The organism is Pseudomonas sp. R3.Fl (assembly GCF_023516765.1).
Taxonomy (GTDB): domain Bacteria; phylum Pseudomonadota; class Gammaproteobacteria; order Pseudomonadales; family Pseudomonadaceae; genus Pseudomonas; species Pseudomonas citronellolis.
The window spans coordinates 1,862,710-1,976,634 of sequence record NZ_JAMGSO010000001.1 but is presented as its reverse complement, the minus strand read 5'-3'; the positions used below and the strand labels follow the sequence as shown (position 1 = coordinate 1,976,634).

At 64.5% G+C, this 113,925-nt stretch carries 103 protein-coding genes and 1 pseudogene (2 of these 104 cut by a window edge); 64 read left to right on the top strand and 40 right to left on the bottom strand.

Annotation, left to right across the window (positions count from 1 at the left end):
* The 18 genes from M8R19_RS08405 to M8R19_RS08320 form a co-directional block, all read left to right on the top strand.
* Positions 1-645 carry the end of a methyl-accepting chemotaxis protein gene (locus M8R19_RS08405; protein WP_074986346.1) on the top strand. Its footprint begins 852 nt before the window's first position, so 645 of the gene's 1,497 nt are visible here — the last part of the coding sequence; the start codon falls outside the window, past its left edge; its stop codon occupies positions 643-645.
* 71 nt (positions 646-716) lie between these two features.
* Complete coding sequence (locus M8R19_RS08400; protein WP_249917554.1) at positions 717-1,664, top strand: class I SAM-dependent methyltransferase; 948 nt, start codon at positions 717-719, stop codon at positions 1,662-1,664.
* A gap of 85 nt (positions 1,665-1,749) precedes the next feature.
* Complete coding sequence (locus M8R19_RS08395; protein WP_249917553.1) at positions 1,750-2,493, top strand: YkgJ family cysteine cluster protein; 744 nt, start codon at positions 1,750-1,752, stop codon at positions 2,491-2,493.
* 172 nt (positions 2,494-2,665) lie between these two features.
* Complete coding sequence (locus M8R19_RS08390; protein WP_249917552.1) at positions 2,666-4,285, top strand: methyl-accepting chemotaxis protein; 1,620 nt, start codon at positions 2,666-2,668, stop codon at positions 4,283-4,285.
* The gene (locus M8R19_RS08385) at positions 4,260-4,760 is read left to right on the top strand and encodes a chemotaxis protein CheW (RefSeq protein WP_249917551.1); all 501 of its coding nucleotides are present in this window, start codon (positions 4,260-4,262) and stop codon (positions 4,758-4,760) included. Before M8R19_RS08390 ends, M8R19_RS08385 begins: the two co-directional genes overlap by 26 nt.
* Entirely contained in the window at positions 4,757-5,998 is a 1,242-nt protein-coding gene (locus M8R19_RS08380) for a CheR family methyltransferase (protein WP_249917550.1), read from the top strand. The genes M8R19_RS08385 and M8R19_RS08380 overlap by 4 nt, the downstream gene beginning before the upstream one ends.
* A complete protein-coding gene (locus tag M8R19_RS08375; protein ID WP_116422978.1) occupies positions 5,991-6,656 on the top strand; it encodes a chemotaxis protein CheW in 666 nt (221 codons plus the stop codon). Before M8R19_RS08380 ends, M8R19_RS08375 begins: the two co-directional genes overlap by 8 nt.
* Positions 6,653-8,911, top strand: a complete 2,259-nt coding sequence (locus tag M8R19_RS08370) for a hybrid sensor histidine kinase/response regulator (protein ID WP_249917549.1) — start codon at positions 6,653-6,655, stop codon at positions 8,909-8,911. Before M8R19_RS08375 ends, M8R19_RS08370 begins: the two co-directional genes overlap by 4 nt.
* Positions 8,908-9,915 (top strand): chemotaxis response regulator protein-glutamate methylesterase, encoded by a 1,008-nt coding sequence (locus tag M8R19_RS08365; RefSeq protein ID WP_249917548.1) that lies wholly within the window; start codon positions 8,908-8,910, stop codon positions 9,913-9,915. The genes M8R19_RS08370 and M8R19_RS08365 overlap by 4 nt, the downstream gene beginning before the upstream one ends.
* Before the next feature lie 36 nt (positions 9,916-9,951).
* On the top strand, positions 9,952-10,974 hold the full coding sequence (locus M8R19_RS08360; protein ID WP_249917547.1) for a response regulator: 1,023 nt from the start codon (positions 9,952-9,954) through the stop codon (positions 10,972-10,974).
* Between the two features lie 78 nt (positions 10,975-11,052).
* A protein-coding gene (prfB, locus tag M8R19_RS08355; RefSeq protein WP_116422981.1) for a peptide chain release factor 2 occupies positions 11,053-12,148 on the top strand; the annotation gives its coding sequence in 2 pieces (ribosomal slippage) (positions 11,053-11,124 and positions 11,126-12,148; 1,095 coding nt in all).
* A gap of 118 nt (positions 12,149-12,266) precedes the next feature.
* Positions 12,267-13,772: a lysine--tRNA ligase gene (gene lysS, locus M8R19_RS08350; protein ID WP_249917546.1), complete on the top strand. Its 1,506-nt coding sequence runs from the start codon at positions 12,267-12,269 to the stop codon at positions 13,770-13,772.
* 317 nt (positions 13,773-14,089) lie between these two features.
* Positions 14,090-14,803, top strand: coding sequence for a TetR/AcrR family transcriptional regulator (locus tag M8R19_RS08345; RefSeq protein WP_249917545.1), 714 nt, complete (start codon positions 14,090-14,092; stop codon positions 14,801-14,803).
* A 54-nt stretch (positions 14,804-14,857) separates the two neighbouring features.
* Positions 14,858-15,421 carry a hypothetical protein gene (locus M8R19_RS08340; RefSeq protein WP_058073166.1) on the top strand — a complete coding sequence of 188 codons (564 nt, stop codon included), beginning with the start codon at positions 14,858-14,860 and terminating at the stop codon, positions 15,419-15,421.
* Positions 15,418-16,722, top strand: coding sequence for a flavohemoglobin expression-modulating QEGLA motif protein (locus tag M8R19_RS08335; RefSeq protein ID WP_009616535.1), 1,305 nt, complete (start codon positions 15,418-15,420; stop codon positions 16,720-16,722). Before M8R19_RS08340 ends, M8R19_RS08335 begins: the two co-directional genes overlap by 4 nt.
* A 116-nt stretch (positions 16,723-16,838) precedes the next feature.
* Entirely contained in the window at positions 16,839-17,759 is a 921-nt protein-coding gene (locus M8R19_RS08330; RefSeq protein ID WP_249917544.1) for an alpha/beta hydrolase, read from the top strand.
* Positions 17,756-18,088, top strand: a complete 333-nt coding sequence (locus M8R19_RS08325) for a PA3694 family proteiin (RefSeq protein WP_116422984.1) — start codon at positions 17,756-17,758, stop codon at positions 18,086-18,088. Before M8R19_RS08330 ends, M8R19_RS08325 begins: the two co-directional genes overlap by 4 nt.
* A 46-nt stretch (positions 18,089-18,134) precedes the next feature.
* Positions 18,135-18,653, top strand: a complete 519-nt coding sequence (locus tag M8R19_RS08320; protein ID WP_249917543.1) for an O-acetyl-ADP-ribose deacetylase — start codon at positions 18,135-18,137, stop codon at positions 18,651-18,653.
* 490 nt (positions 18,654-19,143) lie between these two features.
* Here the strand turns inward: M8R19_RS08320 and lptF are convergent, their stop codons facing one another.
* From lptF to M8R19_RS08305, 3 genes are all read right to left on the bottom strand, one after another.
* Positions 19,144-19,932: a lipotoxin F family OmpA-related lipoprotein LptF gene (lptF, locus tag M8R19_RS08315; RefSeq protein ID WP_249917542.1), complete on the bottom strand. Its 789-nt coding sequence runs from the start codon at positions 19,930-19,932 to the stop codon at positions 19,144-19,146.
* Between the two features lie 45 nt (positions 19,933-19,977).
* The gene (locus M8R19_RS08310) at positions 19,978-20,379 is read right to left on the bottom strand and encodes a DUF4398 domain-containing protein (RefSeq protein ID WP_116422987.1); all 402 of its coding nucleotides are present in this window, start codon (positions 20,377-20,379) and stop codon (positions 19,978-19,980) included.
* A 183-nt stretch (positions 20,380-20,562) separates the two neighbouring features.
* Positions 20,563-22,827 (bottom strand): heavy metal translocating P-type ATPase, encoded by a 2,265-nt coding sequence (locus M8R19_RS08305; RefSeq protein ID WP_116422988.1) that lies wholly within the window; start codon positions 22,825-22,827, stop codon positions 20,563-20,565.
* A gap of 85 nt (positions 22,828-22,912) precedes the next feature.
* Between M8R19_RS08305 and cadR the strand changes: the two genes are divergently transcribed.
* Positions 22,913-23,380 carry a Cd(II)/Pb(II)-responsive transcriptional regulator gene (gene cadR / locus M8R19_RS08300; RefSeq protein ID WP_074985207.1) on the top strand — a complete coding sequence of 156 codons (468 nt, stop codon included), beginning with the start codon at positions 22,913-22,915 and terminating at the stop codon, positions 23,378-23,380.
* Between the two features lie 116 nt (positions 23,381-23,496).
* On the opposite strand, the gene M8R19_RS08295 is transcribed toward cadR, so the two are convergent.
* A complete protein-coding gene (locus tag M8R19_RS08295) occupies positions 23,497-23,844 on the bottom strand; it encodes a hypothetical protein (protein ID WP_009616546.1) in 348 nt (115 codons plus the stop codon).
* Positions 23,845-24,038: 194 nt separating this feature from the next.
* Between M8R19_RS08295 and ppc the strand changes: the two genes are divergently transcribed.
* From ppc to M8R19_RS08260, 7 genes are all read left to right on the top strand, one after another.
* On the top strand, positions 24,039-26,675 hold the full coding sequence (gene ppc / locus M8R19_RS08290; protein WP_116422989.1) for a phosphoenolpyruvate carboxylase: 2,637 nt from the start codon (positions 24,039-24,041) through the stop codon (positions 26,673-26,675).
* 160 nt (positions 26,676-26,835) lie between these two features.
* Positions 26,836-27,483: an adenylate kinase gene (gene adk, locus M8R19_RS08285; protein WP_043271261.1), complete on the top strand. Its 648-nt coding sequence runs from the start codon at positions 26,836-26,838 to the stop codon at positions 27,481-27,483.
* 87 nt (positions 27,484-27,570) lie between these two features.
* Positions 27,571-28,245: a tRNA (adenosine(37)-N6)-threonylcarbamoyltransferase complex dimerization subunit type 1 TsaB gene (tsaB, locus tag M8R19_RS08280; RefSeq protein ID WP_249917541.1), complete on the top strand. Its 675-nt coding sequence runs from the start codon at positions 27,571-27,573 to the stop codon at positions 28,243-28,245.
* A gap of 63 nt (positions 28,246-28,308) precedes the next feature.
* Positions 28,309-28,659, top strand: a complete 351-nt coding sequence (locus tag M8R19_RS08275) for a hypothetical protein (RefSeq protein WP_009616550.1) — start codon at positions 28,309-28,311, stop codon at positions 28,657-28,659.
* Positions 28,656-29,516, top strand: a complete 861-nt coding sequence (locus M8R19_RS08270) for a DUF72 domain-containing protein (protein ID WP_249920148.1) — start codon at positions 28,656-28,658, stop codon at positions 29,514-29,516. The genes M8R19_RS08275 and M8R19_RS08270 overlap by 4 nt, the downstream gene beginning before the upstream one ends.
* A 51-nt stretch (positions 29,517-29,567) precedes the next feature.
* The gene (locus M8R19_RS08265; RefSeq protein WP_249917540.1) at positions 29,568-30,395 is read left to right on the top strand and encodes an isocitrate lyase/PEP mutase family protein; all 828 of its coding nucleotides are present in this window, start codon (positions 29,568-29,570) and stop codon (positions 30,393-30,395) included.
* A 47-nt stretch (positions 30,396-30,442) separates the two neighbouring features.
* Positions 30,443-31,228, top strand: a complete 786-nt coding sequence (locus M8R19_RS08260; protein WP_249917539.1) for a class I SAM-dependent methyltransferase — start codon at positions 30,443-30,445, stop codon at positions 31,226-31,228.
* A 341-nt stretch (positions 31,229-31,569) separates the two neighbouring features.
* Here the strand turns inward: M8R19_RS08260 and M8R19_RS08255 are convergent, their stop codons facing one another.
* Entirely contained in the window at positions 31,570-32,202 is a 633-nt protein-coding gene (locus M8R19_RS08255) for a TetR/AcrR family transcriptional regulator (RefSeq protein ID WP_249917538.1), read from the bottom strand.
* 97 nt (positions 32,203-32,299) lie between these two features.
* Between M8R19_RS08255 and M8R19_RS08250 the strand changes: the two genes are divergently transcribed.
* The 4 genes from M8R19_RS08250 to M8R19_RS08235 all read left to right on the top strand — a co-directional run bounded on the left by M8R19_RS08250 (position 32,300) and on the right by M8R19_RS08235 (position 39,428).
* Complete coding sequence (locus tag M8R19_RS08250) at positions 32,300-33,403, top strand: efflux RND transporter periplasmic adaptor subunit (RefSeq protein ID WP_009616555.1); 1,104 nt, start codon at positions 32,300-32,302, stop codon at positions 33,401-33,403.
* Positions 33,404-33,409: 6 nt separating this feature from the next.
* Positions 33,410-36,481, top strand: a complete 3,072-nt coding sequence (locus M8R19_RS08245; protein WP_249917537.1) for an efflux RND transporter permease subunit — start codon at positions 33,410-33,412, stop codon at positions 36,479-36,481.
* 1,173 nt (positions 36,482-37,654) lie between these two features.
* Positions 37,655-38,254: a TetR/AcrR family transcriptional regulator gene (locus M8R19_RS08240; RefSeq protein WP_249917536.1), complete on the top strand. Its 600-nt coding sequence runs from the start codon at positions 37,655-37,657 to the stop codon at positions 38,252-38,254.
* 16 nt (positions 38,255-38,270) lie between these two features.
* Complete coding sequence (locus M8R19_RS08235; protein ID WP_249917535.1) at positions 38,271-39,428, top strand: aromatic ring-hydroxylating oxygenase subunit alpha; 1,158 nt, start codon at positions 38,271-38,273, stop codon at positions 39,426-39,428.
* A gap of 344 nt (positions 39,429-39,772) precedes the next feature.
* Here M8R19_RS08235 and M8R19_RS08230 read toward each other — a convergent pair whose 3' ends face one another.
* Positions 39,773-40,450, bottom strand: a complete 678-nt coding sequence (locus M8R19_RS08230) for a DUF4197 domain-containing protein (protein ID WP_249917534.1) — start codon at positions 40,448-40,450, stop codon at positions 39,773-39,775.
* Between the two features lie 256 nt (positions 40,451-40,706).
* The gene (locus M8R19_RS08225; protein WP_249917533.1) at positions 40,707-41,054 is read right to left on the bottom strand and encodes a helix-turn-helix domain-containing protein; all 348 of its coding nucleotides are present in this window, start codon (positions 41,052-41,054) and stop codon (positions 40,707-40,709) included.
* Positions 41,055-41,192: 138 nt separating this feature from the next.
* Here M8R19_RS08225 and M8R19_RS08220 point away from each other — a divergent pair, with 138 nt between their 5' ends.
* The 4 genes and pseudogenes from M8R19_RS08220 (at position 41,193) to M8R19_RS08205 (ending at position 45,627) form a co-directional block, all read left to right on the top strand.
* Positions 41,193-41,639, top strand: coding sequence for a YfjT/YkfB family phage-associated protein (locus M8R19_RS08220; RefSeq protein WP_249917532.1), 447 nt, complete (start codon positions 41,193-41,195; stop codon positions 41,637-41,639).
* A 29-nt stretch (positions 41,640-41,668) separates the two neighbouring features.
* Positions 41,669-41,986, top strand: coding sequence for a lipoprotein (locus M8R19_RS08215; RefSeq protein WP_249917531.1), 318 nt, complete (start codon positions 41,669-41,671; stop codon positions 41,984-41,986).
* 172 nt (positions 41,987-42,158) lie between these two features.
* Entirely contained in the window at positions 42,159-44,720 is a 2,562-nt protein-coding gene (locus M8R19_RS08210) for an autotransporter family protein (RefSeq protein ID WP_249917530.1), read from the top strand.
* Positions 44,720-45,627: pseudogene (locus M8R19_RS08205) on the top strand (alpha/beta hydrolase). The gene M8R19_RS08210 and the pseudogene M8R19_RS08205 overlap by 1 nt, the downstream one beginning before the upstream one ends.
* A gap of 62 nt (positions 45,628-45,689) precedes the next feature.
* Here the strand turns inward: M8R19_RS08205 and M8R19_RS08200 are convergent.
* The gene (locus M8R19_RS08200) at positions 45,690-46,640 is read right to left on the bottom strand and encodes a YagK/YfjJ domain-containing protein (protein ID WP_249917529.1); all 951 of its coding nucleotides are present in this window, start codon (positions 46,638-46,640) and stop codon (positions 45,690-45,692) included.
* Positions 46,641-47,520: 880 nt separating this feature from the next.
* Between M8R19_RS08200 and M8R19_RS08195 the strand changes: the two genes are divergently transcribed.
* The 9 genes from M8R19_RS08195 (at position 47,521) to radC (ending at position 54,674) form a co-directional block, all read left to right on the top strand.
* A complete protein-coding gene (locus tag M8R19_RS08195) occupies positions 47,521-49,218 on the top strand; it encodes a YfjI family protein (protein WP_249917528.1) in 1,698 nt (565 codons plus the stop codon).
* Positions 49,219-49,373: 155 nt separating this feature from the next.
* Positions 49,374-49,703, top strand: a complete 330-nt coding sequence (locus tag M8R19_RS08190) for a hypothetical protein (protein WP_249917527.1) — start codon at positions 49,374-49,376, stop codon at positions 49,701-49,703.
* A 131-nt stretch (positions 49,704-49,834) separates the two neighbouring features.
* Positions 49,835-50,803: a DUF932 domain-containing protein gene (locus tag M8R19_RS08185; protein WP_249917526.1), complete on the top strand. Its 969-nt coding sequence runs from the start codon at positions 49,835-49,837 to the stop codon at positions 50,801-50,803.
* 88 nt (positions 50,804-50,891) lie between these two features.
* On the top strand, positions 50,892-51,899 hold the full coding sequence (locus tag M8R19_RS08180; protein ID WP_249917525.1) for a YqaJ viral recombinase family nuclease: 1,008 nt from the start codon (positions 50,892-50,894) through the stop codon (positions 51,897-51,899).
* 97 nt (positions 51,900-51,996) lie between these two features.
* Entirely contained in the window at positions 51,997-52,938 is a 942-nt protein-coding gene (locus M8R19_RS08175; protein WP_249917524.1) for a recombination directionality factor, read from the top strand.
* Entirely contained in the window at positions 52,935-53,117 is a 183-nt protein-coding gene (locus M8R19_RS08170) for a hypothetical protein (RefSeq protein WP_249917523.1), read from the top strand. Before M8R19_RS08175 ends, M8R19_RS08170 begins: the two co-directional genes overlap by 4 nt.
* A 77-nt stretch (positions 53,118-53,194) precedes the next feature.
* Positions 53,195-53,527, top strand: coding sequence for a hypothetical protein (locus M8R19_RS08165; protein WP_249917522.1), 333 nt, complete (start codon positions 53,195-53,197; stop codon positions 53,525-53,527).
* Between the two features lie 155 nt (positions 53,528-53,682).
* Positions 53,683-54,081, top strand: coding sequence for a hypothetical protein (locus tag M8R19_RS08160; RefSeq protein WP_249917521.1), 399 nt, complete (start codon positions 53,683-53,685; stop codon positions 54,079-54,081).
* 98 nt (positions 54,082-54,179) lie between these two features.
* Positions 54,180-54,674 (top strand): RadC family protein, encoded by a 495-nt coding sequence (radC, locus tag M8R19_RS08155; RefSeq protein WP_249917520.1) that lies wholly within the window; start codon positions 54,180-54,182, stop codon positions 54,672-54,674.
* Positions 54,675-54,885: 211 nt separating this feature from the next.
* Here radC and M8R19_RS08150 read toward each other — a convergent pair whose 3' ends face one another.
* The 20 genes from M8R19_RS08150 to plsB all read right to left on the bottom strand — a co-directional run bounded on the left by M8R19_RS08150 (position 54,886) and on the right by plsB (position 78,345).
* Complete coding sequence (locus tag M8R19_RS08150; protein ID WP_249917519.1) at positions 54,886-55,290, bottom strand: YbaY family lipoprotein; 405 nt, start codon at positions 55,288-55,290, stop codon at positions 54,886-54,888.
* A gap of 131 nt (positions 55,291-55,421) precedes the next feature.
* A complete protein-coding gene (locus tag M8R19_RS08145; RefSeq protein WP_249917518.1) occupies positions 55,422-57,518 on the bottom strand; it encodes a YjbH domain-containing protein in 2,097 nt (698 codons plus the stop codon).
* The gene (locus M8R19_RS08140; RefSeq protein ID WP_249917517.1) at positions 57,515-58,285 is read right to left on the bottom strand and encodes a capsule biosynthesis GfcC family protein; all 771 of its coding nucleotides are present in this window, start codon (positions 58,283-58,285) and stop codon (positions 57,515-57,517) included. The genes M8R19_RS08145 and M8R19_RS08140 overlap by 4 nt, the downstream gene beginning before the upstream one ends.
* Positions 58,282-58,941, bottom strand: a complete 660-nt coding sequence (locus M8R19_RS08135) for a YjbF family lipoprotein (RefSeq protein WP_249917516.1) — start codon at positions 58,939-58,941, stop codon at positions 58,282-58,284. The genes M8R19_RS08140 and M8R19_RS08135 overlap by 4 nt, the downstream gene beginning before the upstream one ends.
* Before the next feature lie 21 nt (positions 58,942-58,962).
* Positions 58,963-60,066: a polysaccharide biosynthesis/export family protein gene (locus M8R19_RS08130; protein ID WP_249917515.1), complete on the bottom strand. Its 1,104-nt coding sequence runs from the start codon at positions 60,064-60,066 to the stop codon at positions 58,963-58,965.
* Between the two features lie 136 nt (positions 60,067-60,202).
* On the bottom strand, positions 60,203-60,478 hold the full coding sequence (locus M8R19_RS08125) for a hypothetical protein (RefSeq protein ID WP_249917514.1): 276 nt from the start codon (positions 60,476-60,478) through the stop codon (positions 60,203-60,205).
* Between the two features lie 182 nt (positions 60,479-60,660).
* Positions 60,661-62,076, bottom strand: coding sequence for an undecaprenyl-phosphate glucose phosphotransferase (locus M8R19_RS08120; RefSeq protein WP_249917513.1), 1,416 nt, complete (start codon positions 62,074-62,076; stop codon positions 60,661-60,663).
* Between the two features lie 170 nt (positions 62,077-62,246).
* Positions 62,247-62,996 carry a WecB/TagA/CpsF family glycosyltransferase gene (locus M8R19_RS08115; RefSeq protein WP_502943059.1) on the bottom strand — a complete coding sequence of 250 codons (750 nt, stop codon included), beginning with the start codon at positions 62,994-62,996 and terminating at the stop codon, positions 62,247-62,249.
* Between the two features lie 38 nt (positions 62,997-63,034).
* Entirely contained in the window at positions 63,035-64,072 is a 1,038-nt protein-coding gene (locus tag M8R19_RS08110) for a glycosyltransferase family 4 protein (RefSeq protein ID WP_249917511.1), read from the bottom strand.
* Positions 64,038-64,616: a serine O-acetyltransferase gene (locus M8R19_RS08105; RefSeq protein WP_249917510.1), complete on the bottom strand. Its 579-nt coding sequence runs from the start codon at positions 64,614-64,616 to the stop codon at positions 64,038-64,040. The genes M8R19_RS08110 and M8R19_RS08105 overlap by 35 nt, the downstream gene beginning before the upstream one ends.
* The gene (locus M8R19_RS08100; RefSeq protein WP_249917509.1) at positions 64,543-65,760 is read right to left on the bottom strand and encodes a hypothetical protein; all 1,218 of its coding nucleotides are present in this window, start codon (positions 65,758-65,760) and stop codon (positions 64,543-64,545) included. Before M8R19_RS08100 ends, M8R19_RS08105 begins: the two co-directional genes overlap by 74 nt.
* Positions 65,761-65,790: 30 nt before the next feature.
* Positions 65,791-66,858: a polysaccharide pyruvyl transferase family protein gene (locus M8R19_RS08095; RefSeq protein WP_249917508.1), complete on the bottom strand. Its 1,068-nt coding sequence runs from the start codon at positions 66,856-66,858 to the stop codon at positions 65,791-65,793.
* Positions 66,855-67,976 (bottom strand): FAD-binding protein, encoded by a 1,122-nt coding sequence (locus M8R19_RS08090; protein WP_249917507.1) that lies wholly within the window; start codon positions 67,974-67,976, stop codon positions 66,855-66,857. Before M8R19_RS08090 ends, M8R19_RS08095 begins: the two co-directional genes overlap by 4 nt.
* An 11-nt stretch (positions 67,977-67,987) precedes the next feature.
* Positions 67,988-69,265: a flippase gene (locus M8R19_RS08085; RefSeq protein ID WP_249917506.1), complete on the bottom strand. Its 1,278-nt coding sequence runs from the start codon at positions 69,263-69,265 to the stop codon at positions 67,988-67,990.
* A gap of 34 nt (positions 69,266-69,299) precedes the next feature.
* Entirely contained in the window at positions 69,300-70,556 is a 1,257-nt protein-coding gene (gene wecC, locus M8R19_RS08080) for a UDP-N-acetyl-D-mannosamine dehydrogenase (RefSeq protein ID WP_249917505.1), read from the bottom strand.
* Between the two features lie 47 nt (positions 70,557-70,603).
* The gene (gene wecB, locus M8R19_RS08075; RefSeq protein WP_249917504.1) at positions 70,604-71,731 is read right to left on the bottom strand and encodes a non-hydrolyzing UDP-N-acetylglucosamine 2-epimerase; all 1,128 of its coding nucleotides are present in this window, start codon (positions 71,729-71,731) and stop codon (positions 70,604-70,606) included.
* A gap of 606 nt (positions 71,732-72,337) precedes the next feature.
* Complete coding sequence (gene rfaH / locus M8R19_RS08070; RefSeq protein WP_249917503.1) at positions 72,338-72,838, bottom strand: transcription/translation regulatory transformer protein RfaH; 501 nt, start codon at positions 72,836-72,838, stop codon at positions 72,338-72,340.
* Between the two features lie 103 nt (positions 72,839-72,941).
* Positions 72,942-75,170, bottom strand: a complete 2,229-nt coding sequence (locus tag M8R19_RS08065) for a polysaccharide biosynthesis tyrosine autokinase (protein ID WP_249917502.1) — start codon at positions 75,168-75,170, stop codon at positions 72,942-72,944.
* Between the two features lie 33 nt (positions 75,171-75,203).
* Positions 75,204-75,650, bottom strand: a complete 447-nt coding sequence (locus tag M8R19_RS08060) for a low molecular weight protein-tyrosine-phosphatase (RefSeq protein ID WP_249917501.1) — start codon at positions 75,648-75,650, stop codon at positions 75,204-75,206.
* A 199-nt stretch (positions 75,651-75,849) separates the two neighbouring features.
* Positions 75,850-78,345 (bottom strand): glycerol-3-phosphate 1-O-acyltransferase PlsB, encoded by a 2,496-nt coding sequence (gene plsB / locus M8R19_RS08055; protein ID WP_249917500.1) that lies wholly within the window; start codon positions 78,343-78,345, stop codon positions 75,850-75,852.
* 312 nt (positions 78,346-78,657) lie between these two features.
* On the opposite strand from plsB, the gene M8R19_RS08050 reads away from it, so the two are divergent.
* The 5 genes from M8R19_RS08050 (at position 78,658) to M8R19_RS08030 (ending at position 83,741) form a co-directional block, all read left to right on the top strand.
* Positions 78,658-79,581, top strand: coding sequence for an ABC transporter ATP-binding protein (locus M8R19_RS08050; protein WP_249917499.1), 924 nt, complete (start codon positions 78,658-78,660; stop codon positions 79,579-79,581).
* On the top strand, positions 79,578-80,312 hold the full coding sequence (locus tag M8R19_RS08045) for an ABC transporter permease subunit (RefSeq protein WP_009616584.1): 735 nt from the start codon (positions 79,578-79,580) through the stop codon (positions 80,310-80,312). The genes M8R19_RS08050 and M8R19_RS08045 overlap by 4 nt, the downstream gene beginning before the upstream one ends.
* 10 nt (positions 80,313-80,322) lie before the next feature.
* Positions 80,323-82,158, top strand: a complete 1,836-nt coding sequence (locus M8R19_RS08040; RefSeq protein ID WP_249917498.1) for a GldG family protein — start codon at positions 80,323-80,325, stop codon at positions 82,156-82,158.
* A gap of 10 nt (positions 82,159-82,168) precedes the next feature.
* A complete protein-coding gene (locus tag M8R19_RS08035) occupies positions 82,169-83,143 on the top strand; it encodes a DUF4340 domain-containing protein (protein WP_249917497.1) in 975 nt (324 codons plus the stop codon).
* A gap of 388 nt (positions 83,144-83,531) precedes the next feature.
* A complete protein-coding gene (locus M8R19_RS08030; protein WP_003082372.1) occupies positions 83,532-83,741 on the top strand; it encodes a cold-shock protein in 210 nt (69 codons plus the stop codon).
* A 112-nt stretch (positions 83,742-83,853) separates the two neighbouring features.
* Here the strand turns inward: M8R19_RS08030 and M8R19_RS08025 are convergent, their stop codons facing one another.
* The 5 genes from M8R19_RS08025 to M8R19_RS08005 all read right to left on the bottom strand — a co-directional run bounded on the left by M8R19_RS08025 (position 83,854) and on the right by M8R19_RS08005 (position 89,363).
* Positions 83,854-84,237, bottom strand: a complete 384-nt coding sequence (locus M8R19_RS08025) for a hypothetical protein (RefSeq protein ID WP_116423019.1) — start codon at positions 84,235-84,237, stop codon at positions 83,854-83,856.
* Positions 84,238-84,248: 11 nt separating this feature from the next.
* Positions 84,249-85,058: a putative RNA methyltransferase gene (locus tag M8R19_RS08020; RefSeq protein ID WP_058490947.1), complete on the bottom strand. Its 810-nt coding sequence runs from the start codon at positions 85,056-85,058 to the stop codon at positions 84,249-84,251.
* A 1-nt stretch (position 85,059) separates the two neighbouring features.
* Positions 85,060-85,233, bottom strand: coding sequence for a hypothetical protein (locus M8R19_RS08015; RefSeq protein WP_167858374.1), 174 nt, complete (start codon positions 85,231-85,233; stop codon positions 85,060-85,062).
* Positions 85,230-86,378, bottom strand: a complete 1,149-nt coding sequence (gene dapE, locus M8R19_RS08010; RefSeq protein ID WP_074985284.1) for a succinyl-diaminopimelate desuccinylase — start codon at positions 86,376-86,378, stop codon at positions 85,230-85,232. The genes M8R19_RS08015 and dapE overlap by 4 nt, the downstream gene beginning before the upstream one ends.
* A 375-nt stretch (positions 86,379-86,753) precedes the next feature.
* Complete coding sequence (locus M8R19_RS08005; protein WP_249917496.1) at positions 86,754-89,363, bottom strand: glycosyltransferase; 2,610 nt, start codon at positions 89,361-89,363, stop codon at positions 86,754-86,756.
* A gap of 215 nt (positions 89,364-89,578) precedes the next feature.
* Between M8R19_RS08005 and tcdA the strand changes: the two genes are divergently transcribed.
* Positions 89,579-90,397 (top strand): tRNA cyclic N6-threonylcarbamoyladenosine(37) synthase TcdA, encoded by an 819-nt coding sequence (gene tcdA, locus M8R19_RS08000; RefSeq protein ID WP_249917495.1) that lies wholly within the window; start codon positions 89,579-89,581, stop codon positions 90,395-90,397.
* 155 nt (positions 90,398-90,552) lie between these two features.
* Here the strand turns inward: tcdA and M8R19_RS07995 are convergent, their stop codons facing one another.
* The 4 genes from M8R19_RS07995 to M8R19_RS07980 all read right to left on the bottom strand — a co-directional run bounded on the left by M8R19_RS07995 (position 90,553) and on the right by M8R19_RS07980 (position 93,650).
* Positions 90,553-90,957 (bottom strand): SufE family protein, encoded by a 405-nt coding sequence (locus tag M8R19_RS07995; protein WP_249917494.1) that lies wholly within the window; start codon positions 90,955-90,957, stop codon positions 90,553-90,555.
* On the bottom strand, positions 90,954-92,159 hold the full coding sequence (locus tag M8R19_RS07990; RefSeq protein ID WP_249917493.1) for an aminotransferase class V-fold PLP-dependent enzyme: 1,206 nt from the start codon (positions 92,157-92,159) through the stop codon (positions 90,954-90,956). Before M8R19_RS07990 ends, M8R19_RS07995 begins: the two co-directional genes overlap by 4 nt.
* A gap of 72 nt (positions 92,160-92,231) precedes the next feature.
* Positions 92,232-93,266, bottom strand: a complete 1,035-nt coding sequence (gene dapD / locus M8R19_RS07985) for a 2,3,4,5-tetrahydropyridine-2,6-dicarboxylate N-succinyltransferase (RefSeq protein WP_249917492.1) — start codon at positions 93,264-93,266, stop codon at positions 92,232-92,234.
* Positions 93,267-93,299: 33 nt separating this feature from the next.
* The gene (locus M8R19_RS07980; RefSeq protein WP_009616622.1) at positions 93,300-93,650 is read right to left on the bottom strand and encodes an ArsC family reductase; all 351 of its coding nucleotides are present in this window, start codon (positions 93,648-93,650) and stop codon (positions 93,300-93,302) included.
* Positions 93,651-93,838: 188 nt separating this feature from the next.
* Between M8R19_RS07980 and M8R19_RS07975 the strand changes: the two genes are divergently transcribed.
* Positions 93,839-95,500: a Na+/H+ antiporter gene (locus M8R19_RS07975; RefSeq protein WP_074985299.1), complete on the top strand. Its 1,662-nt coding sequence runs from the start codon at positions 93,839-93,841 to the stop codon at positions 95,498-95,500.
* A gap of 290 nt (positions 95,501-95,790) precedes the next feature.
* Here M8R19_RS07975 and dapC read toward each other — a convergent pair whose 3' ends face one another.
* The 3 genes from dapC to map all read right to left on the bottom strand — a co-directional run bounded on the left by dapC (position 95,791) and on the right by map (position 100,627).
* Positions 95,791-96,987 carry a succinyldiaminopimelate transaminase gene (gene dapC / locus M8R19_RS07970; protein ID WP_074985301.1) on the bottom strand — a complete coding sequence of 399 codons (1,197 nt, stop codon included), beginning with the start codon at positions 96,985-96,987 and terminating at the stop codon, positions 95,791-95,793.
* 12 nt (positions 96,988-96,999) lie between these two features.
* Entirely contained in the window at positions 97,000-99,702 is a 2,703-nt protein-coding gene (locus M8R19_RS07965) for a [protein-PII] uridylyltransferase (RefSeq protein ID WP_249917491.1), read from the bottom strand.
* Positions 99,703-99,844: 142 nt separating this feature from the next.
* Positions 99,845-100,627, bottom strand: coding sequence for a type I methionyl aminopeptidase (map, locus tag M8R19_RS07960; protein WP_249917490.1), 783 nt, complete (start codon positions 100,625-100,627; stop codon positions 99,845-99,847).
* A 495-nt stretch (positions 100,628-101,122) separates the two neighbouring features.
* Between map and rpsB the strand changes: the two genes are divergently transcribed.
* From rpsB to lpxB, 14 genes are all read left to right on the top strand, one after another.
* The gene (rpsB, locus tag M8R19_RS07955) at positions 101,123-101,863 is read left to right on the top strand and encodes a 30S ribosomal protein S2 (protein WP_074985305.1); all 741 of its coding nucleotides are present in this window, start codon (positions 101,123-101,125) and stop codon (positions 101,861-101,863) included.
* A 125-nt stretch (positions 101,864-101,988) separates the two neighbouring features.
* Complete coding sequence (gene tsf / locus M8R19_RS07950) at positions 101,989-102,858, top strand: translation elongation factor Ts (protein WP_249917489.1); 870 nt, start codon at positions 101,989-101,991, stop codon at positions 102,856-102,858.
* A 204-nt stretch (positions 102,859-103,062) separates the two neighbouring features.
* Positions 103,063-103,800: a UMP kinase gene (pyrH, locus tag M8R19_RS07945; RefSeq protein ID WP_009616635.1), complete on the top strand. Its 738-nt coding sequence runs from the start codon at positions 103,063-103,065 to the stop codon at positions 103,798-103,800.
* A 1-nt stretch (position 103,801) separates the two neighbouring features.
* Positions 103,802-104,359 carry a ribosome recycling factor gene (gene frr, locus M8R19_RS07940; RefSeq protein WP_074985309.1) on the top strand — a complete coding sequence of 186 codons (558 nt, stop codon included), beginning with the start codon at positions 103,802-103,804 and terminating at the stop codon, positions 104,357-104,359.
* A 16-nt stretch (positions 104,360-104,375) separates the two neighbouring features.
* Positions 104,376-105,131, top strand: coding sequence for a polyprenyl diphosphate synthase (uppS, locus tag M8R19_RS07935; protein WP_116423027.1), 756 nt, complete (start codon positions 104,376-104,378; stop codon positions 105,129-105,131).
* A complete protein-coding gene (locus tag M8R19_RS07930) occupies positions 105,125-105,940 on the top strand; it encodes a phosphatidate cytidylyltransferase (protein WP_249917488.1) in 816 nt (271 codons plus the stop codon). The genes uppS and M8R19_RS07930 overlap by 7 nt, the downstream gene beginning before the upstream one ends.
* Positions 105,937-107,127, top strand: a complete 1,191-nt coding sequence (gene ispC, locus M8R19_RS07925; RefSeq protein WP_249917487.1) for a 1-deoxy-D-xylulose-5-phosphate reductoisomerase — start codon at positions 105,937-105,939, stop codon at positions 107,125-107,127. Before M8R19_RS07930 ends, ispC begins: the two co-directional genes overlap by 4 nt.
* Positions 107,128-107,149: 22 nt before the next feature.
* The gene (rseP, locus tag M8R19_RS07920) at positions 107,150-108,502 is read left to right on the top strand and encodes an RIP metalloprotease RseP (RefSeq protein ID WP_043271186.1); all 1,353 of its coding nucleotides are present in this window, start codon (positions 107,150-107,152) and stop codon (positions 108,500-108,502) included.
* A gap of 72 nt (positions 108,503-108,574) precedes the next feature.
* The gene (gene bamA, locus M8R19_RS07915) at positions 108,575-110,962 is read left to right on the top strand and encodes an outer membrane protein assembly factor BamA (protein ID WP_249917486.1); all 2,388 of its coding nucleotides are present in this window, start codon (positions 108,575-108,577) and stop codon (positions 110,960-110,962) included.
* A 48-nt stretch (positions 110,963-111,010) separates the two neighbouring features.
* Positions 111,011-111,514, top strand: coding sequence for an OmpH/Skp family outer membrane protein (locus tag M8R19_RS07910; RefSeq protein WP_074985541.1), 504 nt, complete (start codon positions 111,011-111,013; stop codon positions 111,512-111,514).
* On the top strand, positions 111,514-112,575 hold the full coding sequence (lpxD, locus tag M8R19_RS07905) for a UDP-3-O-(3-hydroxymyristoyl)glucosamine N-acyltransferase (RefSeq protein ID WP_116423029.1): 1,062 nt from the start codon (positions 111,514-111,516) through the stop codon (positions 112,573-112,575). Before M8R19_RS07910 ends, lpxD begins: the two co-directional genes overlap by 1 nt.
* A 48-nt stretch (positions 112,576-112,623) precedes the next feature.
* Complete coding sequence (fabZ, locus tag M8R19_RS07900; RefSeq protein WP_009616653.1) at positions 112,624-113,064, top strand: 3-hydroxyacyl-ACP dehydratase FabZ; 441 nt, start codon at positions 112,624-112,626, stop codon at positions 113,062-113,064.
* Complete coding sequence (gene lpxA, locus M8R19_RS07895) at positions 113,061-113,837, top strand: acyl-ACP--UDP-N-acetylglucosamine O-acyltransferase (protein ID WP_009616654.1); 777 nt, start codon at positions 113,061-113,063, stop codon at positions 113,835-113,837. Before fabZ ends, lpxA begins: the two co-directional genes overlap by 4 nt.
* A 2-nt stretch (positions 113,838-113,839) precedes the next feature.
* Positions 113,840-113,925 carry the beginning of a lipid-A-disaccharide synthase gene (gene lpxB, locus M8R19_RS07890; RefSeq protein WP_058490929.1) on the top strand. It continues 1,057 nt past the right edge of the window, so only the first 86 of its 1,143 coding nucleotides appear in the window; it begins with the start codon at positions 113,840-113,842; the stop codon falls past the right edge of the window.

Genomic DNA, 113,925 nt, shown 5'->3' with positions numbered 1-113,925 from the left:
AACCAGGAGGCGCGCGACGGCAGCGAGCTGATGCGCGAGAGCCTGGAGGAGATCGGCCGCCTCGCCAGCCAGATCGACGACAGCGACCGCCAGGTCCAGGACCTGGACGCCCAGGCCCAGCAGATCGGCCGGGTGGTGGAAGTCATCCGCGGCATCGCCGAACAGACCAACCTGCTGGCGCTCAACGCCGCCATCGAGGCCGCGCGGGCCGGCGAGCAGGGCCGCGGCTTCGCCGTGGTGGCCGACGAGGTGCGCAACCTGGCGCAGAAGACCGCGCTGTCCACCCGCGAGATCCAGGAAGTGATCGGCCGCCTGCAAAGTGGCAGTCGCGCCGCGGCCCAGGCCATGTCGAGCAGCCGGGAGAACGTCGAGCAGTGCGTGTCGCGCAGCCGGCGCACCAGCGAACTGCTCCTGCGCATGACCGAGGGCATCGCCAGCATCAGCCAGATGAACCAGCTCATCGCTGTGGCCACCCAGGAGCAGAGTTCCGTCAGCGAGGAGGTCATCCTCCACCTGCAGGACGTGCAGGGTGTGGCCGAGCACAACGACAGCGATGCCCAGTCCCTGGAGCGCGAGGGCTCGCGCCTGCAGGAGCTGAGCGGGCGCCTGCAGCGCCTGACCGAGCGCTTCCAGGTCACCCGCTGAGGCGCTACGGGCGGTTCTCTTTTGCGTCGATCCTGTCCAGAATGGCCGCCCCTTTTTCCAGCCCCGACGCCATGAACGCACAAGCCCTCGACGTACTTCTGCAACAGCTGCTGGCCGCCCTGGAGGCACCGCCCGCCGAGGTTCGCCGCCTGTTCCATGGCCGCGGCCGGCGCTGGCCGGGGCTGGAGCATGTGACCGCGGACTGGCTGCAGGGCGTGCTGCTGGTGTCGCTGTTCCGCGAGCCGGGCGAAGCCGAACTGGCGGCGCTGGAGCGCCTGCTGCTGGGCCTTTGCGAGTCGCCGCAATGGCGCGCCAGTGGCGCCGAGGCACTGCTGCTGCAGCACCGCTACCGCCCGGACAGCACCATGCAGGCCCTGTTCGGCGAGGTGCCGGAGGAGCGCGTGGTCAGCGAGAACGGCCTGCGCTACCTGCTGGACCTGGGGCGCAAGCAGAACAACGGCCTGTTCCTTGACATGCGCCTGGGCCGCCAGTGGGTGCAGGCCCGGGCCGCCGGGCAGCGGGTGCTCAACCTGTTCGCCTACACCTGCGGCTTCTCGGTGGCCGCCATCGCCGGCGGCGCCGAGCACGTGGTCAACCTGGACATGGCGCGTGCCGCGCTGAGCCGCGGGCGCGACAACCACCGGCTGAACGGCCACGACCTGTCGCGGGTGGAGTTCCTCGGCCACGAGCTGTTCAAGTCCTGGGGCAAGGTGAAGAAGTCCGGGCCCTACGACCTGGTGATCATCGACCCGCCGTCGTTCCAGAAGGGCAGCTTCGCCCTCGGCAAGGACTACCCGCGCATCCTGCGCCGCCTGCCCGAGCTGCTGGCGCCCGGCGGCCGGGTGCTGGCCTGCGTCAACGATCCGTCCGTGAGCCCGGCCTTCCTCATCCAGGGCATGGCGGCCGAGGCGCCGGAACTGGCCTTCGTCGAGCGCCTGGACAACCCGCCGGAGTTCGCCGACGTCGATGAGGATGCGGCGCTCAAGGCGCTGGTGTTCGCCCGTCCGGGCTCGGTGTAACACCTGGCACACAATCTGCTCCGCATCGGCCATGGCACGGAAAACGCCGGTTTTCCGTCACCCCCCTGGCCACGGAGCGAATCCCATGCGCTTTTCCTGCAACGGTTGCGGCAAGTGCTGCCATGACCACCACGTACCCCTGACCCTCGACGAATCCCGCGACTGGGTGGCCGACGGCGGCAGCCTGATCGTCCTGCTGGAAGCGGTGCTGGACGACGGCGCCGGGCTGCCGGAGGGGCAGCGCGAACACGTGCTGCGCCGCTCGCTGCCGGTCCGCTGCGGCAGCACCCAGGCGCACCTGGCGATCACCTTCGCCGCCTTCAACCAGGGCGCCTGCCGCCACCTGGGCAGCGACATGCGCTGCGGCATCTACGAGCGGCGGCCGCTGGTGTGCCGCATCTATCCCATGGAGATCAACCCGCACATCCCGCTGCGCGCGGAGGCCAAGGACTGCCCGCCGCAGGTCTGGGACGAGGGCCCGGAGCTGATCGTCGGCGGACGCCTGGTGGACACCGAACTGGCGGCGCTGGTCGAGCGCTCGCGCCAGGCCGACCGCGAGGAGATCGCCGCCAAGGCGGCCATCTGCGAGCGCCTGGGCATCAGCGTCTCGGCGCTCAAGGGCGACGGCTTCACCGCCTACCTGCCGCAGCGCAAGGCCTTCCTGGCGGCCCTGGACGCGGTGCGCGCGCAGACGCCGGCCAGCTCCGCGGCGGACTGGCAGCTGCATGTCTCCAGCGATGACCTGGCCCGCCAACTGGAGGAAACCGGGGCGATGATCGCCGCCCTGCTGGCCGACGACTGCGCCTTCATTCCCCTGCGCGCGGCCTGATGGGGGAGGGGATGGTCGGGTAGTAGCACTTCGGAATAATGACGCCGAAAATTCGCTAGCGCGGATAATATATGCGGCATTTTCCGCTAGAACTGAAAAGAAGGCTGACGCCAATCCGCCTTCGTCTGCAGGTTTTACCTGTCAGACAGCTGACCATCACCAGGGGAATACTGTGAAGAATTGGACGCTCCGCCGACGTATCCTGGCCAGCTTCGCGGTCGTGATCGCGATCATGTTGCTGATGGTGGTGGTTTCCTACATCACCCTGCTCGCCGTCGAGCGTGATTCGCGCCGCGTCAGCACCGACGCCATGCCGGGCACCTATGCGCTGACCACGGTGCGTTCCTCCTGGACCGACACCATGCTGCGCACCCAGGCCCTGGTCGGCCTGGGCGACGGCAAGCCGCTGGATGCCGCCGGCCGCCAGGGCTTCCGCGAGCTGCACGAGACCCTGCTGCAGCGCATCGCCACCTACGAGTCCACCGTGCACGAGTCGGCCGACCGCGAGCTGCTGGCCCGCTACAAGCAGCAGGCGGTGGCCTTCCAGGCGCAGCTGGAGCAGCTGCTCGACCTCTACGACAAGGACCACGAGGCCGCCCGCCAGTCCCTGCTGCACGACCTGCTGCCGGCCTGGGAGAAGGGCCGGCAGACGCTCAACGAGCTGATCGCGCTGAACAAACAGATCGCCGATTCGGCGGCCATCGCCATCGTCCACCAGGTGGAGGTGGCCGAGGTCACCATGCTGGTCTCGCTGCTGCTGGCGATTTTCGCCGCCGGCGTCCTCGGCCTGCTGCTGATGCGCGCCATCACCGGCCCGGTGGAGAAGGTGGTGAAGACCCTCGAGATCATGAGCGGCGGCGACCTCACCGCGCGCCTGGCGCTGGAGCGCAACGACGAGTTCGGGGTGATCGAGAGCGGCTTCAACGGCATGGCCGAGGAGCTCAAGGCCCTGGTGGCGCAGGCGCAGCGCTCGGCCATCCAGGTCACCACCTCGGTCACCGAGATCGCCGCCACCTCCAAGCAGCAGCAGGCCACCGCCACCGAAACCGCCGCCACCACCACCGAGATCGGCGCCACCTCGCGGGAGATCGCCGCCACCTCGCGCGATCTGGTGCGCACCATGACCGAGGTGTCCAGCGCCGCCGAGCAGACTTCCACCCTGGCCGGCTCCGGCCAACTGGGCCTGGCCCGCATGGAAGAGACCATGCACCAGGTGATGGGCGCCGCCGAGCTGGTCAACGCCAAGCTTGCGATCCTCAACGAGCGCGCCGGCAACATCAACCAGGTGGTCACCACCATCGTCAAGGTCGCCGACCAGACCAACCTGCTCTCGCTCAACGCCGCCATCGAGGCGGAGAAGGCTGGCGAGTACGGCCGCGGCTTCGCCGTGGTGGCCACCGAGGTGCGCCGCCTGGCCGACCAGACCGCCGTGGCCACCTACGACATCGAGCAGATGGTCCGCGAGATCCAGTCGGCGGTGTCCGCCGGGGTGATGGGCATGGACAAGTTCTCCGAGGAAGTGCGCCGCGGCATCGCCGAGGTCGGCCAGGTCGGCGAGCAGCTGTCGCAGATCATCCACCAGGTGCAGGCCCTGGCGCCGCGGGTGCAGATGGTCAACGAAGGCATGCAGGCGCAGGCCACCGGCGCCGAGCAGATCAACCAGGCCCTGGTGCAGCTGGGCGAGGCCACCGGGCAGACCGTGGAGTCGCTGCGCCAGGCCGGTTTCGCCATCGACGAGCTGAACCTTGTGGCCAATGGACTGCGCAATGGCGTCTCGCGCTTCAAGGTCTGAGGCCGGCGGGCGGCTGTACCTGCAGTTCCGCCTGGGCGCCGACCGCTACGCGCTGGACGTGCACGAGATCGTCGAGGTCCTGCCGCTGCGGCGCTTCAAGCAGGTGCCCGAGGCACCGGCCTGGGTGGCCGGGCTGTTCGTCCACCGCGGCGAACTGCTGCCGGTGCTCGACCTTAGCCAGATCGCCTGCGGTCGCCCGGCGCCGCGGCACACCAGCACGCGCCTGGTGCTGGTGGACTACCGCTTCGCCGGCAGCGGCCCGCAGCGGCGCCTGGGGCTGATTCTGGAACAGGCCAGCCAGACCCTGCGCCGCGACCCGGCGGCCTTCCGCGACTACGGCCTGGAGCCGGGCGAGGCGCGCTACCTGGGGCCGGTGCTGGAAGACGCCGAGGGCCTGCTGCAGCGCGTGCAGGTGGACGAACTGCTGCCCGAGCACGTGTGCGAACTGCTCCTGGCCCAGGGTGAGCGGCCATGAGTGACGAGCGTTTCAGCCAGTTGCTCAAGGCGCGCATCGGCCTGGACGCGGAGTCGGTGGGCGAGGCGGTCATCGCCCGCGCCGTGCGCCAGTGCGCCAACCGCAGCAGCGGCGGCGACCTGGAAGCCTATTGGCTGCGCCTGCAGGGCTCCGCCGAGGAACAGCAGGCGCTGATCGAGGCGGTGATAGTCCCGGAGACCTGGTTCTTCCGCTACCCCGAATCCTTCGCCGCCCTCGGCCGCCTGGCCCTGCGCCGGCAACTGGAGCTGGCCGGCGCGCGGCCCCTGCGCCTGCTCAGCCTGCCCTGTTCCACCGGCGAGGAGCCGTACTCCATCGCCATGGCCCTGCTCGACGCGGGGCTGCCGGAAGCGGCCTTCCAGATCGACGCCCTGGACGTCAGCCCGGCCTCGCTGGAGCGCGCGGCTCATGGCGTGTACGGGCGCAACTCGTTCCGCGGCAGCGAACTGGGCTTCCGCGACCGCTACTTCCACGCGGAGGGCCCCGACTACCGCCTCGACGAGCGGGTGCGCCGCCGCGTGCGCCTGCGCCGCGGCAACCTGCTGGCGCCCGGCCTGCTGGCCGAGGAGGCGCCCTACGACTTCCTGTTCTGCCGCAACCTGCTGATCTATTTCGACCGCGACACCCAGGAGCACGCCGTGCAGGTGCTGCTGCGCCTGGTGCGCGAGGACGGCGCGCTGTTCATCGGCCCGGCCGAGGCCAGCCTGACGTCGCGCCCGGGGCTGCGCGCGCTGGGCGTGCCGCAGTCCTTCGCCTTCCTGCGCGTGACGGCGGAGCCCGAGGCGCCGGCGGCCAGGCCGCGCCCCGCCATCCCGCCTGCGCCGCCGCTTGCCTTGGCGCCGCGCCCGGCAGCGCGTCGCGCACCTCTGCCGCCACCCGCCAGGCCGGCGCTGGCGCCGCCCCGCGCTGCCGAACAGGGCCTGGCGGAAATCGCCCGGCTGGCCAACCAGGGCCAGACGGCCCAGGCCCGCGCCGCCTGCGAAGCGTACCTGGCCCAGCACGGCCCGGCGGCCCAGGCCTATTACTGGCTCGGCCTGCTGGCCGATGCCGAGGGCCGCGACGAACAGGCCCAGGGCTACTACCGCAAGGCGCTGTACCTGCAGCCCGACCACCAGGAAAGCCTGCTGCAACTGGCCGCCCTGCTGGCCGCCCGCGGCGACCAGGAAGGCGCGCGGCGCCTGCAGGAGCGCGCCGCGCGAGGAGTGAAGCGCGATGTCTGAACAGCGCTACCACCTGCATCCGGAGGCCGCCGAACAGGCGGTGGACGACTGCTGGAACCGCATCGGCATCCGCGGCGACAAGTCCTGTCCGCAACTGGCCGAACACATTCACTGCCGCAACTGCCCGGTCCACGCCGCCGCCGCCGTGCGCCTGCTGGACCGCTACGCCCTGGGCGCCGAAGGCGAGCAGAGCGCCAGCGTCGAGGACCAGGCGCCGCCGGGCGACGCCTACCTGCTTTTCCGCCTCGGCGAGGAATGGCTGGCCCTGCGCACCCTGGCGCTGGCGGAAGTAGCGCCGAACTGCCCGGTGCATTCGCTGCCGCACCAGCGCTCGCCGGTCGTGCTGGGCGTGGCCAACGTGCACGGCACGCTGGTCGCCTGCCTGTCGCTGGCCGAACTGCTCGGCCTGCCGCCTTCCGCCCCGCGCGAGGACGAGGGCCGCCGCCTGCCGCGCATGCTGGTGCTGGCCACCGACAGCGGGCCGGTCCTGGCGCCGGTGGACGAGGTGGATGGCATCCACCCGCTGGCGCCGGGCCAGGCGCGCGTCGCCGCGGCCGGCAGCCGTTTCACCCACGACGTGCTGAAGTGGCGCGAGCGCAGCGTGCGCCTGCTCGACCACCAGGCCTTGCTTGCCGCCGCCGCCCGGAGCCTGGCATGACCCCCGAGCAGATGAAGGACGCCTCGCTGCTGGAACTCTTCCGCCTGGAGGCCGAGGCCCAGGCCCAGGCGCTCGGCCAGGGCCTGCTGGCGCTGGAGCGCGAACCGCGCCAGGCCGCGCAGCTGGAGGCCTGCATGCGCGCCGCGCATTCGCTCAAGGGCGCCGCGCGCATCGTCGGCCTGGACGAGGGCGTGCAGGTCGCCCACGTCATGGAGGAATGCCTGGTGGCCGCCCAGGACGGCCGCCTGCTGCTGGGCGCGGAGCACATAGACGCGCTGCTGGCCGGCACCGACATCCTGCTGCACATCGCCGACGTCCAGGCCGAGCGTGCTGCCGAGGCGCGTGCGGCGGTGCCCGGCCTGGTGCAGCGCCTGGAGACACTGCTGGGCGCGGAGCCTGCGCAGCCCGCCGCACCTGTCGCCGCCGAAGCGCCGCCAGCCGCGCCGCCAGTGCTGCCGGCCGAAACCGCCGAGCCGGTGCCCGCCGCGGCTGAGAAAAAGGGCGAGGAGGGCACCGGCCGGGTACTGCGCGTCACCGCCGAGCGCCTGAACCAATTGCTCGACCTTTCCAGCAAGGCCCTGGTCGATTCCCAGCGCCTGCAACCGCAACTGGCCTCGATGCAACGCCTCAAGCGCCTGCAGGCCACCGCCAGCCGTCTACTCGATGGCGCCCGAGACGCCGCCGGCGCCAGCCTCGACCCGCAGGCCCAGGCCTTCCTCGCCGATGCCCGGCGTCTAGTCGGAGAGTGCCAGCAACTGCTGGGCGAACAGATGGCCGAGCTGGACGAATTCGCCTGGACCACTTCGCAGCGCGCCCAGACCCTCTACGACAGCGCCCTGGCCTGCCGCATGCGGCCCTTCGCCGACGTGCTCGGCGGCCAGGCGCGGATGGTCCGCGACCTTGGCCGCGAGCTGGGCAAGTCGGTGCGCCTGGAAGTGGACGGGGTGTCCACCCAGGTCGACCGCGAGGTCCTGGAAAAACTCGAGGCGCCGCTGACGCACCTGCTGCGCAACGCCGTCGACCACGGCATCGAGACGCCGGACGCGCGGCGCCGGGCCGGCAAGCCGGAGCAGGGGCTGATCCGCCTGCTGGCGCGGCACCACGCCGGCATGCTGGTGTTGGACCTGCGCGACGACGGCGCCGGTGTCGACCTGCAGCGCTTGCGCGAAGGCATCGTGCGCCGTGGCCTGTCCACCGAGGAGACGGTTGCGCGGCTGTCCGAGGAGGAACTGCTGGCCTTCCTCTTCCTGCCCGGCTTCAGCCTGCGCGAGCAGGTCACCGAGGTCTCCGGCCGCGGCGTCGGCCTGGACGCCGTGCAGCACATGGTGCGCCAGCTGCGCGGCGGCATCCGCATGGAGCAGGTGCGCGGGCAGGGCAGCCACTTCCACATCGAGGTGCCGCTGACCCTCTCGGTGGTGCGCAGCCTGGTGGTGGCGATCGGCGGCGAGGCCTATGCCTTCCCCCTGGCGCACATCGAGCGCATGCGCAGCCTGGCGCCGCAAGACATCGTGCAGATCGAGGGCCGCCAGCAGTTCTGGCACGAGGGCCGGCACGTCGGCCTGGTGGCCGCGCACCAGTTGTTGCAGCGCCCGGAAGGCCGCGCGCCGGAGGGCGACATCCCGCTGGTGCTGATCCGCGAGCGTGACAACCTGTACGGCGTGGCGGTGGAGCGCTTCATCGGCGAACGCACCCTGGTGGTGATGCCGCTGGACGCGCGCCTGGGCAAGGTCCAGGACGTTTCCGCCGGCGCCGTGCTGGACGACGGCACGCCGGTGCTGATCCTCGACGTCGAGGACATGCTGCGCTCGGTGGACAAGCTGCTGGCCAGCGGCCGCCTGGAGCGCATCGACGCCGGCAACCGCCAGGGCGCGGCGCTGCGCAAGCGCGTGCTGGTGGTGGACGACTCGCTCACCGTGCGCGAGCTGGAGCGCAAGCTGCTGGCCGGCCGCGGCTACGACGTGGCGGTGGCGGTGGATGGCATGGACGGTTGGAACGCGCTGCGTTCGGAGCGCTTCGACCTGGTCATCACGGATATCGACATGCCGCGCATGGACGGTATAGAACTGGTCGGGCTGATCCGCCGCGACGCCCGCCTGCAAGCCCTGCCGGTCATGGTCGTGTCCTACAAGGACCGCGAGGAGGACCGCCGCCGCGGGCTCGATGCCGGCGCCGACTACTACCTGGCCAAGGCCAGTTTCCACGACGAGGCCCTGCTGGATGCGGTGGTCGATCTGATCGGAGGTGCGCAGGGATGAGAATTGGCATCGTCAACGACATGCCGCTGGCGGTGGAAGCGTTGCGCCGGGCCTTGGCCTTCGAACCCACGCACCGCGTGCTCTGGGTCGCCAGCAACGGCGCCGAGGCCGTGGAAATGTGCGCCGCGCAGACCCCCGACGTGGTGCTGATGGACCTGCTGATGCCGGTGATGGACGGCGTGGAGGCCACGCGGCGGATCATGGCCGCCTCGCCCTGCGCCATCATCGTGGTCACCGTGGACCTGGAGCAGAACCTCTCGCGGGTGTTCGAGGCCATGGGCTGCGGCGCGGTGGACGCGGTGAACACCCCGGCGCTGGGCGTCGGCGACTCCCTGGAGGCGGCCCGCCCGTTGCTGCGCAAGCTGCAGAACCTGGCCTGGCTGTCGGCCCCGGGCAATACCCGGCCGCGCAGCGAGGTCGCCGTGCGCGAAAACCCGGCCAAGGCCCGCCGCCTGGTGGCCGTGGGCGCTTCGGCCGGCGGCCCGGCGGCCTTGGCCGAGCTGCTGGGCAAGCTGCCGGCGAGCTTTTCCGCGGCCATGGTGGTGGTGCAGCACGTGGACGAAGTGTTCGCCGCCGGCATGGCCGAATGGCTGGCCAGCCAGGCGCGCATCCCGGTGCGCCTGGCGCGCAACGGCGAGGTGCCGCAGCCCGGCTGCGTGCTGCTGGCCGGCACCAACGACCACATCCGCCTGCAACGCAACGGTGAATTGGCCTACACCGCCGAACCCTGCGGGCACATCTACCGGCCCTCGATCGACGTGTTCTTCGACAGCGTGGCCGACAACTGGGTGGGCCAGGCCACCGGCGTGCTGCTCACCGGCATGGGCCGCGACGGCGCCCAGGGCCTGAAGCACATGCGCGAGCGCGGCTTCCTGACGCTGGCCCAGGACCAGGCCAGCAGCGCCGTCTACGGCATGCCCAAGGCCGCCGCGGCGATCGGCGCCGCCACCGAGATCCGAGCCCTGGGCGACATCGCCCGGCGCCTGGGCGAACTGTACGGCTGACATTCCGGAGGCAGCGCCAGCGGCGCCACGACGACGATGAACCCCAAGCATAGCGAGAACCCCTTGATCACTCCGGACGACACCGCGGTCATGGTCCTGCTGGTCGACGACCAGGCCATGATCGGCGAGGCCGTGCGCCGCGCCCTGGCCGAGGACGGCGGCATCGACTTCCACTTCTGCTCCGACGCCACCCAGGCCATCGAGCAGGCCCTGCAGATCCGCCCGACGGTGATCCTGCAGGACCTGGTGATGCCCGACACCGACGGTCTGGAGCTGGTGCGCCAGTACCGCCGCCACCCGCAGACGCGTGACATCCCGATCATCGTCCTGTCGACCAAGGAGGAGCCGCAGGTCAAGAGCGCCGCCTTCTCCGCCGGGGCCAACGACTACCTGGTCAAGCTGCCCGACGCCATCGAACTGGTGGCGCGGGTGCGCTACCACTCGCGCTCCTACCTCGCCCTGCAACAGCGCGACGAGGCCTACCGCGCCCTGCGCGAGAGCCAGCAGAAGCTGCTGGAGACCAACCTGGTGCTGCAGCGGCTGATGAACTCCGACGGCCTCACCGGGCTGTCCAACCGCCGGCACTTCGACGAGTACCTGGAAATGGAATGGCGCCGCGGCCTGCGCGAGCAGAGCCAGCTGTCGCTGCTGCTGATCGACGTCGACCACTTCAAGGCCTACAACGATACCTTCGGCCACGTCGCCGGCGACGAGGCGCTGCGCCGCGTCGCCGGGACCATCCGCGAAAGCTGCGCGCGCTCCTCCGACCTGCCGGCGCGCTACGGCGGCGAGGAGTTCGCCATCATCCTCCCGGGCACCTCGCCGGGCGGCGCGCGGCTGCTGGCGGAAAAGCTGCGACTGACCGTGCAGGCCCTGGGCATCGCCCACGAGCAGCCGGATTCCGGCGCGGTGCTGACGGTCAGCGTCGGCGTGGCGACCCTCACCCCGGGGCAGGGCGAAAGCTGCCTGCGGCTGATCGAACACGCCGACCGCGCGCTCTACAACGCCAAGCACGGCGGACGCAACCAGGTGGGGGTGGACGGCGGCGCAACCGGCTGACGCACAGCCGCCCACGGGCGGCTTTCTCGGGTATACTTCCGGGTTTTTCCACGCCATTACCCGTGAGTGCTGACCGCCATGGAAATCCAACCGATCCTCAACAGCATCAAGGACCTCTCCGACCGTACCCAGTCCATTCGGGGGTATCTTTGACTACGATCTGAAACATGATCGTCTGATCGAAGTAAACCGCGAGCTGGAAGACCCGGCGGTCTGGAACAAGCCCGAATACGCCCAGAACCTGGGCCGCGAGCGCGCCATGCTGGCGCAGATCGTCGAGACCCTCGACGAGCTGACCGGCGGCCTGGCCGACTCCCGCGACCTGCTCGACATGGCGGTCGAGGAGAACGACGAAGGCGCCGTCGGCGACGTCGAAGCGGAAGTCCAGCGCCTGCGCGAAATCCTCGAGAAGCTGGAATTCCGCCGCATGTTCAGCGGCGAGATGGACCCGAACAACGCCTACCTGGACATCCAGGCCGGCTCCGGCGGCACCGAGGCCCAGGACTGGGCCAACATGCTGCTGCGCATGTACCTGCGCTGGGCCGACAAGAACGGCTTCGACGCCGAGATCGTCGAGCTGTCCGAGGGTGAGGTCGCCGGCATCAAGGGCGCTACCGTGCACATCAAGGGCGAGTACGCCTTCGGCTGGCTGCGCACCGAGATCGGCGTGCACCGCCTGGTGCGCAAGAGCCCGTTCGACTCCGGCAACCGCCGCCACACCTCGTTCACCGCGGTGTTCGTCTCGCCGGAAATCGATGACAACATCGAGATCGAGATCAACCCGGCGGACCTGCGCATCGACACCTACCGTTCGTCCGGCGCCGGCGGCCAGCACGTGAACACCACCGACTCCGCGGTGCGTATCACCCACGTGCCGACCAACACCGTGGTGGCGTGCCAGAACGAACGCTCCCAGCACGCCAACAAGGACACCGCCATGAAGATGCTGCGGGCCCGGTTGTACGAGCAGGAGATGCAGAAACGCACCGCCGCCTCGCAGGCGCTGGAAGACACCAAGTCCGATATCGGCTGGGGCCACCAGATCCGTTCCTACGTGCTCGACCAGTCGCGCATCAAGGACCTGCGTACCGGCGTGGAACGCAGCGATTGCGACAAGGTGCTCGACGGCGACCTCAACGAATACCTGGAAGCCAGCCTTAAACAGGGCCTGTAGACCGCACCCCGTAGGAGCGAGCTTGCTCGCGAACCCATTGAAGAGCTTCGCGAGCAAGCTCGCTCCTACAGTTGTTATCCCTAATTGAATGAATCGACGCCAGGCAGATAGAACGACCATGAGCGACCAACAACTCGACCAGCACGAGCTGCAACAGGAAGAAAACAAGCTGATCGCCCAGCGCAAGGAAAAGCTTGCCGCCGTGCGCGAGGCCAAGGCCATCGCCTTCCCCAACGACTTCCGCCGCGACGCCTACTTCGCGGACCTGCAGAAGCAGTACGCCGACAAGACCAAGGAAGAGCTGGAAGCCGCAGCCATCCCGGTCAAGGTCGCCGGTCGCATCATGCTCAACCGTGGCGCCTTCATCGTCCTGCAGGACAGCAGCGACCGCCTGCAGGTCTACGTCAACCGCAAGACCCTGCCCGAAGAGACCCTGGCCGAGATCAAGACCTGGGACCTGGGCGACATCATCGGCGCCGAGGGCACCCTGGCCCGCTCCGGCAAGGGCGACCTGTACGTCGACATGAGCAGCGTGCGCCTGCTGACCAAGTCGCTGCGCCCGCTGCCGGACAAGCACCACGGCCTGACCGACACCGAGCAGCGCTACCGCCAGCGCTACGTCGACCTGATCGTCAACGAGGAAACCCGCCACACCTTCCGCGTGCGTTCCCAGGTGATCGCCCACATCCGCCGCTTCCTGTCCGAGCGCGGTTTCCTCGAAGTGGAAACCCCGATGCTGCAGACCATCCCCGGCGGCGCCGCGGCCAAGCCCTTCGCCACCCACCACAATGCGCTGGACATGGCCATGTTCCTGCGCATCGCCCCGGAGCTGTACCTCAAGCGCCTGGTGGTCGGCGGCTTCGAGAAGGTCTTCGAGATCAACCGCAACTTCCGCAACGAAGGCGTCTCGACCCGGCACAACCCCGAGTTCACCATGCTCGAGTTCTACCAGGCCTACGCCGACTACGAAGACAACATGGACCTGACCGAGGAACTGTTCCGCGAGCTGGCCCAGGCGGTGCTCGGCACCACCGACGTGCCCTACGGCGACAAGGTCTTCCACTTCGGCGAGCCGTTCGCCCGCCTGTCGGTGTTCGACGCCATCCTCAAGTACAACCCGGACATCACCGCGGCTGACCTGCAGGATGTCGACAAGGCCCGCGAGATCGCCAAGAAGGCCGGCGCCAAGGTCCTTGGCCACGAAGGCCTGGGCAAGCTGCAGGTGATGATTTTCGAGGAACTGGTGGAGCACAAGCTGGAACAGCCGCACTTCATCACCCAGTACCCCTTCGAAGTCTCCCCGCTGGCCCGCCGCAACGACCAGGACCCGAGCGTCACCGACCGCTTCGAGCTGTTCATCGGCGGCCGCGAGATCGCCAACGCCTACTCCGAGCTGAACGACGCAGAAGACCAGGCCGAGCGCTTCATGCTGCAGGTCAAGGAGAAGGACGCCGGCGACGACGAGGCGATGCACTACGACGCCGACTTCATCAACGCCCTGGAATACGGCATGCCGCCCACTGCCGGCGAAGGCATCGGCATCGACCGCCTGGTGATGCTGCTGACCGACTCGCCGTCGATCCGCGACGTGATCCTGTTCCCGCACATGCGCCCGCAGGCGTAAGCGCTGGAGCAAGTGGAGAAGCCGCCTTCGGGCGGCTTTTTCGTGTCTGCGAACCGGCAAACACAACGCCGCGTAGGATGGCGTTGAGCGAAGCGATACCCATCACCACGACCGCATGGGTTTCGCCAAGGCTCAACCCATCCTACGAAGAGCGCCAGTTGCTTCTACGGCCCCAGGGAAGCACGGGCGTAGGAGCGGACTCCGTCCGCGATCGTCTTCGCCGCTTGCGTCGAACGCTTCGGCGGCCTTTGCCACCAATTGATTCCCCAAGCAAAAGCCCGAACAATGCGCCATCGCCCGCGAGCGGAGGAAAGACCGTGCCCCGAGCAGTTTCCAGAGACAGCGCTGCCCAGGCCGCCAGTGCGGTGGCCGAGAGTGTCCAGTACCAGGGCCGCAAGGCCGCCCGCCAGGGCAGCGAGCAGCGCCGCCAGGCTATCCTCGACGCGGCCATGCGCATCATCGTCCGCGAGGGCGTGCGGGCCGTGCGGCATCGGGCGGTGGCGGCCGAGGCGGACGTGCCCTTATCGGCCACCACCTACTACTTCAAGGACATCGACGACCTCATCACCGACACCTTCGCGCTCTTCGTCGAACGCAGCGCCGAGGATTTGTCAGCCTTCTGGGCCAGCGTCGAGGGCGACCTGCAGGCCATGGCCGCCGGCCTCACCGGCAGCCCGCCGGCGCGCCGCGAACTGGCCGACCGCATCGCCGAACTGGCCATCCAGTACGTGCGCGTGCAGCTCACCGAGCGCCGCGAGCACCTGCTGGCCGAGCAGGCCTTCCGCCAGGAGGCGCTGCTCAACCCGCGCCTGGAACAGCTGGCGCAGAGCCACAGGCGCATCCTCTCCCTGGGCGTGGTGCACTTCTTCGAGGTGCTCGGCTCGCAGCAGCCGGAACAGGACGCCAAGGTGTTGACGGCCATCATCCTGCAGATGGAGTATCAGGGCCTGCTGGATGGCGTGGAGCACCTGGACACCGTGGAAATGCGCGCCATCCTGACCCGCTACCTGTACCTGGTGCTGGGCCTCTGAAGCCCGCCGACGACCCCATATGGCGTGCCGCCCGCGGCCCCTGAGGAGACTTCGATGAAAGCCTGGCGCGCCTTGCTGCTGTTGAGCATCTTCCTGCTCGGCGGCTGCCTGGTGACCTTCAAGGAGCCGATCCCGGCGAAGGAGGCCGCGCCCAAGCAGTTGCTCGGCCAGTGGTCGCGGATCGACGAATACGGCGAGGAACAGTTCCTCGAGATCAGCCGCACCGGCGAGGGCCTGTACCGCGCCTTCAGCTACTACGACGACAGCGGCAACACCGACAGCGCCGAGGACCTGCCCTTCACCGTGGTCCACCACGGCCAGCGCTGGTACCTGTCCGCCGAACTGCCCAAGAGCCAGGGCGGCAACTACGTGCTGGCCGGCTTCGAGATCACCGACAAGGACGAGCTGGTGGTCTACTCGCTGGACGTCGAGCAGATCCTCCAGGCCATGGCCAAGGGCACCCTGCAGGGCCAGAAGGTGGACAGCGAGCAGGGCGCCGGCGCCCTGGTGGCCAGCCCCCTGGGCGACGTCCTGGCCTACCTGGACGAGCCCGCCAACGCCGAAGTCTTCAGCGAAGCGCTACGCTTCCAGCGAGTGACTCCGGGAGAACGCCCATGAACCCGCGGCGCAAGAAAAGCACGCCCAGCGAGTACCAGCAGATCATCCGCGGCCTGTCCGACCGCCTGGTGGAGGCGCAGACGCCGATCCGCGTGCTCGACGCCATCAAGTGGGACGACAGCGTGCGCGCGGACTTCCTCAAGGGCCGCGGCAAGCATGCGCCCAAGGTCGACCGCGGCTACTACGACGGCCGCCCGCTGGCCTTCGACGGCAACGCCAAGAAGCAGGAATTCCAGAACCTGGAGCGCGACATCACCCGCCAGCTCGGCCAGTTCAACCCGGTGGGGCAGATCATGCGGCGCATGTGCCGCGAGTACCGCATGGTCATCCGCATGCTGGAGGCGCGCGGCACCCAGGACTTCGGGCTGATCTCCCAGGAACTCTACGGCTCGGCCTCCGACGCCTTCCACGCCGGTGACCCGACCCTGGCCGACCTCGGCCTGATGCTCTCGGACTATCTGAACAACATCGCCGACCGCGGCGACCTCAAGGACGAACCCAAGACGCTCACCGCCAAGGAAGCGGTGGCCATGCTGCAGGAGCGCCTGAACAAGACCTTCGGCGAGGCCGAGGACACTATCCGCGTGTTCGAGTCCGACGGCATAGTCGCCGACGCCGCGGCCGGCGCCGACTACATCAAGGTGCGCGCCGACGCGATGTTCAACGAGCGCGACGTGCGCGCCCTGGAAGTCCACGAGGGCCTGGTGCACGTGGGCACCACCCTGAACGGGCAGAACCAGCCGATCTGCACCTTCCTGGCCAAGGGCCCGCCGTCCTCCACCGTGACCCAGGAAGGCCTGGCCATCCTCATGGAGGTGATCGCCTTCGCCTCCTACCCCACGCGCCTGCGCAAGCTGACCAACCGCACCCGCGCCATCCACATGGCGGAGGAGGGCGCGGACTTCCTCGAGGTGTTCGGCTTCTACCGCGAGCAGGGCTACAGCCAGGAAAGCAGCTACCAGAACGCCAGCCGGGTGTTCCGCGGCTCCACGCCCGGCGGGCTGCCGTTCACCAAGGACCTGTCGTACCTGAAGGGCTTCATCCTCATCTACAACTACATCCAGCTTGCCGTGCGCAAGGGCAAGCTGGAGCAGATTCCGCTGCTGTTCTGCGGCAAGGCCACCCTGGAAGACATGCGCACCCTGCGCCAACTGGTGGACGAGGGCCTGGTGGTGCCGCCGAAGTACCTGCCGCCGCAGTTCCGCGACCTCAACGCGCTGTCGGCCTGGATGTGCTTCTCCAACTTCCTCAACCACCTGAGCCTGGACCGCATCGAGGCGGACTACGCGAATATCCTCTAGGACCGCGCCGAAATGCTCTTCGTAGGAGCGAGCTTGCTCGCGAACCGACTCCGCAGCGGGGCCCATTCGCGAGCAAGCTCGCTCCTACGAAGAGCCGTACCAAGGATGACCCGACCATGACCCACCGCTTCAAGGCCGCTGCGCTGTCCCTGCTGCTTCTGCTCGGCGGCTGCAGCTCGCTGCTGTTCTACCCCAGCCCCGACGTGGCCATCACCCCGGCGCGGGCCAAGCTGAATTACCGCGACGTCACCCTCACCACCGCCGACGGCGTCAAGCTCGCCGGCTGGTGGCTGCCGGCCAAGCCCGGGGTGCCGGTCAAGGGCACGGTGCTGCACCTGCACGGCAACGGCGGCAACATGGCCTGGCACCTGGGCGGCACCTTCTGGCTGCCGGAACAGGGTTACCAGGTGCTGATGCTCGACTACCGCGGCTATGGCCATTCCCAGGGCGAGCCCAGCCTGCCGGCGGTGTACCAGGACATAGACGCGGCCTTCGCCTGGCTGGACAAGGCCCCGGAAGCCCAGGGCAAGCCGCTGATCCTGCTCGGCCAGAGCCTGGGCGGCGCCATGGGCGTGCATTACCTGGCGCAGCATCCCGAGCGGGTGAAACAGCTCAAGGCCGTGGTGCTCGACGGCGTGCCCGCCAGCTACCGCGAGGTGGCCCGCTACACCCTGGGCAATGCCTGGCTGACCTGGCCGCTGCAGATTCCGCTGTCCTGGTTCGTGCCCGATGGCGACAGCGCGATCCGCGCCATGCCGCGACTTTCTGGCGCACCCGTGCTGTTCTTTCACAGCATCGACGATACCATCGTGCCCCTGGACAACGGCCTGAGCCTGTACAAGGCGGCGCGGCCGCCGAAAGTCTTCCAGCTGACCCGCGGCGGGCACGTGGAAACCTTCGGCGAACCGACCTGGCGCGAAGTGATGCTGCGCTTCCTCGACGACCCGCAGCACTTCAGCGGCCTGCGCCGCCTGGCCGAAGTCCCCAACACCGATCCGCCGGCCGAGCCGGCCAGCCAGTCCCAGGGCAAGCCATGACCACCAGCACCGACCGCAACATGATCCCGTACATCCTCACCGCCATCGGCAGCATCATCGTCAGTGTCGGCACGCTCTGGTTCTACGGCTACCTGCACTTCGCCAAGGAGCAGGACGCCCTGCTGCTGGCCGAGTTCACCATGCTCAAGAGCATCCCCGGGCAGGACGTGAAGCTCTCGCTGGAGCCGGCCAACCAGATCGCGCAATGCATCGACGGCGTGCTGGTGCTGTTCGACACCACCCAGAAGGGCCTCTCCGGCGTGCTGGTGGACAACAAGAAGCACGCCGTGCGCTGCGCCGGCGAGGAAACCCCGCAGGAAGTCCGCTGACGGCATGCTTCGGGGCTAGGCTGGGAGCAACCTGGAGGGCGCGACCATGAGCAACCCCGAGATCCACGTCTGGCAAGGCGACATCACCACCCTGCGCATCGACGCCATCGTCAACGCCGCCAACAGCTCGCTGCTCGGCAGCGGGGGCGTGGACGGCGCCATCCACCGCGCCGCCGGCCCGGAACTGGCGAACCACTGCCGCAACCTGGGCGGCTGCAGGACCGGCGAGGCCAAGATCACCCCTGGCTTCCGCCTGCCCGCCGCCCACGTCATCCACACGGTAGGCCCGGTCTGGCGCGGCGGCGGCCACGGCGAGCCGGACCTGCTCGCCGCCTGCTACCGCAACAGCCTGGCGCTGGCGGAACAGCATGAGCTGGAGGGAATAGCTTTCCCGGCGATCAGCTGCGGCATCTACGGCTATCCCCTGGAAGCGGCAGCCAGCATCGCCATCGCCGAACTGCGCCGCCTGCGGCCCGCCGGCAGCAGCCTGCAACGTCTGTTGCTGGTGCCTTTCGCCGAAGATATGGCCGAACTCTACCGGCGCCTGTTGCGGGGTGGCGCGTAGGCGCCGACTGCGCCGAGGTGCTCTTCGTAGGAGTGGGCCCTGCCCGCGAAATCGTCCTACATGGGAATGGTGCGGGTGGGGCGGCGTAGGAGCGGATCTCATCCGCGAAACGCGCCGGTGGTTCCGGCTATCGCGGACAAGGTCCGCTCCTACGGTGGGATATGTGCCGCACAGTAACCTGTAGGAGCGGGCCCTGCCCGCGAAATCGCGCGCAGGGCGCGCTCCTACATGGGAAGGGTGCGGGTGGGGCGGCGTAGGAGCAACTGTCTTGCGCCGAGGTGCTCTTCGTAGGATGGGTTGAGCTTGCGATACCCATGCTGCCGTGGTGATGGGTATCGCTTCGCTCAACGCCATCCTACGAAAAGCCGTGCATCCTGGAACCTAGGATCTCATCCGCGAAGCGCGCCGGTGGTTCCGGCTAAGTAACCTGTAGGAGCGGGCCCTGCCCGCGAAATCGCGCGCAGGGCGCGCTCCTATATGGATAGCCGCGTCAGTAATCGCTATCCACCGACGACCGCGGCACCACCGGCTTGGCGTCGTTGGAGATGGTCACCTCCACCCGGCGGTTCTGCGCGCGGCCGGAGGAGCTGGCGTTGCTCGCCACCGGGTAGTCCTTGCCGTAGCCGCGGGTGGTCACCCGCGCCGGGTCCACGCCCTGGGCCAGCAGGGCCATGCGCACCGAATCGGCGCGGCGTTCGGACAGGCCCTGGTTGTAGCCGGCCGAGCCGCTGCTGTCGGTGTAGCCCTCGACCAGCACCTTGCGCTCGGGGTTCTGCTGCAGGTAGCTGGCCAACTGCTGGATGTTGTGGCTGGCCTCGGGCTTGAGGTCGGCGCGGTCGAGGTCGAAGAGCACGTCGCCGAAGGTCACCAGGGTGCCGCGCTGGGTCTGCTTCGCCTGAAGCTCCTTGAGCTGCTGGGTGCGCACGTCCAGGCGGGCCTGGGTGCGCTGCGCCGAGGCGTTCTGCAGCTGCCCTTCGGCGCTCTTCAGGGCGATGGTCTGGTTGGCCAGGTTGATGCGTTGCTGCGTGAGGTAGGCCAACTGGTCCACGTCCTGCTGCTTCTCGCCGTCGCGGTAGGCCTTGTCGGCCTTGGCCAGCCAGTCGCCGGCGTCCTTGGTTTCCAGGGCCGCGAGCTGGGTGGCCTGGGGTTGCGCCTGCAGGGCGGAGTAGTCGCTGCGGGCCTTCTCCAGGTTGGTGTTGGGCTCGTGGGCGCAGGCGGCCAGCAGCAGCGCCAGGCTGGAGAGGGCGGGGAGGGCGGGGAGGGCGATGAGTTTACGCATGGCTGTCGTCCTTAATGATCCGGAGGGGGGAATGGGGAAGGGCGCCTACTGCTGTGGCTGCTGGAGCTTCTGCAGCCCTTCCTCGCGGATTTCCATCACGCCCTGCTGGGCGTCCTTGACGGCGTTCTGCGCCTTGACCGCCTGCGACTTGCGCTCGGCCACGCGGGCGTCCCACTCGGCCTGCTGGGCCAGGCGCCTGGCCTGCTCGTATTCCTTGTCGTTGAGGGCGATGCGCGCCTGGCCGAGCTTGTCCTGGGCGGTCTTCATCTCCAGCGGCGCGTACTGCGGGCCGCCGGCGCTGACCGCGGCGTTCACCGCCGATTCGGTGACCGCCATCTGTTCGCTCGGCGGGTTGCCGGCGCAGCCGGCCAGGGCCAGGGCGCCGAGGCCGGCCAGCAGGCCCGTGCGCAGGAAGGCGAGGCGGGGTTGGGGTGTTTTCAGTTCCATTGTTCGAGTCCTCTCGTCTGGGGAACGCGGATGCTCAGCGGGCGGTGCCCGGCCCGGCCGTTCGCAGCCCTGCGCTGCGGCGTTGTCCCGTTGCGGCCAGGTATTACTGGGGACTTGAGGACTTGTCCGAGGGTTCAAAAAAAATGGCCGCCCGGCGGGGCGGCCATGTCTGCGACGCGGCTTTCAGAAGCGCAGGCGGAGCAGGCGCAGGCCGTTGAACACCACCAGCAGGCTGGCGCCCATGTCGGCGAACACGGCCATCCACAGGGTGCCCAGGCCAGCCAGGGTTAGGGCCAGGAACACAGCCTTGATGCCCAGCGCCAGGCTGATGTTCTGCACCAGCACGGCGTGGGTGCGGCGCGACAGGCGGATGAACTGCGGCAGCTTGCGCAGATCGTCGTCCATCAGCGCCACGCCGGCGGTCTCGATGGCCGTGTCGGTGCCCGCCGCGCCCATGGCGAAGCCGATGTCGGCGCGGGCCAGGGCCGGGGCGTCGTTGATGCCGTCGCCGACCATACCCACCCGCGCGCCGCCGGCCTGGTGCTGCTCGACCTCGCGCAGCTTGTCCTCGGGCAACAGGTTGCCGCGGGCCTGGTCGATGCCCACCTGGGCGGCGATGGCGGCCGCGGTGTGCGGGTTGTCGCCAGTCAGCATCAGTGTCTTCACGCCCAGGCCGTGCAGCTCGACGAGGGCCTCGCGGCTGGTCTGCTTGACCGCGTCGGCCACGGCGAACAGCGCCAGCGGGCCTTCGTCGTCGAGCAGCACGATGACGGTCTTGCCCTGTTGCTCCAGGGCGTCGAGGCGTGCTTCCAGCGCCGCCGAGCACAGCCCCAGCTCCTCCACCAGGCGATGGTTGCCCAGGTGGTGCAGGTGGCCATCGACCACGCCCTTCACGCCGCGGCCGGGGATGGCCTCCAGTGCGTCGACGCCATACAGCGCCAGCCCATCGGCCTCGGCGGCGCGGGCCACGGCCTGGGACACCGGGTGGTCGGAACGTGCCGCCAGGCTCGCGGCCAGCAGCCGGGCACGCGCCTCGTCGCCGCGCAGGCCGTGGAAGTCGGTCTGCGTCGGACGGCCTTCGGTGATGGTGCCGGTCTTGTCCAGGGCCAGCCATTGCAGTTGGCGGCCCAGTTCGAGGAACACCCCGCCCTTGATCAGGATGCCGGTGCGCGCCGCCGCCGACAGGCCGCTGACGATGGTCACCGGGGTGGAGATCACCAGCGCGCAGGGGCAGGCGATCACCAGCAGCACCAGGGCGCGGTACACCCAGTCGAGCCAGGCGCCGCCGAAGGCCAGTGGCGGGATGAGCGCGGTGGCGATGGCGATGAGGATCACCACCGGCGTGTAGATGCGCGCGAACTGATCGACGAAGCGCTGCGTCGGCGCCCGCGAGCCCTGGGCTTCCTCTACGGCGTGGATGATCCGCGCCAGGGTGCTGTCGTCGGCGCCGCGGCTCACCGCATACTCCAGCGCGCCCTCGCCGTTGATGCTGCCGGCGAACAGGGGTTCACCGGCCTGCTTTTCCACCGGCAGGCTCTCGCCGGTGATGGGCGCCTGGTTGACGCTGGAGCGGCCGTCGACCACCTCGCCGTCGAGGGCGATGCGTTCTCCGGGGCGCACGCGCACGCGCTCGCCCACGGCCACCGACTTGGCCGGCACGTCCTGCCATTGCCCGTCGCGCAGCACCGTGGCCTGTTCCGGGGCCAACTGCAGCAGGCCGCGGATAGCGCTGCGCGCACGTTCCAGGGAGCGCGCCTCGATCAGCTCGGCGATGGCGAACAGCACCGCGACCATGGCCGCTTCCGGCCACTGGCCGATGAGCATGGCGCCGGTCACGGCGATGCTCATCAGCGCGTTGATGTTCAGGTCGCGGTTCTTCAGGGCGATCCAGCCCTTGCGGTAGGTCGGCAGTCCGGCGCCGAGGATGGCCGCCACGGCCAGGGCTGCCACCAGCCACTGCGGGCCGAGGGCGAACCACTCGCAGACTTCCGCGGCCAGCGCCAGCACCCCGGCCAGGGCCAGCGGCCACCAGGGCTTGTGCCTGCCCGGCGCGCTGGCGAGCGGCTGGCCGTCTTCCACGGCCTCGGCCTCCATGCCCAGGGAGGCGACCAGCTTCTGCAGCGGCTCCAGGCTGTCGAAGCGGTGCTGCACCTTGAGCAGGCGCTGCATCAGGTTGAATTCCAGCTGCTCCACCGCCGGCAGCTTGCCCAGGGCGTCGCGCAGCAGGCGCTCCTCGGTGGGGCAGTCCATGGCCTCGATGCGCAGGCTGCTCCAGCGCAACTCGCCGGTGGCGGCGGCCGCGGCGGCGCCCAGCGCCGGTTCGGCGTGGCGTGGGCGCTCGTGGTGGTGGTCATGCCCATGGTCGTGTTCATGGCGATGCACGGCGGCGGGGGCGTGGTCGTGGCAGCAGGGCCCGCATCCAGGCTGGCGGCTGTTGGCGTCGGTCATCAGGTCGTTTCCCATTTGACGGTATGCTTGCGATTGCACACCCTGTAGCAACTACAGAGTCAAGCGGTTCCGGGAGGGAAGGGCGATGAAGATCGGTGAACTGGCGAAACTGACCGGCTGCCCGGTGGAGACCATCCGCTACTACGAGCGCGAGGGCCTGCTGCCGGAGCCGGCGCGTACCGGCGGCAACTACCGGCAATACGACAACGCCCACGTCGAGCGGCTGTCGTTCATCCGCCACTGCCGCTCGCTGGACATGACCCAGGAGGAAATCCGCATCCTCCTCGGCCTGCGCGACCGCCCCGAGTCCGACTGCGGCACCGCCAACCGGCTGATCGACGAACACCTGCACCACGTGGAAGTGCGCATCGCCGAACTGCAGTCGCTGCGCCAGCAACTGCAGGACCTGCGCGCCCGCTGCAGCGGCAGCGGCAACAGCGAGGACTGCGGCATCCTCCGTGAACTGCAACTGCCCGCGGAGCCTTCGGCGGTGCCGGAGGCCTGTGCCGAGGCCGGGCACCTGCACGTGCCCGGGGTGCATGGCCGGCATTGAGAGAACGCGGCAGATGCTCTGCTCGCCGTAGGGCTCCGTCCGCGACAGCCACGTCATACCCCTGTAGGAGCGCGCCCTGCGCGCGAAATCGCGGGCAGGGCCCGCTCCTACAGCAGTCAGGAATGGCTCGGCTCTTCCTTGTGCCCCGTCAGCTCATGCAGGTACTTGCGCGACAGCTGCAGGAAGCGCGGGGTAGGGCCGACGTCCTCGTAGAGCGGGTCGCCCTGTTCGTCCAGCGCCACCACTTTCTGCCCCTTCACGTAGGGGAAGCTCGCCTCCAGTTCCTCCAGGGCCGAGCCGACCAGTTCGCCGAGCAGTTCCTCGACGCTGCGCTTGGGGTACATGTCGTGCAGCGCGGCCAGGCGCGCGGCGGTTTCCACGTCCAGCGGGATGCTGTAGCTGTGGCTGGTCATGCGCCCCCTGGCGTTCTGTTCCCAATGGCGTACCAGATCGCGGATCTTCATGTTCACCTCATGGGCCGGCTCGTGGCCGGCGGGGAAGACGGCCCTTTTGGAGCCGCCGGGAAGAATTTCCCGAATCCTTCGGGATCACATCTAGCCTAGACGCTGTCGGAGCAGGATCGCGGGCGTTCGTCGCACGCTTGTCAGTGAGTGTCGCCAGGCGGCACTGTAAGAGAATCCAGACACGGAGAACCCCCATGGCGGATATCGACGCGCGCCTGCGCGAGGACGTGCACCTGCTGGGCGAACTGCTCGGGCAGACCATCCGCAGCCAGTACGGCCAGGCCTTCCTCGACAAGGTCGAGCTGATCCGCCAGGGCGCCAAGGCGGCGCGGCGCGGTTCGGCCGAAGGCGCGCGGCAGCTGGCGGCGGCCCTCGACGGCCTGGGCGAGGACGAGCTGCTGCCGGTGGCGCGGGCCTTCAACCAGTTCCTCAACCTGGCCAACATCGCCGAGCAGTACCACCGCATCCGCCGCCGCGGGCCGAAGGAGCCGCAGCCCTTCGAGCAGCGCGTGCTCGGCGAACTGCTGGGACGCCTGCGCAAGGCCGGGGTGGAGCCGGCGGAACTGGCGCGCCAGGTGGCGCAGCTGGACATCGAACTGGTGCTCACCGCGCACCCCACCGAAGTGGCGCGGCGCACCCTGATCCAGAAATACGACGCCATGGCCGCGCAACTGGCGGCCAAGGATCACACCGACCTGCTCCCCGAGGAGCGCGAGCAGGTGGACACGCGCCTGCGCCGGCTGGTGGCCGAAGCCTGGCACACCGACGAGATCCGCCGCACCCGGCCAACGCCGGTGGACGAGGCCAAGTGGGGCTTCGCGGTGATCGAGCATTCGCTCTGGCATGCCGTGCCCGACTTCCTCCGCCACGTCGACGAAACCCTGCAAAGCTGCACCGGCCAGCGCCTGCCGCTGGAAGCCGCGCCCATCCGCTTCGCCTCCTGGATGGGCGGCGACCGCGACGGCAACCCCAACGTCACCGCCACCGTCACCCGTGAGGTGCTGCTGCTGGCGCGCTGGATGGCCGCCGACCTCTACTTGCGCGACGTCGACAGCCTGGCCGCCGACCTGTCCATGCAGCAGGCCAGCGAGGAGCTGCTGGCGGAAACCGGCGAGGTGGCCGAACCCTACCGCGCCCTGCTCAAGCAACTGCGCGAACGCCTGCGCGCCACACGGGCCTGGGCCCAGCGCGCGCTGAACGAAGGCGAGGTTGCACCCGAGGCGGTGCTGCAGGACAACCGCGAGCTGCTGGCGCCGCTGGAGTTGTGCCACCGCTCGCTGCACGCCTGCGGCATGGGCGTGATCGCCGACGGCGCGCTGCTCGACAGCCTGCGCCGCGCCGCCACCTTCGGCCTGTTCCTGACGCGCCTGGACATCCGCCAGGACTCCGGCCGCCACACCGCCGCCCTGAGCGAAATCACCGAGTACCTGGGCCTGGGCCGCTACCAGGATTGGGATGAGGCGGTGCGCCAGGAATTCCTCCTGGAGGAGCTGGGCAACCATCGCCCGCTGCTGCCGGCGGACTACCAGGCCAGCGCCGACACCGCCGAAGTCCTGGCCACCTGCCGCGTGGCGGCTGCCGCGCCGGCGGCCTCGCTGGGCTCCTACGTCATCTCCATGGCCGGCCAGCCGTCCGACGTGCTGGCGGTGCAACTGCTGCTCAAGGAATGCGGGTTGCGCCGGCCGTTGCGCGTGGTGCCACTCTTCGAAACCCTCGACGACCTGGACAACGCGGGCCCCTGCATCGACCGCCTGCTCGGCCTGGACGCCTACCGCGAAGCCCTGGCCGGGCCGCAGGAAGTGATGATCGGCTACTCCGACTCGGCCAAGGACGCCGGCACCCTGGCCGCGGCCTGGGCGCAGTACCGCGCCCAGGAAGCGCTGGTGGACATCTGCCGCGCCCACGGCGTCGAGCTGCTGCTGTTCCACGGCCGCGGCGGCACCGTCGGGCGCGGCGGCGGCCCGGCCCACGCGGCCATCCTCTCGCAGCCGCCGGGCTCGGTGGCCGGGCGCTTCCGCACCACCGAACAGGGCGAGATGATCCGCTTCAAGTTCGGCCTGCCCGGCATCGCCCGGCAGAACCTCGACCTCTACCTGGCCGCGGTGCTGGAGGCCACGCTGCTGCCGCCACCGGCGCCGGAGCCGGCCTGGCGCGATGAAATGCAGCGCCTGGCCGCCGATTCCCTGGCCGCCTACCGCCAGGTGGTGCGCGAGACGTCGCAGTTCGTCGACTACTTCCGCGAGGCCACGCCGGAACAGGAACTCGGCCGCCTGCCCCTGGGCAGCCGCCCGGCCAAGCGCCGCCAGGGCGGCATCGAGAGCCTGCGGGCCATCCCGTGGATCTTCGCCTGGACGCAGACGCGGCTGATGCTGCCGGCCTGGCTGGGCTGGGAGACCGCGCTGTTCAATGCCATCGACCGCGGCGAGGGCGCCCTGCTGCAGCGCATGCGCGAGCAGTGGCCGTTCTTCCGCGCGCGCATCGACATGCTGGAGATGGTCCTGGCCAAGGCCGACGGCGAAATCGCCCAACTCTACGACGAACGTCTGGTGCAATCGGAACTGCGACCATTAGGTGCGCATTTACGCGACCTATTGTCGCAGGCGCTGCGCGTGGTGCTCGGCCTGACCGGCCAGCAGCGCCTGCTGGCGCAGGCCACCGAAACCCGCGAATCGATCGCCGTGCGCAACATCTACCTGGACCCGCTGCACCTGCTCCAGGCGGAGCTGCTGGCCCGTTCCAGACGCTGCGAAGGCGAGGCCTGCGGCGGTCTGGAACAGGCCCTGCTGGTGACGGTGGCGGGCATCGCCGCGGGGCTGCGCAACACCGGTTGAGCGGCCCCGGCCACGACTTTCCGGTGGCTTGTGCGCTCAGGGTGCGCTGTGTATCTTGATCAGCCTTTCGGCGTATTCCTGCGCCATTTCAAGCATGTTCAGATAGGCCCCATAAGGCAGATCCGGGATTTCGCTTTCAACAAGACTAAGGAGCATATCGATGCGTGTGATTCTGCTCGGGGCGCCCGGTGCCGGCAAAGGTACTCAGGCCCGCTTCATCACCGAGAAGTTCAGCATTCCGCAGATCTCCACCGGGGACATGCTGCGCGCAGCGGTCAAGGCCGGCACCGAGCTGGGCCTGCAGGCCAAGAGCGTGATGGATGCCGGCGGCCTGGTTTCGGATGACCTGATCATCAACCTGGTCAAGGAGCGCATCGCCCAGCCCGATTGCGCCAACGGCTTCCTGTTCGACGGTTTCCCGCGCACCATTCCCCAGGCCGAGGCCATGAAGGAAGCCGGCGTGAGCATCGACCACGTGGTCGAGATCGCCGTCGACGACGAAGAGATCGTCAGCCGCATGGCTGGCCGCCGCGTGCACCCGGCTTCCGGCCGCGTGTACCACGTCGAGCACAACCCGCCGAAAGTCGCCGGCAAGGACGACGTCACCGGCGAAGACCTGATCCAGCGTGACGACGACCGCGAAGAGACCGTGCGTCACCGCCTGTCGGTCTACCACACCCAGACCAAGCCGCTGGTCGACTTCTACCAGAAGCTGGCCGCCGTCGAAGGCACCCCGAAGTACAGCCGCGTCGAAGGCGTCGGCTCGGTGGACCAGATCACCGCCAAGGTCCTGGCCGCGCTCAGCTGAGTCGCCGCCCGACCTGCACCAGAGGCCCGCTTGCGGGCCTTTGGCGTTTATAATGCCCGCCCTTTTTCAGCTTGCCGGAAAACCCCGATGCCCACCCTGCTGGCCCTGGACACCTCCACCGAAGCCTGCTCCGTCGCCCTGCTGCACGACGGCCGGCGTTTCAGCCGCCACGAGGTGATCCCGCGGCTGCACGCCAAGCGCCTGCTGCCGATGGTGCAGGAGCTGCTCGACGAGGCCGGCATCGCCCTGGCCGCGGTGGACGCCATCGCCTTCGGCCGCGGCCCCGGCGCCTTCACCGGCGTGCGCATCGCCATCGGCGTGGTGCAGGGCCTGGCCTTCGCCCTGGACAAGCCGGTGCTGCCGATCTCCGACCTCGCCGTGCTGGCCCAGCGCGCCCACCGCGAGCACGGCGCCAGCCAGGTGGCGGCCGCCATCGACGCGCGCATGGACGAGGTCTACTGGGGTTGCTACCGCCTGGAGCAGGGCGAGATGCGCCTGGCCGGCGCCGAGGCGGTGCTGCCGCCGGAAAGCGTGGCGCTGCCGCGCGATGCCGAGGGCGACTGGTTCGGCGCCGGCACCGGCTGGGGCTACCGTGAGCGCCTGGCGGTGAAAGTGCGGGCCGAGGACGCCAGCCTGCTGCCCAACGCCGAAGACCTGCTGGACCTGGCGCTGTTTGCCTGGGAACGCGGCGATGCCGTGCCGGCGGACCAGGCGCAGCCGGTCTACCTGCGCGACAACGTGGCCACGCCCAAGGCCGGCTGACCGGCGATTGCCAAGCCCTGGAGCGCTCGCTAGAGTGAAATCCTTACCCGCTGAGCCCTGAACATGCGCATCGACGGCCTGTCCAGCTACTCCATCACGCCCGACTCCGGCAGCCGCCCCGGCACCGCGGTCACGCCTTATCGCGAGGTCATGCGCGAGGCCGAGGCGCGTCGCGAGCAGCCGGCCTCCGTGGCTGCCAGCCAGGGTCTGGAGCAGCAGGCGCAGACGCGCTACGTGGAGCCGGGCAACGCCGGCAGCGGCAGCCTGCCCATCGTCCTCAGCGACGTCCTGGCCTACCAGCGCCCGGTCAGCAACCGCGCCGCCCAGGCCCTGGCCAGCTACAGCAGCACCGCCAACCTGCCGCTGGGCGGCTACGACGCCCCGGAAGTGCTGGGCATCGACCTCTACGCCTGATGGGCCTGCCGTACTACCTGGGCTGCCCGTCGTGGAACGAGCCCGCCTGGCGTGGCAGTTTCTACCCCGCCGACCTGCGCCCGGCCAACACCCTGGGCTTCTACAGCCAGGTGTTCAACGCGGTGGAGGGCAACACCACCTTCTACGCCCGGCCCAGCGCCGACACGGCGCAGCGCTGGGCGCAGACCATGCCGGCGGACTTCCACTTCTGCGCCAAGCTGCCCCGCGACATCAGCCATGAAGGCGACCTGCGCGAGCAGTTCGGCGCCACTCGCGACTTCCTCGACCTGCTGGCGCCGCTGGGCAGCCGGGTGAGCCCGCTGTGGCTGCAGCTTTCCGCCGCTTTCGGCCCGCAGCGCCTGGGTGAGCTGGCCGCCTGGCTGGACGAGTTCGGCGCCCGGCGCATCGCCGTGGAAGTGCGCCATCCGGCGTTCTTCGAGAAAGGCGAGGAGGAGCGGCTGCTCAACCGTCTGCTCCACGAGCGCGGCGTGGAACGTATCTGCCTGGATTCGCGGGCCCTGTTCGCCTGCCAGTCCGACGACCCGGCGGTGCGCCATGCGCAGTCGAAGAAACCGAGGATTCCGGTGCGCCCGGCAGCCTTCAGCGACAGCCCGCAGGTGCGTTTCATCGGCGGGCCGGACCTGGACGCCAACCAGGCCTACCTGATGCCCTGGGTGGACAAGGTGGCCGGCTGGATCGAGGACGGCCTGACGCCCCACGTGTTCCTCCACACCCCGGACAACCACCGCGCCGCCGAGCAGGCGCAGCGTTTCCACACCCTGCTGGCCGAGCGTCTGCCGGGCCTGCCGGCGTTGCAACTGCCGCAGCCGGAAGTGGAGCAACTGGGCCTGCTCTGAGGCCACGGTTGCGCTAACCTGCAAGCTCCCATTCGCACGGAGAGCGCCCCCATGACCACCCAACGCGAACGCGGCCTGGCCTTCCAGGCCCTGCACCGCCGCGACGGCCTGTTCGTCCTGCCCAACCCCTGGGACGCCGGCTCGGCGAAAATGCTCGCTGGCCTGGGCTTCGAGGCCCTGGCCACCACCAGCGCCGGCCTGGCCTTCGCTCTCGGCCGCTGCGACGCCGAAGGCGAGGTGAGCCGCGAGGAAGCCCTGGCCAACGCCCGCGCCATCGTCGAGGCGACGCCGCTGCCGGTGGCCGCCGACCTGGAGAACGGCTACGGAGACGCGCCCGAGGACTGCGTGGCGACCATCCGCCTGGCCGCCAGCATCGGTCTGGTGGGCGGCTCCATCGAGGACGCGACCGGCCGCCCGGACGATCCCATCTACCCCTTCGAACTGGCGGTGGAACGCATGCGCGCGGCGGTGCAGGCCGCGCACTCCCTGGAATTCCCCTTCACCCTGGCGGCCCGCGCAGAGAACCTGCTGCACGGCCGCGATGACCTGGACGACACCATCCGCCGCCTGGTGGCCTTCGCCGAGGCTGGCGCCGACGTGCTCTACGCGCCGGGCCTGACCACCCGCGAGCAGATCGACGCAGTGGTGCGCGCGGTGGCGCCGCGGCCGGTGAACGTGCTGGTCGGCTCGCCGGCCCTGCAACTGTCGCTGAGCGACCTGGCCGAGTTGGGCGTGAAGCGCGTCAGCCTGGGTTCGTCGCTGGCGCGGGTGGCCTACGGCGCCTTCTTCCACGCCGCCAGCGAACTGGCCGGCGGGCGCCTGGAGGCGACCCAGGAAGGCATGCCCTTCGCCCGCCTCAACGCGCTGTTCCGGCGCTGAGCCGGGGCCTGCGGTAGAATCGGCGCTTTTGCACCGGATCGACCCGCATGAGCGCCAGCGCAGACACTCCCCGCATCATCGTCCAGGCCCTGGAGCCCCACTACCTTGAAGCCGCCGGACAATGGGCCCGGCGTCTGGGCCTGGAACTGGCGGAGGAGGGCGCGGCGGACTTCGCCCTGCAACTGGGCGAGCAGGGCCTGCAACTGCTGCAACTGGGCCCGGACTCGCCGGGCCCGGTGCGCGTGGACTTCCTCGAAGGCGCCGCCGCCCACCGCCGCCAGTTCGGCGGCGGCAGCGGACAGATGATCGCCAAGGCGGTGGGTGTGCAGCCGGGTGTGCGCCCGCAGGTGCTCGACGCTACCGCCGGCCTGGGCCGCGACGCCTTCGTCCTCGCCACCCTGGGCTGCGAGATGCAGCTGATCGAACGCCAACCTCTGATCGCCGCCCTGCTGGAAGACGGCCTGGCCCGCGCGGCGCACGACCTGGAAGTGGCGCCGATAGTGGCGCGGATGCAACTGCACCAGGGCAACGCCATCGACCTGATGGGCGCCTGGCAGGGTGAGGCGCCCCAGGTGATCTACCTCGACCCGATGTTCCCGCACCGCGACAAGAGCGCCCTGGTGAAAAAGGAAATGCGCCTGTTCCGCCCCCTGGTGGGCGACGACATGGACGCCCCGGCGCTGCTCCAGGCGGCTCTGGCCCTGGCCAGCCACCGCGTAGTGGTCAAGCGCCCGCGCAAGGCGCCGATCATCGAGGGCGCCAAGCCGAGCTACAGCCTGGAAGGGAAGTCGAGCCGGTATGACATCTATCCGTTGAAGTCCCTAAAGCCCTGAGCAGGGAGCTTTTCGTAGGAGCGAGGGGGGCGCCTAGCTCTTGCTCGCGAACGGTGCCAGCCGGTAGCAGCAGTGTTCGAGATGAACGCCGTCCCCTCTCCCCAGCCCTCTCCCTGAAGGGAGAGGGGGCTTGTCCGTGCCGAGAAAGGATTTGGTGTCAGCCGGCCACTCGCTGCAAGCCGGCTAACGCGGAAACATCAGCGCATGCCGAACGGTCCCCTCTCCCTTCAGGGAGAGGGTTAGGGAGAGGGAGCGGAGTCAAGCACTGACATCGAGGTCCCGGGTGAGCACCGTTCGCGAGCAAGCTCGCTCCTACAGGAGAAGCGCCCACGGCATAGGCCTCAAGGCCGATAAGCCCGCAAAAACAACTCCACCACCTCCTGCACATGCCTTTCGCTCTCCTCCACCGGCGGCAGCTCGACGCAGCCGATCAGCAGGCGGAAGTGCAGGCAGCCCTGCACCAGCATCAGGAAGTGCTCGGCGGCGTTGCGTGCGTCGCCCTCGCGCAGTTCGCCCTTGCGCTGGGCCTGGGCGATCAGCCGCTGCATCTGGTCCAGCACGCGTTGCGGGCCGGCGTCGAAGAACATCTGCGACAGCGCCGGGTTCTGCCCGCCCTGGGCGATCATCAGGCGGCTCAGGGCGATGGCCTCGGGGCTGTTGATCAGGCGGTTGAAGCCGCGCGCGATGTTCAGCAGCAGCTCCTGCGTCGGCGCGTCGGCCGGCGGTTCGTGGAACAGCTCCGGCACCTGCTCGGCGCACTTGGCCTGCACCGCCTCGCAGAACAGCGTCTCCTTGTCGGTGAAATGGCTGTACACGGTGAGCTTGGAAACCCCGGCCTCGGCGGCGATGGCTTCCATGCTGCTGCCGTCGTAGCCGTTGCGGACGAACAGCTCCTTGGCGGCTTCGAGGATCGCCTGGCGCTTGGCCGGGTCCTTGGGGCGGCCGGGGCCGGTGGGGAGGGTGGGCTGGGACATTTTTTTTACACTTCAAATACTGGACTGGTCGGTTTTGTATTCTTACTATACCGGCGAGTATAAGAATTCAACTGCGTTTTGCGAAAGGTCATACATCATGTTCCGCCATGCCTTGTCCGTCGCTGTCCCTCTCGCCTTCTCCCTGACCCTCGCCGCCTGCGGCAACGGCGAGCCGGCCAAGCCGGCGCTGCGCCCGGCCATGGTCGTGCAGCCGCAGCTGGCGCGTTCGGTCACCGAGGCCTACCCGGGCGAGGTGCGTGCCCGCCACGAGCCGGAGCTGGCGTTCCGCATCGGCGGCAAGGTGGCCAAGCGCCTGGTGGAGACCGGCGAGCGCGTGCGCCGCGACCAGCCGCTGGCCGAGCTCGACCCCGAGGACGTGCGCCTGCAGCTGGAGGCCAACCGCGCCCAGGTCGCCGCCGCCGAGGCCAACCTGCAGACCGTGCGTTCGGAATACCAGCGCTACAAGGTGCTGCTGGAACGCAAGCTGGTCAGCCAGTCGCAGTTCGACAACATCGAGAACACCTACCGCGCCGGCGAGGCGCGCATGAAGCAGGTGCGCGCCGAGTACGACGTGGCGCGCAACCAGGCCGACTACGCCGTGCTGCGCGCGCCGCAGGACGGGGTGATCTCGGCGCGGCGCGTCGAAGTGGGGCAGGTGGTGGCCGCCGGGCAGACGGTCTTCACCTTGGCCGCCGACGGCGACCGCGAAGTGCTGATCAGCTTCCCCGAACACGCCATCGAGCGCTTCCGCATCGGCGAGGGCGTCAGCGTCGAGCTGTGGTCGCAGCCGGACAAGCGCTTCAGCGGCCACATCCGCGAACTGTCGCCGGCCGCCGATCCGCAGTCGCGCACCTTCGCCGCGCGGGTGGCCTTCGACGATGCCAAGGTGCCGGCCGAGCTGGGCCAGAGCGCCCGGGTGTACATCCACAGCGAGGGCGCCGTGCCCCTGGCCGTGCCGCTGGCGGCGGTGAGCGCCGAGGGCGGCCAGCCGTTCGTCTGGGTGGTCGACCCGAAGGATGCCAGCCTGCACCGCCGGCCGGTGCGCATCGGGCCCTACACCGAGGACCGGGTGCCGGTGCTCGAAGGGCTGCAGCCCGACGACTGGGTGGTCGCCGCGGGCGTCCAGGTATTGCGCGAAGGCCAGCAGGTACGCCCGGTCGACCGCGAGAACCGCTCGGTCAAGCTGCTGGCGAAGGAGTGACGCAGGATGCGCTTCAACCTTTCCGCCTGGGCGTTGCAGAACCGGCCGATCGTGCTGTTCCTGATGCTGCTGCTGGGCATCGCCGGGGCGCTGTCCTACACCAAGCTCGGCCAGAGCGAGGACCCGCCCTTCACCTTCAAGGCCATGGTGGTCAAGACCAACTGGCCCGGCGCCACCGCCGAGGAAGTCTCGCGCCAGGTCACCGAGCGCATCGAGAAGAAGCTGATGGAGACCGGCGACTACGACCGCATCGTCTCCTTCTCGCGCCCGGGCGAGTCGCAGGTGACCTTCGTCGCCCGCGAGGACTTCAAGTCCAAAGACATCCCCGAGCTGTGGTACCAGATCCGCAAGAAGGTCAGCGACATCCGCTACACCCTGCCGCAGGGCATCCAGGGGCCGTTCTTCAACGATGAGTTCGGCACCACCTTTGGCAACATCTACGCGCTGTCCGGCAAGGGCTTCGACTACGCGGTGCTGAAAGACTACGCCGACCGCATCCAGCTGCAGCTGCAGCGCATCAAGGACGTCGGCAAGGTCGAGCTGGTCGGCCTGCAGGACGAGAAGATCTGGATCGACCTGTCGAACACCAAGCTGGCCACCCTCGGCCTGCCCCTGGCGGCGGTGCAGAAGGCCCTGGAGGAGCAGAACGCGGTGAGCGCCACCGGTTTCTTCGAGACCGCCAGCGACCGCGTGCAGCTGCGGGTTTCCGGGCGCTTCGATTCGGTGGAGGACATCCGCCAGTTCCCCATCCGCGTGGGCGACCGCACCTTCCGCATCGGCGACGTGGCCGAGGTGCACCGCGGCTTCAACGACCCGCCGGCGCCGCGCATGCGCTTCATGGGCGAGGACGCCATCGGCATCGCCGTGGCGATGAAGGACGGCGGCGACATCCTGGTGCTGGGCAAGGCGCTGGAAAACGAGTTCCACCGCCTGCAGCAGAACCTGCCGGCGGGCATGGAGCTGCGCAAGGTGTCCGACCAGCCGGCCGCCGTGCGTGAAGGTGTGGGCGAGTTCGTCCGGGTGCTGGCCGAGGCGCTGGTCATCGTGCTGCTGGTGAGCTTCTTCTCCCTGGGCCTGCGCACCGGCCTGGTGGTGGCGCTGTCGATCCCGCTGGTGCTGGCGATGACCTTCGTCTGCATGCGCTACTTCGACATCGGCCTGCACAAGATTTCCCTCGGCGCGCTGGTGCTGGCGCTGGGCTTGCTGGTGGACGACGCGATCATCGCCGTGGAGATGATGGCGGTGAAGATGGAGCAGGGCTACGACCGCCTCAAGGCGGCCAGCTTCGCCTGGACCAGCACCGCCTTCCCGATGCTCACCGGCACCCTGGTGACCGCCGCCGGCTTCCTGCCGATCGCCACCGCGCAGTCGGGCACCGGCGAATACACCCGCTCGCTGTTCCAGGTGGTGACCATCGCGCTGCTGGTGTCCTGGGTGGCCGCGGTGATGTTCGTGCCCTACCTGGGCGCCAAGCTGCTGCCGGATCTGGCCAAGCGCCATGCGGAAAAGCACGGCGGCAGCGACAAGGGCCACGACCCTTACTCGACGGGCTTCTACCAGCACTTCCGGCGCCTGGTGGAGTGGTGCGTGCGCCACAACAAGACGGTGATCGTCCTGACCCTGCTGGCCTTCGTCGGCTCCATCGCCGCCTTCCGCCTGATACCGCAGCAGTTCTTCCCGCCGTCGGTGCGCCTGGAGCTGCTGGTGGACCTGAAGCTGGCCGAGGGCGACTCGCTGGCTGCCACCACCGAGCAGGTCAAGCGCCTGGAGAAGCTGCTCGCCAGCCACCCCGGGATCGAGAACTACGTGGCCTATGTCGGCACCGGTTCGCCGCGCTTCTACCTGCCGCTGGACCAGCAACTGCCGGCGGCGAGCTTCGCCCAGTTCGTGGTGCTGGCCAAGGACCTGAAGGGCCGCGAGGAGGTGCGCCAGTGGCTGATCCAGCGCATGGCCGAGGACTTCCCCACGGTGCGCAGCCGCATCAGCCGCCTGGAGAACGGTCCGCCGGTGGGCTACCCGGTGCAGTTCCGGGTGTCCGGCGAGCACATTCCGGAAGTCCGCGCGCTGGCGCGCAAGGTCGCGGAGAAGATGCGCGAGAACCCCCACGTGGTGAACGTGCATCTGGACTGGGAGGAGCCGAGCAAGGTCATCCGCCTCAACCTCGACCAGGACCGCGCCCGCGCCCTGGGCGTGAGCACCCAGGACGTCTCGCAGTTCCTGCAGAGTTCGCTGACCGGCTCCACCGTCAGCTACTACCGCGAGGACAACGAGCTGATCGAGATCCTCCTGCGCGGCGACGCCCGCGAGCGCCAGGACCTGTCGCAGCTGCCGAGCCTGGCCATCCCCACCAACAACGGCCGCAGCGTGGCGCTGTCGCAGGTGGCGACCCTGGAGTACGGCTTCGAGGAAGGCATCATCTGGCGGCGCAACCGCCTGCCGACGGTGACCGTGCGCGCGGACATCTACGACGACTCGCTGCCGGCCACCCTGGTCAAGCAGATTTCCCCGACCCTCGATCCGATCCGCGCCGAGCTGCCTGACGGCTACCTGCTGGACGTGGGCGGCACGGTGGAGGATTCGGCCAAGGGGCAGAACTCGGTGAACGCCGGCATCCCGCTGTTCCTGGTGGTGGTGATGACCCTGCTGATGATCCAGCTGCGCAGCTTCTCGCGCATGGCCATGGTGTTCCTCACCGCGCCCCTGGGGCTGATCGGCGTGACCCTGTTCCTGCTGGTGTTCCACAAGCCCTTCGGCTTCGTCGCCATGCTCGGCACCATCGCCCTGGCCGGGATGATCATGCGCAACTCGGTGATCCTGGTGGACCAGATCGAGCAGGACATCGCTCACGGCCTGGACCGCTGGCACGCCATCATCGAGGCCACGGTGCGGCGCTTCCGCCCCATCGTGCTGACCGCGCTGGCGGCGGTGTTGGCGATGATCCCGCTGTCGCGCAGCGCGTTCTTCGGGCCCATGGCGGTGGCCATCATGGGTGGGCTGATCGTCGCCACGGCGCTGACCCTGCTGTTCCTGCCGGCGCTCTACGCGGCTTGGTTCAGGGTGAAGCAGGAGCCTGCGTAGGGCGTATGACCGTTCGCGGTCATACGCCGATTGACCTTGGCCCCAGGCTGCTTCGGTATCGACCTCGGAGCACCATGGCGAGGCGCTTCGGGCTCGGCCATGGTGTTGACTGTCGATCAAGGTGTAGCGGCGTATAACCGCGAACGGTTATACGCCCTACGAGCGGGGCGTTACGGCTCAGGGAATCGGTGCTCCCGAATCCCGTTCGCGCACCGCCTGGGCGAAGCCCACCTCTTCGCAATGCGCCTTGAAGCGTACGCCTTCCGGGCTGTGGCCGCGGGCATGCGGTCGTCTATGGCGTTGAGGCGCTCGGGGCGGTTGAGGGTGAGGGTGGCGACGCGTCCGTCGACGCGGTACAGCACGCAGGGTTCGCTCATGGCCTAATGCTGTTCACTTAAGAGAGGATGCCGTTTCTCTGGATGGGGGAAACGGCATTTTTCATATGGAAGGGGCTGTGGCTTCGCTTGCGAGTCCTGATTCCTCGCTCCGATCCTCACCCCTCGTCATTCCCGCGAACGCGGGAATCCAGAGACTTTTTGGGTTGGGCTCGGTGTAGCGCGCCGCACCGAGTGCTCGGATGTTTTTGGTTTCGCCCCCTCGGGCGAGTCCCTTTTGTCAAACGCCACAAAAGGAACCAAAAAGGCTTGCCCCGACATACTGGCCCGATGGAGCCGGGCTCCCCTCACGAACTCCCCCGCCACGGAGGCCCGCCCCGAGGGTACGTCCCTGTAGCCCGCGGGGCTCTCGCGACATCCATGTCGCATGACCTCCTGAGCGCCGGTTTCGCTCGGCCTTCTGAAGGGGCGCTCCGGTGCGCTCGGCTATTTCTCTGGAAGTCCAAAAGCGAACGCGCTTTTGCTTTTGCTCTTCGTAGGAGCGAGCTTGCTCGCGAACCCTGCAGCCACTGGGTTCCCGCGTTCGCGGGAATGACGAGGGGGAGATAGGCGTTTCAGGATGACTCCAAATTCCCCACCCACTCCGAACAGCCCCCTCTCCCTTTGGGAGAGGGTTGGGGTGAGGGAGCGGAGCCAGGCTGGAGCACCACCACCGATCGCTCAAGTGAACAGCATTACGCTCATGGCCGGGCTGCTCTTGTGGTAATCGGGGCTTGGCTTGCTGGATGAAATAAGTAAACTGAATTCACTTTTTCTATCCGGCCCCGCGAGTCCCGCCATGCCCGATCTTTCGGCTAAAGCCCTGAGAACCCGCGCCAGCCTGCTGGAGGCTGCGCGCACCGAGCTGCTGGAGTTCGGCGGCGGCCTGGAAGTGGGGCGGGTGGCCGAGCGCGCTGGCGTCTCGGTAGGGCTGATCTACCGCTACTTCGCCTCGCGCGCCGGGCTGCTGGCGGCGGTGGCCGAGGACTTCTACGACCGCTACCAGGCCCAGGTGATGGTCGCCGACCCATTGCCCCAGGCCCAGGACTGGAGCGAGCGCGAGGAGCAGCGGGTGCTGCGGGCGGTGGAGTTCGTCTACGCCGAACCGCTGGCGCCGCTGGTGCTGGTGAGCCTGGCGCGCGAGCCCGAGGTGGCGGCGCTGGAGGCCCGGCGCATCGCCGAGAACATCCGCCAGGGCGCCGACAACATCCGTCGCGGCCAGGCCGCAGGGCAGCTCAACGCGCAACTGGACGCGCAACTGGTCGCGGCGATGATCCTCGGCGGCCTGCACCAGGCCCTGCTGGAAGCCCTGGCGCGCCAACCTCGGCCGCCAGCCGCGCAGCTGGCGCGGCAGCTCTGGCATTTCATCCGCGGCGCGCTGGCGCCCCTGTCGAACTGAGCAGAAGGAGAGCCCCATGCGGCACGCAACCCAGGTGGCGCTGTTGAGCAAGGTCCTGGCCCTGGCCGAGCGGGGCCTTTCCGATGGCGCAGAACAGCCGTCGTCGCTGCCGGTGTCCGCTTACCTGGACGAGGCGCGCTACCGCCGCGAGTGTGACGAGGTGCTGCTGCGCGAGCCGGTGCTGGTGGCGCGTTCCAGCGAGATCGCCAAGGGCGCATTCCTCACCCGCGAGCTGATGGTGCCGCTGCTGCTGACCCGCGACGAACAGGGCCGGCTGCGGGCCTTCCTGAACGTCTGCAAGCACCGCGGCACGCAACTGGTAGGCGAGGCGGCAGGGCCCAACCGCGTGTTCGTCTGCCCCTACCACGCCTGGGCCTACAACCCGGACGGACAACTGCGCGGCATTCCCCACGGCTACGGTTTCGAAGGCATCGACCGGGCCTGCCTGAACCTCACCGAGCTGCCGGTGGCCGAACGCTTCGGCGCGGTCTGGGCGCGGCTGTCGCCGGGGCCGGCGCTGGACCTGGACGGCTTCTTCGGCGAGACGATCTGCGCCGACTTCGACAGCTTCGCCATCGACCACCACGTCCTCTTCGACCCGCGCGACATCCGCCGCCCGGTGAACTGGAAGCTGACGGTGGACACCTTCCTGGAGAACTACCACGTGGCCAAGGCCCACCAGGCCACCATCGACCACCTGTTCTGGCCTAACCTGGGCAGCTTCGAGCGCTTCGGCCGGCACATCCGCAACTACTACGTGAAGCGCAACCTGCGCGAGCTGCAAGGGCAACCGCAAGCGCAATGGGACCTGCGCCGCCACGGCAACCTGCTGTATTTCCTCTGGCCGAATACCCTGGTGCTGGTGGAGCCGGACCACATCGACTTCTCCAGTGTGTTCCCCGACGGCCCGCTGGCGACGCGGGTACTTAGCCACACGCTGCTGCCCGAACAACCGCAGACGGAGAGGGCCCTGCGATATTTCGAGAAGAACAACGAAATCCTCTACGCCGCCCTGGAAGAAGACTTCGCCATGGCCACGCGGGTGCAGAACGGCATCCGCGCCGGCGCCAGCGAACGCCTGTGGCACGGCACCTACGAAGTGGCGCTGCAGTGGTTCCACCAGAACCTGGACAACGCCCTGAGCCACCCCGCCGGTACCGCTCTGGACCCGTAGAGCTGTGGCGTCTCACGCCAACGGCGGATAACCGCGAACGGTTATACGCCCTACGGTCCGGGAGCACCCTGTAGGAGCGAGCTTGCTCGCGAACCCGCCAGTCACTGGGTTATTCCCCTTCGGGCCAGCGCAAGCGCTGTTCGCGATGGAGCCGCGTCCCGCGTTCGCGGGAATGACGAGGGGAAGTGAGGAGTTTCAGGATGACTCTAGATTCACCGTTTGCTCAGGACAGCTCCCTCTCCCTTCAGGGAGAGGGTTGGGGAGAGGGTGCTCTTGAACCCCATACCGCAGCCACCGAGAAACACCCTTCGCGAGCAAGCTCGCTCCTACGAGTTCCGCGTGCCTCAGAGCGCCCCAAAAACCTTCTTCGCCAAACTGGTAGCCGCCCCCGCCGGATTCTCCCGAATCCCCTTCTCCTGCTGGGCGATCACCTTGAACAGCCCATCCAACGCCTGCTCGGTAACGTAGCCCTCGACGTTCGCATCCTTGGCATCGACCACGCCAAAGGCCGCGGCCTGGCTGGCGAAGGCGTTGTACTGCTTGGCCAGGCCGACCTTGTCGGTGGCCTGCTTGACGATCGGCAGGAAGCGCTGGCGCAGCTGATCGCGGCTGCTGCGTTCCAGGTACTGGGTGGCGGAATCGTCGCCGCCGGCGAGGATGCCCTTGGCGTCCTGCACGGTCATCTTCTTCACCGCATCCACCAGCAGCGCCTGGGCCTGCGGCACGGCGGCCTCGGCGGCCTGGTTCATGCTGGCTTCCAACTGGTCGACCTGGGCGCCCATGCCGAACTGCTTCATCACCTTGGCGGCCTTGCCCAGCTTGCCCGGCAGCTCGATGCGCACGGCCGGATCGTTAGTGAAGCCGCCGGGCTTGCCCAACTGCTTGACTGCGATCTGCGCGCCTTGGCTCAAGGCATCCTTGAGGCCGCCGCTGGCGTCGGTCTGGCTGAGGTTGGCGAGGGACAGGGCGAAGGCATTGGCGGACAGCAGGGCGCCGGCCAGCAGGGCGGTGAAACGCAGCATCGGGATTCCTTGTGGGGCAGGGCGGAACCTTCGCCGAGCGTCTCGGCGAAGGAAGAAGAGGCAAGCTTAGCGAGGCTGGGCCGGCAACGGAACCTGGCCGGAAGAGGAGGGATCAGCGCACTATATCGACGCGAAACTACGCTGATACTGATATCCGGCTTTAAGCTCAGCGAGCACGACGGCTACTGCTGTGCGGGGCAGAATAACAAAAACATACCGCCCCCTAGCCCAATCTCGCCTTGCAGAAGTGTACCCTTTACCCGCGACAGAGTCGCTTGCTCAACCGCTCCACCATCTCCATAACCAACTGACGGTCGCTCTCCTCCAGGGTATTCAGCAATCCGCTGATCCGCGAGGCCTGGTCATCCGGGCGCAAGCTGGCCTCGCTCAGCAGTTCCATCGCGTTGCAATTGAAGATCGTCGCGAACTCGAACAGCCGAGCAATATTGGGCATGACAATTCCGCGCTCGATGCGGGATACCGCCTCATTCCCCACACCCAGGACTTCCGCCACTTCATCCTGCGTCATCCCACAGCGCATGCGCTGCTTGGCAATCGCCCGCCCTACCGCTTCAGCCAGTGCTTTCTGATCCGTACCAACCATGATGCCTCTCCCATTCAACCTGAATGGTTGGGCACCACCTCATTGACATGAAGAACACCACAGGTCGAAAATCACCTCAAAAGGTTGATTTTCGACTTTATTGGTGATCTTTCTTCACTCGATACAGGGATCGTCCCCATGCACAAGCAACTGCTTCTGGCTTCTCTCCTCGGCTGGCTGGCCACCAACACAGTTTTTGCCGGCACCTCCGAATGGACTTCCAGCTATACCCAAGGCGTCGAAGAACACCTGGTCGACGACGGCCACGGCAACCAGTTGAACATCACCTGCCCGGACGATGACGAAAGCCCCGTCTCCGCCTACGCCACCCTCGCCGGCAAGCGCTACTCCTCCGAAAAGGATGGCTTCGACGTCATCGTCGACGGCACCACCTTCAGCAATCCCTTCTACACCGACTGCGAAGCCTGCAGCTCCAGCTTCCCGGGCTTCTGGGCCGCGCTGCGCAAGGCCAACACCCTGCAGCTCAGCGCCGGTGGCCGGACGGTGACGCTTCCGACCCAGAACCTTCCCCAGGTTCTCCAGCCCCTGACCAGCAAGAAAAACCTCTGCCGCTCCGCCTGGTAGTCCGAAGCTCTTTCACAGGAATCCTTTCGATGAAGAAGTACCTCTCCCTGCTCCTGATCGTCGCCGCGCTGACCGGTTGCGACTCCAAGCCCCCTATCACCGTTGAACTGGGACAGAACGAAATGTGGGGCAGCCCCCAGCTCCAAATCACCTCCAAGAAGAACGAGGTCACCATCAACAGCGTGGAAGTGAACCGAGGGAACTGTAAGCGCTACGTCTGGGAAGACCTGCCGCACAAGATGGCCTTCGGCGAAGTGCTGAAAGTCGATTCCCGCTACTGCCAGAAGGTCGTCGAGGTTTCCATTTCCACCAGCGAGGGCGACTACGACTTCAGCTTCGACCGCTAATCCCTAGCGTCTCTTAACCCCCATTCGGAATACCCAACTCCGCCCACGGCCATCGCTTGGCCGTGGGCGGAGCGGGGACCTCTTTGTTTTTTGAAAACCCAGGAGCTGCCCGTCGAGACACATCCCAGAAGAGAAAAGAACCACAGCAACACACACTCAAGGACCTGAACCCATGACCCCGATGTATCGCAAAACCCTACTCGCTCTGGCGATTTCCACCAGTGCCCTGCCCCTCGCTGCACACGCCCTGACGTTGACCAACAGCGGCCTGGATAGCGAAGGCAACACCTACACCGACAGCACCGAAGTCACCGGCGCCTTCACGGGCAGCGACCAGCCTCTTCGTTTCTACAGCGACACTTTCAACCATGACCTGGTGCTCAACGCCCAAGTGCAGGCCACGGGCGATGACCTCAACGGCGTCGACCTGTCCTACGCCGGAGACGATGACACTCCCTCGCCCATCGGCGCGCCGACCGAGGTGTTCGGCAACCTGCAGAACAAAGGCAGCATCACGGTGAACGGCGCGGGCGTCACCGGCCTGCTCATCGATCCGGCCATCATCCACGGCAACCTGGTCAATGAAGGCACCCTGCAGGTGGCCGGCGGTGTGCTCGAGGGCGATGGCATTCGCGGCCTCAAGTTCGCCGGCCAGTCGGTGTTGCAGGGCGACCTGATCAACGCCGCCAGCGGCAAGATCCTCGCCGATGGCGACGAGGCCACCGGCATCCAGCTCAAGGGCGGCACCATCGGCGGCAAGCTGATCAACAACGGCCTGATCCAGGTCAGCGGTGCCGGCTCGACGGCGGTCCTCGCCACCTATGACGATGACATGGGTGGCCCGGATCAGGTGGACCTCGGCGGGATCGAGAACCACGGCAGCATCGTGGCCAGCGGTGACGATGCAACCGCGTTGCGTCTCGACGGTGTGAGCTTTGCCAGCGCGCCGGTGCAGGTGCTTAACACCGGCACCCTCCAGGCTGACGATGCCGCCATCGAGGTCGGTGCCTTCGACATCGACGGCGCGAATGCCAGCAATACCCTGGTCATCCAGAACAGCGGCAACCTGATTGCCAAGGACGAAGCCATCGATGCCTCCCAGGCCAGTGGCGGCGTACACCTGGTGTGGAATGCCGGCAGCATCACTGGCAACCTGATCGACCTATCCAACATCGAAGTGAACGGCGACGTGACCTTCAATGGCACCGACGCCAGTACCGATGGCGCGAACATCCGCCTGAAGGACGCCGGTTGGCTGGATGTCGGCAGCGATGCGGGCAACACGCCGGCGCACCTGGAATTCGGTCAGCCGCACACCACGATCCAGGGCAACCTGGACGTGGCCGGCAACTCCTCGCTGGGGCTCAACCTGAGTTCGGCGACCGATCCGAGCAAAGCCGTGGTCGCGGTCTCCGGTACCGCGGAGTTTGCCAAGGGTTCGCAGATCCAGCTGGCGGCCCAAGGCAACGACTTCAAGGCCCAGGGTACGACCTACACCCTGATCCAGGCCGGTACCCTGCAGGATGATGGGGTGAGCGTGACCAGCCGCTCGGCGCTGCTGAACGTCGACACCGTCAGCAGCGGCGACAACCAAATCCTGGCCAAGGTCAGCTCCAAGGGCCAGGACGAGGTGGGCGACGTGATCGGCCAGATCGGTGGCTCGGCCAACGCCCAACATGCGGGCGCGGCCTTCAGCCAAGTGGTGGCCGGGCTGGCACAGAGCAATCCCGACGATCCAGTGTTCCAGGCCTATGTGAATGCCTCGCAGGATCCAGCAGCACTGAAGCAACTGGCTGAGCAGCTCGCTCCCGAGGTGAACGGTGGCGCAACCCAAGCGGCCACCAGTGGGCAAACGCTGATGAGCAACGTCACCGGCAATCGCACCAGCAGCCTACGCGGTGCATCCTCGGGCGATGTGCTGCAGAACACCGGTATCTGGGCCCAGGCGTTGTACAGCGATGCCAACCAGGATCTGCGCGATGGCGTGGCCGGCTTCAATGCCTACAGCCGCGGCATTGCCCTCGGCGCCGATGGCCAGCTCACCGACCAGTTGACCCTGGGCGTGGCCTACAGCTTCCTGCATACCAGCGTGAACAGCGACAGCGGGAATACCACCGATGTGGATGGCAACGCGCTGACCCTGTACAGCGGTTTCGAACAGGGTAACTACTTCGTCGACGCCAACCTGAGCTATGGCCTCAACGACAACGAGAGCAAGCGTCGCATCGCCAGCACCACGGCCAAGGGCGATTACGACAGCCAGGTGCTAGGTGCCAATGTGGTCGGTGGCTACACCTATCACCTGAATGATCGGTTCCTGGTCGAGCCGCGCCTGGCCGCACGCTATGCGCGTGTCGATATTGATGGCTACCACGAGAAAGGGTCGTCGGCAGCGCTCAAGGTGGATAGCCAACGCTACGAAGTGGCGGAGCTCGGTGCCGGTGTGCGCGTGGCGGGCGACTTCCAGGTCGGTAACGGCAACCTGCAGCCGCAGGCCAAGCTGATGGCCTACCATGACTTCGCCGCGGACGAAGCCCAGAGCACCTCGACCTTTGTGCTGGGTAGCACGCCCTTCGTGAGCCAAGGAGCCAAGGCCGTGCGTAACAGCTACGAAGCGGGTGTGGGTGCGGACTACCACCTGGGCGCGGTCACGGTTGGTGTCAGCTACGACTACACCGGCAAGACCGACTTCAACGCCGACACCTTCACCGCCAAGGTCCGTTACGACTTCTGATGAAGCACTCCCTTTCCGGCCCACCTCTGTGGGCCGGCTTTCTTCGAGCCCTTCGAGTCCTCACGGCGCTGCTGCTCGGCGCCCTCCTCACCGGCTGCCAGTCGCCTCGCGAGGCACTGCAGCAGTTGGCGGATGAGCATGGGCGGCAACTGGAGATACTTCCGGGACAGCCGTTCCCACTCGCCATGCTGGCACCGCAGGGCACAGCGACAACCACCCGCCTGCGTGTTTACCTGGAGGGCGATGGCCATGCCTGGGCGACGGCGACACAGCCCAGCCTGGATCCGAGCCCACACAGCCTGTTGGTGGCACGGCTAGCAATAGATGATCCGAAGCCGAATGCCTACCTGGCACGGCCCTGCCAGTTCGTGATGGCGCCGGCCTGCGAACCCTCGCTCTGGACCAATCGGCGGTTTTCCCAGGAAGTCGTTACCAGCCTCAGCCAGGCTCTGGACCAACTGAAGCAGCGCTATGGCAATCGAGAGTTTGAGCTGGTGGGGTATTCAGGAGGGGGGCACTGGCACTGCTGCTGGCGGCTCAGCGGAATGACGTTGCTCAGGTCCAGACTCTAGCGGGCAACCTCAGCCCACGGCTTTGGGCACAAATGAAAGGGCTCTCGCCTCTCAGCGCCTCGCTGGATCCGTTGGACTATCGCGATCGGCTAGACTCGATACCGCAGCGACATCTCATAGGGGGCAGCGATGAGCTTATCCCAACCACGCTCGGCAAGGAGTACCTTGCACGACTTCGGCCTTCTACGTGCAGTCAGCTTGTAATCTTCCCAACTGCGAATCATGCACAAGGCTGGGAAGTCTCATGGAGACAATGGAGGGTTAGAACGCCTAGCTGCAAAAGCCAATCGTCACCGACACATGGCAAAGATGGTCTTTCCAACAGCTGTCGCTGAGCGGTCATTTCGATCTCTGCCGACCATGGTCGGTAGAGATAAGGGGGACGATTACACCGCGCTTAGTAGCCCCGATGAATACGGCCAATGCGCAACGCCCTAGCGCCAGCAGGCTTCACCCGCAACGACTGCCCCTCTTCGGTCAGGTAGTGGCAGGCGTGGATGACGTTTTGTCTCCCGACGACATCGTCGCGCTTGATCATCCCTACCCCACGCCGCTCCTTGTACCGTGCCTTGTCATGGTTGCAGCTGTGGAAGTAACCCCAGCCACCCGTGATCCTCTCCCAAAGCTCACCGATGGCTTCAGCCTTGGCGATGTCCTTGAATACCTCCCGGCCATCGAAGAAGAACGCCGCATGGAGGTGGTAACCCATGTCCTCCCCCTGCTCCACGGCGCAGATGTAGCCCGTCTCGTGCTGGAAAACCGGATCGTATTCCCGAGCCCGGATCAGCCTGTCCAGATCCTCGAAGACGTCCTCCACCGTCAGGCGAGCCCGTGCCGCCTCCCGGTAGTACAGGTCCACTCTCACCACGAGAGTACGTGAACGGCTACCCAGTACCCGCTCTACGTAGTCGGTGACCGTTTGCCGGTTCTGCTTCTCGCGATAGGTGCGGTCATGCTTGCCACGTTGAAACTGTTTGCTCCGGACCTGCACCCTGATTTGTTCCACGAGCCAGTTCAGGGTTTCAGCTTCCGAGAGGTAGCGATCCTCGCTCGCGCTCAGGCACGTCATACCTGCCATGCCGAATTCCAGCCCAATGTCGTGGCAAGCTTCCCGAAAAGCAATCAGGTGTTCATTCAGCGCGTATGCATCGTCATTTACCAAGTAATACATCTGCCGAATAGGATCGAAGTACCGAGAGAGCCTGGTCCTTTCGATGACTTCATCGCCTTGTGCGTCATAGCTGATTCTAAATGCCGGACCGTCGTGACGGATCACGGCATGCACGAGTCGCTCGATCTGGATAGCTATATCGGATTGGGAGAGGTGTTTCGCTGCTTGATTGCTCATGGTGTGTACCTGGTTGGTTTAAGTCATACCAAGTACGGTGTGGGTATTTTAAAACTGGGGGAGTAGTGGGCCAGGCGTAGTGGGCACAGTATTTCAATTGAGCGATCTTTGCGAGAGACAAACTAAAGCATCACTTAGTCGATGGCGATAAACATCTTGATATCAATCGAGAGTTGATAGAGAGCTCGGCAAGCCCGAGGCTTGTCTAGCCTACATACAACTGATGTGCAGGTGCATCTGATTTTCAAGTAGCCTGGCTTACAGGCATGCCTGATTCTCGGGCACGCCTGATTTAAAGGTATGTCTGGTTTACAGAGATACCTGGTTTACAGGTGTATATCAATAAACCCCATTACTCAAGCTCCATAAATCCCAGTATTACCAGGCTGCTTGGCGAAAAATATCCAGTCCAGTCGGGATCTCTTCTGCAATCATGCACTGGGAGTTATCTGAGAAATAAGACAAAGCGAAGAACGTAATCTTAGTGGCCAAGGGGACGGTTCAAGGGGCGGTTGTTGCCATGAACAATGTTCACCGAACGTTTCCGCGGGCGGCTCTTAAATGACCTCCATTCCCGGCAGCGTGCCGTCTGAGAGAACGCCTCTGTCGCCAAGTCCCGAGAGAGTGGCCACCGCTGGGCGGACTGTTTTGCCTGCCCCCAAGGCGTTAACCGTCTGACTGCCGTGACGAGGTCAGGACGGTAACCGCCAGCGAGTCAACGTCTGTCTACAGGACGGCGCCCCTTCGTGTGCATTCCGCGTGCTCGATGCCTCCCCCCCCCAGGGAGGACGCCGAGAGGGGAGGTGTTCGTTATTTGCGATGGAGAATTTCTTAAATCACATGCTATTTTTGCTAGCTCTAGCAGAATTAGCAGCTAAAAATGAAAAACGAAGAGGATGTTGTGTCGATACCTCCCGCTGTCGAGCCCCTGACTTTTCACGAGGGTTGGCCCTGTTTCCGCGAGCACAGCCTGTTCGAGGCCGCGGTGACCGAGGCGTCTCGGGAACGGCAGGTGTCCCGAGAAATGGCCATGATGTGTGCCTTCGGCGCCATGGCTACGGCTTGCCAGGGGCATGTCGATGTACAGATGCCCACCGGCCATCAGGTCCCCACCTCGCTGATGCTGCTGACCATCGCGGACTCGGGTGAGCGCAAGACCACCACGCAGAACTATTTCTTCGGAACCATCAATGCCCTGAATGATGCGGCGCACCGGCAAAACGAGGCCGACATGGCGGAACACCGGGTCGTTCACCGCCTGTGGTATACGGACATGCGCCACCTGGAGCGCGAGTACGTCACCTTCCGCCGCCAAAACGACGAGACAGAAGCAGAGAAGGCCCGAAAGGCCTATGAGGCGCATGTCCGGACCGAACCCCGTCCTCCCCGCTCGGGCAAGTTCCTCTATGAGGACACCACGCCCCAGGCGCTGGTCCTGATGCTGCACGAGAACATGCCCAATGCCTGCATGCTGACCAGCGAAGCCAACAGTATTTTCAGTGGCAAGGTGCTGGGCGAACTCGACAAGCTCAACACGCTGTGGGATGGCAGCAGCGTGATCGTCGACCGAATCTCCCGGGAAGGCTTCACGCTCCAGAATGCTCGTCTCACGCTGGCGCTGATGGCCCAACCCAGTGTGATCGCCCGCTTCATGGGGCGGCGTGGCGAGGAGGCCCGTGGTACCGGCTTTCTGGCCCGTTTCCTGGTCGCCAAGCCCCGTCCGATGGCCGGTTCCCGCGAGCCCCGCACACTGTCTGAACTGCCGCGCCAGCAGGCCTTCAATGCCCGTCTGCGTGAACGTTTGGAGACCGGCGTCCCCCAGACGCGTCACATCCTGCGCTTTTCGGAAGCGGCCGCAGCGCTCTGGTACGAACACAGTCGATACCTCGAAGCGCAAATGCGGGAAAACGGCCTGTACCATTACGCCAAGGACCATGCGTCCAAGTTGCTGGAAAACGTCAGCCGTTTAGCCGCCATCCTGCATGCCTTCGAGTACGGCCTCGACAGCGACAGGGAGATTGATGCCTTCACCCTCACGTTCTGCTGGACGTTTGCCCAGCTCTGTTCTCAGCACTTCACCGAATACTTGGCGAACGAACCGCCGCTTGTGGCGGATGCGAACGTATTGGTGAACTTCTTGTTGCGAATAGCCGCTGAGGAGCCTCGAAATGATGAGGACGCTCGAAATAAAAAAGCAGCGAAGCACAAAGAGGCCTTGCGCGACAATAGACCACTGCCTTATGAACCACTGCCTAACCGTCTTCGTCCTGGCATACAGACACATTTCACCCTTACCACGATAAAACAACGTGGCCCCACGTGTTTCCGAGGGCGAGCCAATGCCGAACGACTGGAGGCTACCCTCGAACTGCTGATCAAGCTGGGGCATATCAAAAAGGAAGGCAGCCTCTATCGATTCAGCGAAGCACTTCTGCTGACATCTGGAGAGCCTCAGTTGAAGAATGGTGAGATCGTCACGATCAAGGAACTCCCCCTGTTCAGAGAGCAGGAGTATTGGATACCGGAACAACGCCGCGGGCTGACTCATGCCCCTTTCTACGCCATTCGGGTTGATTAGGCGCACACTGGCGCGTGCTATGTTTCTTACTGAATACACTTGGAATAGCGATCGTCGATATAATCGATGTCATTATTCCGCAAGGGATCCCATTCCAAAAAATCTCAGTCCTATATCACTGCCCTGACATAACCAACCACCCTGGAGGTTCTTTCATGTCATTGCAGTGTCCTCGCTGTCACTCTCCCAAGATTGCATCCCTGCACCCCGCCCTGAAGATCGGTGCCGTCATCGGCACTGTCGGTGGCGCGGCGCGCGGTGCGTCCGTTGCACTGGCAGGCAGCCAAGCCGGCGCGGCGGTCGGTGCCCTGGCCGGTCCGCTGGGCATCACCCTCGGCTCTTTGTCCGGCGCCCTGCTCGGCGGTCTGGCCGGTGGCGTCGGCGGCTGCGCCCTAGGCGCCCAGCTCGGTGATCAGTTGGATCGCCATGTGCTCGCCAACAACCTCTGTCTGATCTGCGGACACCGCTTCAACCTGCCGACCTGATCGGTTTCGTTCTTCTCGTTCTTCTCGCTCTTCTCGTTCTTCCCGTTTTCCTCACGTTCACTTCATGTCTTTTGCCGGTGCTGCGCGGTGCGCAGCGCTGTAGGCCGGCTCTTGCTTACAGGAAACCCATCATGGCTCATCTCATCGAACGCATGGCTTACATTGGCGACGCGCCCTGGCACGGCCTGGGTAGCCATCTGTCCCCGCATCAACCGTTGGAAGTCTGGCAACGTGAGGCGGGAATGGATTGGCAGATCCAGGAAAGTCCGGTCCATTTCAAAGCGGACGTGGTCGGTCACCTGGGCAGTATCCATGCCTTCCCCGAACAGAAGGTGCTTTATCGCTCCGACACCCAAGCGCCGTTGTCGGTGGTCTCTCAGCGTTACCAGGTGGTACAGCCGCGCGACGTGCTGGAGTTCTATCGCGAACTTACCCAGGTCTCCGGCTATGAGCTGGAAACCGCCGGCGTGCTCAAGGGCGGTCGCAAGTTCTGGGCGCTGGCGCGTACCGGGCAAGGGGCCGCGATCAAGGGCAACGACCAGGTCAACGGCTATCTGCTGTTGGCCACCTCCTGCGACGGCACCCTGGCCACCACGGCCACGCCGACCACGGTGCGGGTGGTGTGCAACAACACCCTGAGCATCGCCCTCGATGGCGCTACTCGCGCGATCAAGGTACCGCACAACACCCGCTTCGATCCGCAGCAGGTGAAGCAGCAACTGGGCATCGCCGTTTCGCAATGGGACGACTTCATGTACCGCCTGCGCACCCTGGCCGGGCGCAAGGTGACGTCCAAGGAGGTGTTGAGCTTCCTCACCACGGTGCTAGGGGATCACGCCTCCAACACCCAGCAGGCCAATGGCGTGCCGAACATTCGCGCCATGCAAAAGGTGGAAAGCCTGTACCAGGGACAAGGCCGTGGCAGCAACCTTGAGTCAGCCAACGGCACCGCCTGGGGTCTGCTCAACGCGGTCACCGAGTTCGTCGATCACCAGCGGCGAGCACGCAGCACGGAATACCGCATGGACTCGGCCTGGTTCGGCCAGGGCGCCGTCATCAAACAACGTGCGCTGGATGCAGCCTTGAAGCTGGTGGCCTGAACATCCCCGTCGCGTTCAATGCCACCCTTTCCTAAACGCCCGACCGGCTCTGCCGGTCGGGCATTTTTTATGTCCGGAGGAACATCCCATGGCTCATGCCTCTGCCACACCCGCCCCCCGAAGCCGGCCACGTCCCGCCCTGCGCCTGGTCGGCACCAAAGAGCTGTCCCGCGAGGACTGGCTGGCCGTACGCAAGCACGGTATCGGCAGTTCGGACGCTGCGGCTGCGGTCGGCCTCAACCCCTACAAGTCGCAGTTGGAGCTGTGGCTGGAGAAGACCGGCCGTGATGCCGGGCTGCCCAAGAGCGATCCCACGGATGAGGAAAGCCCGACCTATTGGGGCAACATGCTCGAGCCCATTGTCGCCACCCACTACCGCCGCCGTACCGGCAACCGGGTACGCCGGGTCAATGCCGTGTTGCAGCACCCTGATCCGAAATTGAACTGGATGCTGGCCAACATCGACCGCGAGGTCATCGGTGCCAGCGACGTACAGATTCTCGAATGCAAGACTGCCGGCCTCAATGGGGCACTGTCCTGGAAGGACGGCGTGCCGGTGTACGTGCAGTTGCAGGTGATGCACCAGTTGGCGGTCACCGGTAAGCAGGCAGCCGACGTGGCGGTACTGCTCGGTGGCCAGCACCTGGAAGTCCATCGTCTCGAGCGCGATGATGCGCTCATCGCTCAACTGATCGAGCTGGAACGGGACTTCTGGGGCTACGTGCAGAGCGATACGCCACCGCCGGCGGATGGCTCGGAGTCAGCAGCGCAAGCCCTGCGCTGCCTGTACCCGGAGGACCAGGGCCATACCCTGGACTTCACCCAGGAGCCGCTGCTGTCGGCAGCCTTCGACGAGTTGCAGTCCGTCCGCGCCAGCCTGGAGATTCAGGGGAAGCGCGAAGCCGAACTGAAGCAACAACTGCAACAGGCCATGGGGGAGGCCTGTCGAGCGCTGTTCGCCAACGGCTCGGTGTCCTGGCGCAAGGCCAAGGACAGCGTGGTGCTCGATGTACCGCGGCTGCTCAAGGAAAAACCTTACCTGCTGGCACGCTATCCCACCACCAAGATTGGCAGCCGGCGCTTCCTGATCACCTGATTTCGATTCCCTCATTTCCCTCATTTCCCTCATTGGCCATGCCGGCGCTTCCCCCGTGTCGACATGGCCCTTTTTATTCATCCACTGGAGAACCACCATGCTCAAAGGCTTGGCCATTACCCCGCCGGTGCTCGGGCGGATTTCCATCGGCAAGGTCGTCGAGAAGAACGGCAAGCGTTTGCCGGAGAAAGACGATCAATTCACGATTACCTCGCAGATCCAGTGCTGGGATGACTGGCTACCCCATCCCCTGGACGAGACACTGCGTAACACCCAGGACGGCACGCTTCGCAGCATTCCGATCCGCTTACTGTTCAACGCGCCGGAGCTGAACTTTCGTGCCGAGTACTGCCTGTTCGATCCGCAGTCCGGGCGGCCGCTGTGCGTCGGCAATGGCGAGACCTGCAAGCGCCGTGGCCAGGACGGCATCCTCGCGCATCCGTGCCCTTCACCCGATGGCTGCCCGCTGGCCAAGGGAGGAGCCTGCAAGCCCTATGGCCGTCTCAACGTCGCCATCGGCGACGACGATCCCTTGGGCAGCTTCGTCTTCCGCACCTCCAGCTTCAACAGCATTCGTACCCTGGCAGCCCGGCTGCAGTACCTGCAGGCGATTTCCGGCAACCGCCTGGCCTGCCTGCCGCTGGAGCTGTGCCTGCGCGGCAAGTCCACCTCACAGAGCCATGGCCTTCCCATTTTCTATGTCGACATCACCCTGCGCAGCGGGGTGTCGATGGAGGATGCCCTGCGGCAAGCCCGGGAGCTCGACGAGGCGCGCCAGGCGGCGGGGTTCGATCAGGCCGCGCTGGATAGCGCCGCACGGTGGTGCCTGGCCAATGGGGCTTTCGAAGACCGTGACGACGAAACCGGCCCCCTTGCCGACGGGGTGACTCCGGAGCCGGCTGCCGAGTCGCCGAAGGCGGTCCCGGCCGTAGAGCCTCCCAGCGGGCCGAGCACCACCCTGAGTGCGCTGTTGCACGCTCGCGCCAACAAACCCCGGGCCATCTGCCTCACCTCCTCGACCAAGAGGGCCACGCCATGAACCTGCTGCGCTTCCTGGGCTTGCTGTTCGTGTTCGTCAGCGTGTTGGCCGGCTGTGCCGGGGGGGTGGCACTGCTGGTGCTCATGCTGCGTTTCTGGCCGCTGGCACTGGCCATCGTGCTGGCCTTGATCCTGTTCCACCGGCTGCTTCAGCGACTTGGTCTGCGGATTTCCTGCTAGCCCCGTCACGGCATCAGCAGCAGCCACTCCGGCGCCTGCTCGCCGATCGCTCATTTCAATCTCCAGGAGTACTCACCATGATCACACGGTGCCTGATTTGTAACTCGTCCGTGGTGCTGTCCAAGGACGCCGCGAAAGCGCTGGCCCGGCTGATAGGCACGCTGGACGGCTTTCTGCGTGGCATCCAACACTCGCCGTCCCGGCAGCCGATCACGTCGGACCGACATTGCGAAAGTCCGCTGGAACAGGCCTTCAACCTGATGCTCGATGGGGTTTGCGGCGCGGCGGCGAACTGGAACAGCACCCGCGATTTCATTCGTGACGTGCGTCGTTTCCAGTTCATGGAGTACGACTGTCTCTGCCTGCGCTGCGGCGCGAAGTACAACGAACAGCCCGTATCTCACCGCTAGCGCGGCGTCACGTTCGCCACCGATCCTCCCGCCACCGGATTACCCGGCCACCGTGCCGTGATCCTTCCATTACACCCGCGCTGCAGCGCTTTCATCCACCTGCCGAGGTTCGTCCAGGGGGATGAATCTCGGCCCATTTCCAGGAGAAACACCCCATGGGCTGGCTCTTCTCATCCCATACCCGCTCCGAACTCATCCAGGCGCTGATCCGCCCCACAGATACCGCCCAGGCCCGTGTGCGGGTGATTGCGCACACCTTGCGCGGCAACGTGCTGTGGTCCGTCAGTGAAGTAACGGCGAAGGCGGCTGGGGTTCACCCGAGTCTCGCCCCCGGCGAGTCGCTGCGTTACATCCGCTGCGACCTGTTGCAGCGCAGTGGTGGCTCATGGGGCTACAAGGCCATGGACGAGTCCATGGCGCCCTACTATTACTCCTGCCCCCTCAGCTACCTCGAGATGACGAAGGCGCTTTCCATCGACTGGCGAGAGAAGGTCCGGGCCTATCACGCACGTCGCCATCACTCGGCAGCACGCTCACACCAGCCACGGGCTTGAGCCCACCCAACGCGCTTCTTCAGCGCAAGCATCGCCTGGCCCTCAGCGGACCAGGCCGCTCGTTATCCCCGTATTCAACGCTCACCCATGGAGTCCCGATGAACACCAAGTTCAAAACCGGCGAATCCGTCGGCACGTACATCGCCGAGGCCCCTCTGACCGAAGCCGACATCTTGACAATGGCCCAGCAACTGGCCCGCCGGCGATTCAGAAAAGGGCAACCCCTGCAGCATCCCAAGGCCGTGTTCAGCCATCTGCAGATTCTCTTGCAGGACCATGAACAGGAGGTATTCGCCTTGCTGCTACTGGACAATAAGCACCGGATTATCCGCTTCCAGGAGCTTTTTCGCGGCACGCTCGACACCACCTGCGTATACGCCCGCGAGGTGGTGAAGTTCGCACTGTCGTACAACGCCGCCGCCGTGATTCTGGTGCACAACCATCCCTCCGGTGATCCGCAGCCTAGCCAGGCGGACTACGCGCTGACGACCACACTCAAGCAGGCACTCGAGCTCGTCGGCATGCGCACGCTGGATCACGTCATCGTCGGGGGCGAGGGCTGTGTATCGCTGGCGGAGCAAGGGTATCTCTGATTGTCAGCAAGCTGGCATTGGTGAGTGCACCGCGCGCGATGAAGCAAACTCGACAGGAGGACAGAATGAAAAAACAGCCCCCTACGGACAACCTGATGGTTGTCCGTAGGGGGCTGGTTTATTTTTTGCTTCGTCTCGGAATATGGCAGACAGGTTGCTACTCATTGCTTAGCGACGCTGGGTGAATGGAGTCTGCTCGGAAGAGAAAGGATCAGCGCACCGCGTCGACGCGGATGCGCAGCGGCTGAGGATCGCTGCCGTCGAGCTTGACGCTGTGCCGCTCAGTGCTGATGAACAGCAGCTTCCCGGCATTCTCGATACGCGCGCTGACCGCATAGCTGTGGCCGGGCTGGACCCGCTGCGGGTCGTAATCGAGCTTGAAGGCCACCGGCACCTGCTGCCCGCCGGGCAGCGTCTGCGAAGCCAGCTCCACGGCCGGCGCATCGGCCAGGGAAACATCCTGCAGGCTCACCGAAACCTGCGCCCCCGGCGGCAACGCAATGCGCTGCAGGTAGAACACCTCGCCACTGAGCGAAGCGCTCTGCGAAGGCGAATTCGAAGCGCAGGCGGCAAGCACGCCGGTCATGAACAGGTGGGGGAGGGCGGTGAGCTTCATCGACGGATTCCTTCCGGATAGAACGGGCGTCATCCGACACCGCTTAGGCTCAAAGGTTGCGAGAGGGGTTGTAAGCGGAGGTTTCGCTGATCTGCAGCAAGCAGCCCCGCCGTTGCGGCGGGGCTGGGGGCTTACTCAGTGATCTTGCTGAAGCTGCCGTCGAACATGTCGACGTTGCGTCCGTCGGTGAGGGTATACAGCGAGTAGCTGCGGCCCAGGCGGGCGCCACCGTCACGGGTCAGCGGGGCCCAGGCCAGGTTGGCGCGGCGCATGGTCGAGCTGCTCATGATCTCGTCGAAGGGGATGGACACATAGATGCCCTTGTCGAAGCTACCTTCGCCGTACTCTTCCTTGGAGGCGGTGGTGAGCGTCACCCAGCCACCGAAGCGCACGCCGTTGCTGAACTCGCGCGACAGGTCGATGGTGGTGCCCCAGTCGCGGGCCAGGTAGCGGCCCACGCTGACCGCGGCCAGCACGTCCTGGAAGTCGGTCTTCAGGTAGCCGGTGACGTGGCCGGTGAGCACCTTGTAGTCGCGCAGGCCGAAGTCCTGCTCGAAATCGCGCTGGCGTACGTAGTTGAGGTCGCCACCGATGGCCCAGCGCTCGCCCAGCGGGCGATACAGCAGCTCGCCACCGACGCCGGCGAACATCGACTCCAGGTAGCCGCCGTAGACCATGCCGTACATGTCCTCGTCCAGGCGCTTGACCTTGTTCAACTGGAAGGTCGGCATGGTCACGTCCGAGGTGGTCCAGTACTCGCGCAGGTAGGTGCGCACGCGCGGCAGGTTGGATGGCGCGTCGTACTTGAACTTGTCGAAGTTGTTCAGCAGGTTGGCGCTGAGCGAGCCGCTCCACCAGGTGTTCGGGGTGAAGCGGTATTCGCCGTTTAGGTCCGCGGTGAACTGGTAGAGCAGGAAGCCGTCGGGGCCGCCGACGTTCTGCTTGTAGCCCAGGCCGAGGCCGTAGCTGAACGGATCCGGCTTCTGTGTGTAAAGCACTTTCTCCTGGTGCGGCAGCGGCCAGTTGCTTTCGGTGCCACGGCGCAGGTCGTCCAGCGGGCGGTCGTTGTTCACCACCTCGCGGAAGGTCTCACGCGGCACGCTGGTCTCGGTGACCGGCATGTCGTAGCGCTTGTCCACCACGGTGAAGTACTTGATGTCGTCATCCACGCTGTTGTCGAGGATGCGCGCCGCGCGCCCCACTGCCTTGGGCGGGTAGAGGTAGCGGGTCTGCTCGCCGTAGACGACGATTTCCTTGTCGCGTTGGGTGATGCGCTCGACCTTGTAGCCGGCGTTGTTCTGCAGGCGCCTGGATACGTTCGCCCAGTCGACCTGGTCCGGATGCAGGTCCGGTGCCTTGGCTGGCAGTTGTTCGGCCGGCGGGTCGAAAGTCTTGGCCGGCGCCGAGCGGGAAGCGAAGTTGGTGTGCAGGGTGATGCCGAACATGGCTGTGTTGCCACGCTCCCAGCCGGCGGTCAGGTCTACCGAGTCGCTGGCTTTGAAGACGAAGCCGAGGTTGATCGGGGAGCTTTGGTCCTGGTTGTTATTCAGGGGTTCGCGCTTGTAGTCGTTGCCGTCGTATTCCAGCTTGAGCGCCAGGCGATCCCAGGGGGTTTGCCAGAGCACGCCGCCGAAGATGCCGGGGGAGCCACGGAAATAGCTGTTCAGATCGAACGAGCCAGCGTCGCTTACATTTCCTTTGGGGACTGGGCGAGTGTCGTACTTGTCGTCGATCCAGCCCAGGGGGTTGTCAAAATCGCCCCGATAGCCAAGATAGCCCCAGGCCATACCTAGGCTGACGTCGAAGTTGCCAAAGCGCTTGCTACCGACGAAGTATTCGCTGGAGAACAAGCCGGTACCACCGATATCCAACGCACCTACCGCGACTTCGGGAACCCAGTGGCTCTCTTGGAGCAGGCGGAATTTGGCATCGACCGCCTTGTCCTTGTAGCTCTGGCTGCCGCTGAAGTCGTCCGCGCCATATTTGCGGTTGCTGATGGCGGTATAGCGGAACGAGGTTTCCAGCCAGTCAAAGGGTTGCAGCGAGAAACTGTAGCGCGAGTAGGGTTCCACGCGGTTGGCGGTGACGGCTACGTCGCCGGCAGGTGCCATACGAGCAGTAGGTGTCTGTAATAGCCCCATGGTGCCAAAATCGTTGCGGGTGTCGCGTGGCTCCGCGTGGGCCATGGCGCATGGCAACAACAGGCAAAGGGAATAGCGGAGCTTCATTGCGCCACCTCGGACAGCGGTTGGGTGGCGATGAACTCGGACATTTCTGCGTTGAGTTGCGGGAAGGCGCTGGTTGGACCCGCGACCTCGACCGGTACCAGCACGGTAGCGCCTGGGGCGACCAGTTGGCCCTCCTCAAGATTCCACAGAGCAGTCCCCAAGCGGGTGACTTGGCCGTCCGGTTGAATAAGGTAGATGTAGTCATCGTCCGCTTCTGCCAGAGGCGAGCAGGCTTTCACGTAATCGCGTGCGTGTTGCATGGGGACATAGGCCAGTCGGCAATCCGTCGAAACGGCACCGACGACTCGCACTGAATTCGGGCGAGCCGGGAAAATGAAACGATCGCCGGCCTGGACCAGGCTGTTCTCGGCTGCAGTGACTTCCACGGCAACAGGGTCGAGCAGGTGATTGCGTCGCCCGGTTACGGGCAGAGCCCTGATCCGGGTATACAGACGCTTCGCTAGTTCGGCCAGTGGCTGCTGCTGATCCAGCAATGCTTTCTGTTGTAGTAGCGACAAGTCGAAGAGAATACCGGCCTTCAGCCTTTTCTGGGCTGGCACCAGGGATTGCTGCTGCCAGGAGGCACCGAGCCAATAGCCTTCCGCATTGACCTGGGCGGTGCGGAATACATCGCCCAGGCGCGAGGTTGAGGTGACGGCTACCGGGCCGGGTCTAGCTGCGTCGCCGATGACCTGAACGGTTTTATCAGCATGCCCTTGGCTGGCAACGAGCAAGGCCAGGAGCGGGACAAGGCGCTTGAGTTTCATTGGGCGCCTCTGCGGTACGGACGCAGTTGGGTGATGGCCACCTGCAGGTCGGGGGTGACCTGTTGCAGGCTCTGCATCACGAAGCCGTCCTTGGGGTCCACCCAATACTTATTGGTGGCGCTGAAACCCAGCAAAGGTGCGCGAATTTCTTCGTCCACGCGCAGCAGGTCGTACTCGTGCTCCAGGATGTTCACGCGCTCCAGGCCGACCTTGTGGAAGCGACTGTGCAGCGGTATGCCCATCCGATAGCCGGTGGCCATGTCGATCCAGCGTTCGCTGCTGTGTCCGTCCGCCAGCTTGTGCAAACCGGTATAGAACGGCGAATTGGCACCCAGTCGGGTACCGGCCAGATTGTCGCCGAAGCCTGTGGTGCGAACCACCAGCCCGTCGCGCATTAGCACCACCTGATGGGTGGAGGCCAGCCAGTACTGCAAGTCGCCCTGCTGACGTACGAGCGCCATGACGGCTTCGCCGCCCTGGGTCTGCAGCTTGATCTGGTAATAGGGCACCGCATCGACTTGGGTCTGGCTCAACTCAAGAGGTTGGGGCCCCTGGGTCGCGGCGCGCAGGGTATCCCAGGAGGCGCGCATCAGCGGGTTGCAGGCGCATAGCGACAAGGCCACCCCGGCCAGGGCGGCGAATCGAAGGAGTTTCACTGTGATCGACCTGGGCTCAGTTTAGTTGTCGTTCAGGTCGGTCTTAACTCTGGCACCAGTACCCACAATGCTGGCGGAAGGAACCAGTTGACTGATAAAGCGGTTCCAGCGGGTGATACCTGCAGGACCTACATAGATCACATCCTGAGGCTCCAGATTGAAGCGCTGGGCAAGGATGAAAGCCGTGGGTGACTGAGCATCCAATTGGAATACTTTGGCTGGCTCGCGCTCAAGATCCTCGACACCGCGAATCACGTAAACCGCTTTGCCGTTGGCAGTGGTTTGATTGAGACCACCGACGGTACCCAGAGCGTCAGCCAAGTTCAGCTGCTTGGTCTTGTAGTTGATCGCAGCGGGCTTGGTGACTTCGCCCATCAAATAAACCTTGCGACGGTCGTTGTAAGGCAAATAGATCTGATCGCCGCTTTTCAGGTAAAGATTATAAAGGTCGCTCTGCGGGTCGCCAGCAACGTCAAGGTTCAACTCGTATTCACGGCCATCTCGCTTGAGGATAAGGCCGGCAAGATCGGCGGTCTCGGAGTTCACTCCGGCATTGCCGATGGCCTCCATTAAGCCTAGGGGCGTGGCGGTAATGGCCTGCGGACCGGCCTTCTCGAAGGCCCCCGTCAATATCACCTTCTGACTGGCGAAGCGCATGATTGACAGGTCAACTTGCGGGCTTTCCACATATTGGGACAGCCGGTTGGAAATCTCACTGCGAACTTCCTCGATCGTTCTGCCCGCAACCCTGATGGTTCCTATATAGGGATAGAACAGAGTACCGTCCGGTCGAACCAGGCGCCCGTTCGCGTCGATTTGCTGCTGCGAGCCTGACGGGGTAGTGAGTTCCGGATGATCCCAAACGGTGATGTACAGCACATCGCTGGGGCCGATGCGGTAGTCCTGTGGGCGATAGGCCAGCAGTTCGGCTGGTACCTCGTTTCCGACTTCTGTTGCGGCGCTCACGGCCAACAGCTTCGGGGTGATCTGGACCAGTTCGACACGACTGCTCTCGGCGGAGCCATCGCGAACGATTCGGCTGGTGTCCATATTCTGGCCAGGGGCGAACATGCAGCCCTGGAGCGAAATAGCGGCGGCGACGGCAACGGATAAAGAGCGAATCATGGGAAGGAACTACGCAGAAAGTCGATACGACAACGCCCAGAGGTCCTGGGAGCTGTGAACGGGGGTTATTGAAAATACTGGAAGGGCCCCTGCCGCCACACAGTGGCGGCAGGGGCAGGGCAGCTACAGGCTGGTATCAGCGAGCAGTGCCGGTGGTACCAGTGGTGCCAGTGGTGCCGGTAGTACCCGGAGTGCCGTCATGGCCACCGCCGCCACCGCTGTTGGAGGCGGCAACGCCAGCTGCCACTACGGCAGCACCGATACCGATGGCGCCACCTACGGTGACACCGCCGGCAACCGGGGTGGACAGGGTCAGTGGCTCGGAGGAGGACGGCGGGTTTGCCGGCTCTTCCGCCGCCAGCAGCGACGTGCTCAGGGTCGCCAGGGCGGCGAACGTCAGCAGTTTTTTCACGTTAAGACTCCTTGTGGGGTCGTTCCTTCAGAAAGAAGGAAGGTTAAGACTGGCACGAGGCCAGCGCAAGCGGAAAAGCCCCGGCGCCATCACAGAGATTGAATCCGGCCAAGCTTCTGGCTTGTCAGAATTTACCGTCTAGTTAATGGAGAGGTTCCGGAGCTTCTCGGCCTTCTGTTCTCTCAATAGGCGTTCTTGTGGATGAATCCCTTAAACACTGTGAGAAAAACGATTTTCAGATCCCACCAGAGGGACCAATTGTGAATGTAGGCTAGATCGTGTTCGACGCGCTTCCGCATCTTGTCCAGTGTATCCGTTTCTCCACGCCAGCCATTGACCTGGGCCCATCCGGTAATGCCGGGTTTGACTTTGTGGCGAAGCATGTAGCTGCTTATCTGCCCACGATATTCCTCGTTATGGGCAACGGCGTGGGGACGTGGGCCGACAATCGACATATCACCCAGCAGCACATTGATGAATTGTGGGAGTTCGTCAAGAGAGGTCCGCCGCAGGAAGGCCCCCACCGGAGTGATCCGACTGTCGCCCTTGGTTGCCTGGATAACATTCACTCCATTTTCCATGACCCGCATGCTACGGAACTTCCAGACTTCGATCGGCCTGCCGTCGACTCCATAACGCTTTTGCCGGAAGAATACCGGGCCCGGCGAAGTGAATTTTACTGCAGCTGCAATCAATAGCATTGGGACTGCGATCAGGCAGAGTATGACAGCCGAAAGAAAAATATCTTCCAAGCGCTTTATTACGCTGTTTACACCGGTCATTGGACTATCGAAGATACTTATCGTTGGCACTCCATTAATATTCTGGGTGCGTGCATGAAGCAATTCGAATACGAATACGTCGGGAACAATGTAAACGGATGCGGTCGTGTCGCTGAGTTGCTCGACCAACCATTTTATACGCGCCTCGCTACGCATCGGAAGAGTGATGTAGACACGGTCAATATGGCCGAGACGAGCTTGATTCACCAATTCGTCAAGGGTTCCGGAGACCGACAATTTGATGCTGCTGCCGGCTAGGCGCACAGGCTCCTGCCGACGATCATCGAAAAATCCCAGCAAGTCCAATCCCATCCAAGGCGCACCTGCGATATTGCTCGCCAGACGTTGGCCTAGCGGGCCGGCTCCGGCTATTGCCACCGAACGAGTATTGAAGCCTTTGCGCCTCAGTGTATTGAGTGAGATGCGAAGGACAATACGATAACCACATAGGCCTGTCAGTGCACAAACGAACCATGTCAGCATGGTAGTATCTTTAAGCGACGGACGATCCAGTAGGAGATAATCAGCAAGAAAAACGAAAATAAAGCTGGCTGCCCATATACTGCAGGCCTTTCTGATTTCCTCGCGAATCTTTTCCCCTCTCCAAGAGGCGTATAGTTGGCCAAAATCTGCAACTAGATAGAAAACGATCAGTGCCAGAAGGATGGCAATTATTACCGCATCTTCGAGGAGGGTGTCGGTGCCATGTAGTGCAACCGCCATTGAGGCGCTTATTACCAAAAGATCAAGTAAGCGTTGTAGGACGGAAATGCTTGCCTGATGTGGACGAAGGATTCCGCGATCCATGCTGTTCATTTGCTGTGACTCCTGGATGAGTCCTCAATGATTTTGAGTTTTAGAGGGAAGAGTTGCCGAGGGTGTGTCTATCAAGTCAACAGCCAGGTAGGAGTGCCTTTGGTTGCCAGCGTGTATTTCTTGGCCCGAAAATCCTTGTTCGGTAACCTTGGGACGCAAGCCCATAGAAATTACTGTGGTAGTTTCTTGCGGCCTAGAATTTTTTCTCTCATTAGCATCATGGTGAATTTCGAATTCGTCACTAAATATCGCTTCCACATGCGTCTCGGCTCCTGAATGACCCGATACAGCCATTCCAGTCCGTTTTTCTGCATCCAGAGAGGGGCACGGTTGACCTTGCCCGCGACAACATCGAAGGTACCTCCCACGCCCATTACAAAGTTCACGCCCAACTGATCACGCCAGCGGTTTATGAAGTTTTCCTTCTTGGGTGAGGTTATGGCTACGAAAAGTAGCTTTGCCCCGGAAGCCTTAATTCTCTCTACGATCGCCTTTTCGTCATCCCAGAAATACCCATGATGGAATCCGGAAATAACCAGTTCAGGGTACTGCGACTGGACGACACTAGCGGTACGGGACACCACAGACTCTTCGGCGCCTAGCAGATAAACGCCAAGATTGTTGGCTGCGCTCATTTGCAGAAGCTCGTGGAACAGGTCGACGCCCGCAACTCGTTCTGGAACTTCATGGCCTAATAGGCGGGCACCCCAAACTACTCCCATTCCATCGATGTTTATGATGTCACAAGACTTGACAGATCGAGCAAGTTGCTCGTCCGTTTGCATGTAAACTATTTTTGCGACATTCACGACCACATGCTGGACAAATTGTTCTTGAAGTATTCTATTCTTCAGCTCGGTGACAGTCTGGGCCATGGTCATTGTGTCCATGGGACAGCCAAGAAATTCAATTCTTTTCATCTTCGGTTTTTCTAAACGGTTGAGTCGGATCTTGCCCATCAGTGAAGTATGTATGCTTTAAGTTCTTTGTGCTCTTGGACGAACCTTTCTAGTCCATAGGTTTTAATGAGCGCATCGGAGCGACGAAGAATAAAGTCTGTATCGTTCAAAGTGGAAAGAAAATTTTGAGCCTGGTTAATCGCTGCCAGAAGCGTTGCGCTGTCATTGATATTGAACGAGTAGCTGAGAGCGTCGCTATCACATATTTCACTCAGCGAAGGAATTGCGTTGTGCAAAACAATCTTACCTTGATATATGCCTTCGATCGCCACTAGGCCAAAGCCTTCTTCTAGCGACGGAATTAACAGGGCTTGTGCATCCTTCAAGACTTCGAATGGCGCCTCTTGATAGCCAGAGATAATGACTTCGACATTTTTTGGCGTTGTGCTGGCAAGCTCCTTGACCTGTTGCATCAGCGGTCCGTCGCCGATTATCTGGAAAACTAGGCGTCCATTAATCTGGGAGGAAACTGCATAAATGGCCTTTATCGCGTCTAGTATTCCTTTCCAGATATTTAGTGATCCTACAAAGCCAATTTTCAATGCCGCTCCCGAAGGGGCGGAACAGGTCCCAATGCGGCTTCCGCCAATGTAGGGGTTTACTATGGTGGAAACTTTACTTTTCGCTATTGCCTGCTTGAGGATGCTGTCCCGGACAGCGCCCGATACCGCTACGTAGTGGTCACAGGGGAAGACCTTGTAGAGCCAGGAATGCCTTCTGTAATTGGCGTGTGCGTAAAATATCGTTTTAGTCCCTGCCGCTTTGAAAATCCACGTTAGTGGTAAGAAGCAGCGGCTGTGAATATATGCAAGGTCAGGTTTTTTATTCGCTATCTTGATTGTTATCTGGATTAGTGAAAATATGGTTGATGGCAGGATTTTTAGAGCACGGTGGGGCGGTGGTTGTTTTGATAATATTTTTTCACCTGGCGCAGCCAGTTTCTCGAGAATCTTCTGTGCTCCCCCTCTTCGGGGATCAGGGTTGTTGATGAGATGCCATATTTCATGAGGTGTAGAGTTCTGTTTCATGTTCTTCATCTAGTTTTCGGGATTTGTTGGATGAATATATGAAGGAGTTGCTGGCATCCTGCGATGCAATGGCGCTCGCCGAAACAAAGATATTGCCGCTGAGTGTTATCGGTCCCGCTAGGATCGAGTTGGGGCCAATGAATATTCTACCGTCCATCAAGGGCTGGTACTGGATACGCTCACCTTTGCAGGATGTTTTCCCAAGGTTTCCTCCTATCGTGACCCCTTGCATTATCTTCGCGTATCCCCTGAGTGAAACATGCTCTCCGATAACTATTCCCATAGGGTGCGGAAGATACAGCCCGCCGTACAGCTTGCAGCGCTGGTCGATATCAACCTTGAATAGAAGGAAGTTCAGCCACCAAATCAGTCGGGGAAGGACGGGGATCTTGAAAAGATAGAGCCTATGGGAGATTCGGTGCAAGGTTGTACAAATGAAGGACGGCGAAAGCATACTGGAGAAGATAGGTATTAACTTCTTACTGCGCTTTTTGTAGAAGAGTATGGTTTTTATATCCTCGGCTAATAGTCGAGTGAGCGAGTGTGCTTTCATATCTTGCTCTTCTTAGAAAGAAATAATATGGCATGTACATCCAGAACTTCAGAGTTGGGTAGAATGCCAGACAAATAATGAATAATATCAGTCCGCCGCGGATATGGATGTGCTGGCTAGGGGTGCGGAGGTAGGTGACGATAAAGTCGATCAGTAACAATGCCAGCCCGAATAGGCCCAGCTCAAAAATAAAGACTGGTATTTCACTTCCATCCCGGGCTGCTGGGTCTTCTTCGTATACCAAGGCCGAAAGCCGATTATTTACGGCGGTTGTCCCCCAGCTGCCTAAACCGTGACCGAAAAGGATTGCCGAGATATCTTGGTTGCTTTGGTATTCGATAACCCTAGTGAACGGGATCCAGCGAGATGCATAGTTGAGCAGGGTATCGTTGCTCTTGTCTTGGTTGATCGCGCTTCGATAGCTCAAAACGCTGATGAGTACGGAAAGAGCCAGTGCAGAATAGAGTGTTCCTTTCAGCGGATTCTTTTTGATAATCGGAATCGAATAGATGACGGCGAGGATGCCGATGGTGGTCAGTGAGCCATTCAACACCATGACCAATGCGGTCGCCGCCGCGACATAAGGACTCCTCTTTATGAACCCCATAATGTTGCTGCCGGTAAGGAGTAGGGTGTTGAACGACAGCGATATTGCGTACCAATTTGGCTCGATGAAGAACCCACGGAGGCGGAAGGATACCGAATACCCTTTCTCGTAGTGCTCCTCGTTGATGAAGCTTAATTGCATCCCGCCAAACTTGTAGAGACCGTACTGGATAAGTCCAGTAACGATCATAAAGACCTGGAAGTAATAGAAAAAGTTTCGCGTGGTGTATTTGTAGGTGATGTTTGCGAAAATTATAATGTTGATGGTGACCAGTAAGTATATTGTGATGTTTATATAGCCCGGCTGGAACATGATCGCTCCTGCAGCCAAGCTGTAGAAAATAAATAGAAAGAGTGTGCTCTCTCTACGTAGCGGTGTGATTAGGCTTGATGGTCGTTTGGTCAGGACCAACAGGTTGGTCAGGATTGCGCAGGCAATCCCGATGTGGAGTTGTACCGTCCCACCTAGCTTCAGCGCTGAGTCGAGAGCGAAGCTCAGATATATAAGAAACACCCATGTCGAGGTTTTTATGGTCATGATTATATGTGCCGACTTTTCGCGAATTTATTAGCCAATGGACCTCAAGAGGAAATCTTGCGAGTCACTGATGATTTTGCTAAGTCGGGGGCGTACGATACTGTATTCGATTGGTGTCAAATCTCGTTCGGCCAGAGCCTTGGGCGAGTCGACAAGCCTGTCCATAAGTTCGACCCGACTCAATAAAGTAGTTTGTCTGGCATTGAGATTTTCAATCAGGTGCGGGAAGAAGAGGAAGTCTTTTTCAAAGTTTATAGAGAAGGCGGTGCCGTGGAATGAGTTCGTCGCAATGAAGTCCGCCGACTGAATAAAGGTGAGCCATTCGCTTGGGCCTATGTCGAGCAGGTTGTGATCTGCGCTGGGGATTGGTTTGGAACCAAGGTGGTATATGGGAAGGTGTGTTTTCTTTTTTAGCTCCTTCACGTAGTCATCAAATTTTGCCAGCATCGGCCCCGAGCCGACTACATAAGTAGCTATATATTTCTCTTTTGGAACGATCGATGAATCGATCACCTCGCTGTAGTCGCGGATCAGAAGTGTAGGATCAACAACAACCTGGCTTCCAATCTCGGGAAGAAGGGTTGCTAGGTCACTGTTCAGTGAGTCTTCCCTGACCCCCATTGCGTGAAACTCCAATAGGGATTCTTTCACTTGGTCTATGAAGTCGGGCAAGCGCCGACTACCAGTGCTGGCTGCGAAAGCGATTTTTCTCGTGGAGCGAGGGGGGAAGTCCAAGAAAAAGGCTCTATCTGATTTTCCACCGGTTAGGTCGGGGTTCCAGATCTGGTCGCTGCCACAAATTATCGCATGAGCATCGTTGATGCTGCTCAAGGATTTCCTGGAGTAATATTTCTTTGCAGTCAACGGCAGGTGCGCATTCGCAAATTTATTGAATCTCTTGATTTTCGAGATTTTCTCTATGGTTTTTTTTATTCCCTTAGCTGGCCTGTAGCGCTGAAGGAAGAAATAGCTCGGAATATAATTTATTATTTTTGCTTCAAAACTGGCGTTCTCCAGAAATTTAGCTAGCGCATAGGCCTGGAGCGTCGCACCATAGTTAAGGGCACTCTGGAAAGTTATAGTGTATATTCTTCTCATTGTACTATGACGACTTCCGGCTCTATGGTGATATTAAATTTCTTCTGAACGTCGCTTTGCACACTCTTTGAGAAGTTCAGGATTTCTTTTGCGCTAGCATTCCCGTGATTCAGAATGATCAAGGGGCGTCGCGCATTTATACTGACATCGCCGATTTTCTTTCCTGCCCAGCCGCATTCTCGAATCAAATCTCCTGCAGATACTTTGTAGGTGCCAGGCGTACCCGGATAGAGAGAGATCTTGGGATATGCAGTCTTTATTGAGTCTGCAATGGAGCTTTTCACAATCGGGCTCTTGAAGAAACAGCCAACGTTACCTATCTTTGCTGGGTCAGGCATCGTCTTTCGCCTGATAAGGCAGACTAGCCTACGCTTGAGAGATATAGGGATGAGGTCGATATCCAGCAGAGTTCTGATATTGTCGAATGAAACTTGCGGCCGCCATTTCGTTTTTGGCCCGAACCTGAAATCCTTGGTTACGAGGCTAATGATTTTCTTGAATTCAGCGGCCACGCCACTTATTGATTTCTTGTCGCCTTTCAGGCTTCTGAGTAGGGCGGTCCGAGGTTTGTGGAGCTTGAAGTCGACGGAGATCACCAGCAGTTCTGGCCTTCGCTTGAATATGCTGTTCCGATAGCTGAACTCGCAATTCTGCTTGCTCAAGATGACCACTTCATTAGTGGCGAGGTCATAGCAGGTCACCTGCTCGATGAGCTCGCAAGCCTCTCTTCCATATGCGCCAATATTCTGCACTGGCGCTGCTCCTACGTTACCAGGTATCAGCGAGAGGTTCTCCAGGCCACCCCAGCCGTTACCCACGCAGTGGGTAACGAAGCGATCCCATTCGAGCCCAGCATGGGCGCGCACAATGATGCTCGATAGGTCCTGGTCAAGAAGCTCGATCTTGTCATTGCAGGGGTGTAAAACCACGCCATCGAATTTTTCGGGAAGGAGTATGTTACTGCCTCCTCCTAGTATCAGGACGTTGCGCTGGTCGAGTGATCTGCTTTTCGCCAGATTGTCCAGCTCCGACACTTCGGTGAATCTGAAGTAGTTTGTGGCGATGCAGTTCACGCCAAATTTATTAAGTGGCCTCAGGTTCTGGCTTTCAAACTTCATGGTCTAATCCTTTAGGCTATTTTCCGTAATAGATGCAAAGGGAAAAGGCTTCTCGTCTGCATCATGAATAAATACCTGTAAATTGGCATGAAACGGTGGCTGATGAGGTTGGCTATCAGCAGACCGGTAACTGTCGAGATCGCTGCTCCGTTAATTCCCAGAGAAGGGATCAGCGTCAGGTTCAGGATCAGGTTTATGGAACATGCAACAATACTTTTGATGAACGACTGATTCTGATTACCATCGGCAACGATGATCTGACCAGAGGCTGCGCCTAAGGCAATTAAGACTGGGCAGGCTGAGAGTATCAGCATGGCTTGATGCGCCCCTAGGTACTCCGTGCCATACAGCAATCGGATGAATAACGGTGTAATAGCGGCCATGAATAGGGACATAATCATGCCGGTGAACACGACAATATCCGAAAAGCGCTGTTGAGCCTGGAGTGTCTGGACGCCCGAGGCCTTATGGAAAATTCGAGGGGCTAGAGTCTCGGAAATAACCAGAGGGATGATTGAAAAAAGTGCCATGGCTGTGGCTGCACTGCTATATAGACCGGCAGCGTGGTCCCCGAGGAATTGACGTACTAAGATCAAGTCCATGCGTTGCAGCAAGAGCATTGCTGCTCCCGAAAATACCAGGGGGGCGGAAAGCTTTATCATGGACTTTGCTGTTGCGAATCTGGAGCTTAAATTTATCTTACCTTTAGCCTCTAGTTTGAAGGCAATCATCAGTAGGATACCGCTGACCAAGAAGTCTAAGGATCTGGCAAAAATTACCCAGGCTAGACTCAGTTTGAGCGCTACGAATGTCAGTATGATTGCAAAGGAAATGAGTGATGCGGCAATTTCACATTTTGCAATGACCAGGTTTTTCTCTGTCGATATGAAGTAAGCGCGGAATGCCCGAGGAGTCTTGTAGAAAAAGGATATCATGTATATAAGGGTGCAAAAAACTATCAGCTTGTCACTTTCAAATGCCAGATACAGGGCTGCGATCAGAAAGCCAAGGACAGAGAAGCCTATATTAGCTGACATCGCCGATCCAAGTATTTCGCCAATGTTCTTCGGCTTTTGTAGTATTTCCTTCGTCATCACGCTCTGTAATCTAAACTCGGCGATTACAGCAATAACGGAAGATATTCCTATTATATAGGAGTATCTTCCGAAGTCTTCGGGGGCGAAGAAGTGTGCGACTATTATGCTTGCAACGATCACCTTCGACCCCTCCAGTGCCCTAGCGGTAAGTGCGAAGAAGTTGTTTTTTATCGAAGCATAGTTGAGTTTCATATGAATTAACGAGATCGTAGCTCTTGTCGAAAAATCAGGCTAGCCAGATGCCACGGGTGTCAATGAAGCGCTTGCCGTCCAAATTCAGGCCCTTGAAGTCATTGTGGTCTACCAATAGAACCAGGACGTCCGCCTCGGCGACAGCAGTTTCTTTTTCGCAAAGGCTGATCTTGGAGAGCGAAGCAGGCAGGCGTTCGATGTGTGGCTCTACTGCCAGGACCGGACCCTCATGAAGTTTTGAGAGCTGGTTTGTTATCTCCAGTGCAGGGCTTTCACGAAGGTCATCAATATTGGCCTTGAACGCTAGCCCGAAGCAGGCGACCGCTACTTCGCGAGCTGTCTTTTGCGGATTCTGGGCAAGGTGTTCCGCAACTTCGGCGCGGACTTTGTCCAAGACCCATTCAGGCTTCTGGTCGTTGACTTCTCGAGCGCATCGAATCAATTTCGCCTGTTCAGGCGTCTTGCTGACAATGAACCAGGGATCTACTGCGATGCAGTGACCACCGACCCCAGGGCCCGGCTGAAGAATATTTACCCGCGGATGCCGGTTGGCGAGACTGATCAGCTCCCATACGTTAATGTTTAGTTTGTCGCAGATGACCGACAGTTCGTTTGCGAAGGCAATATTCACGTCGCGGAAGCTGTTCTCGGTGAGCTTGCACATCTCTGCCGTACGTGCATTGGTAATCACGCACTCGCCTTCGACAAAAGTCTTGTAGAGAGATGCCGCAGCGAGCGAGCACTTTGGGGTCATGCCACCGATTACGCGGTCATTCTGCACAAGTTCACGCAGTACATGCCCTGGGAGAACTCGCTCGGGGCAGTGGGCGATGCGAATATCGGAATCCTCGCCGTGGCTCTGAGGGAAGCTCAGATCTGGCCTCGCTTCGGCCAGCCACGCCGACATCTGTTCGGTTGCGCCGACCGGGGAAGTCGACTCCAGGATTACCAAATCGCCTTTCTTCAGCACCGGAGCGATCGCTTTGCTGGCCGTTTCTATGTAGCTGAGGTCGGGATCGTGGTTGCTTTTGAAGGGAGTAGGTACGGCAATGAGGAAGGCATCCGCCGGCTCAGGAGAGGTAGTGGCGCGCAAGTAACCTTCGACAACAGCGGCATGGACCACCATGTCCAAGTCCGGCTCGACGATGTGGATCTCGCCGCGGTTGATGGTATCCACGGCATGCTGGTTTATGTCCACGCCTATTACATGCTTCTTGCGCGAAGCGAAAACAGCGGCGGTTGGCAAGCCAATGTACCCGAGGCCCACTACGGAAATGGTTTGATAAGGCATCTTCAGTCCTTTAAGAGGCAGGAGGTCTTGAACGAGGAGGTGGCGGCTTAGTTGATCGCGCTGAGTGCATCGATGATTCGCTGGCAGGCCTTGCCATCCCCATAGGGATTGTGGGCGTAGCTCATGGCCCGATAGGCAGACGAATCCTGGAGGAGCGCGTTCAGTTCGCGGACGATATTTACCGTATTGGTACCCACCAGTTTCACCGTGCCCGCCGCCACGGCTTCTGGACGTTCGGTGGTATCACGCATCACGAGTACCGGCTTGCCTAGCGAAGGAGCTTCCTCCTGAATGCCACCGGAGTCGGTAAGAATGATGTGCGAGCGGCTCATCAGATAGACAAACGGCAGATAGTCCAGCGGCTCGATCAGATGGATGTTGGGAATGCCGCTGAGTAGTCGGTTCACCGGCTCGCGTACATTGGGATTTAAGTGTACCGGATAGACGATATCGACCTCAGGGTGCTGCTGTGCAACCTCCATCAGTGCCTGGCAGATACGCTCGAATCCACCACCGAAGCTCTCCCGGCGGTGACCTGTAACCAGAATGATCTTACGGTCCAGATTGAGGCGCTCGAGAGGCCTCGACGCCTGCGCTTGTAGCACATGATCCTTGTCCAGGCGTTGGACTACATCGAGCAGCGCATCAATCACGGTGTTGCCAGTGACGACGATGGAGCTCGCATCTATGCTCTCTTTGAGAAGATTCTCTCGCGAGTTCTCGGTTGGTGCGAAGTGTAGTTTTGTCAAACTGCCGGTAAGCTTTCGATTCGCCTCTTCCGGCCAAGGAGAATAGATATTGCCGGTACGTAGGCCAGCTTCCACGTGTGCCACAGGAATTTGATGGTAGTAAGCAGCCAGGCTGGTAGCAAAGGTCGTGGCGGTGTCGCCATGCACCAGTACCACATCTGGCTTGTAGGCCTGAAAAATACTCTTCATGCCTTGAAGAATGGCCGTAGTTACATCGGTGAGATCTTGCCTCGGCTTCATTATATTGAGGTCAAAATCTGGAGTAATGGCAAACAGAGCCAGAACCTGATCAAGCATTTCTCGATGCTGGCCAGTGACACAGACCTTGGCCTCGAATCTTTCGTCACTTGCTAAACCTAAGGCCAAGGGGGCCATTTTAATGGCTTCTGGCCTCGTACCAAATACACAAAGGGTTCTGATGCTCATGAAGTACTCCATACGTCCATGTAGATGACGTCTGATTTCCTGGATGTGAGAAGCCGCAGCGGGAATGATGGGCTTGGCATGCGAAACCTGGTTCGTTCGTCCGCTGAATAGAAACCAGGCCACAACGATGTGAGAGCTGTGCTCGGAACACGAAAACCAACAAGCGATCACTCGCTATCGCAGTACGTGGCGGGCTGCTGGGGAAGAAGATGACCAGAGCATGCTCGATTTCTCGGGCGTAAGAGGTATATTTCGCCGAGGAGAAGTTCCGTCTTTGCCGGTGCGTTTCGGTGCGGGTTTCACCACTGTCCAGCGCTGAGTTGATACGCTACCGCCCCAGGATTTTCGGTTTTTTTCCTGAGAACGCAGCAGTCGGTGGTGGCACGCCTCAATAGAGCTTTTGGCAAACTAGGCGTTGAGGAAGGGCACCGTAATCTGGCGCATGACCCTTGCCTCGTGATCAGTCTTTCGCATGTTTCGATCTCTGATTGTAAAGTTACATACAGGAGCGAATTTTTCAAGGTTTACGAATTGTCTTTGTGGATATGAAGGGTTGCTAACTCAGAAGCACCTGATACTCAGCGGTGGCCAGTTGTCAGTATTTTGCTAGCTCTCCTTCCTTCTCAATCTCTCGATGGGAAGGCTTATAGTCACCTCGCGCTGTAATATATTCAGCAGTATCAAAACGCGTTCGTTGCCATTCCGACAAAGAAAAATGGCTTCCAACTGATTCAGATTGGCGTCATCAATCAATACCTGATCACCTTTGACCAATGCGGGCAACAACGCGGTTGGTGCGTTGAATAATTTTCCTATGACCTGATCGGGGACAGGTGTGGGGCGATCACCAAAGCTCACGATTTGGTTGATCCCGCGAGTCGAACGGATTGGAAGCCAGTTGTCGTCGACTTTATCCAGGTGGATAAAAAGATAGCCGGGGAACAATGGTTCTTCGGTCTGCTGTAACTTTCCTTTTTGTAGGCGTTCTACTGAGTGCAGGGGGAGTAGGCATTGATAACCCTGGCGCTCCAGATGCTCAAGTGCTCTACGATCCTGGCGTGGCTTGCACTGAATCAAATACCAGCGCTTTCCGGTTGCGTCCGGCATGCTTACCTCTTTGCAGGACAACTGTCCTGCGATTTGTCAGAGCTCGCTTGGCAATGACGAATTGTTAGCTGGGACCGTCCGTGGTCCCGTCATACTAGAATTTCTAGGCTTTGTCGGATTTGTACTCGTAATGGTAGTAACCGTATCCGCCATAGCCGTAGTAGGCCGAGGCCCGCTTCTCGACACCGTTGAAGATGGCGCCTTTGAGCTCGATGCCGTTCTGCGCGAATCGGCGAATGGTGAGTTCGATTTCACGTGCCGGGTTAAGGCCAAAACGGGTAACGATCAGGCTAGTACCCGATTGCCGGCCGACGATGGCGGCGTCAGTTACGGCCAGAAGGGGAGGGGTATCCAGAATGACTAGGTCAAACTGTTTACTGGCTTCATCCAGGAGGGCGGTGAAGTTCGGGTGCATCAACAATTCCGAAGGGTTCGGCGGGATCTGTCCGCGCGGAACGAAGTAGAGCCCTTCGATTTCAGTACTGCGCACGGCTGCGCTGAAGTCGCAGCGTTTTACCAGTACGTCGGAAAGGCCGTTGTCTTCACTGCTGTTCAGTACTTTGTGTAGATAACCTTTGCGCATATCGACATCGACCAGCAGAACTTTCTGGCCGGTCTGGGCAATGACTGCTGCCAGGTTCGAAGATACGAAGGTCTTGCCTACCGCGGGGCTCGGGCCGGAGATCATCAAGCGGTTGTTGGTTGCTTCCAGCATTGCGAAATGCAGACTGGTTCGCAGGCTACGCAGCGACTCTACCGCCAGGTCGGTGGGGTGGCTTACCGCCAGCAGGGGCGCAGCTTTGGCTGCACGGCCGCGACCTTTGTCGCGTTTGTCTTCTTCCGCCTTCTGCAGAACGCTGTATGGGATGGAGGCATACACCGGCAGGCCCAGTTGCTCAATGGCGTCCGGGGTCTCAATTCCGCGGTTGAGTGCTTTACGCAGTAGCACCAGCGCTACCGCAAAGAACAGCCCCAGGAAGGTGGCTACCAGAACGATCATGGCCTTCTTGGGCTTGATTGGTTTGGTGATATCCACATCTGCCGTGTCGATGATACGAACATTGCCCACAGCTCCTGCACGCATCACATCCAGCTCTTGGGCCTTGTTCAACAGCTGGGTATAAATTGCAGTGCTGACCTCGACATCCCGCGTCAAGCGCAGCAGTTCCTGCTGCGTTTCCGGCAATCCCTCTACTTTGTGGGTCAGACCGTTCTGCTTGGAGGTCAACTCGCCGATCTGCTTCTGCAGAGCCTGGTATGCCGGGTGTTGGCGGGTGAATTTGCGGTCCATCTCTGCCTGTTGCAGCTTGAGCTCAGAGATGTTGGTATCCAGCGCGACGATCTGGTCGAGCAGCGCCTTGGTTTCCAGGCTGATATCCGCTGACTTGGCTCGGGTCTGGTAGGCACTCAAGGCGTCCTCGGCTCGCTCAAGCTCTCGACGGACGTCTGGCAGTTGCCCGCGCAGGAATTCCAGGCTGGACGCCGCCTCTGCCGAGGCGCGCTCGACGTTCTGGCGGACATATAACTTGCTGATCTCATCCAGCACTTCCAAGGCGCGAGCGGGTTGGTCATTCTCCAGCGATAGGCTGATGACTCCCGATTCCTTGCCGGTTTCACTGACGTTCAAATTGTCCTGATAGCGAAGGATGGTGGTCAGTCGGCGCTCACGCATTACATTGAAATGCGTGCCGGGATTGGCGTGAAGCGACTCTATCTGAATCTTTACGCCATGCTGGTCGTAGGTCTTCCCCGTCTGGCCCTCGACCAGCACGTTGTCATCATCGTCGAGGAGGGTGTAGGCGCCGTTTTCGCCGGCGATCAGGGTCAGATTCTTTTCCAACAAGCTATCGGCAACATCAAGCTGGAAAACCTTCAGCTCCTCGCCGCCCCAGGCGAAGCGGTCAAGACCGAGCAGAGGCGGAGCCACCTCATCAGGTGTTTCTGGGCGGAAGCGGCGCGCTATAAAGTTGCCGATAATCGGAAAGCGGGATGGTTCGACTACGATGTTCAGTTTTAGGTTGTCTACTGCCTTACCAATTACAGTGCGCGAAGTCAGCAGCTGAATCTCGGTAATAGCCTCGGACTGCGCGCCCAGCAGATCTCCCATATCCGACAACCCCGGAATGGTCGGCTTCTTCGGCTCCACCTGCACGATCGCATCCGATCGGTAGATCGGCGTCGCCAGCAGCGCATAAGCAACACCCACGGCCATGAAGCCCGCGGTGATGCCGGCGATCAGCCATTTGTGGTCGATCAGGGTGCCGAGCAGACCTAGCAGGTCGATCTCGTCATCGTCTTTGTCGTGAATGGCTACCGGGGCTTGCTGCTGCATGGGCGTGCTTCTTTACTTCTTCGTCAGTGGGGCTTAGCGGATCGGGCGAATGCGTTTGGCCCAGGCGTCGACACCCTGTTCGATCAGCGCGTAGGCGTGTTCGAACACGGCTGTGCTCTGGCGGTAGGGGTCGGGGATTTCTCGATCGTCCTGCCACTTGCCGAGCAGGAAGGTCTTGCCGCGGGCTTCGGGGGCGATCTGGCTGACGCCCTGCAGGTGGCGTTTTTCCATGACCAGGACGAGGTCGGAGTCGCGCAGCAGGCTGGAGGTCAGTTGACGGGCGCTGTGCTCGTGCGGCTGCTCGCCGTGTTGCTGGAGGATGGCGAGGGCGTGGCTTTCGATGGGCTTGTCGACCAGGGCGCCGAGGCCGGCGGAGCTCACCTGGATATCGCTGCCGGCCAGGCGCTGGCGCAGCAGATGTTCTGCGGTAGGACTACGGCATATGTTACCGACGCAGACGACCAATATCCTTTTGAACACGGGGAGCTTTCCTTGATCCTACAAAGGTGTATGTATGAAAGCGGGGAAATGTAAGATCCGAGACACCCTGAGTCAAGGCTCACGGCCTGTCTGTGACGGGGTTCAGGCTTTTTGAGTCATGGCGGATTGCCATGTCTGCGCGGGTTTTGACGGGGGCCGACCGCTTGTCGTCTGGCGGCCCCCGGGGAATTGCGGGGGATCAGGGAGCGGGGGTTGAGAGGGGGTCTTCCTGGGGCGGACGCTCGAGTGCCACCTGCCGAATCGACAACCGAATCTCCGCCGGCAACACGCGCTTGGCCGCGCCTTCGACCACTTCGCCCAGTTTCTCGTGGTAGCTCAGCTTGCCTTCTTCGTCCTTGCGCAGCACGCGTTGGTCGAGCAGGGCCTGGATGAAGTTGCGGAACAGCGTCTTGTCGAAGAACTCCGGGGCGTTCAGGCCGTGGAGGATGGACAGGCGCTGGGCCATGACGGTGCACAGGTTCTCCAGTTCCTCGGCGCTGAGCTGGCGTTGGCCGGCGTTGAGCAGCAGGGCGATGGCCATGTAGAAGCGCTGCAGGGTCTGGGTGATGGCGCGGGCTAGCAAGGTCAGCAGCACGTATTCGCGCGAGCTGGGGGCTGGGCGCACGTAGGCGTCGCCGTCCTGTTTCAGCAGGTTCTGCTCCACCAGCGCGGCCAGCCATTGGTCGATCACGGCGTCGAGCTGCTCCAGGTCCCAGCGGATGAACAGTTCCTGTTGCAGGAAGGGGTAGAGCGCGCGGGTGTAGTTGAGCAGCTGTTCGCGGCTGATCCGCGCGTTGCTCTGGAAGAAGCTGGCGATCAGCGCCGGCAGGGCGAATACGTGCAGGACGTTGTTGCGGTAGTAGGTCATGAGGACGGCGTTCTGCTCGTCCAGGTAGAGGATGCGGCCCAGGGCGTCCTTCTGTTCGGCGAGCAGGTTCATGCTCTTCACGTATTCGATCAGCGCCTTGCCGTCGCCGTCGGGCAGGGTGGCGCTGGGCGAGTAGGGCACCTTGCGCAGCAGCGCCAGGTACAGGTCGAGCACGCGTTCCAGGGCGCGTTCGTCCAGGGCCAGGCGGCTGGTGGAGAGCAGCGCCAGGGCCACCAGGTTGACCGGGTTGATCGCCGCTGCGTCGTTGAGGTGGCGTGCCACTTCGCGGGCCAACTGGTTGGTGGCTTCCGGTAGCCAGGCCGGGCGGTATTCCGGGCCGAGTTCCTGCTTGCGCCAGCCGGGTTCGTGCTGTTCGAGGAAGCTGTCCAGGTGGATCGGCTCGCCGAAGTTCACCCACACCTGGCCGAAGCGCTGGCGCAGCGCGCCCACCACCTTGAACAGGTCGAAGATGGATTCCTTCTTCTTCGCCGCACCGCGTAGCTCGCCCAGGTAGGTGCGGCCTTCGAGCACGCGCTCATAGCCGATGTACACCGGCACGAAGACGATCGGCCGGCGCGAGTCGCGCAGGAAGCTGCGCAGGGTGATGGCGAGCATGCCGGTGCGCGGGTGCAGCATGCGCCCGGTGCGCGAGCGCCCGCCCTCGACGAAGTATTCGGTGGAGAAGCCGCGGCTGAACAGGGTGTGCAGGTATTCGTTGAACACCGCGGTGTACAGCTGGTTGCCCTTGAAGCTGCGGCGCATGAAGAAGGCCCCGCCGCGGCGCAGGATGGAGCCGACCACCGGCATGTTGAGGTTGATGCCGGCGGCGATGTGCGGCGGCGTCAGGCCGTTGCGGAACAGCAGGTAGGACAGCAGCAGGTAGTCGATGTGGCTGCGGTGGCAGGGCACGTAGACGATCTCGTGGCCCTGGGCGACGTCCTGCACGCGCTCGATGTGGTTGACCCGCACGCCTTCGTAGAGCTTGTTCCAGAACCAGGTGAGGGTGACTTCGAGGAAGCGGATCACCGGGTAGGACACGTCTGCGGCGATCTCGTTGGCGTAGCGCAGGGCCAGGGCCTCGGCCTTTTCCGTGGAGACGTGCTGCGTCTCGATCTCTTCCTGGATGGCCTGGCGCACCAGGGGCGCGCGCAGCAGGCCCTTGACCAGGGTGCGGCGGTGCGAGAGGTCCGGGCCGATGACCGCGGTCTTCTGGTTGCGGAAGTGCACCCGCAGGATGCGCTGGACCATGCGCTGGGTGCGCTCCTGGCCCTTGCCCTGGTCGACCAGCTCGCGCAGGTGGATGGGCGCGGAGAACTGCACGCGCGTCTTGCGCCCGAGGATGAGGATGCGCGCCAGCTTGCGCAGGCGCCCGGTCACCGCCCAGTTGTCGGCGAACAGCAGCTTCCAGGCGCTCTTCTCGCTGTCCGGCGACTGCCCCCAGAACACGCTGACCGGGACGATCTGCGCGTCGTCCACGCCGTTCTGGCCGATGGCCGCGAGCATGCGCACCAGCGCTGGCGGCGCGCCGCGCTTGTCCTGGCGACCGAGCCAGTCGGGCTCCGGCGTCAGGTAGAAGAAGGCCGCCGGCTCGATGCTGCTGCCCACCGCCACCGGCATCACCGGGCGCGGCAGCCCGGCCTTGCGGCACTCCGTGTCGACTACCGCCAGGTCGCTCACCGAAGGCTGCTGCAGCACGTAGAGCACCGGTTTGCTGCGGTCGATCTTCAGGCTCAGGGACGACTGGTTGATGGTTTCCGAGCGCACCCAGAGGTAGAGCAGGCGGCGCAGGACGCCAAAACCGAAGCGGCGGAACGGGTAACGGGGCATACGGGCTCGCAGGCAGTTGAACGGGGCTCGGTGGCGACCAAGCGGACGCTAGTGTGCCGCAACGCTACGGCAGGCAAAAGGGTGGGACGGCAGCCTGGAAGCATGCTATGACCTCCGCTCGGCCGCTTTCGGTGTAGGAATATGGCCGCATTCCTAAATAAATTTTCATGCACGGCAGTGTACTTTTTCGTCACAGTCTTCACCTTGCACTGCCGTCCGTCGGTTCATATATTCCCGGCGGCATTTTGTGGGAGCTCGTCTGCCCCGTGTGTTCCGAGTTCGCGGCGGGCTCTTGGCGCAACGGTGAGAGAAATGATCGAAATAAGCAGACTCACGAAGCGATTCGCGCAGCACACCGCGGTGGACGACCTGTCGTTCAGTGTGCAACCGGGGGAAGTCCTGGGCTTTCTCGGCCCCAACGGCGCCGGCAAGTCCACCACCATGAAGATGCTCACCGGGTTTCTCGCGCCCACCTCGGGCACCGCGAGCATCCACGGTTTCGACATCCAGACGCAGACCCTCCAGGCCCAGCGCCTGATCGGCTACCTGCCAGAGGGCGCGCCCTGCTACGGCGACATGCGCGTGCGCGGCTTCCTCGAATTCATCGCCGAGGTGCGTGGCTACCGCAGCGCGCAGAAGCGCGAGCGGGTGGCGCGGGTGGTCGAGCAACTGGAGCTGGAGCCCGTCCGCGAGCAGTCCATCGAAACCCTCTCCAAGGGCTTCAAGCGCCGCGTCGGCGTGGCCCAGGCGATCCTCCATGACCCGCGGGTGCTGATCCTCGACGAGCCCACCGACGGCCTCGACCCGAACCAGAAGCACCAGGTCCGCGAGCTGATCCGCGGCCTGGCCCGCGACCGCATCGTCATCATCTCCACCCACATCCTCGAGGAGGTCACTGCGGTCTGCACCCGCGCGGTAGTGATCGCCAATGGCCGCCTGCTGGCCGACGGCACACCCTTCGAGCTGGAAAGCCGCTCACGCTACCACCAGGCGGTGACCCTGGTCGCCGACGGCGAGCTGGACCGTGCCGCCCTGGCCGCGTTGCCGGGCGTGGCGGCCTTGGAGGAAAACCCGCTGGAGCACAGCCTGACGCTGCTGGCCAGGCCCGGCGAGGTGATCTTCCCGCAGGTGAATGCGCTGATCGCCGAGCGCGGCTGGCGCATCCGCGAACTGGACGTGGAGCGCGGCCGCCTCGACGAGGTGTTCCGCAGCCTGACCAGGGGGGAGGCGGCATGAAGCAGTTGCCGGTGGTCTTCAAGCGCGAGCTGGCGAGCTACTTCGCCACCCCGCTGGCCTACGTGTTCATCGTCATCTTCCTGGTGCTGTCCGGGGTCTTCACCTTCTACCTGGGCAATTTCTACGAGCGTAACCAGGCGGACCTGACGGCCTTCTTCAACTTCCACCCCTGGCTCTACCTGTTCCTCATCCCGGCGCTGGCCATGCGCCTGTGGGCCGAGGAGCGCAAGTCCGGCTCCATCGAGCTGCTGATGACCCTGCCGATCACCCGCTTCGAAGCGGTCACCGGCAAGTTCCTCGCCGCCTGGGTGTTCGCCGGCATCGCGCTGCTGCTGACTTTCCCCATGGTGCTCACGGTCAACTACCTGGGCGAGCCGGACAACGGCGCCATCCTTGCCGGCTACCTCGGCAGCTGGTTGCTGGCCGGCGGCTACCTGGCCATCGGCTCGTGCATGTCGGCGCTGGCGAAGAACCAGGTGATCGCCTTCATCCTCGCCGTGGTGATGTGCTTCGTGTTCATCGTCAGCGGCTTCCCCCTGGTGCTCGACGCCTTCAACGCCTGGGCCCCGCAGTGGCTGCTGGATGCGGTGGCCTCGATGAGCTTCCTGACGCGCTTCGATGCGATCAGCAAGGGCGTCATCGACCTGCGCGACCTGCTGTTCTTCGCCAGCCTGATCGTCGCCTGGCTCGCCGCCACGGCGGTGGTGGTCGACCTGAAGAAAGCCGATTGAGGAAGCCCGCATGAAGAAACTGATGTATTCCGCCGCCGGGCTGCTGGTCATCGCCTTGCTGTTCCTGGCTTTCAACCTGGTGTCCGGGCTGGCCTTCACCGGCGCGCGCCTGGACCTGACGCAGCAGAAGCTCTACACCATCTCCGACGGCACCAAGAAGGTGCTGGGCTCCATTGGCGAGCCGATCAACCTGTACTTCTTCTTCTCCGACAAGGGCAGCAAGGACCTGGTCCCGCTGCGCAACTACGCCAAGCGCGTGGAGGAACTGCTCAAGGCCTACGAGCGCGAGGCCGACGGCAAGATCCGCCTGCACGTCATCGACCCGCAGCCGTTCTCCGAGGAGGAGGACAAGGCCGCCGAGTTCGGCCTGCAGGCGGTGCCGCTGAACCAGGGCGGCGACACCCTGTACTTCGGCCTGGCCGGCACCGATGCCCTGGACAACATCCAGGTGATCCCGTTCTTCCAGCCGGACCACGAGGAATTCCTGGAGTACGACCTCAGCCGCCTGGTCAACGCCCTGGCGCACCCCAAGCGGCCGGTGGTGGGCGTGCTCAGCACCCTGCAGATGACCGGTGGCTTCGACATGCAGACGCAGCAGCCCAGCTCGCCCTGGATGCTGCTCGACGAGGTGCGCCAGCAGTTCGACCTGAAGAGCCTCAAGCCCGACGTCGACGCCATCCCGGACGACGTCAGCGTGCTGCTGCTGGTGCATCCCAAGCACCTGCCGCAGCAGACGCTCTACGCCATCGACCAGTTCGTGCTGCGCGGCGGCAAGCTGCTGGCCTTCGTCGATCCCTTCAGCGAGGCCGACAAGTCCTCGCCCATGGCCGCGCTGGATGGCCCCGGCGACCAGGCCTCCGACCTCGAGCCGCTGTTCAGGGCCTGGGGCGTGCAATTGTTGCCTGGCAAGGTGCTCGGCGACGCCAGCTACGCCATGTCGGTGAGCATGGGCCAGGGCCAGCGCGCGGCGCATCACCCGGCCTGGCTGAACCTCGACGCCAAGGCGCTGGACGCCAACGACGTGGCCACCGCCGGGCTGGAGAACCTGACCTTGGCCACCGCCGGCATCCTCGAGCCGCTCAAGGACGCGAAGACCCGCTTCACCCCGCTGATCCAGAGCTCGGCGCAGGCGATGCCCTTCGACGCCCAGCGCTTCGCCACCCTGCGCGACCCCGGCGAGCTGATGGCCCAGCTCAAGCCCACCGGCCAGCGCTACGTCATGGCCGCGCGCATCCAGGGCCCGGCGCAGAGCGCCTTCCCCAATGGCATCGAGGGCCGCAAGGACGGCTTGAAGAGCGCCGACAGCATCAACGTCATCGCCGTGGCCGACACCGACCTGCTCACCGACCGCATGTGGGTGCAGGTGCAGGACTTCTTCGGCCAGCGCGTGCCGCAGCCCTGGGCCGACAACGCCAGCTTCGTGATCAACGCGCTGGACAACCTGGCCGGCTCCGACGCGCTGATCAGCGTGCGCTCGCGCGGGCGCTTCAGCCGCCCGTTCACCGTGGTGGACGAACTGCAGCGCCAGGCCGAGACGCGCTTCCGCGAGAAGGCCGACGCGCTCAAGCAGCGCCTGGCCGACACCGAGCAGAAGCTCGCCGCGCTGCAGAACCCCGACCCGGGCAAGGCCCTGGAGCTGACGCCGGAGCAGCAGAGCGCGATGCAGCAGTTCATCCAGGAGCGCGTGCGCATCCGCAAGGAGCTGCGCGACGTGCAGTTCCAGCTCAACGCGGATATCGAGTCCCTCGGCCGCACCCTGAAGATCGTCAACATCGCCGCCGTGCCGCTGCTGCTGACCCTGGGCGTGCTCGCCCTGTGGTGGTGGCGCCGCCGGCGCCAGGCCTGAGGAGACGGCCATGCAACGCAAGAGTCTGATCCTGCTGGTGGTCCTGGTGGTGGCGCTCGGCGGTCTCTTCGCCTGGCTGCAGCGCGAGCCGGCCCGCCTGGCGCCGCCAGCGGAGGTGCGCTATTTCCCGGGCCTGGACGTGCAGCAGGTGAGTGCGGTGACGGTGCGCCGCCCCGGCCAGCCGGACATCCGCGTGGCGCGCCAGGACGGGCGCTGGGTGATGCCGGCCAAGGCCGGCTATCCGGCGGCCGGGCGCCTGGTCGGCGACCTGCTGCATGACCTGGCGCAGGCGCGCAAGGTCGAGGCCAAGACCCGCGAACCGGGCAATTTCGCCCAGCTCGGCGTCGCCGACCAGGGCGAGGGCGCCGGCGTGCGCCTGAGCCTTGAGCGCAGCGGCGGAGCGCCGCTGGAGCTGCTGGTGGGCAAGGCCGCGCAGCAGGGCGGGCGCCTGGTGCGCCAGCCCGGCGACGAGCAGGTCTGGCTGATCGACAAGGACCTGCGCCTGCCGCCCGACGAGCTGGACTGGCTGGACCGGCGCATCACCAGCATTCCCTTCGAGAAGGTCGCCGAGGTGTCGGTGAGCTACCCCGGCGGGGAAACCCTGACGGTGTTCCGCGACAAGGCCGGCGAGCCCAACCTGCGGGTACGCCAGTTGCCGAGGGACGCCAAGCTGGCCTACGAGTCCATCGCCAACGGCATGGCCACGCCCTTCGGTGCCCTGACCTTCAGCGAGACCGCGCCGCTGGACCAGGTGCAGTTCAAGGGGCCGGCGCGGCTGGACCTGGCGCTCAAGACCCTCGATGGCGCCAGCCTGAGCGGGCGCGTGCTGGAGCAGGGCGGGCAGAACTGGCTGCTGCTGGACCGCGTCGAGGGTTTCGCCGACGGGCAGATCCAGGCGCGCCAGGGCTGGGCCTACCGCCTCGAAACCAATCAGTACGAGGCGCTGGCCCGGCACCTGGCGGATTTCACCGCGAAGAAACCTTGAGGTATTTCAAAGGCCGACCGGGCGAAGTTCCGGTCGGCAACTTTCGCCACGCGTGTGCGGAAATGTGCGTTGCAGCACGCCGGCAATGACAAAACTTACAACTCCGTTACACCGTCAAAGTGCACCAGGATGGCCCTGGAAGCCCCGTAAAATGGCACTTTGGCCGCATTGACCACGGTGCTGGCACTGAGGCGAAAAAGTGCTTTCCAGCTGTAACTTTTGATTTATATACTCGGGAGCGCGGTCGTCATTGGGGCGTTATTCGAATTGTCCATCCAGCGGCTAAGGCCCTGGACGGTCAACGCGGACAACCTTCCGCCTGTCGAGCCGTTGCAGTCCTCATTCCCGGGGGCCACCCAAAAATAATAGCGAGTTGGAGAGTGTGGTAATGGCTGATCGTGAGGTCGGAACCGTCAAGTGGTTCAATGACGCCAAGGGTTATGGATTCATTCAACGCGACAGCGGTCCGGACGTTTTCGTCCACTACCGCGCCATTCGTGGCGAAGGTCACCGCTCCCTGGTTGAAGGCCAGAAAGTGGAGTTCTCGGTGATCCAGGGTCAGAAAGGCCTGCAGGCGGAAGACGTCTCCAAGGTCTGAGCCCCCGAAGACAAAGGCCCGTCGCGAGACGGGCCTTCGTTTTCCAGCCGGCGCCTGGCACCCGGCTCTTCAGCAACGACGCCGCGCATCGCGCCAGCGTCGTTTTCGTGCTTCAGCCGGTTCGCCAGGTGATCTCGGCGACGCCCTCGGCGGTCACCTTCAGCCAGCGGTCGGCGTCTTCCTCGCCCTGTTCTTCGCTCCAGCTGCCCGGTGCGCAGCGCACCTCCACGCCCAGCGCGGCGTTGGCCGCCCTGGCGCAGGCCAGGTCGTCGTCCCAGGGCGTGGCGTCGCTGTCGATGAACAGGCTGTGCCACTTGCCCACCGCCTGCGGCAGCCAGGTCAGCGGGATCATCCCGTTCGGGCTGTCGGCCAGGCACTTGAAGGTCTCGCCCTGGCGCCGCCACTCGCTGCAGGGGCCCAGCGCCTCGGCCAGCCAGGCGCCGACGGCGGCCTGGTCGGCGTCCTTCAGGTAGATCTCGATATCCGGTTGGCGCATGGGCGTCCTCGTCAGGGTTTTTGGCGTTCCAGCCAATCGTAGCGCACCGCCACAGTGACCTCGAAGGGCTCGGCGAGGATGCGCTCGCGGCGCTGCGGGTTGACCCGCCAGCCGTGGGGCGTCATCGCCAGCAGGGTTTCGCGGGCTTCGCGGCTGTCCAGGGCCAGGCGGAAATTCAGGCTTTCCGTATGGGCCAGGGCCAGGCTTGGCGGCAGGTCGGCCAGGTGCTTGTCGTCGACGTACTCGCGCACCTCGTCGTACAGGCGCTGGCGCAGTTCCAGCAGGTGGTCGCGGCCCGGGCCCAGGCGCAGCACGCCGCCGCCGGGGGCCAGCAGGCGCGCGGCCTCGTTCCAGTCGATGGGGCTGAACACGCTGGCCAGCAATTGGCAACTGGCGTCTGCCAGCGGCACCCGGGCCATGCTGGCGACCATCCAGGTCAACTGCGGGGCGCGGCGGCAGGCGGCTTTCACCGCCTCGCGGGAGATGTCCAGGGCGTAGCCGTCGCTGGCGGGCAGGGCCTCGGCGAGCTGGGCCGTGTAGTAGCCCTCGCCGCAGCCGATGTCGAGCCAGCGCGCCGGCGCGCGTTCGGCGGCAAGCTCGGCCAGGCGCCGGGCCAGAGGGGCGTAGTGGCCGGCGCCGAGGAACTGGCGGCGGGCCTCGACCATGGCGGCGTTGTCGCCCGGGTCGCGGCTTTTCTTGTGCTGCACCGGCAGCAGGTTCAGGTAGCCCTGGCGCGCGCGGTCGAAACTGTGCCCGGCGGGGCACTTCACGCTGTTGTCGAGGTGTTCCAGCGGCGCCTGGCAGATCGGGCAGGTGAGCATCTCAGTCCTTGCGCTCCGTGCGCAGCGGGCTCAGCACGGTGAGCAGTGGCAGGCTGCGCTGGCGCAGGTTGAGCTGGTAGCTGCGCAGGGCGTAGCGCCGCTCCGGGGCCGGCACCGGCGGTGGGATGTCGGGTTGGGTGGCGGCCAAGCAGAAGCCTTTCTTCACGTCTTTCATGCCAGCAGCCGCACCAGGGTCTGGTAGTAGATTTCGCTCAGCAGGTCGAGGTCGCTGGCCAGCACCCGCTCGTTGACCTGGTGGATGGTGGCGTTGACCGGGCCCAGCTCGACCACCTGGGTGCCCAGGGTGGCGATGAAGCGCCCGTCCGAGGTGCCGCCGGAGGTCGAGGGGGTGGTCTGCCGGCCGGTGACCGCCTGGATGCTGGCGGCCACGGCGTCGAGCAGCTCGCCCGGCTCGGTGAGGAACGGCAGTCCGGACAGCGCCCAGTCGATGTGCCAGTCCAGGCCGTGCTTGTCGAGGATGGCGGCGACGCGCTGCTGCAGCCCCTCCGGGATGGATTCGGTGGAGAAGCGGAAGTTGAACACCACCACCAGCTCGCCGGGGATGACGTTGGTGGCGCCGGTGCCGCCGTTGATGTTGGAGATCTGGAAGCTGGTCGGCGGGAAGAAGGCGTTGCCGTCGTCCCAGTGCTCGGCGGCCAGTTCGGCCAGGGCCGGGGCGGCCAGGTGGATGGGGTTCTTCGCCAGGTGCGGGTAGGCCACGTGGCCCTGCACGCCACGCACCTTGAGGGTGGCGCCGAGGGAACCGCGGCGGCCGTTCTTGACCACGTCGCCGACCAGGGTGGTGCTCGACGGTTCGCCGACGATGCACCAGTCCAGGCGCTCGTTGCGCGCGCGCAGGCGCTCGACCACGGCCTTGGTGCCGTGCTGCGCCGGGCCTTCCTCGTCGCTGGTGATCAGGTAGGCGATGCTGCCGCGGTGGTCCGGGTGCTCGGCGACGAAGCGCTCGGTGGCGATGATCATCGCCGCCAGGCTGCCCTTCATGTCCGCTGCGCCGCGCCCACAGAGCATGCCGTCGGCGTCGATCAGGGCGTCGAACGGCTGGTGCTGCCAGGCCTGCTCGGGGCCGGTGGGGACCACGTCGGTGTGGCCGGCGAAGCACAGCACCGGGCCTTCGCCGCCGTCACGGCCGGCACGGCGGGCCCAGAAGTTGTCCACTTCTTCGATGCGCATCGGCTCCAGGTCGAAGCCGCAGGCGGCCAGGCGCTGCATCATCAGCTGCTGGCAGTCGGCATCGACGGGGGTGACGGAGGGCCGGCGGATCAGCTCGCAGGCGAGGGCCAGGGTCGGCGACAGGGACATGGGCAAGGCATCCAGGGTGAAACGGAAAAGGCGCACATCTTAAAGCAAAAGCGCGGGGACAGCGCGTCGTCTGGTCGCAGCGGTTTCCCTGGCAGGATGCGCGTAGGGGCGAAGAGTCCGTTCGCGAGCAAGCTCGCTCCTACGATGCCTCCGACTCCGGGCCCACCTGTAGGAGCGGGGTACGGGGGATGGCGTAGGAGCGGATCTCATCCGCGAAACGCGCCGGGGTGTCCGGCTATCGCGGACAAGGTCCGCTCCTACCGTATGAGCGAGCATGGCTTTTCGTAGGATGGTGTTGAGCGAAGCGATACCCATCGCCATGACCGCATGGGTATCGCCAAGGCTCAACCCATCCTACGAAAAGCGCCTGGCCGTTCAGCCCACCTGCTCGGAACCGCTCAGCGCTTCTTCCTCGCGCGGGCGCGGCAGCGAGGAGAGCAGGGCCATGATCAGCGCCGCCAGGTACGGCAGCGACTGCACCAGCAGCATCACCACCCAGAACATCAGGTCCGGGCTGGGCACGCCTTGCACCAGCACGATGCCGGCCGCGGCGCCCCACAGCAGGAGCATGATGAAGACTTCCTCGCGGGCCTCCGCCAGGGCCACCAGCAGGCCGTGGCTGGAGCGCATCTTCGGCGTGCGGAAGAACGGGATGGAGCGGGTGACGAAGCCGTACAGCACCGCCTTGGCGATGGTGTGCGACAGCGACAGCCCGGCCAGCGCGGCGAACAGCGCGTCGCGCAGGTTCACGCCCACGGTGCGGCGGTAGAGGAAGAGGATCTTGCCGACCTTGAAGGCGAACAGCGTCAGCGGCAGGATCGCGAAGATCAGCAGCGGCGGGTCGACGCGCTTGGGCACGATGATCATCGCCGCCGACCAGAGCAGCGCGCCGAGGGTGAAGAAGATGTTCATGCCGTCGGCGATCCACGGCAGCCAGCCGGCGACGAAGTGGTAGCGCTGGCCGCCGGTCAGCTTGCTGCCGTCCGGGCCGCGGCCGCGCAGCAGGGCGTCGGTGTGGCGCTTCATGATCTGGATGGCGCCATAGGCCCAGCGGAAGCGCTGCTTCTTGAAGTCGATGAAGGTGTCGGGCATCAGGCCCTTGCCGTAGCTGCGCTCGAAGTAGGCCGCCGAGAGGCCGCGCTCGAACACCCGCAGGCCCAGCTCGGCGTCTTCGGTGATACACCATTCGGCCCACTTCAGCTCGTCCAGCACCTGGCGCCGGACCATGGTCATGGTGCCGTGCTCGATGATCGCGTCGCGGTCGTTGCGGGTGACCATGCCGATGTGGAAGAAGCCCTTGTACTCGGCGTAGCACAGGCGCTTGAAGGCGCTCTCGTGCTGGTCGCGGTAGTCCTGCGGCGACTGCACCACGGCGATCTGCGGGTCGGCGAAGTGCGGCACCATGTGCTTGAGCCAGTCCGGCTCGACGCAGTAGTCGGAGTCGATCACCGCGATCACCTCGGCGTCGGGCGCGACGAACTGCAGTGCGTAGTTCAGCGCGCCGCCCTTGAAGCCGGCCAGGGGCGCCACGTGGAAGAAGCGGAAGCGCGGGCCGAGCAGTTCGCAGTGGGCCTGCACCGGCTCCCACACGGCCGGGTCCTTGGTGTTGTTGTCGATCACCAGGACCTCGAAGTCCGGGTAGTCGAGCCTGGCCAGGGCGTTCAGCGTCTCCTTGAGCATCTCCGGCGGCTCGTTGTAGCAGGGCACGTGGATGGAGACCTTGGGCCGGTAGGCGTCGGCCGCGGTGACCGGCAGGAACAGGCGGCGGCGCTTGCGCGTCCACACGGCCTCGGCCAGCTCGTGGGCCTCGGTGAACAGCACTATCACCACGCCCAGCGCGCCTATGCCCAGCAATACGCCGACGGTGATGCTGAACCAGGTGCTGTACTGCTGGCTGTAGTCGTAGCCGATCCACACCAGGATGGACGCGCAGACGAACGAGACCACGGCGAGGAAGGTCCGCCCGCGCTGGCGCAGGGCGCTGCTGTCGATCAGCAGCAGGGTGAAGGTGAGCAGCGCCAGCACCACCGAGGCGATGGCCAGCACGCGCCACTTGGGAATGGCTACCACCGGGCCCTGGAAGTTGAACTTCGGTTGGCGCGCGGCATTGAACACGCCCCAGTAGGCGCCCACCGAGCCTTCGTCGGTGTATTTCCACGGCTGGTCGAAGGCCTCGACCACGAAGTAGTTGTAGCCCTTCTTGTTCAGCGCGTTGGTCAGTTCGCGCAGGTAGATGGCCTGGTCGGCCTGGGTGGCGGTGGCGCCGCCGCGCATGCGGCCGTTGCTGGGCCAGCCGACCTCGGCCAGCAGCAGCGGCTTTTTCGGAAACTTCAGGCGCAGGTCGCGGGCACGGTCCAGGACGAACTGCACCGAATCCTGCATGGGTACGAATTCCCAGTAGGGCAGCACGTGGGCGGCGATCAGGTCGACGTGCAGGGCCAGCTCCGGGTACTTCTCATAGATGTGCCACTGCTCGGCGGTGGTCACCGGCACCTTCACCGCGGCGCGGACGCGGTCGAGGTAGCCGATCAGCTGGTCCTTGGTGACTTCGCGGCGGAACAGTGCCTCGTTGCCGACTATCACCCGCACCACGCTGCGCGAGCGGTTGGCGATCTCGATGCCGCGGGCGATCTCCGCCTCGTTCTCGGCCTCGTCGGCGCTGATCCAGATGCCCAGGCTGACGCGCATCCCGTACTCCTCGGCGAGGAAGGGGATGTCGGAAAGGCTGCCCTTGGTCGAGTAGGTGCGGATGTTCTCGGTCATCCGCGAGACCTGCTCCAGGTCCGAGCGGATCTGCTCGTCGCTGGGGAAGCGGCCGCTCTGCGGGCTCTGGTCCAGGCGGAAGGGCGAGAAGGAGAAGCCGGAGATGCTTTCCGGCCAGTCCGGCGCGCTCACCGGGCGGTTGTACAGGGCCCAGACGCCGGTGAGCAGGGCGGCCAGGGCGACCAGCACGACCAGGTTGAGGCCGAATTTGCGTGATGGCATGGAGCGATCGGGTTCCTGTCGGTGTTTCGGGGCCGGGAACGGGTCGGCGCGCATCCTACCCCGCACCCCCCTGGGTGTATAGCTCCCGTCCGGCGCTCCGGGGCCGGCGTAGAATGTCCCGGGTAGCCGGCGCCGGTCTTGCCGGGCGTCAATTCGGCCGGTCCTGGCGGCCGCCTTCCTATAGAATGCCGGGCGTTTTTTGCGGAGACACTGTGATGGTAGTGGACGATCAGCGTTTCGGTGGCATCGCCCGCCTGTACGGCACCCGGGGCCTGGAGCGCCTGGCCGCGGCCCACGTGGCGGTGGTCGGCATCGGCGGCGTCGGCTCCTGGGCGGCCGAGGCGCTGGCGCGCAGCGGCGTCGGCGAGATTTCCCTGTTCGACCTGGACGACGTCTGCGTGACCAACACCAACCGCCAGGTCCACGCCCTGGAAGGCGCCGTGGGCAAGCCCAAGGTGGCGGTGATGGCCGAGCGCATCCGCGCCATCAACCCGGCGTGCAAGGTCCACGCGGTGGCGGACTTCGTCACCCGCGAGAGCATGGCCGACTGCATCACCACTGACATGGACTTCGTCATCGACTGCATCGACAGCGTGCCGGCCAAGGCGGCGCTGATCGCCTGGTGCAAGCGGCGCAAGATCCAGATCGTCACCACCGGCGGCGCCGGTGGCCAGGTCGACCCGACGCAGGTGCAGGTGGCCGACCTGAACAAGACCTTCAACGACCCGCTGGCGGCCAAGGTGCGCTCGCTGCTGCGCCGCGACTACAACTTCTCGCGCACGCCGGGGCGGCATTACAGCGTGCCCTGCGTGTTCTCCACCGAGCAACTGCGCTACCCGAAGCCGGATGGCAGTGTGTGCCAGGCCAAGGGGTTCGTCGGGGAAGGGGTGAAGCTGGACTGCGCGGGTGGTTTCGGGGCGGTGATGATGGTTACGGCCACCTTTGGCATGGCTGCGGCGGCCAGGGCTGTGGATAAGTTGGTGGCGGGGGCGCGGCGGCCTTCGGAGCGTAGCGCGGCTGGAAATCCCTCTTAACGCGAACGGTGCTCACCTGTTATCGAGGTGTCTGCTGTTACTCCGCTCCCTCTCCCTAACCCTCTCCCTTCAGGGAGAGGGCTGGGGAGAGGGGGCGGACTTCGATATCGCTCCGGAGTTGAGCTTGACTCCGTTGCTCGCGAGCAAGCTCGCTCCTACGAAATGAGTTCGCGCATGCGTTGGAGCACCGCATTCAGGCCATTGCTGCGTGACGGGGACAGTTGACGACCCAGGCCTAGTTCGTTGAACCACTGCCCCAGGTCCAGTTGCGCCAGTTCCTCCCCCGGCAACCCCTGCACCCGCACCAACAGCAGCGCGATCAGCCCGCGCAGCAGGCGCGCGTCGCTGGTGGCGCGGAAGTGCCAGGCGCCATCGCGCTGTTCGGCCACCAGCCAGACCAGGCTTTCGCAGCCATGGATGCGGTTGGTTTCGCTGCGTTCCAACTCGTCCAGCGGCTCCAGCCTGTCGCCCCATTGCATCAGCAGGCGCGCGCGCTGTTCCCAGGAGGCTTGCCCGGCGAAGGCTTCCAGCGCCTGGCGGGCGGCTTCGGGCAGGCTCATCGCAGCAGTTCCAGGGCGCCGTCGAGGGCGCGGAAGAAGCGCTCCAGGTCGGCGCCGTCGTTGTACAGTCCCAGGGACACGCGGATGGCGCCGGGCAGGCCCAGGCGCTTGAGCAGCGGCATGGCACAGTGGTGCCCGGCGCGCACCGCCACGCCCTGTTCGGTGAGCAGGTGGGCGAGGTCGGCGCTGTGTACGTCCCGCACCACGAAGCTGGCCAGCGCCGCCTGGGGTTCGCCCAGCAGGCGCACGCCGTCGCGGGCGCGCAGCCCGGCCAGCAGTTGGGCGTGCAGCAGGGCCTCGTGGGCGGCCATTTCCGCGGCGTCCTGGCGGGCCAGCCAGTCGAGGCTGGCGCCCAGGCCGATCACTGCGCCTATGGCCGGAGTGCCGGCTTCGAAGCCCAGCGGCGCCGGGCGGAAGTGCGCGCTTTGGTAGTCGGCGTTCTGCACCATCTCGCCGCCGAACTGCCAGTGGCGCAGGCGCGCCAGCGCGTCCGCGCGGCCCCAGAGCAGGCCCAGGCCCTCGGGGCCGTAGAGCTTGTGGCTGGAGAACACGTAGAAGTCGCAGCCCAGGGCGGACAGGCTGTGCCGGCCATGGACCACGCCCTGGGCGCCGTCCACCACGCTCAGCGCGCCTTGCGCGCGGGCCAGGGCCAGCAGCTCCGGCAGTGGCTGCCAGGTGCCGAGCACGTTGGACAACTGGCTCACGGCGAGCAGGCGGGTGCTCGGGCCGATCAGCTGCCTGGCGGCCTCCAGGTCGATGACCCCGCGGTCGTCCAGCGGCAGCACCACCAGTTTCGCTCCGCGGCGCAGCGCCAGTTGCTGCCAGGGCAGCAGGTTGGCGTGGTGCTCCAGGGCGCTGATGGCGATCTCGTCGCCTTCGCCGAACAGCGGCTCCAGGCCGTAGGCCAGCAGGTTCAGGGCCTCGGTGGCGCCGTGGGTGAACACCAGTTGTTCCGGGCTGCCGGCGTCCAGCCATTGCGCCAGGCGTGTGCGCGTCGCCTCGAAGGCACGGGTGGCGCGTTCGCCGGGAAGGTGCTGGGCGCGATGGACGTTGGCCGCTCCGCTGGCGTAGTAGCCGGCCAGGGCGTCGAGCATGGCCTGGGGCTTCTGCGCGGTGGCGGCGCTGTCGAGGTAGGTCTGCTCCTCGGCTGCCAGCGCGGCGAGGGCAGGGAAGGCGGAACGCCAGGGGGAATGGAGAGCCATAAGCTGCAAGCCTCAAGCTGCAAGCCGAAGTGCCTTTTGCAGCTTAGGGCTTGCAGCTTGCCGCTACTCGTTTCAGTTATGCGCGTGCAGCGCTTCGTTCAGCTCGATGGCGGTCTTGTTGGTCTTGCACTCCACCGCACCGGTCTGCGAGTTGCGGCGGAACAGCAGGTCCGGCTGGCCGGCCAGGTCGCGGCCCTTGACCACCTTGACCAGGTTGTTCTGGTCGTCCAGCAGCGCCACCTTGGTGCCGGCGGTGACGTACAGGCCGGCTTCGACGATGTTGCGGTCGCCCAGCGGGATGCCGATGCCGGCGTTGGCGCCGATCAGGCAGCCTTCGCCGACGCTGATGACGATGTTGCCGCCGCCGGACAGGGTGCCCATGGTCGAGCAGCCGCCGCCCAGGTCCGAACCCTTGCCGACGAACACGCCGGCGGAGACGCGGCCTTCGATCATGCCCGGGCCTTGGGTGCCGGCGTTGAAGTTGACGAAGCCTTCGTGCATCACGGTGGTGCCTTCGCCGATGTAGGCGCCCAGGCGCACGCGGGCGGTGTCGGCGATGCGCACGCCGGCCGGGACCACGTAGTCGGTCATTTTCGGGAACTTGTCCACCGAGAAGACTTCCAGCAGCTTGCCCTTCAGGCGCGCTTCGAGTTGCAGCTCGGCCAGTTCGGCCAGGTCGATGGCGCCGATGTTGGTCCAGGCCACGTTCGGCAGCAGCGGGAAGATGCCCGACAGGTTGACGCCATGCGGCTTGACCAGGCGGTGCGAGAGCAGGTGCAGCTTCAGGTAGGCCTCGGGAGTGGAGGCGGGGGCGGCGTCTTCGGCCAGCAGGGTGGCGACCAGCGGCTTCTGGCTTTCGGCCAGGCGGTTGAGCAGGGCGGCCTGGACCGGGGCGATGGTCTTCAGCGCGTCGGCCAGTTGGTAGGCCTGCTGGTTGCTGAAGGCAATGGCCTGGTTGCCGTTCTCGTAACCGAGGATCGGCGCGACGGCGGCGACCAGCTCGGCGGCCGGGTTCAGCAGCGGTTGCGCGTAGAAGACTTCCAGCCAGGCGTCCTGGCGGTTCTGGGAGCCGACGCCGAAGGCCAGGCTGAAGAGGGATTGGGACATGTGTGGTTCCTCGAAAAAACGGTAAAAAAAGTATCAGGCCAGCGCGGCGGCGTAGGCGTCGGGCTTGAAGCCGACCAGGGTGCGGTCGCCAAGGTCCAGCACCGGACGCTTGATCATCGACGGCTGGGCGAGCATCAGCTCGATCGCGCGGGACTCGTCGAGGTCGGCTTTCTGCGCCTCGTCGAGCTTGCGGAAGGTGGTGCCGGCGCGGTTCAGGACCGTCTGCCAGCCATGCTCGGCGCACCATTGTTCAAGGTGCGCGCGGTCTATTCCGCTAGTCTTGTAGTCGTGGAAGGCATAGTCGACGCCGTGTTCCTCAAGCCAGGTGCGGGCTTTCTTCATGGTGTCGCAGGCCTTGATTCCATAGATGGTCCGCTGGGTCATGGGCGGCGCTCCTCGTCGTTCCTTTGGCAAGCGCGGGATTATGCCATTTTCCCGTGAACTTGCGGGGGCGGGGAGGGCGGGACGATTCTTTTGCGATTGCAATAGTCTATTGCTCGCCCGGGGGCTGATGGAGAGCGTCTCTGGATGTTCAAATGGAGCGCCGCGAACTGGCGACTGGGAGATCGTCGATGCAAACCGTTTATACCGTGCTCATCCTGCTGCTGGTGGTCGGGGGCACGCGCCTGCTGGCGCAACTGCTGCCCTTGCCGCTGCCGCTGATCCAGATCGCCTCGGGGGCGGTCCTGGCCTGGCCCAGCCTGGGGTTGCACGTGGCGCTGGACCCGGAGCTGTTCATGTTCCTGTTCATTCCGCCGCTGTTGTTCGCCGATGGCTGGCGCATGCCCAAGGGCGAGTTCTGGCAGATGCGCTGGCCGATCCTGACCATGGCCTTCGCCCTGGTGCTGTTCACCGTGGCTGGCGGTGGCGCCTTCATCCATCTGCTGATTCCCGAGATTCCCTGGGCCGCCGCCTTCGCCCTGGCTGCGGTGCTGTCGCCCACCGACGCCCTGGCGGTATCGGCGATCGCCCAGAACCGCCTGCCGCGGCGGCTGATGCACGTGCTGCAGGGCGAGGCGCTGATGAACGACGCCTCGGGCCTGGTGGCCTTCAAGTTCGCGGTGGCCGCGGCCATGACCGGCGCCTTCTCGCTGCTCGACGCCAGCCTGAGCTTCCTCCTGGTGGCGATTGGCGGCCTGGCCTGCGGCGTGGTGCTGAGCTGGCTGCTGGGGCGCATCCGCGCCTGGATGATCCGCCGCGGCTGGGACGACCCGGCCACCCACGTGGTGCTCATGCTGCTGTTGCCCTTCGCCGTCTACATGGTCGCCGAGGAGCTGGGCGTCTCCGGCATTCTCGCGGCGGTGGCGGCGGGCATGATGCAGAGCTGGACCGACCTGCTGCCGCGGCAGACCCATACCCGCGTGCTCAACCGCAGCGTCTGGTCGATGCTGGAGTTCGCCTTCAACGGCGTGGTGTTCCTGCTGCTGGGCCTGCAACTGCCGGACATCCTCAAGTCGGTGACGCACCACGCCGGCGACAGCCTGTGGCGTTCCTCGCAACTGCTGTTCTACGTGCTGGCGGTGTACGCCGTGCTGATCCTGCTGCGTTTCGCCTGGGTCTGGTGCTACTGGAAGCTGTCTCTGCGCTTCGAGCGCTGGTGGGGCATCGAGCTGGGCGGCAAGCCCGGCGAGCCGGTGCTGCGGCTGTCGGCGATCTCGGCGCTGGGCGGGGTGCGCGGGGCGGTGACACTGGCCGGCGTGCTGTCGGTGCCGCTGCTGCTGGGCAGCGGCGAGGCCTTCCCGCAGCGCGACCTGATCATCTTCATCGCCGCCGGGGTGATCCTGGTGTCGCTGCTGGCGGCCACCCTGGGCCTGCCGGCCTTGCTCAAGGGGCTGCCGGTGGCCAGCAACGACCAGTCCGAACTGGAGTACCGCTCGGTATGGCGGCGCACCGCGGTGGCGGCCATCCGCATGCTGGAGAAGGAGGAAATGCCGGCCGGCGAGAAGGTGGATGCCGAGGAGGCCGCGCGGCTGGCGGAGGTGAAGGCGCGGTTGATGGCCGAGTACCGCCAGCAGCTCGATCCGGCTCCGGACAGCGCCGAGGCGCGGGAGCGGGCGCGCAGCCTGGAACTGGCCGACCAGGCCCTGCGCATCAAGGCGCTGCGCACCCAGCGCCTGGAGCTGTATCAGCTGCGCCGGGAGAACCTGGTGGACGACGAGACCATGCGCAAGGTGCTCGGCGACCTGGACTCCCAGGAGGCCTGGCTGACCAGCAAGGCGGGGCGGTGGGTGTAGGGCCGCTACAGGCGGCTCTGAGGTTGACCACGGCGCGGGCTGTGGCCCAGGTGAGGCGGCGTATAACCGCGAACGGTTATACGCCCTACGTCGCGGGCGGGCCTGGTGTAGGGCGGATAACGTTCGACGTTATCCGCCGTTTGGCCTTGGCTACAGGCGGCTCCGGGTTTGATCTGGGCGTAGGAGGCTCTTCGTAGGAGCGAGGGGGACGCCTAGTCCTTGCTCGCGAACGAACCCCCCAGCGGAGTCTGTTCGCGAGCAAGCTCGCTCCTACAGGGGCGGGGAGGGCGTTACCTGGCCTGGACGAAACGCTTGATGCGTTCGGCCGCTTCCACGCATTCCGCCAGCGGGGCGACCAGGGCCATGCGCACTCGGTTGGCGCCGGGGTTCTCGCCGTTCACTTCGCGGGACAGATAGGAGCCCGGCACCACGGTGACGTGCTGCTGGTCGAACAGGCCACGGCAGAACTCGGTGTCGGCGATGGGCGTTTTCGCCCACAGGTAGAAGCTGCCGTCCGGGCGCTGCACGTCGAGCACGCCGGCGAGGATGTCCAGCACCGCGGCGAACTTCTCGCGGTACAGGTCGCGGTTGGCGCGCACGTGGTCTTCGTCCTGCCAGGCGGCGATGCTGGCCAGTTGGGTCTGCACCGGCATGGCGCAGCCGTGGTAGGTGCGGTACAGGAGGAATTTCTTCAGCACCTCGGCGTCGCCGGCGACGAAGCCCGAGCGCAGGCCCGGCAGGTTGGAGCGCTTGGACAGGCTGTGGAACACCACGCAGCGCTTGAAGTCCGAGCGGCCCAGTTCGACGCAGGCGCTGAGCAGGCCGGGCGGCGGGTTCTGCTCGTCGAAGTACAGCTCGCTGTAGCACTCGTCGGCGGCGATCAGGAAGTCGTGCTCGTCGGCCAGGGCGATCAGCTTCTTCAATTCGGCGAGGGGGACAAGCGCGCCGGTGGGGTTGCCCGGGGAGCAGAGGAAGAGGATCTGGCAGCGCTGCCAGACGTCCGCCGGCACCGCGTCGAAGTCCGGATTGAAGCCGTTCCCGGCGCGGCAGGCCAGGTAGTGCGGTTGCGCGCCGGCCAGCAAGGCCGCGCCTTCGTAGATCTGGTAGAAGGGGTTGGGGCTGATCACCAGGCCGTTCTTGCTGCGGTCCACTACCGCCTGGGTGAAGGCGAACAGCGCCTCGCGGGTGCCGTTCACCGGCAGCACGTGGCGGGCGGCGTCCAGCCAGCCTGCGGGGACGCCGAAGCGGCGCTCGCACCAGGCGGCGATGGTTTCGCGCAGCGCCGGCAGGCCCAGGGTAGTCGGGTACACCGCCAGTTGGTCGAGGCTGTCGGCCAGGGCCTTGGCGACGAATTCCGGCGAGCGGTGCTTGGGCTCGCCGATGGACAGCGCAATGTGCGGCAGCCCGGCCGGCGGCTGGGCGCCGGCGAGCAGGGCGCGGAGCTTCTCGAAGGGGTAGGGCTGGAGCAGGTCGAGGTCTGGGTTCATGTGAATCGCTCGTCAGATGCTGATGCGGACCGGAACGGTTTCCTGGCCGTTGGCCTGTGAAAGCTGCTCGACCAGGGCCGCCTGCAGTCGCTTGCACAGGTCCGGGTCGGAGAGTGGCTGGTTGTGCGCGTCGGTGACGTAGAACACGTCCTCCACGCGCTCGCCGAGGGTGGCGATCTTGGCGTTGCGCACCGACAGGTCGAAGTCCAGGAACAGCCCACCGATGCGCGCCAGCAGGCCCGGGCGGTCGGGGGCGATGACCTCGAGCACGCTGACCTGGCGCGAGGCGTCGGTGGAAATGGTCACCAGCGGCGCGAAGGCGAAGTGCTTGAGCTGCCGGGGCACGCGGCGCTGGATGATGTTCGGGTAGTCGTCGGGGTTCTTCAGCGCGTCCACCAGGCCCTGGCGGATTTCGGCGATGCGCTGGGGATTGTCGCCGATCGAGCCGCCATCGGCGTCGAGCACTATGTAGGTGTCGAGGGTGAACAGGCTGGTGGAGGTGATGATCCGCGCGTCCTGGATGTTCAGGTTGAGCTGGTCCATCGCCGCCACGGTCACGGCGAAGAAGTCGTGCTGGTCGGCGGCGTAGATGAAGATCTGCGTGCCGCCCTCGAACTCGCGCTGGGTGGTTTCCTTGATCAGCACCAGCGGCGTGCCGTCGTCCGGGTGCTGGAGGATGGCCTCGGTATGCCAGGCCACGTCGGCGGCGCTGTGGCGCAGGAAGTAGTCGTCGCCCAGCTGGCTCCAGAGCTGCTCGGCGTCGTCCTGGTCGATGCCGTCGCGGACCAGGATGTCGATGGCCGCGCTCTGCGTCTGGCGGATCTGCTCCTCGCGGTCCAGCGGGTTCTCCAGGCCGCGGCGCAGGGCGCGCTTGGTCTCGGTGTAGAGCTGGCGCAGCAGGCTGGCGCGCCAGGAGTTCCACAGGCTCGGGTTGGTGGCGTTGATGTCGGCCACGGTGAGCACGTAGAGGTAGTCCAGGCGCGTCTGGTCGCCGACCAACTGGGCGAAGTCGAAGATCACCTGCGGGTCGGAGAGGTCCTTGCGCTGCGCGGTGGTGGACATCACCAGGTGGTTCTGCACCAGCCAACTGACCAGTTGGGTGTCCCACTGCGGCAACTGGTGGCGCTGGCAGAACAGCTCGGCGTCCACCGCGCCCAGCTCGGAATGGTCGCCGCCACGGCCCTTGGCGATGTCGTGGTAGAGCCCGGCGAGGTAGATCAGCTCCGGCTTGGGCAGGCGCTCCATGATCTTGCTGGCCAGCGGGTACTTCTCGGCCATGTCCGGGCGCTGCAGCTTGCGCAGGTGCTTGATCAGGTTGAGGGTGTGGGCGTCCACCGTATAGATGTGGAACAGGTCGTGCTGCATCTGCCCGATGATCAGGCCGAACTCCGGCAGGTAGCGGCCGAGGATGCCGTAGCGGTTCATCCGCCGCAGGTTGCGATGGATGCCTTCGCGGCACTTGAACAGCTCGATGAACAGGCTGGTGTTGCGGATGTCGTGGCGGAAGTCGTCGTCGATCAGGTGCCGGCTGTCGCGCAGCAGGCGAATGGTGTCGGCGCGCACGCCCTTGATCGCCGGGTGCTGGGCCATCAGCACGAAGATTTCCAGGAGGGCGAAGGGGGTGCGCTTGAAGACGTTGGCGTTGGTCACCTCCAGGTAGCCGTCGCGGACCTGGAAGCGGCTGTTCAGCGGCGTCACCTGGCCGCCTTCGCCGGCGCGCAGGATGACTTCCTCGAAGTGCTGCATGATCAGGTCGTTCAGCTCGGAGACCGCCATCACCACCCGGTAGTACTTCTGCATGAAGCGCTCGACGGCCAGCTTGGCGTCGTTGTCCTGGTAGCCGAGCATCCCGGCGATGCGCCGCTGGTGGTCGAACAGCAGGCGGTCCTCGGCGCGCCCGGCGAGCATGTGCAGGGCGTAGCGGACCTTCCAGAGGAATTCCTGGCAGGAGGCCAGCACGCTGGACTCGCTTTCCACCAGGAAGCCTTCCTTGACCAGCGCGTGCAGGTTGAGGCTGCCGAAGTGGCGGCGGGCCACCCAGAGGATGGTCTGGATGTCGCGCAGCCCGCCGGGCGAGCCCTTCACGTTGGGCTCCAGGTTGTATTCGGTGTCGTTGTATTTTGTGTGGCGGTGGATCTGTTCCTTGCGCTTGGCAAGGAAGAACTGGCCGCTGGGCCACATCTGGCTGCTGGCCGTGGCTTCGAGCATGCGCTGGCGCAGGTGGTCGGGACCGGAGATGGTCCGGCACTCCATCAGGTTGGTCACCACCGTCAGGTCGGCGCGCGCTTCCTCGGCGCATTCGGCCACCGAGCGCACGCTCTGGCCGACTTCCAGGCCGATGTCCCAGAGCAGGGTGAGGAAGCCCTCGATGGGCTCGCGGAAGACCTCCTGGTCCTCGCTGTCGAGCAGCACCAGGATGTCGATGTCCGAGTGCGGGTGCAGCTCGCCGCGGCCGTAGCCGCCCACCGCCACCAGGGCGATGTCGGCGTCCTCGCACCAGGCGAAGCGCTGCCAGGCCTGCTGCAGGATCTGGTCGACGAACCAGGCGCGGTCCTCGATCAGCCGGCGGATGTCACGGCCGCCGTTGAAGCGCGCGTCCAGCACCTCGTTGGCCTGGCGGATGGCCTTCTTGAAGGCGGGGATGGGGCTGGATTTGAGGGCCAGTTCCGCCTGGAACTGCCCAGGGTCGAACAACTCGGGATCCACCTGCGGCATGGCGGCCTTCCTGATTCTGGGATGGGGGAGGGCAGGGGCAAGTCATCGTCCGGGCCTGGGGCGCGTGGCGCCAGGCCCGGCGAGGGTGCCGGGCCGGGATTTCTATGTTCTACCCAGCCGTCGGCGAGATTGCAAACGCCGCTTACGCGCCGATGCGCGGGAAGCTCTCGTCGTTGCGCAGGGTGAGGATTTCGTAGCCGTCGGCAGTCACCAGCACGGTGTGCTCCCACTGGGCGGAGAGCTTGCGGTCCTTGGTGATGGCGGTCCAGCCGTCGCCCAGCAGGCGGGTTTCCGGGCGGCCCTGGTTGATCATCGGCTCGATGGTGAAGATCATCCCTTCCTTGAGTTCCAGGCCGGTGCCGGCGCGGCCGTAGTGCAGCACCTGGGGCTCCTCGTGGAACACCTTGCCGATGCCGTGGCCGCAGTACTCGCGGACCACCGAGAAACCGTTCTTCTCGGCGTACTTCTGGATCACCTCGCCGATGTCGCCCAGGCGCGCGCCGGGCTTGACCACGGAAATGCCCTTGTACATGCATTCCTGGGTGATCTGGCACAGGCGGTCGGCCCACTCCGGGGTCTTGCCCACCAGGAACATCTTGCTGGTGTCGCCGTGGTAGCCGTCCTTGATGACGGTGATGTCGATGTTGACGATGTCGCCTTCCTTGAGCGGCTTCTCGTTGGGGATGCCGTGGCAGACGACGTGGTTGATCGAGGTGCAGATGGACTTGGGGAAGCCCTTGTAGTTCAGGGGCGCGGGGATGGCCTGCTGGACGTTGACTATATAGTCGTGGCAGATGCGGTCCAGTTCGTCGGTGGTGACCCCGGGCTTGACGTGCTCGCCGATCATTTCCAGCACCTCGGCGGCCAGGCGGCCGGCGATGCGCATTTTCTCGATGTCTTCGGGCGTCTTGATGGTGACGGTCATTGGGATTTCCTGGGGCGGACGGCAAAAGCGATAGCTTACCATTTTCACGGGCGGCAGGCTCTATGGGGCTGGAGGCTGGAGGCTGGAGGCTGGAGGCTGGAGGCTGGAGGCTGGAGGCTGGAGGCTGGAGGCTGGAGCGAGGAGTGCCTGCTCTTGTAGGAGCGAGCTTGCTCGCGAACGGGACTCGCGCCTACGCCGTTCGCGAGCAAGCTCGCTCCTACGAAAAGCGAAAAGCGAAAAGCGAAGAGCGAAGAGCGAAGAGCGAAGAGCGAAGAGCGAAGAGCGGCGGTGCGTCGATCGCCTGTCGTCCGGCTTCCAGCTTCTAGCCTCCAGCGGCTTTGTGTGATATAAAGCGCCCCGCTTTTGCAGGCTATGGCCTGCTCGAGCCTAACCCACACATGCATCGACACGATGACCTGGGTGCCTTCTCGCCACGTGCGGAGGGTTGGTCATTGGGATGCATGGAGGCCCAACCCGACTTATCGAGGAACTATCATGTCCCAAGTCAACATGCGCGATATGCTGAAGGCCGGTGTGCACTTCGGCCACCAGACCCGTTACTGGAACCCGAAAATGGGCAAGTTCATTTTCGGCGCGCGCAACAAGATCCACATCATCAACCTGGAAAAGACCCTGCCGCTGTTCAACGATGCCCTGACCTTCGTTGAGCGCCTGGCCTCGGGCAAGAACAAGATCCTGTTCGTCGGCACCAAGCGTTCCGCTGGCAAGATCGTTCGCGAAGAAGCCGCCCGTTGCGGCATGCCGTACGTCGACCACCGTTGGCTGGGCGGCATGCTCACCAACTACAAGACCATCCGTCAGTCGATCAAGCGCCTGCGCGAGCTGGAAACCCAGCAGCAGGACGGCACCTTCGACAAGCTGACCAAGAAAGAAGCCCTGATGCGCACCCGTGATCTGGAAAAACTGGATCGCAGCCTGGGCGGCATCAAGGACATGGGCGGCCTGCCGGACGCGCTGTTCGTGATCGACGTCGACCACGAGCGCATCGCCATCACCGAAGCCAACAAGCTGGGCATCCCGGTCATCGGCATCGTCGATACCAACAGCAGCCCGGACGGCGTCGACTACGTCATCCCCGGTAACGACGACGCCATCCGCGCCGTGCAACTCTACCTGGGTTCGATGGCCGAAGCCGTACTGCGCGGCCGTCAGAACGCCCAGGGCGGTGCCGACGAGTTCGTCGAAGAAGCGCCGGCCGAATCCGCCGAAGGCTGATTCCGGGACGTCCAGACGTCCAGCGGTGCGCAAAAAGGGGGCCTGGCCCCCTTTTTGCCACTCCCGAATTCCGCCCGGCCCGCCGGGCGATCTGGTTTTGAGAACCAACTCAAGAGGATTTGCAAATGGCAGAGATCACTGCAGCATTGGTTAAAGAACTGCGCGAGCGCACCGGCCAGGGCATGATGGAGTGCAAGAAGGCCCTGGTTGCCGCCGAAGGCGACATCGAGAAGGCCATCGACGACATGCGCGCTTCGGGCGCCATCAAGGCTGCCAAGAAGGCCGGCAACATCGCCGCCGAAGGTTCCATCGCGGTGAAAGTGGCCGACGACGCCAAGGCCGCCACCATCATCGAAGTCAACTCGCAGACCGACTTCCTGGCCCTGCAGGACGACTTCAAGAACTTCGTCGCCGCCAGCCTGGACAAGGCTTTCGCGCAGAAGCTGACCGACGCCGCTCCGCTGATCGCCGAGCAGGAGTCCGCCCGTGAAGCCCTGGTCGCCAAGTGCGGCGAGAACGTCAACATCCGTCGTCTGGCCCGCGCCGAAGGCGACGTGGTCGGCGCCTACCTGCACGGTCACCGCATCGGCGTACTGGTCACCCTGAAAGGCGGCAACGCTGAACTGGCCCGTGACATCGCCATGCACGTCGCCGCCAGCAACCCGCAGTTCCTGGACCCGTCGCAGGTTTCCGAAGACGCCGTGGCCAAGGAAAAGGAAATCTTCCTGGCGCTGAACGCCGACAAGATCGCCGGCAAGCCGGAAAACATCGTCGAGAACATGGTCAAGGGCCGCATCAACAAGTTCCTCGCCGAAGCCAGCCTGGTCGAGCAGCCGTTCGTCAAGGATCCGGAAGTCAAGGTCGGTGAACTGGCCAAGAAAGCCGGCGCCGAGATCGTCTCCTTCGTGCGCTTCGAAGTGGGCGAGGGCATCGAGAAGGCCGAGGCCGACTTCGCTGCCGAGGTTGCTGCTCAAGTAGCTGCGTCCAAGCAATAAGACGGTTTCCACCGTCGCCCCGGAAGAGGCTGCCCGCTCGCGCGTGCGGCCTCTTCGTCAAAGTGGGGAGACCATTCGGGGCGGTCTCCGCGGCTTCGCACCGTTCGTCGGTTCGCGGCGCTGCTAGCCTGGTAGGGCCAGGCTTCCCCGACAGGCGCCCGGACAGGCGCCCCGCATTCCACATCGCCGCAGGAGAAAAAGGTCATGGCTCAGCAGCTGAGCGCTCGTCAACCTCGCTATAAACGCATTCTTCTAAAACTGAGCGGCGAAGCCCTGATGGGCAGCGAAGAGTTCGGTATCGATCCGAAAGTCCTGGACCGCATGGCCCTGGAGATCGGCCAACTGGTCGGCATCGGCGTGCAGGTCGGCCTGGTCATCGGCGGCGGCAACCTGTTCCGCGGCGCGGCCCTGTCGGCGGCCGGCATGGACCGCGTCACCGGCGACCACATGGGCATGCTGGCCACCGTGATGAACGGCCTGGCCATGCGCGACGCCCTGGAGCGCTCCAACATCACCGCCATCGTCATGTCGGCCATCAGCATGGTCGGCGTCACCGACCACTACGACCGCCGCAAGGCCATGCGCCACCTCGCCAGCGGCGAAGTGGTGATCTTCTCCGCCGGTACCGGCAACCCCTTCTTCACCACCGACTCGGCCGCCTGCCTGCGCGCCATCGAAATCGATGCCGACGTGGTGCTGAAGGCGACCAAGGTCGATGGTGTGTACACTGCCGATCCGTTCAAGGACCCGAACGCCGAGAAGTTCGAGCGCCTGACCTACGATGAAGTGCTCGACCGCAAGCTGGGCGTGATGGACCTGACCGCCATCTGCCTGTGCCGCGACCAGAAAATGCCGCTGCGGGTGTTCAACATGAACAAGCCGGGCGCGCTGCTGAATATTGTTGTTGGTGGTGCCGAAGGCACCCTGATCGAGGAGGATTGACATGATCAACGAGATCAAGAAAGAAGCGCAGGAGCGCATGGGCAAGGCCCTGGAGGCCCTGGGTCACGCCTTCGCCAAGATCCGCACCGGCCGTGCGCACCCGAGCATCCTGGACAGCGTCATGGTGTCCTACTACGGCTCCGACACCCCGCTGCGCCAGGTCGCCAACGTCACCGTCGAGGATTCCCGCACCCTGGCCCTGAACGTGTTCGACAAGAGCATGATCCAGGCGGTCGAGAAGGCCATCATGACCTCCGACCTGGGCCTGAACCCGGCCACCGCCGGCACCACCATCCGCGTCCCCATGCCGGCCCTGACCGAGGAAACCCGCAAGGGCTTCACCAAGCAGGCCCGCGCCGAGGCCGAGCAGGCCCGCGTCTCCGTGCGCAACATCCGCCGCGACGCCCTGGCCCAGCTCAAGGACCTGCAGAAGGAAAAGGAAATCAGCGAGGACGAAGAGCGTCGCGCCGGGGACGAAGTGCAGAAGCTCACCGACAGGTTCGTCGCCGAGATCGACAAGGCCCTCGAGGCCAAGGAAACGGATCTGATGGCCGTCTGACGGCCAGGTTGCAGTCATGGACAAGACCAAGCAGGTGGCCGCGGTGCCACGTCACGTGGCCATCATCATGGACGGCAACAACCGCTGGGCGAAGAAGCGCCTGCTGCCCGGCGTTGCCGGGCACAAGGCCGGCGTCAGCGCGGTGCGTGCGGTGGTCAAGACCTGCGCCGAGGCCGGTGTCGAGGTCCTGACGTTGTTCGCCTTCTCCAGCGAGAACTGGCAGCGCCCGGTCGACGAGGTCGGCGCGCTCATGGAGCTGTTCCTCATGGCCCTGCGCCGCGAGGTGCGCAAGCTCGACGAGAACGGCATCCGCCTGCGCATCATCGGCGACCGCAGCCGCTTCCATCCGGAGCTGCAAGCCGCCATGCGCGAAGCGGAGAACCTCACCGCCGGCAACAAGGGGCTGCTGCTGCAGGTGGCGGCCAACTACGGCGGCCAGTGGGACATCACCCAGGCCGCCCAGCGCCTGGCCCGCGAAGTGCAGGCCGGGCACCTGGTGCCGGACGACATCACCCCCGAGCTGATCCAAGGTTGCCTGACCACCGGCGACCAGCCGTTGCCGGACCTGTGCATCCGCACCGGCGGCGAGCACCGCATCAGCAACTTCCTGTTGTGGCAGCTGGCCTACGCCGAGCTGTACTTCTCCGATCTCTACTGGCCGGACTTCAAGAGCGCGGCGATGCGCGAAGCGCTGGCCGACTATGCCACCCGCCAGCGTCGCTTCGGCAAGACCAGCGAGCAGGTGCAGGCCGAGGCCCCCCCGTCATGCTGAAACAACGGATCATCACGGCGCTGGTGCTGCTGCCCATCGCGCTGGGTGGTTTCTTCCTCCTCGATGGCCTCGCCTTCGCGCTGTTCATCGGCCTGGTGGTGACCCTCGGCGCCTGGGAATGGGCGCGCCTGGCCGGCTACAACGAGCAGCCGGCCCGCGTCGGCTATGCCGGCGTGGTCGCGCTGCTCATGCTGCTGCTGTACTGGCTGCCGCAGCTGGCCGGCGCCGTGCTGCTGCTGGCGGTGTTCTGGTGGCTGCTGGCGACCGTGATGGTGCTCACCTACCCGGACAGCGCCTCCAGATGGGGCGGCCGCTGGCGCCGCCTGCTGATCGGCCTGCTGATCCTGCTGCCGGCCTGGCAGGGGTTGGTGGTGCTCAAACAGTGGCCGCTGGCCAACTGGCTGATAGTCGCGGTCATGGTGCTGGTCTGGGCCGCCGACATCGGCGCCTATTTCTCCGGTAAGGCCTTCGGCAAGCGCAAGCTGGCGCCGCGGGTCAGCCCCGGCAAGAGTTGGGAAGGCTTCTACGGCGGCCTGGCGCTGAGCCTGGCGATCACCTTCGCGGTGGCCATCTACCGTGACTGGTCGGTGCGCGAACTGCTGCTGGCGCTGCCCTGCGCGGCCGTGGTGGTGGCGCTGTCGGTGGTCGGCGACCTGACCGAGAGCATGTTCAAGCGCGAATCGGGCCTGAAGGACAGCAGCAACCTGCTGCCCGGCCACGGCGGCGTCCTCGACCGCATCGACAGCCTGACCGCGGCCATCCCGGTCTTCACCGTGCTGCTCTGGGCCAGCGGTTGGGGCACGCCATGAGCGCGCCGCAGCAAGTCTGCGTGCTGGGGGCCACCGGCTCCATCGGCCTGAGCACCCTGGACGTCCTCGCGCGGCATCCGCAGCGCTACAGCGTCTTCGCCATCACCGGGCATTCCCGTCTCGCCGAGCTGGAGGCCCTGTGTTTGGCCCACCGGCCGCGTTTCGCGGTGGTCGCCAGCGACGAGCAGGCCCGCCATCTGCAGGGCGCCCTGCAGGCCGAAGGCCTGGCCACTCGCGTACTGGTGGGCGAGCCGGGGCTGTGCGAAGTCGCCGGCCATCCGGACGTGGACGTGGTCATGGCGGCCATCGTCGGCGCCGCCGGCCTCAAGCCGACCCTGGCGGCGGTGCAGGCCGGCAAGCGCGTGCTGCTGGCCAACAAGGAGGCGCTGGTGATGTCCGGCGCCCTGTTCATGCACGAAGTGCAGGCCCACGGCGCGGTGCTGCTGCCGATCGACAGCGAGCACAATGCCATCTTCCAGTGCATGCCCGGTGACTACGCCCGGGGCCTGGGCCAGGTCGGCGTGCGACGCATCCTGCTGACCGCCTCCGGCGGCCCGTTCCGCGAGACGCCGCTGGATCAACTGTCAGAAGTTTCCCCGGAGCAGGCCTGTGCCCACCCCAACTGGTCCATGGGGCGGAAGATTTCCGTCGACTCGGCCAGCATGATGAACAAGGGCCTGGAACTGATCGAGGCCTGCTGGCTGTTCGATGCCCCGCCGTCGAAGGTGGAGGTGGTGATCCATCCGCAGAGCGTGATCCATTCCCTGGTCGACTACGTGGATGGCTCGGTGCTCGCCCAGTTGGGCAACCCCGACATGCGCACACCCATCGCCCACGCCCTGGCCTGGCCCGAGCGCATCGACTCCGGGGTGTCGCCGCTGGATCTGTTCGGCATCGCCCGCCTGGACTTCCAGGCCCCCGACGAACAGCGCTTCCCCTGCCTGCGCCTGGCGCGTCAGGCGGCCGAGGCGGGCGGCAGCGCGCCGGCGATGCTCAATGCCGCCAACGAGGTGGCGGTGGCCGCATTCCTCGAACGGCGCATCCGTTTCACCGAGATCGCGGTTATCATCGACGAGGTGCTGAACCGCGAGGCTGCCGCGCCGGTCGAAAGCCTCGACGTGGTGCTGGAGGCCGACCGCCGTGCGCGCGAAGCCGCGCAGGCCTGGTTGCATGGGCGTGGTCGCTAGGCCCTGAGCCCTGGAGGTAGAGATGAGCGCACTTTACATGGTCGTCGGGCTGATCATCGCCCTTGGCGTCCTGGTGACATTCCACGAGTTCGGTCACTTCTGGGTGGCGCGCCGCTGTGGGGTCAGGGTGCTGCGCTTCTCGGTGGGCTTCGGCACGCCCCTGGTGCGCTGGCACGACCGCCACGGCACCGAATTCGTGGTGGCCGCCATTCCCCTGGGCGGCTACGTGAAGATGCTCGACGAGCGCGAGGGCGAGGTGCCCCTCGACCAGCTCGACCAGGCCTTCAACCGCAAGACGGTATTCCAGCGCATCGCCATAGTCGCGGCCGGCCCTGTGGCCAACTTCCTGCTGGCCATCCTGTTCTTCTGGATCCTCGCCATGCTGGGCACCCAGCAGGTGCGCCCGGTCATCGGCTCCATCGTGCCCGACAGCCCGGCGGCGCTGGGCGGCCTGGCCGCCGGCCAGGAAGTGCTGGCGGTGGATGGCGAGCCGGTGGACGGCTGGGCGGCGGTCAACCTGCGCCTGGTGCGGCGCCTGGGCGAGACCGGCGAGCTGAGCGTCAGTGTGCGCGAGCCGGGCTCCTCGGCGCAGAGCCTGCACCAGTTGCCGATCAAGGCCTGGCTGAAGAGCGCGGACAACCCCGATCCCATCGGCGGCCTGGGCATCCAGCCGTGGCGCCCGGCCATGCCGCCGGTGATCGCCGAGCTGGACCCGCAGGGCCCCGGCAAGGCCGCGGGCCTGGCCATCGGCGACCGGCTGCTGCGGGTGGACGGCCAGGCGGTGGACGACTGGCAGCAGGTGGTCGACAAGGTACGCGCTCGTCCGGAGCAGTCCGTGAGCATTGCCCTGCTGCGCGACGGCCAGGAGCGCGAGCTGACCCTGAAACTGGCGGCGAAAGGCGAGGGCAAGGCCCGTGCCGGTTACCTGGGGGCCGGTGTGGCCGGTGGCCAGTGGCCGGCGGAAATGCTCCGCGAAGTCAGCTTCGGTCCGGTCGCCGCGGTGGGCGAAGCGCTCTCCCGAACCTGGTCGATGAGTCTGCTAACCCTGGATTCTCTAAAGAAAATGGTGCTGGGCCAGCTCTCGGTAAAAAACTTGAGCGGGCCGATAACCATTGCTAAAGTGGCGGGCGCTTCGGCCCAGTCCGGCGTAGGGGATTTTCTGCATTTCCTCGCCTATCTGAGCATTAGTTTGGGGGTGCTCAACCTGTTGCCGATTCCCGTCCTCGATGGCGGGCATCTGCTGTTCTACCTGGTCGAGTGGGTGCGTGGCCGCCCATTGTCAGAGCGGGTCCAGGCTTGGGGGATGCAGATCGGCATCAGCCTGGTCGTTGGGGTCATGTTGCTGGCCCTGGTCAACGATCTGAGTCGACTGTAGCTGCCATTGGGTTTCTGATCTGCCGCCTCACGCGGCAGATTCTTTATTTGTCAGTTGGAAAAAAAGGACTCCATGAAACGCTTTCTGTTACCCGCGGCTCTTTCCGCGTTGATGATCGCCCAGGTTCACGCAGAGTCCTTCACAGTTTCCGACATCCGCGTCAACGGCCTGCAGCGCGTATCCGCGGGTAGCGTGTTCGCCGCCCTGCCGCTGAACGTCGGTGACCAGATCGATGACCGCCGTCTGGTCGAGGCGACCCGCTCGCTGTTCAAGACCGGCTTCTTCCAGGATATCCACCTCGGCCGCGATGGCAACGTACTGGTCATCGACGTGGTCGAGCGCCCGTCCATCTCCAGCATCGAGATCGAAGGCAACAAGGCCATCAGCACCGAAGACCTGATGAAGGGCCTCAAGCAGTCCGGCCTGGCCGAAGGCGAAATCTTCCAGCGCGCCACCCTCGAAGGCGTGCGCAACGAGCTGCAGCGCCAGTACGTGGCCCAGGGCCGCTACTCGGCCAACATCGAGACCCAGGTCACTCCGCAGCCGCGCAACCGCGTGGCGCTGAAGATCACTGTCAACGAAGGCACGGTCGCAGCCATCGCCCACGTCAACGTGGTCGGCAACACCGTGTTCTCCGACGAGGACCTGACCGGCCTCTTCGAGCTGAAGGAAACCAACTGGCTGTCCTTCTTCAAGAACGACGACAAGTATTCCCGCGAGAAGCTCTCCGGCGACCTGGAACGTCTGCGCTCCTACTACCTGGACCGCGGCTACATCCACATGGACATCGCTTCCACCCAGGTGTCCATCACGCCGGACAAGAAGCACGTCTACATCACCGTCAACATCAACGAGGGTGAGAAGTACAAGGTCCGCGACGTGAAGCTGACCGGCGACCTCAAGGTGCCGGAAGAGGAAATCAAGAAGCTGATGCTGGTCGAGCCGGGCCAGGTGTTCTCGCGCAAGGTGATGACCTCCACCTCCGACCTGATCACCCGCCGCCTGGGTAACGAGGGCTACACCTTCGCCAACGTCAACGGCGTGCCGGAAGCCCATGACGACGACAAGACCGTGTCCATCACCTACGTGGTCGACCCGGGCAAGCGCGCCTACGTCAACCGCATCAACTTCCGCGGCAACACCAAGACCGAAGACCAGGTGCTGCGCCGCGAGATGCGCCAGATGGAAGGCGGCTGGGCTTCCACCTACCTGATCGACCAGTCCAAGCAGCGCCTGGAGCGCCTGGGCTACTTCAAGACGGTCAACGTCGAGACCCCGGCCGTTCCGGGCACCGACGACCAGGTGGACGTCAACTACAGCGTGGAAGAGCAGCCCTCCGGCTCCATCACCGCCAGCATCGGCTTCGCCCAGGATGCCGGCCTGATCCTCGGCGGCTCGATCAGCCAGAACAACTTCCTGGGTACCGGCAACAAGGTCAGCATCGGCCTGACCAAGTCCGACTACCAGACCCGCTACAACTTCGGCTTCGTCGACCCCTACTGGACCGTCGACGGCGTGAGCCTGGGCTACAACGCCTTCTACCGCAAGACCGACTACGACAAGCTCGACGTCGACGTCTCCGACTACTCGGTGAACAGCCTCGGCGCCGGCGTCAGCATCGGCTACCCGATCAGCGAGACCTCGCGCCTGACCTACGGCCTGACCGTGCAGCGCGACACCATCGACACCGGCGCCTACACCGTCGACGAGATCTTCGACTTCCTCGAGAAGGAAGGCGACAACTTCACCAACTTCAAGGCCTCCATCGGCTGGTCCGAGTCCACCCTGAACAAGGGCGTGCTGGCCACCCGCGGCCACTCGCAAAGCCTGGTGCTGGAATCGACCATCCCCGGCAGCGACCTGTCGTTCTACAAGCTGGACTATCGCGGCCAGATCTTCGCGCCGCTGTCCGACACCTACACCATGCGCTTCCACACCGAGCTGGGCTACGGCGACGGCTACGGCTCCACCGATCGCCTGCCGTTCTACGAGAACTACTACGCCGGCGGCTTCAACTCGGTGCGCGGCTTCAAGGACAGCTCCCTCGGCCCGCGCAGTACGCCGAGCGTCGCCGACCCCGCGACCAGCGTCGTGTCGGGTGGCCCCGACGCCCGTGGCCGCTACACTGACCCGGACCAGGATCCGCAGGCCTTCGGTGGTAACGTGATGATCACCGGCGGCGCCGAACTGCTGTTCCCGCTGCCCTTCGTCAAGGACCAGAGCCAACTGCGTACCGTGCTGTTCTGGGACGTGGGCAACGTGTTCGACTCCGACTGCCCGCTGTCCACCACCCAGGGTTGCGACGGTATCAAGCTGAACGACATGGCCATGTCCGTGGGTGTCGGTCTGACCTGGATCACCGCGCTCGGCCCGCTGAGCTTCAGCCTCGGTACCCCGATCAAGAAGCCGGACAACGCGGAAACCCAGATCTTCCAGTTCTCCCTGGGGCAGACCTTCTGATTCGCCATCTTGTTGTATAGACAACCTAGCTTTGTGCAGGAGTGCAATGTGCGTAAGTTGACCCAGTTCGTCCTGATCACCGCCGCCCTGATGGCGAGCCCCGCGTTCGCCGACATGAAGATCGCGGTGCTCAACTACCAGATGGCGCTCCTCGAGTCCGATGCGGCCAAGCAGTACGCCGTCGACGCCGAGAAGAAATTCGGCCCGCAACTGACCAAGCTGCGCGCCCTGGAAAGCGACGCCAAGGCCCTGCAGGACAAGCTGGTCAACGGCGGCAGCAAGCTGTCCAAGTCCGAGCGCGACAAGGCCGAGGACGACTTCAAGCAGAAGGCCCGCGACTTCCAGTTCCAGTCCAAGGAGCTGAACGAAGCCAAGGCCTCCGCTGACCGCGAAATGCTCAAGAAGCTCAAGCCGAAGCTGGACCAGGCCGTCGAGGAAACCATCAAGAAGGGCGGCTACGACCTGGTGGTCGAGCGCGGCGCGGTGGTCGACGTCAAACCCCAGTACGACATCACCCGCCAGGTCATCGAGCGGATGAACCAGCTGCGCTGATGATGAGCCCGCGGTCCCATACCCTCGCCGAACTGGCCGCTCAGCTCCAGGCGGAGCTGCGTGGCGACCCGGCCGTGGTCATCCACGGCCTGGCCACCCTGCAGGATGCCGGCCCGGAGCAACTGAGTTTCCTGGCCAACCCGCAGTACCGCAAGTTCCTGGCCGACAGCCGGGCCGGCGCGGTGCTGCTCACCGCCGCCGACGCCGAAGGCTTCACCGGCAACGCGCTGGTGGTGCCCGACCCCTACCTGGCCTACGCCGGGTTGTCGCACCAGTTCGATCCCAAGCCCAGGGCGCTTGCCGGCATCCATCCCACCGCGGTGGTCGATGCCAGCGCCAGCGTCGATCCCGCGGCCAGCATCGGCCCCTACGTGGTGATCGAGGCCGGCGCGCAGATCGGCGCCGGCGTCACCCTCGGCGCCCACTGCTTCGTCGGCGCGCGCAGCGTGATCGGCGAGGGCGGTTGGCTGGCCCCGCGCGTGACCCTCTACCACGACGTGCGCATCGGCAAGCGCGTGGTCATCCAGTCCGGCGCCGTGCTCGGCGGCGAAGGCTTCGGCTTCGCCAAGCAGCAGGGCGTCTGGCAGAAGATCGCGCAGATCGGCGGCGTCACCATTGGCGACGACGTCGAGATCGGCGCCAACACCACCATCGACCGTGGTGCGCTGTCCGATACCCTGGTTGGCAACGGCGTCAAGCTGGACAACCAGATCATGATCGCGCACAACGTACAGATCGGCGATCACACCGCCATGGCCGGCTGCTGCGGGATTTCCGGCAGCGCCAAGATCGGCAGGCATTGCATGCTCGCCGGCGGCGTCGGCCTGGTCGGACACATCGAGATCTGCGACAACGTCTTCGTCACCGGCATGACCATGGTCACCCGCTCGATCACCGAGCCGGGCGCCTACTCATCCGGCACGGCCATGCAGCCCGCCGCTGAATGGAAGAAGAGCGCTGCCCGTATTCGCCAGTTGGACGACATGGCCCGTCGTCTGCAACAGCTGGAAAAGCGCCTGGCCGCCGTGACCCCGAGCGGAGACACTCCATCTGATGCGTGAGTCACGCATTTTTTGGCGTTTCCCTTTTCTGAACAGGCTCCCCTGAACATGATGGACATCAACGAGATTCGCGAATACCTGCCTCATCGCTACCCCTTCCTGCTGGTGGACCGGGTGGTAGAGCTGGACATCGAAGGCAAGCGCATTCGCGCCTACAAGAATGTCAGCATCAACGAGCCGTTCTTCAATGGCCACTTCCCGCAGCACCCGATCATGCCCGGTGTGCTGATCATCGAGGCCATGGCCCAGGCGGCCGGCATCCTCGGCTTCAAGATGCTCGATGTGAAGCCGGCCGACGGCACCCTGTACTACTTCGTCGGCTCCGACAAGCTGCGCTTCCGCCAGCCGGTGCTGCCGGGCGACCAGTTGAACCTGCATGCCCAGTTCATCAGCGTGAAGCGCGGCATCTGGAAGTTCGACTGCCACGCCACCGTCGATGACAAGCCGGTGTGCTCGGCCGAAATCATCTGTGCGGAACGCAAACTATGAGTTTGATCGATCCTCGCGCCATCATCGATCCGCGGGCAAAGCTGGCCGACGACGTAGAGGTGGGCCCCTGGTCCATCGTCGGGCCGGATGTGGAAATCGGCGAAGGTACGGTGATCGGTCCGCACGTGGTGCTCAAGGGCCCCACGAAGATCGGCAGACACAACCGGATTTTCCAGTTCTCCAGCGTCGGCGAGGACACTCCCGACCTGAAGTACAAGGGCGAGCCGACTCGCCTGGTGATCGGCGACCACAACGTGATCCGCGAGGGTGTGACCATCCACCGCGGCACCATCCAGGACCGCTCGGAAACCACCATCGGCGACCACAATCTGTTCATGGCCTACGTCCACGTCGGCCATGACAGCGTGATCGGCAACCACTGCATCCTGGTCAACAACACCGCGCTGGCTGGCCACGTGCACGTGGACGACTGGGCGATCCTCTCCGGCTACACCCTGGTGCACCAGTTCTGCCGCATCGGCGCCCACAGCTTCTCCGGCATGGGCACCGCCATCGGCAAGGACGTGCCGGCCTACGTGACCGTCTTCGGCAACCCCGCCGAGGCGCGCAGCATGAACTTCGAGGGCATGCGCCGCCGCGGCTTCAGTGCCGAGGCCATCCACGCCCTGCGCCGGGCCTACAAGGTGGTGTACCGCCAGGGCCTGACCGTGGAGGAGGCGCTCGCCGAGCTGGCCGAATCCGCCGCGCAGTTCCCGGAAGTCGCGGTGTTCTGCGACTCCATCCAGAGCGCCACCCGCGGCATCACCCGCTGACCATGGCTGCGGGCACCGGCAAGCTGCGCGTCGCCCTGGTGGCGGGCGAGGCCTCGGGGGACATCCTTGGCGCCGGCCTGATGCAGGC

Excerpts from the sequence above, each read along its gene's own strand:
- M8R19_RS08220 (WP_249917532.1), top strand. The coding sequence starts at position 41,193 with ATGCACAAGCAACTGCTTCTGGCTTCTCTCCTCGGCTGGCTGGCCACC.
- M8R19_RS08245 (WP_249917537.1), top strand. The coding sequence starts at position 33,410 with ATGCGCTTCAACCTTTCCGCCTGGGCGTTGCAGAACCGGCCGATCGTG.
- plsB (WP_249917500.1), bottom strand. The coding sequence starts at position 78,345 with ATGCCCCGTTACCCGTTCCGCCGCTTCGGTTTTGGCGTCCTGCGCCGC.
- M8R19_RS07990 (WP_249917493.1), bottom strand. The coding sequence starts at position 92,159 with ATGGCTCTCCATTCCCCCTGGCGTTCCGCCTTCCCTGCCCTCGCCGCG.
- M8R19_RS07995 (WP_249917494.1), bottom strand. The coding sequence starts at position 90,957 with ATGAGCCTGCCCGAAGCCGCCCGCCAGGCGCTGGAAGCCTTCGCCGGG.
- ppc (WP_116422989.1), top strand. The coding sequence starts at position 24,039 with ATGGCGGATATCGACGCGCGCCTGCGCGAGGACGTGCACCTGCTGGGC.
- M8R19_RS08185 (WP_249917526.1), top strand. The coding sequence starts at position 49,835 with ATGGCTCATCTCATCGAACGCATGGCTTACATTGGCGACGCGCCCTGG.
- M8R19_RS08395 (WP_249917553.1), top strand. The coding sequence starts at position 1,750 with ATGCGCTTTTCCTGCAACGGTTGCGGCAAGTGCTGCCATGACCACCAC.
- M8R19_RS08110 (WP_249917511.1), bottom strand. The coding sequence starts at position 64,072 with ATGAAGAACATGAAACAGAACTCTACACCTCATGAAATATGGCATCTC.
- lptF (WP_249917542.1), bottom strand. The coding sequence starts at position 19,932 with ATGCGTAAACTCATCGCCCTCCCCGCCCTCCCCGCCCTCTCCAGCCTG.
- M8R19_RS08275 (WP_009616550.1), top strand. The coding sequence starts at position 28,309 with ATGCGCATCGACGGCCTGTCCAGCTACTCCATCACGCCCGACTCCGGC.
- M8R19_RS08200 (WP_249917529.1), bottom strand. The coding sequence starts at position 46,640 with ATGAGCAATCAAGCAGCGAAACACCTCTCCCAATCCGATATAGCTATC.
- M8R19_RS08140 (WP_249917517.1), bottom strand. The coding sequence starts at position 58,285 with ATGAAACTCAAGCGCCTTGTCCCGCTCCTGGCCTTGCTCGTTGCCAGC.
- M8R19_RS08180 (WP_249917525.1), top strand. The coding sequence starts at position 50,892 with ATGGCTCATGCCTCTGCCACACCCGCCCCCCGAAGCCGGCCACGTCCC.
- M8R19_RS08385 (WP_249917551.1), top strand. The coding sequence starts at position 4,260 with ATGGCGTCTCGCGCTTCAAGGTCTGAGGCCGGCGGGCGGCTGTACCTG.
- rpsB (WP_074985305.1), top strand. The coding sequence starts at position 101,123 with ATGTCCCAAGTCAACATGCGCGATATGCTGAAGGCCGGTGTGCACTTC.
- M8R19_RS08320 (WP_249917543.1), top strand. The coding sequence starts at position 18,135 with ATGAGCAACCCCGAGATCCACGTCTGGCAAGGCGACATCACCACCCTG.
- M8R19_RS08235 (WP_249917535.1), top strand. The coding sequence starts at position 38,271 with ATGCGGCACGCAACCCAGGTGGCGCTGTTGAGCAAGGTCCTGGCCCTG.
- rseP (WP_043271186.1), top strand. The coding sequence starts at position 107,150 with ATGAGCGCACTTTACATGGTCGTCGGGCTGATCATCGCCCTTGGCGTC.
- M8R19_RS08250 (WP_009616555.1), top strand. The coding sequence starts at position 32,300 with ATGTTCCGCCATGCCTTGTCCGTCGCTGTCCCTCTCGCCTTCTCCCTG.
- M8R19_RS08325 (WP_116422984.1), top strand. The coding sequence starts at position 17,756 with ATGACCACCAGCACCGACCGCAACATGATCCCGTACATCCTCACCGCC.
- radC (WP_249917520.1), top strand. The coding sequence starts at position 54,180 with ATGAACACCAAGTTCAAAACCGGCGAATCCGTCGGCACGTACATCGCC.
- M8R19_RS08260 (WP_249917539.1), top strand. The coding sequence starts at position 30,443 with ATGAGCGCCAGCGCAGACACTCCCCGCATCATCGTCCAGGCCCTGGAG.
- M8R19_RS08085 (WP_249917506.1), bottom strand. The coding sequence starts at position 69,265 with ATGAAACTCAACTATGCTTCGATAAAAAACAACTTCTTCGCACTTACC.
- M8R19_RS08330 (WP_249917544.1), top strand. The coding sequence starts at position 16,839 with ATGACCCACCGCTTCAAGGCCGCTGCGCTGTCCCTGCTGCTTCTGCTC.
- pyrH (WP_009616635.1), top strand. The coding sequence starts at position 103,063 with ATGGCTCAGCAGCTGAGCGCTCGTCAACCTCGCTATAAACGCATTCTT.
- M8R19_RS08150 (WP_249917519.1), bottom strand. The coding sequence starts at position 55,290 with ATGAAGCTCACCGCCCTCCCCCACCTGTTCATGACCGGCGTGCTTGCC.
- M8R19_RS08015 (WP_167858374.1), bottom strand. The coding sequence starts at position 85,233 with ATGAAAGACGTGAAGAAAGGCTTCTGCTTGGCCGCCACCCAACCCGAC.
- ispC (WP_249917487.1), top strand. The coding sequence starts at position 105,937 with ATGAGCGCGCCGCAGCAAGTCTGCGTGCTGGGGGCCACCGGCTCCATC.
- M8R19_RS08020 (WP_058490947.1), bottom strand. The coding sequence starts at position 85,058 with ATGCTCACCTGCCCGATCTGCCAGGCGCCGCTGGAACACCTCGACAAC.
- lysS (WP_249917546.1), top strand. The coding sequence starts at position 12,267 with ATGAGCGACCAACAACTCGACCAGCACGAGCTGCAACAGGAAGAAAAC.
- M8R19_RS08065 (WP_249917502.1), bottom strand. The coding sequence starts at position 75,170 with ATGCAGCAGCAAGCCCCGGTAGCCATTCACGACAAAGACGATGACGAG.
- M8R19_RS08360 (WP_249917547.1), top strand. The coding sequence starts at position 9,952 with ATGAACCCCAAGCATAGCGAGAACCCCTTGATCACTCCGGACGACACC.
- M8R19_RS08025 (WP_116423019.1), bottom strand. The coding sequence starts at position 84,237 with ATGCGCCAACCGGATATCGAGATCTACCTGAAGGACGCCGACCAGGCC.
- M8R19_RS08160 (WP_249917521.1), top strand. The coding sequence starts at position 53,683 with ATGGGCTGGCTCTTCTCATCCCATACCCGCTCCGAACTCATCCAGGCG.
- fabZ (WP_009616653.1), top strand. The coding sequence starts at position 112,624 with ATGATGGACATCAACGAGATTCGCGAATACCTGCCTCATCGCTACCCC.
- M8R19_RS08370 (WP_249917549.1), top strand. The coding sequence starts at position 6,653 with ATGACCCCCGAGCAGATGAAGGACGCCTCGCTGCTGGAACTCTTCCGC.
- M8R19_RS08340 (WP_058073166.1), top strand. The coding sequence starts at position 14,858 with ATGAAAGCCTGGCGCGCCTTGCTGCTGTTGAGCATCTTCCTGCTCGGC.
- M8R19_RS07930 (WP_249917488.1), top strand. The coding sequence starts at position 105,125 with ATGCTGAAACAACGGATCATCACGGCGCTGGTGCTGCTGCCCATCGCG.
- M8R19_RS08375 (WP_116422978.1), top strand. The coding sequence starts at position 5,991 with ATGTCTGAACAGCGCTACCACCTGCATCCGGAGGCCGCCGAACAGGCG.
- M8R19_RS08105 (WP_249917510.1), bottom strand. The coding sequence starts at position 64,616 with ATGAAAGCACACTCGCTCACTCGACTATTAGCCGAGGATATAAAAACC.
- uppS (WP_116423027.1), top strand. The coding sequence starts at position 104,376 with ATGGACAAGACCAAGCAGGTGGCCGCGGTGCCACGTCACGTGGCCATC.
- M8R19_RS08120 (WP_249917513.1), bottom strand. The coding sequence starts at position 62,076 with ATGAACAGCATGGATCGCGGAATCCTTCGTCCACATCAGGCAAGCATT.
- M8R19_RS08230 (WP_249917534.1), bottom strand. The coding sequence starts at position 40,450 with ATGCTGCGTTTCACCGCCCTGCTGGCCGGCGCCCTGCTGTCCGCCAAT.
- M8R19_RS08225 (WP_249917533.1), bottom strand. The coding sequence starts at position 41,054 with ATGGTTGGTACGGATCAGAAAGCACTGGCTGAAGCGGTAGGGCGGGCG.
- map (WP_249917490.1), bottom strand. The coding sequence starts at position 100,627 with ATGACCGTCACCATCAAGACGCCCGAAGACATCGAGAAAATGCGCATC.
- tsf (WP_249917489.1), top strand. The coding sequence starts at position 101,989 with ATGGCAGAGATCACTGCAGCATTGGTTAAAGAACTGCGCGAGCGCACC.
- cadR (WP_074985207.1), top strand. The coding sequence starts at position 22,913 with ATGAAGATCGGTGAACTGGCGAAACTGACCGGCTGCCCGGTGGAGACC.
- M8R19_RS08175 (WP_249917524.1), top strand. The coding sequence starts at position 51,997 with ATGCTCAAAGGCTTGGCCATTACCCCGCCGGTGCTCGGGCGGATTTCC.
- bamA (WP_249917486.1), top strand. The coding sequence starts at position 108,575 with ATGAAACGCTTTCTGTTACCCGCGGCTCTTTCCGCGTTGATGATCGCC.
- adk (WP_043271261.1), top strand. The coding sequence starts at position 26,836 with ATGCGTGTGATTCTGCTCGGGGCGCCCGGTGCCGGCAAAGGTACTCAG.
- M8R19_RS07975 (WP_074985299.1), top strand. The coding sequence starts at position 93,839 with ATGCAAACCGTTTATACCGTGCTCATCCTGCTGCTGGTGGTCGGGGGC.
- M8R19_RS08005 (WP_249917496.1), bottom strand. The coding sequence starts at position 89,363 with ATGCCATCACGCAAATTCGGCCTCAACCTGGTCGTGCTGGTCGCCCTG.
- M8R19_RS08210 (WP_249917530.1), top strand. The coding sequence starts at position 42,159 with ATGACCCCGATGTATCGCAAAACCCTACTCGCTCTGGCGATTTCCACC.
- M8R19_RS08035 (WP_249917497.1), top strand. The coding sequence starts at position 82,169 with ATGCAACGCAAGAGTCTGATCCTGCTGGTGGTCCTGGTGGTGGCGCTC.
- wecC (WP_249917505.1), bottom strand. The coding sequence starts at position 70,556 with ATGCCTTATCAAACCATTTCCGTAGTGGGCCTCGGGTACATTGGCTTG.
- tcdA (WP_249917495.1), top strand. The coding sequence starts at position 89,579 with ATGGTAGTGGACGATCAGCGTTTCGGTGGCATCGCCCGCCTGTACGGC.
- M8R19_RS07965 (WP_249917491.1), bottom strand. The coding sequence starts at position 99,702 with ATGCCGCAGGTGGATCCCGAGTTGTTCGACCCTGGGCAGTTCCAGGCG.
- M8R19_RS08335 (WP_009616535.1), top strand. The coding sequence starts at position 15,418 with ATGAACCCGCGGCGCAAGAAAAGCACGCCCAGCGAGTACCAGCAGATC.
- M8R19_RS08040 (WP_249917498.1), top strand. The coding sequence starts at position 80,323 with ATGAAGAAACTGATGTATTCCGCCGCCGGGCTGCTGGTCATCGCCTTG.
- tsaB (WP_249917541.1), top strand. The coding sequence starts at position 27,571 with ATGCCCACCCTGCTGGCCCTGGACACCTCCACCGAAGCCTGCTCCGTC.
- M8R19_RS08365 (WP_249917548.1), top strand. The coding sequence starts at position 8,908 with ATGAGAATTGGCATCGTCAACGACATGCCGCTGGCGGTGGAAGCGTTG.
- M8R19_RS08305 (WP_116422988.1), bottom strand. The coding sequence starts at position 22,827 with ATGACCGACGCCAACAGCCGCCAGCCTGGATGCGGGCCCTGCTGCCAC.
- lpxD (WP_116423029.1), top strand. The coding sequence starts at position 111,514 with ATGATGAGCCCGCGGTCCCATACCCTCGCCGAACTGGCCGCTCAGCTC.
- lpxA (WP_009616654.1), top strand. The coding sequence starts at position 113,061 with ATGAGTTTGATCGATCCTCGCGCCATCATCGATCCGCGGGCAAAGCTG.
- M8R19_RS08030 (WP_003082372.1), top strand. The coding sequence starts at position 83,532 with ATGGCTGATCGTGAGGTCGGAACCGTCAAGTGGTTCAATGACGCCAAG.
- dapE (WP_074985284.1), bottom strand. The coding sequence starts at position 86,378 with ATGTCCCTGTCGCCGACCCTGGCCCTCGCCTGCGAGCTGATCCGCCGG.
- M8R19_RS08195 (WP_249917528.1), top strand. The coding sequence starts at position 47,521 with ATGAAAAACGAAGAGGATGTTGTGTCGATACCTCCCGCTGTCGAGCCC.
- M8R19_RS08295 (WP_009616546.1), bottom strand. The coding sequence starts at position 23,844 with ATGAAGATCCGCGATCTGGTACGCCATTGGGAACAGAACGCCAGGGGG.
- M8R19_RS08265 (WP_249917540.1), top strand. The coding sequence starts at position 29,568 with ATGACCACCCAACGCGAACGCGGCCTGGCCTTCCAGGCCCTGCACCGC.
- M8R19_RS08310 (WP_116422987.1), bottom strand. The coding sequence starts at position 20,379 with ATGGAACTGAAAACACCCCAACCCCGCCTCGCCTTCCTGCGCACGGGC.
- M8R19_RS08240 (WP_249917536.1), top strand. The coding sequence starts at position 37,655 with ATGCCCGATCTTTCGGCTAAAGCCCTGAGAACCCGCGCCAGCCTGCTG.
- dapC (WP_074985301.1), bottom strand. The coding sequence starts at position 96,987 with ATGAACCCAGACCTCGACCTGCTCCAGCCCTACCCCTTCGAGAAGCTC.
- M8R19_RS08100 (WP_249917509.1), bottom strand. The coding sequence starts at position 65,760 with ATGACCATAAAAACCTCGACATGGGTGTTTCTTATATATCTGAGCTTC.
- M8R19_RS08090 (WP_249917507.1), bottom strand. The coding sequence starts at position 67,976 with ATGAAGTTTGAAAGCCAGAACCTGAGGCCACTTAATAAATTTGGCGTG.
- dapD (WP_249917492.1), bottom strand. The coding sequence starts at position 93,266 with ATGTCCCAATCCCTCTTCAGCCTGGCCTTCGGCGTCGGCTCCCAGAAC.
- wecB (WP_249917504.1), bottom strand. The coding sequence starts at position 71,731 with ATGAGCATCAGAACCCTTTGTGTATTTGGTACGAGGCCAGAAGCCATT.
- M8R19_RS08045 (WP_009616584.1), top strand. The coding sequence starts at position 79,578 with ATGAAGCAGTTGCCGGTGGTCTTCAAGCGCGAGCTGGCGAGCTACTTC.
- M8R19_RS08170 (WP_249917523.1), top strand. The coding sequence starts at position 52,935 with ATGAACCTGCTGCGCTTCCTGGGCTTGCTGTTCGTGTTCGTCAGCGTG.
- M8R19_RS08115 (WP_502943059.1), bottom strand. The coding sequence starts at position 62,996 with ATGAAAAGAATTGAATTTCTTGGCTGTCCCATGGACACAATGACCATG.
- M8R19_RS07980 (WP_009616622.1), bottom strand. The coding sequence starts at position 93,650 with ATGACCCAGCGGACCATCTATGGAATCAAGGCCTGCGACACCATGAAG.
- M8R19_RS08400 (WP_249917554.1), top strand. The coding sequence starts at position 717 with ATGAACGCACAAGCCCTCGACGTACTTCTGCAACAGCTGCTGGCCGCC.
- M8R19_RS08095 (WP_249917508.1), bottom strand. The coding sequence starts at position 66,858 with ATGAGAAGAATATACACTATAACTTTCCAGAGTGCCCTTAACTATGGT.
- M8R19_RS08145 (WP_249917518.1), bottom strand. The coding sequence starts at position 57,518 with ATGAAGCTCCGCTATTCCCTTTGCCTGTTGTTGCCATGCGCCATGGCC.
- M8R19_RS08130 (WP_249917515.1), bottom strand. The coding sequence starts at position 60,066 with ATGATTCGCTCTTTATCCGTTGCCGTCGCCGCCGCTATTTCGCTCCAG.
- M8R19_RS08050 (WP_249917499.1), top strand. The coding sequence starts at position 78,658 with ATGATCGAAATAAGCAGACTCACGAAGCGATTCGCGCAGCACACCGCG.
- M8R19_RS08165 (WP_249917522.1), top strand. The coding sequence starts at position 53,195 with ATGATCACACGGTGCCTGATTTGTAACTCGTCCGTGGTGCTGTCCAAG.
- M8R19_RS08380 (WP_249917550.1), top strand. The coding sequence starts at position 4,757 with ATGAGTGACGAGCGTTTCAGCCAGTTGCTCAAGGCGCGCATCGGCCTG.
- rfaH (WP_249917503.1), bottom strand. The coding sequence starts at position 72,838 with ATGCCGGACGCAACCGGAAAGCGCTGGTATTTGATTCAGTGCAAGCCA.
- frr (WP_074985309.1), top strand. The coding sequence starts at position 103,802 with ATGATCAACGAGATCAAGAAAGAAGCGCAGGAGCGCATGGGCAAGGCC.
- M8R19_RS08215 (WP_249917531.1), top strand. The coding sequence starts at position 41,669 with ATGAAGAAGTACCTCTCCCTGCTCCTGATCGTCGCCGCGCTGACCGGT.
- M8R19_RS08190 (WP_249917527.1), top strand. The coding sequence starts at position 49,374 with ATGTCATTGCAGTGTCCTCGCTGTCACTCTCCCAAGATTGCATCCCTG.
- M8R19_RS08255 (WP_249917538.1), bottom strand. The coding sequence starts at position 32,202 with ATGTCCCAGCCCACCCTCCCCACCGGCCCCGGCCGCCCCAAGGACCCG.